Here is a 115343-nt window from a genome sequence, read left to right on the forward strand (position 1 = left end):
CCTTTCGTCCGTTGGTGCCCTTGCGGATGATCTGGTCGGCCTCGAGCCAGGTCAGCGCACCTTCCACGTAGTAGTCTTCGCTACGGGTGAGCGACGTGTAGGGAAGCGGACGGCGACGCGCGAGTTGCGGTGCAGCAGTGGTGTCCTCCACCGAACGCCACCCCCGGCCCGGCGTACCCTCGGCGTACTTGGCCACGGCATTGGCGAACATGCCGAGCACCGTGTCCTTCTTCTGCACGCCCGAACGCGCCGCGAGGACATAGCCCCAGAACTGCGTCTGGCCTTCATAGACCCACAGCAGCGTGTTCTGCATCGGCTGTTGGTAGTCGGGCGTCCACAGGTCGGCCGGACGGCGATACTTGCCGTTCCAGCTGTGCACGAACTCGTGCGGGATCACGTTGTGGTCCCAGTCCATCTCGTCCCAGTTGATCCAGGACTTGGGCTCGTACTGGTTCTCGCTCGAACGGTGATGCTCGAGACCGATGCCGCCCATACGGTCGGTCAGGGCGAGCAGGAAATCATAGTGATCGAAGTGTCGCGCCCCGAATGTCAGCAACGCCTGATCCACCAGATTGCGATAGGTCTGCAGGTGCTGCGGCGAAATCGCCAGCAGTTCGGGTTCGTCGGCAACCACGTCGAGCGAGACGTCATGGCCGAGGTCCCAGCGCTCGGCGTGGATCCCCGCGAAGATCGGCGAATCGACCAGCCGCTCGTAGTCCGTCGCCGTCCAGGTCAGCGTATTGCCCTGGCGGGCCTTGCCGTCGAGCGCTGTGAAAACGGTCCAGCTGTCGGGAACGGTGACGGTCGGCTTGACCTCGATGCCGCGCACGTAGTGGCCGGCCGGGTAGAGGCTCATCTTCTCCCACTGCAGGTTGAGCATTTCCTGCGTCATGGTGATGCGTCCTTCGCTGGACCGCACGGGAGAGGTGTGTACGAACCTGGCGGTCACCGTCCTGGTGCCCTCGGGCAGCGAGAGGTGGAAGGCATTGACCGCGACCGTATCACGCACCCACGGGATTTCCTTGCCGTCAGCGTAGAAATGGATGTCCGCCAGCATGGCGTAGGGCCCGGTTTCCGAGTGGTTGCCCGGCAGCCAGCCGGGCTGGAGCAAGGTCAGGCTGGTCTTGCCGGGCTCGACCGGAAATTCCTCGGTCACCCGATAGATGCCGTGTTCGACGTCGCTTGCATCGATATTGAGCGCCACGGTACCTGGATAGGGCACGTCCCTCGCCGCCGGAATCGGCGCAGGCAGGGCCGGCGCCATCGGCGTGGTCCGGGCAGGATCCTGGGCCATCGCCGAAGCGGAAAGGGAAAGGAGGGCTGAGAGCGTCGCGACCGCAGTGAGATATTTCATTGCGCGTATCTTTGCGTCGGTTGCCCCGTTTGGCAACCATCCAATATGCGAGAGCGCGTGGGACCACTTTATCGCGGCGCCCATTCGGGCTAAGCGCGCGCCTTATGAGCAACACACCACAGGCAATCCGCGGAACCCAGGACATTTTCGGCCCCGACGCCGAGGCCTTCGCGCATGTCGTCGAGACCTTCGAGCGCGTCCGCAAGCTCTATCGCTTTCGCCGAGTGGAAATGCCGGTGTTCGAGAAGACCGCGGTGTTCTCGCGCTCGCTGGGCGAGACCACCGACGTCGTTTCCAAGGAAATGTACTCGTTCGAGGACCGCGGCGGCGAATCGCTGACGCTGCGCCCCGAATTCACTGCCGGCATCGCCCGCGCCTACCTCACCAACGGCTGGAAGCAGTTCGCCCCGCTCAAACTGGCGACCCACGGCCCGCTGTTCCGCTACGAGCGCCCGCAGAAGGGGCGCTACCGCCAGTTCCACCAGATCGACGCCGAGATCATCGGCGCTGCCGAACCGATGGTCGATGTGGAGCTACTGCTCATGGCCGACCAGCTCCTCAAGGAACTGGGCATCTCCGAAGGCGTGACGCTGCAGCTCAACACGCTGGGCGATGCCGAGAGCCGCGAGGCCTGGCGCGCCGCGCTGGTCGAGTACTTCCTCGACCACAGGGCCTCGCTCAGCGAGGATTCGCAGGAGCGGCTGCAGCGCAATCCGCTGCGCATCCTCGATTCCAAGGATCCGCGCGACAAGCCCTTTACCGCCGATGCGCCGAAGATCGACGACTTCCTTTCGGCCGAGGCACAGGACTTCTTCGGGGCCGTGACACAAGGGCTCGAGGCCGCCTCGGTGGACTTCGTCCGAGCCCCGGCCCTTGTGCGCGGTCTGGACTACTACAGGCACACTGCTTTCGAATTTGTGACAGACCGTTTGGGCGCGCAGGGCACTGTCCTTGGCGGAGGCCGCTACGACGGCCTGCTGGAAGCACTAGGCGGCCCGGCCACCCCTGCGGTCGGCTGGGCAGCAGGCATCGAACGCCTCGCCATGCTCGTGTCCGATGCCGGCATCGGCGGAGAACCGCCGCTGACCTGCATCCTCGCGGTCGAAGACGATGCAGCCCTGCCCTATGCCCAGAAGGCCATCGCTATTTTGCGCCACCAGGGAATCGCCGCCGAGATGATCGCCACCGGCAGCCCGCGCAAGCGCTTCGACAAGGCCGTGAAACTGGGCGCGAAAGTGCTCGTCTCGTTCGTGATGCGCGACGGCGCCCCCGTCGCCAACCTGCGCGCGGCCGAACCGACTGCCGATTACCTCGCGGTCGAGCAGGTCATCCAGACGATCCAGTCGTGAGCGTCTCCGACGATCGCCTCGCGCAGATCGCGCACCGCTTTGCCGAGCTGGAAGCCCGGCTCGCCTCTGGCACGCTTGAAGGCGATGCCTTCGTCGCCGCGAGCCGCGACTATGCGGAGCTGGAACCCGTCGCACGGGTCGCGGCGGACGTGGCCTCCATGCGCGGCGAACTGGCCTCGTTGCAAAAGCTCGACGATCCTGATCCGGACATGCGCGAACTGGCCGAAGAGGAAATCGCCCGCATCAAGGAAGAGTTGCCCGAGGCCGAACGCCAGCTTGCCGTCGCCATGCTCCCGCGCGACGCGGCGGACCAGCGCCCGGCCATGCTGGAAATCCGCGCCGGCACCGGCGGCGACGAAGCGGCGCTGTTCGCCGCCGATCTCTACCGCATGTACGAACGCTATGCCGCCGAGCAGGGCTGGAAGGTCGAAATGATCTCCGCCAATGCCAGCGATATCGGCGGCTTCAAGGAAGTCGTCGCCAACGTGACGGGCACCGGCGTGTTCGCCAAGCTCAAGTTCGAATCCGGCGTCCACCGCGTCCAGCGCGTGCCGGTGACCGAGAGCGGCGGGCGTATCCATACCTCGGCGGCAACCGTCGCCGTCCTGCCCGAGCCCAGCGAAGTCGATGTCCAGATCGAGGACAAGGACCTCAAGATCGACATCTACCGGGCCTCCGGCGCGGGTGGCCAGCACGTCAACACCACCGATTCGGCCGTGCGCATCACCCACCTGCCTTCCGGGATCGTCGTCACTCAGCAGGACGAGCGCAGCCAGCACAAGAACAAGGCCAAGGCGATGCAGGTCCTACGCGCGCGCCTCTACGAGAAGATGCGCGAGGAAGCACAGGGTGCCGAAGCCGAAGCGCGCAAGGCGATGGTCGGCTCGGGCGACCGCTCCGAGCGCATCCGCACCTACAACTTCCCGCAGGGCCGCGTGACCGACCACCGCATCAACCTCACCCTGCACCGCCTGCCCGAAATCCTCGAAGGGCCCGGGCTGGGCGAGCTGATCGACGCATTGATCGCCGAAGACGAAGCCAAGCGCCTGGCGGCGATGGATGCCTGACGGTCGCAGTGCTGCCTGCGTTGCCGACGCGATACGCGCCGCCGCCGTCCGCCTGGAGGCCACCAGCGACACCGCTCGGCTCGATGCCGAAGTGCTCATGGCCCATGCCCTGGGTGTATCCCGTTCCGATCTGCTGCTGCGCCATATGCGCAGCGAGGCGCCAGCCGGCTACCCGGCACTGGTCGACCGGCGCGCGGCCCACGAGCCGGTTGCCTACATCACCGGGCAACAGGAGTTCTTCGGCCTGCCGTTCATGGTGACACCGGAGGTCCTGATCCCGCGCGGCGATTCCGAAGTCCTGGTGGAAACGGCGCTTAAGGCCCGGCCCGGTGCGCGCAGCGTGCTCGACTGCGGCACCGGTTCGGGCGCGCTGCTGCTGGCGGTGCTGGCCAACCTCCCGCAGGCCCGCGGCACCGGTATCGACAGTTCTCCTGGCGCCCTCGCCGTCGCCGCGAGCAACGCCCGCACCCTCGGCCTAGACGAACGGGCGCGAATGATGGCGGCGGACTGGCACCGGGCAGGCTGGTCGGAAACACTCGGCGGGCCGTTCGACCTGATCCTCGCCAATCCTCCCTATGTCGAGAACGACGCCGAGCTGGATACCTCGGTTTGCGAATACGAACCAGCCGGCGCGCTGTTTTCCGGTCCGGACGGGCTCGACGACTATCGCATACTCGTGCCGCAGTTGCCTGCCCTCATGGCGCCCGGAGGCCTTGCCCTGGTGGAAATCGGACATCGCCAGGCAGAGGCCGTAAGCGCCATCGGCCAAGCCGCCGGGATGGCCGCCACGATCCACCACGATCTGGCGAACCGGCCAAGAGTTATCGCCTTTTCCGCAGTTTTGAACGGACAGCGATAATATTTCTCTTGGAATTCTGCCGCGGAGTGCCTAATGATTACTCGGAGCCGGTTAATGGACGGAACTTCCCATCCCGGTTCTCCTCCATCATTTGCAAGCGGTCGCGGTGTGGGGCACCGCGGCAAGGCAGATGTGGAAGTCTCGGCACCCGGGGGGTTAGCCGTGATCTTATGACATATGGCACGTCCGTTCCTGATGTCCGGACGCACGCCAGGGGTTTTGAGGAAAGTTATCCTTGAATAACAATCGTGGTAACAACCGTCGGCGCGGCCGCGGCAACAACCGTCAGCAGGGCGGCCAGCATACGAATCGTATTGACAGCAGGGCCAGGGGCAATGCGCCCCAGCTGCTGGAAAAGTACAAGAAGCTGGCGCACGACGCCCATCTCAACGGAGATCGCGTAACGGAGGAATACTACCTTCAGTTCGCCGATCACTACTTCCGCGTGATTGCCGATCAAAAGCAGCGCCAGGAAGAAGCGCGACAGGCCCGCCGGGACGATCGCTCGCAGGACAACAGCGACGATTCCGGTTCGGATGACGGTTCCTACAGCGACAACAGCCAGTCGCAGAGCAACGCACGCAACGAGCGCGGCCAGTCCGCGTCTTCCTCTGCCGGCGAGCAGAAGGAGACCAAGGGCAGCGGCGACGAGGAAAGCGGCGAGGATCACTCGATCTACGAACCGGCCGAAAACCCGTTCCTGCGGGAAAACCGCCCGGCGCGCGCGCCCAAGCAGCCGCGCAAGCCGCGCCGCCGCACGCGCGACGAAGAGGCCGACGGCAGCGACAACGGCGATTCGGACAAGGAAGGCGAGACCGGCAACCTCGATCCGTCGACCCTGCCGCCTTCGATCTCCAGCAAGGACGAGGCGGGCGAGGAAAAGCCCAAGCGCCGCCGCACGCGCAAGACCGCGCCGCCTGCCGAGGATGGCGACGGCAAGCTCGAGGCTGTGAACAGCTAAGGTACGACCGGCAGCCCGGCCGACCGCGAGTTCGCTTGCGTCGTGGCCGGGCAGGTCTACATAGCTTGGCCGATGCAGTCTGATCGGCGCGCCCCCGTTTTATCCCAAGCTCTTAGCCCAGCTGTGCGATACCCCCGTATCGCCGCGATCGCGTTCGGCGCTCTGGCCGCCTGCGGTTTTCAGCCGCTCGCGCTCTGGCCGCTCACGTTGATCGCCATCGCCTGCCTGCTCGAACTGGTGGCCCGCACCGTCAAGGCTTGCGACGCCTTCCTGATCGGCTGGTTCTTCGGCCTCGGTCATTTCACCCTGGGCGACAACTGGATCGCCACTGCGTTCACCTATCAGGCGAATATGCCGGCCTGGCTGGGCGGCATCGCGGTCGTCCTGCTTTCCCTCTACCTCGCGATCTTTCCCGCACTGGCCACGATGGCGGCCTGGCTGCTGGTCCGTCCGGACAAGGCGAAAGGACGCGGCGGCGGCTTTGCGGCCCTTGCATTCGCCTTCGCATCCGCCTGGATCGTCACCGAGTGGGTGCGCGCCTGGCTCTTCACCGGTTTCGCGTGGAACCCGCTGGGCGTGGCCCTGCTCGGCCGGTTCGACGCGCGCGGACTGGCGCTGGTGACGCCCTGGATCGGCACCTACGGCCTGTCGGGGCTGCTTGTTCTGCTGTCCGGCCTTCCCGGCCTGTTCGGGCGGCTGGTGGCCCGGGGACGCAGTCCGCTGCGCTGGCTCTGGACGGTACCGGTATTGGCGCTCGCGGCGGGGCTCGGCGTGCTTATGATCGTGCCCGACCCGTGGGCCCGGCCCGAGGAAGGGTCGATACGCTTCACGCTGATCCAGCCCGATCTGCGCCAGGAAATCATCGACGACCCGCGCTACTTCGAGGCCAATTTCCGCAAGATGGCCCGTCTTTCGCTACCCCGCAAACCGGGGGAAAAGCGCGTGGTGTTCTGGCCCGAATCGGGCTTGGGAGACTATCTGCGCGACGGCTATCCGCGCTATCTCTACCGGCTCTACACCTATGGTGCCGACCCCGTCATCGCCCGCGAACGCATCGGCAGGGTGATCGGCCCCTATGGCCTGCTGCTGGCCGGAGCGGTGGACCTCGTCATCGAGAACGGAGACGAAGTCGCCGCCCGCAATTCGGTGACCGTGATCAACGGCAGGGGCGATATCGTGGCCGGATACTCGAAGGCGCATCTCGTACCTTATGGCGAATACCTGCCCCTGCGCTGGCTGCTCGAACCGCTGGGGGCATCACGCCTCGTCGCCGGCGCTCTGGACTTTCGGCCCGGCCCCGGACCGCGCAGCTACGATTTCGGCGACTGGGGGGAGGCAGGCGTGCAGATCTGCTACGAGATCGTCTTCAGCGGCGAGGTGGTCGATCCGTTCAACCGGCCCGATTACATCTACAACCCTTCCAACGACGGCTGGTTCGGCACCTGGGGCCCGCCCCAGCACCTTGCCCAGGCGCGGCTGCGCGCGATCGAGGAAGGCCTCCCCATCCTGCGCTCGACCACCACGGGGATCAGTGCCGTGATCGATGCCAACGGCATCGTGCGCAGCTTCATTCCCTGGCGGCAGGCCGGAAGGATCGACGGGCGCATTCCGCCACCGCACGAACCGACCCTTTTCTCCCGCTACGGCAATGCCCTGCCGCTCGCCTTTGCAGCTCTCATCGCTCTTGCGGCCGTTTCCATGGTTGCACTGAGCCGCCGCCGCCGGTAGACGTGTGCACACATAAAGCTTTCTTTATATCATAGGTTTTCCGATGCGCACCGATTACGTCTTCACTTCCGAGAGTGTTTCGGAAGGCCATCCCGACAAGGTTTCCGACCAGATTTCCGACGCAATCGTCGATCTGTTTCTGTCGAAGGACCCGGAAGCGCGCGTCGCTTGCGAGACGCTGACGACCACGCAGCTGGTGGTCCTTGCCGGTGAGATTCGCTGCAAGGGCGTTTACGAAAACGATGCATGGGCCCCCGGCGCGCTCGAGGAGATCGAGCAGACCGTGCGCGATGTCGTGAAGAAGATCGGCTATGCACAGGACGGGTTCCACTGGGAAACCCTCGAGTTCATCAATCGCCTGCACGGCCAGTCCGCCCACATTGCACAAGGCGTCGATGCCGCCGGCAACAAGGACGAAGGCGCCGGCGACCAGGGCATCATGTTCGGCTTCGCCTGCGATGAAACTCCCGACCTGATGCCGGCCACGCTCGACTACAGCCACAAGATCCTCCAGCGCCTTTCCGAAGACCGCCATTCGGGCAAGGCCCCGTTCCTCGAGCCCGACGCCAAGAGCCAGGTCACGCTGCGCTTCAAGAACGGCGAGCCGGTCGCCGCGACAGCCGTGGTCGTCTCGACCCAACACCAGGAAGGCTACGACGAGGGCGAGAAGGAAAACGAGCTCAAGAGCTACGTGCGCAAGGTCGTCACCGAGATCCTGCCCGAAGGCTTCGTCACCGACGAAACCAAATTCCACATCAACCCGACCGGGTCCTTCGTGATCGGCGGCCCGGACGGCGACGCCGGCCTGACCGGTCGCAAGATCATCGTCGACACCTATGGCGGTGCGGCACCGCACGGCGGCGGCGCGTTCTCCGGCAAGGATCCGACCAAGGTCGACCGCTCGGCCGCCTATGTCACCCGCTATCTCGCCAAGAACGTCGTGGCGGCAGGTCTCGCCAAGCGCTGTACCATCCAGGTGTCCTACGCGATCGGCGTTTCCGAGCCGCTTTCGCTCTACGTCGATCTGCATGGCACCGGCACCGTTTCGGAAGAGGCGCTCGAAGCCGCGCTGACCAAGGTCGCGGCCGAAAAGCTGGGCGGTCTGACCCCGCGCGGCATTCGCGTCGGCCTCGGCCTCAACAAGCCGATCTACTTCCAGTGCGCCGCCTACGGGCACTTCGGCCGCAAGCCCGAAGGCGACCTGTTCCCCTGGGAACGCACCGATCTGGTCGACGATCTCAAGGCTGCGCTCGGCTGATCGGCGACCTAATCACTGCAATCCAAACGAAGATCCGGGGCCGCAAACCCCGGATTTTCTGAATCGGGGCTTTGCGCTATGGCGCCCCCATGCAGACTCAAGACATTCCGGTAACCGACACGGCAACAGCGCCGGTCTGCGTTGCCGCGCTCTACCAGTTCGCGCCTTTCGAGGATCCCGCAGCCTTGCGCGCGCCCCTGCTCGCGCTGTGCGAAGCCCAGGGGATTCGCGGCACGCTGCTGCTCGCCCGCGAAGGGATCAACGGCACCATCGCCGGATCGCGCGCCGGGCTCGACACGGTCATTGCCCACGTCCGCGCCCTGCCCGGCTGCGAAGCGCTCGACGTCAAGTTCTCCTCGGCGGCGGAGATGCCCTTCCACCGCATGAAAGTGCGGCTCAAGCGCGAAATCGTGACCATGGGCGAGCCCGGCACCGACCCCCTCGCCACGGTCGGCACGTATATCGCGCCGGAAGACTGGAACGCGCTGATCTCCGATCCCGACACCATCCTGATCGACACGCGCAACGACTACGAAGTCGCCATCGGCACGTTCAGTGGCGCCATCGACCCGGAGACGCGCTCGTTCCGCGAGTTCCCCGAATGGTTCCGCCGCGAACGCGCGCGCCTGCTCGGCGAAGGCAAAGCCCCCAAAGTCGCAATGTTCTGTACCGGCGGCATCCGCTGCGAGAAATCGACCGCCTTCCTCAAGCAGGAAGGCGTGGAAGATGTGTTCCATCTCAAGGGCGGCATCCTGAAATATCTGGAAACGATCCCCGCCGAGCAAAGCCTGTGGCAGGGGGAATGCTTCGTCTTCGACCAGCGCGTCTCGGTCGGTCACGGGCTGGTGCAGGGCTCGCTGTCGCTGTGCCACGCCTGCCGCCAGCCGGTGAGCGAAGCGGACAAGGCCTCGTCGCATTATGAAGAGGGCGTGAGCTGCCCGGCCTGCTTCGAGAGCCGCACCGACGAGCAGCGCGCCCGCTACCGCGAGCGGCACCGTCAGGAAAAGCTCGCCGAAGCGCGCGGGCAGGAGCATGTGGGCGCGAAGATGCCGACGTCGGCCGGCCAAGAGGCATGATGCCGGAGACCGCCAGCCTGCCGATCCTCTACAGCTTCCGCCGCTGCCCCTATGCCATGCGCGCCCGGCTGGCGATCATGGTCTCCGACCTGACCTGCCAGCTGCGCGAAGTGAAGCTCTCGGCCAAGCCCGAGGCCATGCTCGAAGCTTCGCCCAAGGGCACGGTGCCGGTGCTGGTCCTGCCCGATGGCACGGTGATCGAGGAAAGCCTCGACGTGATGCACCATGCGCTCGGTCTGAACGACCCCGAAGGCTGGCTGGAGCGCGCCGACGCCGACCTGATCGCCCGCTGCGACGGCCCCTTCAAGCGCGATCTCGACCGCTACAAGTACCCCGACCGCTACGACAGCGACGCCGCCGCCCACCGCAGCGCGGGCCTCGCCTTCCTGCAGGATCTGGAGGAGCGGCTGGGGGAAGACGAGAACCTGAGTGGATCCCGGCGCGGCCTGACCGACATGGCGATCATGCCCTTCATCCGCCAGTTCGCCGCGACCGACCGCACCTGGTTCGACGCCCAGCCCCTCCCCCGCCTGCGCGCCTGGCTGGACGGGCACATGACCTCGGACCTCTTCACCGTCGTCATGGTCCGCCACGCACCGTGGCAGCCCGACGATGCGCCGATCCTGTTCGCGGCAGACTGAAGCGCCGCTTCCACTCCCGCCCGCTCATCCTGAACTTGTCGAAGGATGGGATCCAGGCGCAGCGCCAGCGTCCTTCGACAAGCTCTGGACGAGCGGCGGCAGGTCTCGTTGATAGGCCGGGGCGACAGCATTGCACTGCCGCCCCGATCATGTCGCTTACTTCCCGGCCAGTTCCTTCACCAGGCGCGGCGAGGGATAGATCGTCTCCAGCGCTTCCTGCAGCGAGGCGGCGGAGACGACGACGGTTCGGTTGAGCACCGGATCGTAGCCGTAGTTGCCGCCCAGCGAGTGGATGTTGCCGTCGAAGGCAGCGCCGATCACGGTGCCCGCCTTGTCGATCACCGGCGAGCCCGAATTGCCGCCGATGATGTCGTTGGTGGTCACGAAGTTGTAGGTCACCGACTTGTCGATCTGGTCTTCCTTCGCGGCGAAGGCCGGGGCGAGATCGAACGGCGGGGCGCCGGTGGCGCGCTCGAAGGTGCCGCCGATGGTGGTCTGGAACGGCACCTGCCTGCCGCGCTCGGGCCAGCCTTCGACCTTGCCGTAGCTGATGCGCAGCGTGAAGGTGGCATCCGGATAGATCGTGTCGCCATAAGCCGCGAAACGCGCGTCGGTGAGCTTCGCCGCTGCTGCCGTGGCCGGACCCGAGTAAGCCTCGTCCACCTGCTTTTCGAGCTCGCGCTGACGCGCCTCGAGCTTGCGGGCATAGACGATCATCGGATCGTCGGACGCCTCGATCGCCGCCTCGCCGCCTTCCCAGAGCTGCTTGCGGTATTCCGGATCGGCCAGCTTCGTGCCGGAGACGAGCCGCTCTGCCAGCGCCTCGGGGCTTTCCTTGCCGAGCAGCAGCTTGGTATCGGGATCGTCCACGCCGAGGTATTCGCGCGCCTTTGACAGGCTCCACTCCATGCGCAGTTCATCGAGCCAGGGGTAGAGCGGCGCAGCATCGAGCAGGCGCTTTTCGGTGAGCGGAAGCGCGCTGTCGGTGTAGCCGGGCAGACGCTCGGCATTGGGCTTGGTGCGTTCGGCAGCGCCCATCACCAGCGTCCGGGCGTAGCTGTAGAGATCGCCGGACGGCTCGATGAAGCGATAGGGCATGTAGAGCTTGCGATAGGCCTTCACCGCCTCGTCCATGTCGCTCCACGGATCGCCGATCGCGGCATCGCCCGCGCTCCTGTCCTTGAGCTCGGCTTCTGCCGCGGCCAGTTTGCCGGTGAAATCCGGATCGTTGAGCGCTTTCATCCGGCCGATATAGACCTTCAGCCCGTTCTCCACGCCGTTGAGCATGTCGAGCCCTTCACGCGCATGCTCGGGGCTTTCCTCCATCGCCCGGATCAGCCGGCCGCGCAGTTCGGAGTAGGTCGCGACGATCACCGGCAGCCGCACTTCGCGTTCGAAGGCGAGCTGGCTCTGGGTGTAGAGGCGCGAGGTCGAGCCGGGATTGCCGACCACGAAAGTCGCCTCGCCCTGCTTCGGCGCGCGCGGGTTCCACGTGAGGTGGTTCGGTGTCTTGACCGGCTTGCCGTTCTCGTAGGCGCGCAGAAACGAGCCATCGAGATCGTAGCGCGGGAAGTTGAAGTTGTCCGGATCGCCGCCGAAGGTCGCCGCGCGGTCCTCGGGCGCCCAGACCAGCCGCACGTCCGAATACTTGCGGTAGGTATAGAGCTTGTACTGTCCGCCGCCGAACAGAGTGACGACCTGGCAGCGCGTCGTCTCGCGGTCGGTGCAGTTGGCGGATTCGATCTCGGCGATCCGGGCGTCGCGCGCCTTGGTCAGCGCTTCGCCGGTGAGCGAGCCGATGGCCTTCTTCACGTCGCCGGTCACATCGGTGATCTTGGTCACCACTTCGGCCTGCTGGCCCGGGCACTTCTTCTCGTCGTTGAAGGTCGCGGCGACGTAGCCGTGATCGAGCAGGTCGTTGTCACCGGTCGAATTGTCGAACAGGCAGGAGGCGACGCAGTGGTGGTTGGTCAGGATCAGGCCATTGCCCGAAACGAAGCTGGCCGAGCAACCGCCGGTCAGGCGCACGGCGGCATTGCGCACTTCGTCGAGCCAGGCCTGATCGGGCGCCCAGCCATAGTCTTCCTTCATCCTGGCGGCGGGAAAGCCATCGAAGGTCCACATGCCTTCGTCGGCACGGGCGGGGGAGGAAGCCAGCGCCAGCGAGGCAGCGGTGCCGGCGGCGAGCAGGGAAAGCGTACGCAGAGTCATGGGTGTTCCTTGTTCCTGTTGGCCGCAACTTTCCCAAGGAAAGCCGCCCTGTCCAGCCGATTTGCAACCGAAATCACAAGGTTGCGAAATCGGCTTTGCCCACGTTATCGACACGCCTTCGAACCGCCCCGGCAAGCAACAAGCTTAAGCGCGGCGCGGTGAGGGTGCCGCCAGCAAGGACAATCATTTCAATGCGGCATGCGGCCAGTCGGCCTGTCGCTCCGACATCCTGCGGCGCGCGGGTCTCGACAGGGCACAGCCCCGCCCGTATCGCATGACCCGAGCGGGCCGGGCGATATTCTCGACAGGATCGGATGGCTGCTGGGACAAGGGACTTGTTGCGGGCATGGCATTCGAAACCCTGATTTCCGTAGGGCAGCTCCAGTCCTTACTCGCCGCCGGCCGCGAGCTTCTTCTCCTCGACTGCGAATTCGAACTGGGCGAACCGGACAAGGGACCGGCGATCTTTGCCCAAGGACATTTGCCCGGCGCCCGCCATGCCCACCTGGACAACGATCTGGCCGGGCCGAGCGATGGCACCAACGGGCGCCATCCGCTCCCGGCGCGCGTAGCGCTGGCTGCGTGGCTGCGCTCGCTGGGCCTGCACAATGGCCAGCAGGTCGTGGTCTACGACAGCCATGGCGGTGCCTGGGCGGCACGGGCATGGTGGCTGCTACGCTGGATGGGACATGCCGAAGTGGCCGTGCTCGACGGCGGCAAGCCGGCCTGGACGGCCGCAGGACTGCCGCTCGACCACAATACGCCCGCACCAGCGGCAAAGGGGGATTTCGAGGCCGGAGATCCCCTCGTGCCCGATCCCGCCAGCGCGGATGAGGTTCTCGCCAATATCCACGCTGCCGGGGCGCAACTGCTCGATGCGCGAGACCCGGCGCGCTTTCGCGGTGATCCGAACCCGATCGATCCCGTGGCCGGACACATTCCCGGAGCGCGCAACCGCTGCTTCCGCGACAATCTCGATGCGCAGGGCCGCTTTCGCCCGGCCAGCGAACTGGCGCGGGAGTTCACCGCCCTGCTGGATGGCAAGCCGGCGCTGCTGAGCTGCGGCTCGGGCGTGACCGCTTGCCACAATGCGCTGGCCATGGAGATTGCCGGCCTGCCCGGCGCGCGGCTCTATCCCGGCTCGTGGAGCGAGTGGATCAGCGATCCCGCGCGCCCGGTGGAAACCGGCGAGGGCTGAAGCCGCACCTAGGCGGGGCTCGGCAGCACGCGGGTGAGTGCCAGTCCTACGGCAGGGCGGATCACCAGCCCGATCACGTCGATCGCGACATGGACGGCCATGGCCACGAGCAGACTGCCGCTGATCAGGTAGAGCGCCGTAAGCAGCAGCCCCGCCAGCGTGGTCGCAATCACGCCGACCGGCCCCTGATAGAGATGGCAGAGCCCGAAAATCGCGACCGGCAGCAGGAATGCCGCCGGAAGCGGCACACCCAGATCCGCAAATGCGAAGGGCAGAAAGCCGCGAAACAGCAGTTCCTCGCCCACGCCGGCGACAATCGCCAGGAGCAGGGCCCAGCCGAGCTCTGGCCCATTGCGCGGACGCAGGACGGCGAAGTTGCCCGCCACGATCACCTTGCGCGAGCGCAGCAGCAGAGGCAGCGCCTCGATGGCAACGATCAGCACCGCCAGTTCGGCCAGCAACCATGGCGACAGCAACGCTTGCGCCAGGTCACCGGCCCGCAACCCCAGCCACTGCGTCGCCGTAGCGGACAGCGCCGCGATCTCGGCGCCGGGATGCAGGGCGCGGAGGACATTGCCGGTGACCAGCAGCGCCACTCCCGGCATCACCAGCATGACCAGCGCCTGCCGCCCGATCTTGCGTTCGAAAAACCGGCGCCGGACCGCGGGATCCGCCGTCTGCCGCAAGGCACTCACCTGCCGCCGCCCACGCTGCACGTAGCGGGCGAGCAGCGCCAGGACGACGCCCAGGGCCAGCGCGGTCAGGATCGGCCCGAAGACGGCGCCGGGCATTCAGCCCCCTACTTCGCCAGCTCGGCCTCGATGGCGCCGACCAGTTCGGGAGACTGCGGCTCCACGCCAGGCGCGAAGCGGCCGGCCACGGTGCCGTCCTTGGCGATCAGGAACTTCTCGAAATTCCACAGCACTTCCGGGTCCTCGGTCGGGGTCATGCCGTAGCCCTTGAGCCGTTCGCGGAATTCCTCGGCCGGGCCGACCTTTTCGGGCTTGGCCTTGGTCAGTTCGGCATAGAGCGGCTGCTTGCCCTCTCCGGTGACGTCGGCCTTGGCGAAGAGCGGGAAGGAGACGCCATAGTTGACCGAGCAGAACTCCATGATTTCTTCATGCGTGCCCGGCTCCTGCGCGCCGAAATCGTTGGCCGGGAAACCGAGAACCTCGAAACCCTTGTCCTTGTATTCGCCGTAGAGCTTTTCCAGCCCTTCGTACTGCGGCGTGAGGCCGCACTTGCTGGCGACGTTCACCACAAGCAGGACCTTGCCCTTGTGCTCAGCAAGGCTGTCGGACGCCCCGTCGATGCGGGTCAGCGGAATGGCGGAAATGTCGGTCATTACTCGGATTCTCCCGTGCTGTTTGGGGAGAGTATGGGCTGCCGGGATGACCACGGCAAGACGCCGCCTGCGCGTCAGGGCGATGCCGAGAGCACCGGCGAGAGCCAGTCGGGATCGTGCGCGAAAGGCAGTTCGCTGCCGTCGCGCAGGGCTGCAAGGATCGCCGCGAAGTCGGTCTGCGCCCGCCAGCCCAGCAGACGCTCGGCCTTGGCAGGATCGTAGACCCGCTCGATCCGGTCGGGCAGGACCCAGCCTTGCCGGTCATACAATTCCGCCGCCTCGGGAAAGCGCCGGGCGATCACTGCGCGCGCATCATCAGCAAGCGGCACTGCATCCTCCCGCGAAAACGGTGGCGGCGCGGAAAGGACGAACGTCTCACACCCCTCGATCCGCTCCAACGCGGCGAGATGCGCCAGCGCCGCGTCGCCCACGGTCAGGCGCCGGTTGAGGAATTCGTTGGCCTTGAGGTTCAGCCCCGAGGGCACGGCGTGCGTATCGTCGTCCTCGGGGAAGAAGCGCCCGGTGCGCAGGATCGCCACTGCCATGCCGCTTTCGCGCGAAACCAGCCGGCACAGGTTCTCGGCGGCAAGCTTGGTCACGCCATAGATGTTGCGTGGTTCGAGCGGGCCGAACGCTTCGTCCATCCACCAGGCCCCGGCCTCGCCCGCCCCGGCGCGCACATCGGCCCGGACCATCAGCGAGGTGGTGGAGGTGAAGACGAAGCGCGGATGCCCCGCCTCCACTGCCGCTTCGAGCAGGTTGAGCGTGCCGCTTGTGTTGACGTCGATGAAGGTCTGGCGCGGGAAGCGGACGATGTCGGGCTTGTGCAGCGCGCCCGCGTGGACGATCGCCTCGATCCCGTAATGCGAGACCGTCTGGAACACGAGATCGCGGTCGGCGACCGAGCCGAGCACACGGGTATGCGCACCGGGCGCGACGTCGAGCCCGACGACGTCATACCCGCGCGATTGCAGCAACGGCGCAAGGTGCCTGCCGAGCCAGCCGGAAGAGCCGGTCAGCAGGACCTTCGTCGCCATGGCCTCAGCTCACGTAGTGCGCGGTGGTCTTGGCCGCGACTTCCTCGGCCGTGACGCCGGGGGCCAGTTCGACCAGCTTGAACGGACTGTCGTGATCGGGGCGCTGGAACACGCACAGATCGGTCACGATCATGTCGACCACGTTCTTGCCGGTGAGCGGCAGCGTGCATTCGGGAATGAACTTGGGATCGCCGGCCTTGGAGGTGTGCTCCATGACGACGATGATCTTCTTGACGCCCGCGACGAGATCCATCGCGCCGCCCATGCCCTTGATCATCTTGCCCGGGATCATCCAGTTGGCGATGTCGCCGTTCTCGGCCACTTCCATCGCGCCCAGCACGGCGAGGTCGATGTGACCGCCGCGGATCATGGCAAAGCTGGTCGCGCTGTCGAAGAAGGCGGTCTGCGGCAGTTCGCTGACCGTCTGCTTGCCGGCATTGATGAGGTCGGCGTCTTCCTCGCCCTCATAGGGGAACGGGCCGATGCCGAGCATGCCGTTTTCCGACTGCAGCGTCACATGGACGCCTTCGGGCACGTAGTTCGCCACCAGCGTCGGAATGCCGATGCCGAGGTTCACGTAGAACCCGTCCTGCAGTTCCTTCGCCGCGCGCGCGGCCATTTCGTTGCGGTTCCAGCCCTTCTTGGTTGCTTCGGACATCAGGCCGACTCCCTCTCGCGCGTGGTCACGAATTCGATCTTCTTGTCGTAGGGCGCGCCCAGCACCAGCCGCTGGACGTAGACGCCGGGCAGGTGGATGTGATCGGGATCGAGCGAGCCGGTCGGCACGATCTCTTCCACCTCGACGATGCAGACCTTGCCGCAGGTGGCCGCGGGCACGTTGAAGTTGCGCGCGGTCTTGCGGAACACCACGTTGCCGCTCTCGTCCGCCTTCCACGCCTTTACCAGTGCGAGATCGGCGAAGATGCCGCGTTCGAGGACGTATTCCTGCTCGGCGCCGTTGGGATCGGGAAACACCTTGGTTTCCTTGCCCTCGGCGATCTGGGTGCCGACGCCGGTCTTGGTGTAGAAGCCGGGGATGCCCGCGCCGCCGGCGCGCATGCGCTCGGCGAGCGTGCCCTGCGGACAGAACTCCACTTCCAGCTCGCCGGAGAGGAACTGGCGTTCGAACTCCTTGTTCTCGCCGACGTAGGACGAGATCATCTTCTTCACCTGCTTGGTGCGCAGCAGCTTGCCGATGCCCTCGTTGTCGATGCCGGCGTTGTTCGAGGCGAAGGTCAGGTCCTTCACGCCCGAGTCGCGCACCGCGTCGAGCAGGCGCTCGGGAATGCCGCAAAGGCCGAAGCCGCCGCTGGCGATCAGCAGGCCGTCCTTGAGCAGGCCGTCGAGCGCGGCCTCGGCGCTGGGATAGAGCTTGTTCATGAGTCTCCCTTCCGGTTTCCCGTATTAGCTAGACAAGGACTTTGATTACGAATAGCGATTATTTTTTATCGGATTCCATAAGGAATAGCGATGAAACGTATCGCTCTCTTCCATCTCGAAACGCTGATGTGGATCGAGCGCCTCGGCACATTCGCAGCGGCCGCGCAGCGACTCAATACCACCCAGCCGGCAATCTCGGCGCGCGTACGCGAAATCGAGGAGCAACTGGGCGTCGCCCTGTTCCAGCGCGAGGGGCGCCGGATGGTGCTCACCGCGCGCGGAAGGCGGCTCGTCCAGGCGAGCGAGCCGCTGTGCCGGGGCCTCGAGCAGGTCCTGCTCGAAGCGAGCGACCATGCCGGCGCCACCGGCAACGTGCGGATCGGGTCGGGAGAAATCGCCGCGGCCAGTTGCCTGCCCGCCTTCATCCAGACGATCGAGCGCGAGCGGCCCGGCGTGACAATGGAGATCGAACTCGATCTCACCGCGCGCCTCTTGCAACAGTTGCTGTCCGGCACGCGCGACATCGTGTTCCTTGCCGGGCCGGTCGCCAGCCCGGGCATGCGCACCGCGCCGATCGGGTCGGTCGAGCTGGTCTGGGCCGCCGGGGCCGCGGTTGCCGAAGCGGGCGGTTTCGCAACGCCGCTGCCGGTCTGGTCGCTCCCCGACCATTCGCCGCTCCACGCGGTCACGCTCGAAACGCTGGAAAGCCAGGGCCACGTGCCGCGCGCGCTACACACCTGCAACAACGTGCGCACCCTGATCGAGATCGTTGCCAACGGGACCGGTGCAGCCGTGCTCCCCGAAACGATGGTGCGCGAACAGCTTGCCGCCGGCACCCTGCGCGAAGTGCTGCCCCGACCGCGCCAGACCGTCCACTTCGAGGCCGCTATCCGCACGCGCGAACGCGACCCCGTCATCCTCGACCTGTTCGCCCGCGCGGCCCGCCTGGAGATCGACGCCGGGCCGGCATCGGCGAAGGACAAACCGCGCAGCTACAACGAAATATCGTGACCGCACGCACGGTTGATCTTTGTCATGGCCATTGTTTCGGCAATGAGTACGTTCGACGCTTCAGAGGGAGAAACACATCATGCGCTCGATTCTCGTAAATGCCGACCGCAAACCGGGCAACGATGCCCGTATCGACACTGCGCTCGACCTCGCGCGCCGGTTCGACGGACATGTCAGCGTGCTCGTTGACACGCCGGTTACGCGTTACATCGCCATGGATCCCATGGGCGGCAGTTACGTCATTTCGGACGCACTGGAAGAAGCGCGCGGCGAGGACGATGTCGCCGCTTCCGAAATCGAAGCGCGCATGGCCCGCGACGACGTGCCGTTCGACGTCCTGCGCAGCGAAGACGACCCGGTAAGCGCGCTGGCCAATGCCGCGCGGCTTTCCGACCTCGTGATCGTCTCGCGGTCTGGCGGCCTGGCGGGTGAGCTTGCCCTCGTCTCGCGGGCCCCGGTGCTCGCATTGCCCGACAAGACGCCGCTTCCCACCCCGGTCCGCCGAGCCTGCATCGCCTGGGACGGCGGCGAGCAGGCCGCCGCCGCCTTGCGCGCCTCGGTGCCGCTGCTGCAAAGCTGCCAGATGGTCAAGGTCGTCTCGGTCATCGAAAAGCCCGGCGGCTTTCCCGCGACCGACGCGCTGCGCTATCTCTCGCGCCACGGCGTTCATGCCGAATACGAGGAGCACGAGCGCCGCGGCTCCACCGAGGAAACGCTGGCCATTGCCGTATCCCAGTCCCACGCCGAACTGTTGGTCATGGGCGCCTACGGCAAGAGCCGCATGCGCGAGTTCCTGTTCGGCGGCGTGACGGCCTATTTCCTCGACGAGGCCAACGCGCCGGCGCTGCTGCTCGCCCACTGACCAGATCGCGAATCCCGTCGGTCGCGGCACGGACCCGATTCACCGGATTCGTGCCGCGCTGCATATGGAATTGAATAGCCTCGGCATTTGCTCAGCAAGGCAAGTAAATTGCGCATTGCAGCAGTTAACGGCCTGATAATGTTCGGTGCAAACGATGGCACGGCATGAGGTCGACGCAACTTAGAGTCGAGTCAGGCTTCAGGTTGGCGGTTTTCTGCGGCCTTGAAGAAAACTGGTCGGACTAATTTGCTTCCCTGCAACACCCATTGCGTTTTTTGCAACCTATTCCGCGTCATTTCGCACTTGCACAAATCGGCCGGTGGAGGCATATAGAAAGTGCCTTTCAGGCATCCTCTCCCAAAACTTCCACGGCCCGGTCGGCAACGACCGGGCCTTTTTTCTTGCCCGTCGATCCGGCCATTTCGCGGTTTGAAATCGCGCCCGGCGATACCTAGTTCCTTTGCGCAAGGCGTCGCAGGTGCCGCGAAACGCGGGCCGTCCGGCGCACCGGCGTGGAAAGGAAAGACATGGCGGACGGGGATACCCAAGTAGAAGATCGCACGGTCAGGCTGCAGGTGGCAGCGGCTCGGCAGGAGGAAAGCGGCCAGGGCATTGCCCGATTGTCCCGCGAATCGCTTTCCAGCATCGGCGCAATGGAAGGCGACGTGCTGGAGATCACCGGCAAATCGGTGACCGTGGCGCGCGCCGTGCTCGCATTCCCAGAAGACGAAGGCCTTTCCGTCATACGCCTCGACGGTCTGCAGCGCGGCAACGCGGAAGTCGGCTCCGGCGATCACGTGACCGTGCGCAAGGGCGAATCGCGCCCCGCCCAGCGCGTCGTCTTTGCCCCCTCGCAGAAGGACATGCGCCTGCAGGGCCCGACCATCGCCCTCAAGCGCAACTTCTTCGCCCGGCCGATGGTGCAGGGCGATCTCGTCGCCACGACCGGCCAGCAGCAGGTTGCGGACATCCCGCCGCAGTTGCGCCGCATGTTCAATGCGCCGGCCTATGCGCTGACGCAGATCCGACTCAATGTCGTTTCGACCACGCCGCGCGGGATCGTCCACATCGACGAAAATACCGAAGTCGAACTGCGCGAGGTTTTCGAGGAAGCGCAGGATGCCCGCGGCGACGTCAATTACGACGACGTCGGCGGCATGAGCGATACCATCCGCCAGCTGCGCGAGATGGTGGAACTGCCGCTGCGCTATCCGGAGCTGTTCACGCGCCTCGGCGTCGCTCCGCCCAAGGGCGTGCTGCTCCACGGCCCGCCCGGAACCGGCAAGACGCGGCTTGCCCAGGCCGTCGCCAACGAGAGCGAGGCCAATTTCTTCTCGATCAACGGGCCGGAGATCATGGGCTCGGGTTACGGCGAGAGCGAAAAGGCGCTGCGCGAAGTCTTCGAGGAGGCGACCAAGGCCGCCCCCGCGATCATCTTCATCGACGAGATCGACTCCATCGCGCCCAAGCGCGACCAGGTGCACGGCGAAGCCGAAAAGCGCCTCGTTGCCCAGCTCCTCACGCTGATGGACGGCCTCAACAGCCGCGCCCACGTCGTCGTCATCGCCGCCACCAACCGGCCCGAAGCCATCGATTCGGCGCTGCGCCGTCCGGGCCGCTTCGATCGCGAGATCGTCATCGGCGTGCCCGACGAGAGCGGACGGCGCGAAATCCTGTCGATCCACACCCGCGGCATGCCGCTGGGCGACAAGGTCGACCTCAAGGAACTGGCCCGCACCACGCACGGCTTCGTCGGTGCCGACATCGCCGCCCTCTCGCGCGAGGCCGCCATCGAGGCGGTGCGCAGGATCATGCCGCAGATCGACCTCGAGGCGCGCACGATCCCGCCCGAAGTGCTCGAAAACCTCTCGGTAACGCGCGAGGACTTCATCGAGGCGCTCAAGCGCGTGCAGCCTTCCGCCATGCGCGAGGTCATGGTGCAGGTGCCGAACATCGGCTGGGCCGATATCGGCGGCCTCGACGATGCGCAGCTCAAGCTCAAGGAAGGCATCGAGCTGCCGCTGAAGAACCCGGAGTCGTTCCACAAGATCGGCATCCGTCCGGCCAAGGGCTTCCTGCTCTATGGCCCGCCCGGCACCGGCAAGACGCTGCTCGCCAAGGCCGTGGCCAAGGAAGCCGAGGCGAACTTCATCTCGATCAAGTCGTCCGACCTGCTCAGCAAGTGGTACGGCGAGAGCGAACAGCAGATCGCCCGCCTCTTCGCCCGCGCCCGGCAGGTCGCGCCCTGCGTGATCTTCATCGACGAGATCGACAGCCTCGTCCCGGCTCGCGGTTCGGGCGGCGGCATGGGCGAGCCGCAGGTCACCGCGCGCGTGGTCAACACGATTCTTGCCGAGATGGACGGCATGGAGGAACTGCAGTCGGTCGTGCTCGTCGGCGCGACCAACCGCCCCGCGCTGGTCGATCCCGCACTGCTGCGCCCCGGCCGCTTCGACGAGCTGGTCTACGTCGGCACGCCGAATACCGCCGGGCGCGAGCACATCCTGGGCATCCACACGGCCAAGATGCCGCTTGCGGAAGACGTGCAGCTCGGCACCCTGGCCGACCGCACCGAGCGCTTCACCGGCGCCGATCTGGAAGACGTGGTCCGCCGCGCCGGCCTCATCGCCATCCGCAAGCGCGGCGCCAACGTGGAAACGGTCACCATGGCCGATTTCGAGGACGCCCTCGAAGACAGCCGCGCCACGGTGACGCCGGAAATGGAAGCCGAATACGAAAAGATGAAGGGCGAGCTGAAGAAGCGCGCGATGGAAGTGACGCCGATCGGTTTCATCACCCCGGGCATGCTCGAATCCACCCGGGACCGGAAGCACGGCGACTGATAGCGCCAGGCGCGGAGCATTCCGCGATGTTCCTGCCATCGCATTCGGCAAGGTGTCGACAAAACCCGTGAGCCGAGGGGTTTCGCCCTCCCTCGGCTTGCGCTTTCGGTTGCGATATCCCAAAGAACACCGCGCAATTTAGGCACTTAATGGGCCAAATGAGGGGCGGGCTGCGGCGGCAGCCATGTGGGGGCATCGAGATGAGCAATACCGGGACCGACCTCGTCGGCGTGAAGGACTACGCGGGCGCCGATCCCGGATTCGATCCGGATGTCTACCGCACCCTGCTGGAATCCACGCTGGCAATTCCCTGGCGGATCGACTGGGCGACGATGACGTTCGCCTACATCGGTCCCCAGATCGAACCGCTGCTGGGCTGGCCCCGGGGCAGCTGGAAGACGATCGACGACTGGGCCAGCCGCATCCACGAGGAAGACCGGCAGCGCGTCGTCGACTTCTGCGTGTCGCAGTCGATGGCCGGCGTCGATCACGAAGCCGACTACCGGGCGCTGACGCGCGACAACGGCTACGTGTGGATCCGCGACGTCGTCCACGTCGTGCGCGACGAGACTGGCAAAGTGGAGAGCCTTGTCGGCTTCATGTTCGACATCACCGAGCGCAAGAAGACCGAGCAGGACCTGCTCGACATGCAGAAGCGACTGGAGACGCTGTCGTTCGAGGACGGGCTGACCGGGGCCTCCAACCGGCGCATGTTCGACAACCGGCTCGAGACCGAGTGGAAGTCCGCCTGCCGCAAGGGCACACCGCTGTCGGCAATCCTCATCGATCTCGACCACTTCAAGCAGTTCAACGACCGCTACGGCCACATTGCCGGGGACGAGTGCCTGATCCGCGTGGCCGGCGCGCTCAAGCAGGCCGGGCGGCGGCCGCGCGACGTCGTCGCCCGTTTCGGCGGCGAGGAGTTCGTCATTCTCCTGCCCGAAACCGATGCGGCCTCCGCGCTCCACCTTGCCGAATGCTGCCGCGACGCGATCGACGACCTGCAGATTCCCCACGAAGGGTCGCAGTGCAGCACATTGGTCACCGCCAGCATCGGCGTGGGCACCACGCAGCCTGCCGTGCGCACCGGCGCGCGTGACTTCCTCGCCGCCGTCGACCGCCTCCTCTATGCCGCCAAGCAGCAGGGCCGCAACCGCATCGTCGCCGCCACGGTCTGACGCGGCAGGCGTCGGGCGGGTTCAGGCGGGACGCTGATCCTCGTCGTTGGCCGGCACGCCGGACGTGACCATTTCGACCATGTCCGGACTGGGGCTGAGTTCCACCGGCGCCACCGGCAGGGTGCGACGGCGAACCAGCGCCTCGGGCATGTTGCGGCGAAGCCAGTCGAGCATGCCTTCGCGCATGGCGCAGCGCAGGTCCCACAAGTCGCCCGAATTGGCCGCGGTCATCATCAGGCGAACCTCGATCGTCTCGTTGTTCATTCCCGTGATCATGACGCTCTGCGCACGGTGGTCCCAACGCGGATCGGTGGTCACTTGCCGTTCGAACTCGGTGCGGATCGGCGCGATGTCGGTGGCGTGATCGAGATAGAGGAAGACCGTACCGGTGAGCTGCGAACTCGTTTTCGTCCAGTTCTGGAAGGTGTTCTCGAGGAACTTGTTCGACGGCACGACCAGCCGCCGTTCATCCCAGATCTTGACGATCACGTAGGTCGTGCGGATGTCCTCGATGCGGCCCCACTCGCCGTCGACGATCACCACGTCGTCGATCGAGATCGGCTCGGTGAGCGCCATCTGGAAGCCGCTGATCAGCGCCTTGAGCGCGGGCTGGGCCGCGGCACCGACAGCCAGCGCGGCAAGACCGGCGGACGCCATCAGGGTGATGCCGATCTGCCTGACCCCGGGAATGGCGAAAAGCATCAGCGCGACGGTGACGAAAACGATCACGAACGTACCGATGCGGCTGAGGATCGCCAGGCGCGTGCGGCGCCGACGGGCATTGCGGTTGTCCATCACGCTCACATCCGTGCGCAGCATCATGGCGTCGACGAAACTGTGCATCAGGGCCAGGACGATCCAGCCCAGCAGCGCCGGCATCACGAAGTCGCCCACCTTGCTCCAGGCCACGTCGAGCGCCGGCGTCTCGCGCGCGGCATAGGCAATGCCGAGGGCAACGAAGGCATAGCGCCCCGGGCGCGCCAGCCGCTTTACCAGGATGTCGTCGGTCTCGCTCTCGCTGGCGCTCGCCACCTTGCGCAGAAGGCGAAAGAGCAGGCGGTGGGCAATCAGCGCCACGGCAATGCCGACCACCGCAGCAACGACTGCGATGACGACCTGTTCGGTCCAGGCGGGAATTGCGCCGGTGTACTTTTCTATCCAATTGGCCATGGCGCCTATCGTATGGTCGCCGCGCCGATATTCAACCATAGCCGGCCACGCGACATCGGCGCATCAGCCGTTGGCGGCGGCCTGCTGGCCTCCCTCTCCGGCCGACGACCCACCGTCCATTTGCGCCATGACATCGCCGGAGACAGGCCCGATACCCTTGATATCGACCGGGCCCATCGGCAGCATGCGGCTGCGCACGATGGCTTCGGGCATCTTTTCGGCCACCCACTGGATCAGCGCCTCGCGAATGTCGCAGCGAAGGTCGAACAGCGTCGGGGAATCGCGCGCCGTCATCAGGAAACGCACCTCGATGGCATCGCGCGTCAACTCGGTGACCTGCATGTGCTTGACGCGCTTGTCCCAGCGCGCGTTGCTTTCGACCAGTTCGTAGAACTTCTGCCGGATCGGCTCGAGCCGGGTATGCGGATCGACGTAGAACATCACCGTCCCCAGCAGCTGCGAGGTGGTCTTCGTCCAGTTCTGGAAAATCTCGTCGAGGAACTTGCTGGTGGGGACGACCAGGCGGCGCTCGTCCCAGACCTTCACGACCACATAGGTGGTGCGGATTTCCTCGACCCAACCCCATTCGCCGCCGATGATGACGGCATCGCCGATGACCACCGGCTCGGTCAGGGCCATCTGGAAGCCGGCGATCAGCGACTTGAGCGCGGGCTGGGCTGCGGCGCCCACGGCCAGGCCGGCCAGGCCGGCCGAGGCCACCAGCGTCACGCCGATGTCGCGCACGCCGGGGATCGAGAGCATCATCAGGCCCACGGTGACGAAGACGATCACGAACGTGGCGATGCGCCCGAAGATCGACAGGCGCGTGCGCCGCCGCCGGTTGCGGCGGTTGTCCGCCATCGAGATGTCGTTGCGCAGGATCATCGCATCGACGAAGGCATTGAGGATCGCCACCGCCATCCAGCCGATCATGGCCGGCATCACGAGCGTGCCGATCCGCGACCACACCGCATCCAGCGCCGGCGTCTCGCGCGCAGCGAGAACCACGCCCAGCGCGATCAGCGCCCAGCGCGTCGGCCGGGCGAGACGCTTCACCACGAGATTGTCGGAATCGCTTTGGCTGGCCCGGGCAAAGCGGCGCAGCGCGCGGAACAGAATGCGATGGACGACAAGCGCCACGATCACCGCAACGGCGGCAATCACAACTGCGACGATCGTCTGCTCCAGCCAGTGGGGCAGATCGCCGGTCACCTGTCTGAGAAGGTCGACCATCCGTGTGAAACTATGCTGCAATGCAACAAGTTCCGCCAGAGCTAATTTTTCCCGATCAGTGGGCGGCGCCCCAGCTCGCCCCCGAGCCGATTTCGACACCCAGCGGGACGTCCAGTCGGACGGCGGGTAGTGCCGCCTCGGCCATCACCCGCTCGATCACCGGTGACGCCGCCGCGACGTCGCTTTCCGGCAATTCGAACACCAGTTCGTCGTGGACCTGCAGCAACATCTTCACATCGGGCAGCCCGGCCTCCGCCAGCGCGGGGCCCATGCGGGCCATGGCGCGCTTGATGATGTCCGCGCAGGTGCCCTGGATCGGCGCGTTGATCGCGGCGCGTTCGCTGCCCTGCCGCTCCGCGCCGTTCTTGGAATTGATGCGCGGGAACCAGGTCTTTCGGCCGAACAGCGTTTCCGAATAGCCGCGCTCGCGCACCTGCTCGAGCGTTTCGTGGATATAACGCTGGATGCCCGGGAACCGCTCGAAATAGCGATCGATCATCGCCTGTGCCTCGTCCGGATCGACGCCGAGACGCCCGGCCAGGCCCCATCGCGAGATACCGTAGAGGATGGCGAAGTTGATCGTCTTGGCGCGCCCGCGCGTGTCGCGGTCGACGGTGCCGAACATCTCGGTCGCGGTGCGCGCGTGGATGTCCTCGCCCTTGGCGAACGCTTCCTTGAGGCTCGGCACGTCGGCCATGTGCGCGGCAAGGCGCAGTTCGATCTGCGAATAGTCGGCCGAGAGCAGGACATTGCCCGGCTCGGCAACGAAGCACTCGCGGATCTCGCGGCCGATCTCGGTGCGGATCGGGATGTTCTGGAGGTTGGGCTCGGTCGAAGAAAGGCGCCCGGTCTGCGCGCCGACCAGCGAATAGCTGGTGTGGACGCGGCCCGTATCGGGATTGATCGCGGCCTGCAGCGCCTCGGTATAGGTCGAGCGCAGCTTGGAGAGCTGGCGCCATTCGAGGACCTTGGTAGCGACCTCCGCGCCTTCTCCCGCCAGCTTTTCCAGCACCGCCTGATCGGTGGAATACTGGCCGGACTTGCCCTTGCGTCCGCCCTTGTAGCCCATCTTGTCGAAAAGGATCTCGCCCAGCTGCTTGGGGCTGCCGATGGTGAATTCCTGCCCGCAGCAGGTGTAGATCTCCTGCTCGAGGGCGCCGAGCGCCTCGGCGAACTGGCTGGACAGGTGCGCCAGCCGGTCGCGGTCGACCTTGATGCCGTGCCGCTCCATCTGCGCGACGACGGGGATCAGCGGGCGGTCGACCCGCTCGTATATCCGGGTGCCGCCCTCCTCGCTAAGCCGCGGCTTGAGCACCGAATGCAGGCGCCAGGTCACGTCCGCATCCTCGGCCGCGTATTCGGTCGCGCGGTCGAGCGGGACTTCGCCGAAGGGGATCGCCTTCTTGCCGGTGCCGCAGATCTCCTTGAAGGTCAGCGTCGTGTGGCCGAGATGGCGTTCGGACAGCTCGTCCATGCCGTGTCCGCCGCCAATGCCGTCCATCGACCGGCCGGCATCGAGATCGAAGCTGACGATCATCGTGTCGTCGATCGGCGCCACTTCAATGCCATGACGGGCCAGCACGTTGAGGTCGTACTTGATGTTCTGGCCGACCTTGAGCACCGCATCGCTTTCCAGCAGCGGCTTGAGCCTTGCCAGCGCGTTGTCCAGCGCCACCTGCTCGGGCTTTTCGGCGAACATGTCGGTGCCGCCGTGGCTGAGCGGAATGTAGCAGGCCTGATTGGGGCCCACGGCCATGGAAATACCGGCCAGATCGGCGCGCATTGCATCGAGCGCCGAAGTCTCGGTATCGATGGCGACCATCCGGGCCTGGGCGGCGCGGGCGATCCACTGGTCCAGCGCGGCCTCGGTCGTGATGCATTCATAAGCCGAGCGGTCCACCGCCGGCATGTCGGGCAGGGGCTGGCGCGATGCGCCCTCGCTCGGGCCGGCTGCGGCCGTGACCGGCTTGGCGGGGTTGAGCTGGGTCGTGTTGGCGGGGCTGCCGGTGCCGGTCTCCAGCCGCTTGAGCAGGCTGGTGAAGCCGTGCTTGCCCAGAAAGGCGGCCAGCGGCTCCGGCGGGATCGCATCGAGCTTGAATGCGTCGATGTCCAGCGGAAGGTTGCAGTCCTCCTTGAGCGTGACCAGCACCTTGGAAAGGCGCGCCTGTTCGGCCTGTTCGATCAGCCGTTCCTGCAGCTTCGATTTCTTCATCGCCGGCGCGGCGGCGAGCGCGGTTTCGAGGTCCCCGTGCTCCTGGATCAGCTTGGTCGCGGTCTTGGGGCCGACGCCGTAGACGCCGGGCACGTTATCGACCGAGTCTCCCATCAGCGCCAGCACGTCGCCCACCTTTTCGGGCGGAACGCCGAACTTCTCGATCACTTCGGGAATGTCGATACGCTGGTTCTTCATCGTATCGAGCATGTCGATGCAGCCGCCCTCGACGCCGTCGTGCGGCTCGGCGCACTTGCCGACCAGCTGCATCAGGTCCTTGTCGGACGAGACGATGGTGACGTCCCAGCCGCGCCGCGTCGCCTCGCGGGCGTAGGAAGCGATCAGGTCGTCGGCCTCGAAGCCCTGCTCCTCGATGCAGGGCAACGAAAAGGCGCGGGTCGCGTCGCGGATGAGCGGGAACTGGGGAACGAGGTCCTCGGGTGGCGGCGGTCGGTTGGCCTTGTAGTCCTCGTAGATCTCGTTGCGGAAGGATTCGCTGCCGGCATCGAGGATCACTGCCAGATGCGTGGGCCCGTCGGCCTTGTTGAGATCCTCGGCCAGCTTCCACAGCATCGTCGTATAGCCGTAGACGGCCCCCACGGGGGTCCCTTCCGGGTCCGTCAGCGGCGGCAGGCGGTGATAGGCGCGGAAGATGTAGGCCGAACCGTCGACGAGGTAGAGATGCTGCTTGGGCTCCATGGCGAAAGCCCTAGCAGCGCCGGACCGCGTCGTCAGCAGGCGAGTGCGCTGCAAACTTTTGCATCGGCCGGGAACCCGCAGCCATCCACTGCGTTGGGGCCGCTATGCTTGAAACGCTGCGCCGTCGTGATTACTCCTCTGCCACAGCCCGCCATCAGGCTGGACAATCGACGCGGCGTTTCGCCGAAAGATCACATCCGCAAACGAGGGAAAACTGAAAGATGCGCAAGATCCTTATCGCTACCGCCGCCATTGGCGCCATTTCGCTGGCCGCATGCTCGGAACAGACCCAGGATACCACCGAAGCCGCCGCTTCCTCGGCCGCCGATGACATGGGCGATTACGCCAGCGATGCCGGCGACGCGATGGATAACGCGGGCGATGCCATGGCCGGTGCGGCCAACGACGCTGCCAATGCCGCCGACGACGCTGCCAACAACGCCGCCGACGCTGCCGCCAACGCAGCGGACGCCGCCGAAAATGCCGCGAACGACGCCGCCAACGAAATGGCCGACCACACCGACAGCAATCCCAACACCAACTGAGCCTGACCGGTTCGGGATCTTCGCGGTCCCGAACCAGCCGGCCCGCCCGATCCGATCGGGCATGACAAAAGCGCCCCGAAACGGATTCGGGGCGCTTTTCCTATTGGTTCGTCCTGCCAAGCCGTGCGGATGAATGAACCGCCGCGGCGTTTACCGCGAGGCCGTGCGGAAGTTGCGGCCTTCCGATTCATAGCCATCGTACAAGGTGCGGGCGATGCGGGCGATGCGGGCCTCGCGCGCGGGGCGGCTGCCCTGGCCGGTGACGTAGATGGCCACGGCGAAGACGCGGCCGTCGGCCGTCTCGACAATGCCGATATCGCTCGAGGTGTTATGCAGCGAGCCTGTCTTGTGCAGGAGCTGGACGTCGTCGGGAAGGCCTGCGCGGATGCGGCGCTTGCCGGTCACGCAGCGGCTCATCGTATCGAGCAGGATCTTGCGGCTCGAAGGGCTCAGCCACTTGCCCTGGTAAAGCCCGCTCAGCAGCTTGACCATCGCCATCGGCGTCGCGCTGTCGCGCTTGTCGATCACCTGCGCGGGATCGATCGCCCCGTCGTCACGCACCAGCGTGGCGATGTCGCGGTCGATGTGCCAGTCCTCGATCCCGGCACGGCGAACCCACTCGTTGACGGCCGAAGGACCGCCGACGACCTTGAGCAGGGCATCGGTCGCATAGTTGTTGGAACGGGTAAGCATCAGTTCCATCAGCCGCTCGGCCGACATGTACGCGCCCGGACGAACCGGGGCGACGGGGGTCGAGAACGGCGCAGAACTTACCGGAATCATCAGCGGAAATTCGCTCGTCAGGCTCCACTTGCCCTTGTCCACCCCTTCCAGGAAGGTGGCGGCGATGGCGACCTTGCTGGTGCTCGCCATGGGGAAGCGCTGATCGCCCAGCACGTCGAGTTCGCGTCCCGTGGCAAGGTCGATGGCCGCAACGCCGATACGTCCCTGCGAGGCCTCCGCGACCGACGCGAGCTGCTGGCCCAGCGGCGTGGAATAGGTGCGCGGTCCGCGCAGCTCGGTACCGAAAAGCGAATCGAATGTGTTCTGGACCTCGACCACCTGCTGCGTGGGCTGCGCCACGGGGGTGATCTGCTCTGCTTGTGCGGGCGCGCACGTCAGCGCCGCTGCGGCCGACATGGCCATCAGTCCGATGAAGCGTTTGGTGCCGGTCCGGCACCGCGTGAAGAGGTTAGCTGCCCCGGTCATGCAGTCCCCGTTTTAGATTTGTCCGTTTTCCGGGAGGTTAACGCGGCGGTCACAAAATTCCAGCGATGCGCGACGAACTGCAGGGCGCGCGCGGTAATTACAGGAAATCGTACAATTCTGTCCCGGCCAGGTTCGATTCGAACCGGCCACTTCTGCACACAAGAGTAGGATTTGCGCGAATCGGGGCCCCGATTCGGGTCCCGAGTCGCCGATGCAAAAAGGGCCAGGGATCGCTCCCCGGCCCTTCGCATGTTCGTCGGATAGACGGCGTAGTCGGCTTAGAAGCCGCCCATGCCACCCATGCCACCCATGCCGCCCATGTCGGGCATTGCCGGCATGGCGGGCTTGTCGTCCGGCTTCTCGCTGATCGCCGCTTCGGTGGTGATCAGCAGGCCGGCGACCGAAGCCGCATCCTGCAGCGCGGTGCGCACGACCTTGGTGGGGTCGATGACGCCGGCGGCAACCAGGTTCTCGTAGGTGTCGTTCGCGGCGTTGAAGCCCAGCGTCTCGTCGTTGCCGTCGGTCAGCTTGCCGGCAACCACGGCACCGTCGAAGCCGGCGTTCTCGGCGATCTGCTTGACCGGGGCGACGATCGCCTTGCGGACGATGTCGATGCCGCGGGTCTGGTCTTCGTTGGCACCGGTGAGGCCGTCGAGAGCCTTGGCGGCATAGAGCAGCGCGGTACCGCCGCCCGGAACGATGCCTTCCTCGACGGCAGCGCGGGTGGCATGCAGGGCGTCGTCGACGCGATCCTTGCGCTCCTTCACCTCGACTTCGGTGGCACCGCCGACCTTGATCACGGCCACACCGCCGGCGAGCTTGGCGAGGCGCTCCTGGAGCTTCTCGCGGTCGTAGTCGCTGGTGGTCTGCTCGATCTGCGAACGGATCTGCTCGACGCGAGCCTTGATCTCGTCGGCCGAACCGGCACCGTCGACGATGGTGGTGTTGTCCTTGTCGATGGTGACCTTCTTGGCTTCACCGAGCATGCCGAGCGTGACGCTCTCGAGCTTGATGCCGAGGTCTTCGGACACCATCTCGCCAGCGGTCAGCGTGGCGATGTCGCCCAGCATGGCCTTGCGACGATCGCCGAAGCCCGGAGCCTTGACGGCGGCAACCTTGAGGCCGCCACGCAGCTTGTTGACGACGAGCGTGGCCAGGGCCTCGCCCTCGATGTCCTCGGCGATGATGAGCAGCGGACGGCCCGACTGCACCACGGCCTCGAGGATCGGCAGCATCGACTGCAGGTTCGAGAGCTTCTTCTCGTGGATGAGAATGTAGGGATTCTCGAGCTCGACCGTCATCTTGTCGGGGTTGGTGACGAAGTACGGCGAGAGGTAGCCGCGATCGAACTGCATGCCTTCGACGACATCGAGTTCGAATTCGAGGCCCTTGGCCTCTTCCACGGTGATGACGCCTTCCTTGCCGACCTTCTGCATGGCTTCGGCGATCTTCTCGCCGACTTCCTTGTCGCCATTGGCCGAGATCACGCCGACCTGGGCGATTTCGGAGTGGTCGGAAACCTCACGCGAACGCGAAGCGATGTTCTCGGCGACCTTGGTCACGGCGAGATCGATGCCGCGCTTGAGGTCCATCGGGTTCATGCCGGCCGCGACCGACTTCATGCCCTCGCGAACGATCGCCTGGGCCAGCACGGTGGCGGTGGTGGTGCCGTCGCCGGCCGCGTCGTTGGCCTTCGAGGCCACTTCGCGGATCATCTGCGCGCCCATGTTCTCGAACTTGTCCTTGAGTTCGATTTCCTTGGCGACAGTGACACCGTCCTTGGTGATGCGGGGAGCGCCGAAGCTCTTCTCGATCACGACGTTGCGGCCCTTGGGGCCCAGCGTGACCTTCACGGCGTTGGCGAGGGTGTCGACACCGGCGAGAATACGCTCACGGGCGTCGCGCGAGAACTTTACGTCCTTGGCTGCCATTTCGAATTCCTTTTCTCATCGTCATCCCAGCGAAGGCTGGGATCGCGGGCTGCTTGCGCTGCCCTATCGAGGTTCAGTCAAATTCCTGAGATCCTGACCTTCGCCAGGATGTCCGCGATCGCCTCAGGCGATCACGCCCAGGATGTCGCTTTCCTTCATGATCAGCAGGTCTTCGCCGTCGACCTTGACTTCGGTGCCCGACCACTTGCCGAACAGCACGCGGTCACCCACCTTGACGTCGAGGGCCTGGACCTTGCCGTCGACAACGGCGCCGTTACCGGCAGCGACGATTTCGCCCTCGGCGGGCTTTTCCTTGGCGCTGTCGGGAATGATGATACCGCCGGCCGTCTTTTCTTCGGCCTCAACGCGGCGCACGAGAACACGGTCGTGCAGCGGACGGAATGCCATGGGATTCTCCCTATATCCTACGAACACAAAAAACTGGGATTGGCACTCTCGGATAGGGAGTGCCAACGGCGGCGGATATGGTCTCGCCCCCGAAGAGCGTCAAGCGGTCCTCGCAGAAAAAATTTAGCTGAGGTTCAGGTCCGCGACGAGCCGGTCCCGATGCGGGACAGCCGGGACCTCGCCGGGCCGGTAGAACCGGTCGCGCCTGTGCCAGCGCACGAGCAGCAGCGCGGCGGCGACGGTCAGGCCCACCGCGAGTCCGATCCACACGCCCACGCCGCCCACCGGGGTATAGAGGCCCAGTACCACCGACGTGCCGAAACCCGCCAGCCAGTAGCCGAACAGCGCGATCATCATCGGCACGCGCGTGTCCTGGATGCCACGCAGCACGCCTGCCGCGACGGCCTGCAGGCCGTCCGAGAGCTGGAAGATCGCGCAGACGAACAGGTAGCTCAGGGCATAGCCGACCATGGCGGCATTGGCCGGGGCCGAAACGTCGATATAGGCGGACAGGATCAGCCGCGGCACGGCCAGCAGGGCCAGCGCCGACACACTCATGAACACCATGCCGATAAGGATCGCCGCCCAGCCGGCATGGCCCACCCCCTCGCGGTTGCCGCTGCCGTAGTGGTAACCCACGCGGATGGTCGCGGCCTGGCCGATGCCGAAGGGTACCTGAAAGGCGAAGGCGCCGATCTGCAAGGCGATGGTATGCGCGGCAAGCTGCGCCTCGCCCACCCGGCCCATGACGAAGGCCGCGCCGGAGAACAGCCCGCCCTCGGCGATCAGCGTGCCGGCGATCGGCAGGCCCAGCATGAGCATCTGGTTCATGCGCTGCCATTCGGTGCGCCACCAGCGGCCGAAGACATGGAACCGGCGCAAGTTGCGGTCCCAGGCGATGGCCGCGACATAGGCGACGACCGTGCTCGAGGCGGTGATGATGCTCGCCAGCGCGGCGCCGGTCAGCCCCAGCGCCGGCGCGCCGAAATGGCCGAAGACGAGCGCGTAGTCGCCGACGATGTTGACGAGGATCGAGGCCGCCGTGATCGCCGTCGCGAAGACCGGACGGCCCAGCGCGGACACGAAAGTGCGCAGCACGTTGGCCACCGCCATCGGTACCATCGCGACGGACAGCAGGGCGAGGAACGATCCGCCCTGCCGCGCCAGCTGCGGCTCCTGCCCGGTCGCCAGCATGAACTCGGTCGAGAACTGGCACAGCGCGATACCAGCCACCCCGAGCCCGACCGCCAGCCACAGCGCCATGCGGGTGGTGCGGCGCACTTCGCGCACGGCATTGTGCCGCCGGCCCAGCTCGGCCGCGATCAGCGGCGCGCAGGCACTCGTCACGCCGTTGAGCCCCATCATCAGCACGGCAATGATCGCCACCGCCAGGCTCGAGGCGGCGAGCGCCTGCTGCCCCAGGCGCGCGACGAACATCACGTCGGTCGCGAACACCGCCATCTGCAGCAGGTTGGCGAGCGCCAGGGGCCCCGCGAGGCGCAGGGTGGCGGCCAGTTCCAGCCGGAAGGGAGAAGATTCGGACGCGGGCGCCATGGCGCGCGAGCCCTAGGCGGATCGGTACCGACACGGAAGCGTTTTCGCCCGGATCGCCGCGCATTTTCGCCGCGTGCAGGCGTTAAGCCGTTTTTCCGCAACAGGCATGTTGGGCCCTATCAACGGCTTCCTTTTACCGCCGGCATATAATACCCCCTGCCCACCAAGGAGGACGTCGCATGAATTTCAGGACTATCGCGGTCATCTTGCCCTATGCGTTGCTGGCTGCCTGCGGCGGATCGAGCTCCAGTCAGGAAGCGGCGACTCCCGCGGCGGAAACGGCGAGCACTGAAGCCGCGATCTCCACCGAGGCAGCCGCTCCCGTGGAAGCCTCCGCTACCGAAACGACGGCGCCCGTTGCCGATCCCAGCCCCGCGACAACGCCGGCCCCGGCGCCAGAGCCGACGCCGGTCGCGACCACCCAGGTTGCCGCCGCCACGCCGCCGCCGGCCTTCGCCGTGTGCCGCGCCTGCCACTCGGTCGAACCCGGCAAGAACGGCGTTGGCCCCACGCTTCATGGCATCTTCGGCAGCAAGGCGGGCGAGGTGCCGGGCTACAACTTCAGTCCGGCGCTGGCGAAGTCCGGCATCGTCTGGGATCGCGCCGCGCTCGACACCTGGCTGCAGGGTCCGATGAAGATGGTGCCGGGCACCAAGATGGTCATCGCCGTTCCCGATGCAGGCAAGCGCGAAGCGATCATCGACTACCTCGAAACGCTCAAGTGACCGATACCGAAGTCAGGGCGCTGGCGGAAATCCACCAGCGCCTGGCTGCCTGCACGCAGGCCGGTGACGCGCGCAAGGCCGAGGCCTATGCGGGATGCTTCACCCATGCCGGCGTGCTCGAACTGGACAACGAGACGATATCCGGCCGCGACGCCATCCTCGCGTGGATGACGGCGCCCTCGGTGATCCCGGCACCGACCGGCGGCACGCCCGGTTTCATCAGCCACCATCTGACCACCTGTAGCGTCGACTTCACCGGCCCCGACAGCGCCACCGCGCGCACCTACTGGCTGGTGACGAGTGCCGCCGGGCTCGATCACAACGGCTTCTACGTCGACAGGCTGCAGTACGAGGACGGCCAGTGGCTGATCGCCCACCGCCGTCCGCGCACCTTGTGGATCAGCCCGACAAGCGTCCTGCACGGCAAGGGCTGATTCAGGAAACGGGCTGACACGAAAAGGGACGGCACCGGCAGCCGGCACCGCCCCCTTGTCCGGCGTTCCCAAGGGGTAAAGGAACGCGCGGAAGAGGCCTTAGACCGCCAGGCCGGGCGCCGGCGCGCGATGTTCGGGCTTCGCGGCGGGTTTCTCCATCTTGGCCGGGATCGCCTGACTTTGCGGCTGAACCGCCTCGCAGCCGTCGGAGGCGGCCTGCGTCAGCTTCGGCGCCTTGCCCGATCCATCGGAGCTGTAGGACACCGTGCGAGTGCAGCCGTTGGCATCGGTGGTCGATGAATAATAGGTCACGTGCATGCCCTGCGGCACGTCGCCGACGAGGGTAAGACCCGGCGCAGCCTGCGCAGTGCCATGCGCGACGGCCTGCTGCTGCATCTGCGCGGCGCGCTGGCGGAGCACGGCGGCCCGCTGCATCAGCGCCTGCATGTGCGCATCCATGATTGCCGAGATACGCTCCATCCGCGCGAAGGGATCGACCATGACCGGGGCCATGGCAGGCACGGCCACAGCCTCGACCGGAACGACATGCACGCGCGGCGCGACGTCGCCGGTGTACTGCACCTCGACCACGGAACCATCGGGCGCATCGACATTCATCGTGTGCAGCTTCGCCGAAGCGGCCTGCGCCACGCCGGCACCGAGCGCCGTCAGGGCGGCGGCGCCAATCAGATACTTGGGGGCTTTTCGCATTGGGGTAATCCTCCTTGTGACTCGTCCCATTGCGATCCCGGAGGTTGCCGCATCGAAGCTTAACCGGCGATTACAGATCAGGCCCTTGCTGCCACCCGTCGCGCGCCCGTGCCGGCCTCTCCCTCCTCAACGCCTGCACTCCGGTCGTCGAGCAGGTCGCGCGCCGCTGCATAGCTGTGGTGGTCGTCGACATCGATGGCCTGGCTGCCGTCGGCCAGCACAACCGCACAAAGCCGCAGCTTCAGCTTGCGCGACGCCAGTTCGGTCGCGGCGGCAAGCGTCAGCATCCGACCGCGCATGAGCAGCAACCCCAGGATTCCCGCCGCACGGCGGATGCGCGATCCGCTGCGGTCGAACCCGCGATTCCCGCGAAACGCTTCCACCGCGCGCACCGCCACGGGCCCGGCAATGCCATAAATGTCGCAGGCGGCAAATTCGCCGTCGCGCAGCGAGAGAAATCGGCGCGGGGCGGACCGGTGGGCGGCTTCCACGCAATCGCGCGGCACCAGCGTGATCGCCGCGTCCGCCCTCGTAAGCGCCTCGGCCACGGCGTCGATCGCCTCGAGCGTCAGCAGGGCATGATCGGCGGTCGTAACCACCACCGGGCCCTCCCAGCCCCCGGCGGCATCGCGCACGCTGTCGGCCAGATGCTCGCGCGCCTCGACCAGGGCGACGATTCCGCGGCCGGGCATGCTGGTGAGCATGTCCCACATGGGCGCGAACATCTCGCGCTCGACGCAGATCGCCAGACTCTCCACGCGCGGATGGGCCATCGCCGTGCGCAGCACGTGGGCGATCATCGGCTGACCGGCCAGCGGAATCAGGCAGCGATGGCTTTCCCCGAATCGTTCCGCAAGCGGATCGGCCACGCCTTTGGGCTGACCGGCAAGGACGATCAGCCGCAAGGGGGGCGATTCCGGCGATGTCCGAAGACCGTGTTCCATCGCTCCCCGATTGCGCAACTTTGTGACAATGGCGTGAAACGGCCCTTCGTTTCGGCGACGCCGGGCCTCATCCTATGGAAAACGCCAGCCGGCACCTTGCGCCGCCCTGCCCGGCTTTGGCAGGGGATGCCCCGTGAGCGCATCCATCGTCATCGGCGAAACACCCCGCGGGGAGCCGATAGAGATCGACATCAAGGAACTTCTGGCGACCCGCCTGCTGGTGCAGGGCAATTCCGGGTCCGGAAAGTCGCACCTGCTGCGCCGCCTGCTCGAAGAAAGCGCCGGAATCGTCCAGCAGGTGGTGATCGATCCCGAAGGCGACTTTGTTTCGCTGGCAGAGGAATTCGGCCATGTCGTGATCGACGGCGCCGCCTATGGCGAGGCCGAGATCGTCCGTCTCGGCGCGCGCATCCGCCAGCACCGCGCCTCGGTCGTGCTCGCGCTCGACGAGCTGGAAATCGACCAGCAGATGAAGTGCGCCGCGCAGTTCCTCAACGCCATGTTCGATGCCCCGCGCGAGCAGTGGTATCCGGCGCTCGTCGTCGTCGATGAGGCGCAGATGTTCGCGCCCGCCGCCGCCGGCGAAGTTTCCGAGGAAGCCCGCCGCATCTCGCTCGGCGCGATGACAAACCTGATGTGCCGTGGCCGCAAGCGCGGTCTGGCCGGGGTGATCGCCACGCAGCGCCTTGCCAAGCTCGCCAAGAACGTCGCCGCCGAAGCCAGCAACTTCCTGATGGGCCGCACCTTCCTCGACATCGACATGGTGCGCGCCGCCGACCTGCTGGGCATGGAGCGCCGGCAGGCCGAGCAGATCCGCGATCTGGCGCGCGGCCAGTTCCTCGGCCTCGGCCCCGCCATCGCGCGCCGCCCCGTCGCGGTGAACATCGGCGAAGTGCGCACCGGCGCCAAGTCGGTCACGCCCGGCCTCGTCCCGCTGCCCACCGCCAGCACCGAGGACATGCGCGAGCTGCTGCACGATAACCTCCACGTCGAACCCGAACGCCCCGAATTCCCGCGTCCGGCGCCGCGCACCGAGGATGCCGAGACGGTCGCCCGCCGCATCGCCGCAAACGAGATGCTCGAACCGACCGGCGCGCAGGCCCGCGACCGCGAGGCCGAGCGCCAGCGCGCCGAAGCCGATCCCGAAGAGAACCGCGCCGCCATGGTCGAGATCATGAACGAAATGGCGAAGGAAGAAGACTGCACCTTCCAGTCCTCGACCACGCTGTTTCAGGACTTCACCATCCGCTGCCGGATGAAGGGCATTTCGGTGCGCGGGCTCGACGCGACGATGTTCCGCCGCGGCTTCGCTGCCGCCATCGCCGGGATCGACGACCCCGACGACGAGCGCTGGCTGGATCTGCAGAACCTCGCCAAGCACGTGCCCGACGATGCCCTCGCGCCGTTCTACGTGATCGCCCGCGCCGCGATGGACGGCAAACCCTGCCCCGACGACACCGAACTCGCCCGCATCTACGGCACCAGCTCCCCGCGCCGCGTCCAGCGCCTGCTCGACTACCTCGAGAAGGACGGCCTGCTCGTCGTGCGCACCGACTTTTCCGGCAAGCGCTCGGTCGGCGTGCCCGATCTCGGCGTGACAACGACGGCGGTCGAGGCGTAAGAAAAGCCGGTTATGGCTGACATCGTGAACCTGCGCATGGCCCGCAAGGCCAAGGCCCGTGCCGCCGACAAGGCGGAGGCACGGGCCAATCGCGCGCTGCACGGACGCACCCGGGAAGAGCGCAAGACGAGCGAGGCCGAGATCGCGCGGATCGCCCGCACCGTCGACGGTGCGAAGCGGGAAGACTGATGCGCACGACCTATCTCGAAGCGACAGTGCGGCTCTACCACCTCGACTCGGGGCCCGAGGGCGGCGCGGCCAACACGCTGTTCTACGGCCCCCTCACCGAAGCGATGCAGGTCGCCGCCCAGCAGAGCGAAGAGGTACAGGACGGCCTGTTCATCGCCACCGACAACGACGTGGTCGCCTATCTGGATTTGCTGGAAGGGTAAGGCACAAGCCGGACCTCTCCGAACGGCACGGCATTAAAAACGCGCCTGCAATCCCGCCGAGATATAGTGATCGCCGAAGTTGGCCTTTGCATCGAAACGCGGTGCCAGCGGCATCGCGACGGTCCCGTAGGCCCGCAGGTCTCCGCCGATGAAGCGCGCGCCCACGCCGAAGGTGAGCGACATCGGCAGGCTGTAGGTGGCCTCCACCTTGCCGAAGATCTTCGTTCCCGAATTGTCGCACTTGCCGTCCGAGACCTGCTCGCCGGTGTCTTCGTTGAAGCATTGCGAGTTCGTCTCTTCGTAACCGGGATGGTCGCGGTGGTGGAAGAACACGCCGCCGCCCGGCGTCAGGGCAAAACCGCCATCGCTGATGATCGGGACGCCAGCGGAGATTTCCGCCCCGGTATCGCCTTCCGCATGGGCGACGTCGGCCTCTGCCGTGATCTGCGCGGCAGCGGGTGACGCGACGACCAGAGCCGGCAAAACCGCTGCGGAGAAGAGTGCGAACTTCATTGTGAATCCCTGCGTTTCAAGAGCATGTTGCCTTATCTCCGGGATCGAAGGCTCGACAAGAGCAGGCGGACTCGCACCGGCGCGACGGCGTCTCCGTCCGTCCCGAACGTGTGGGGTGGGGCTTCCGGAACGGCCTGAGCCATTGTGCCCGGGCGCGCCATGCCATACCGGCTGCGGCGATGAGCCGGCTCGATTCCCATCTGCAAGCTGCCCTCGCCCGGATCGACAAGGCCGGGCAGCGCCGGACGCTGCGTGCGACCGCGCTGGCGCCGCGCGGCCGCGTCATCCGGGACGGACGTGAACTGGTCGACTTCTCGAGCAACGACTACCTCGGCCTCGCCCGCCATCCGCTGCTGACCGAACGCGCGCGCGAATGGACGGCCAGGGATGGCACCGGTTCGGGCGCCTCGCGGCTGGTCACGGGGACGAGCGCCGCGCACCTTGCGCTCGAAGCCAGGATCGCCGCGTTCAAGGGCACCGAGGCGGCGCTGCTCTTCGCCAGTGGCTGGCAGGCCAATGCCGCCGTGATCCCGGCGCTGCTCGCGGCCACCCCCGGCGTTGCCGTGTTCACCGACCGGCTGATCCACGCGAGCATGCATGCCGGCGTCGCCATGGCCGGCGTGCGCCAGCACCGCTTCCGCCACAACGATCTCGACCACCTCGAAACGCTGCTGGCGAGCAAGGGCGCCGATGCTCCCGCCCGGCTGATCCTGACCGAGAGCGTGTTCTCGATGGACGGCGACCGCGCCGACCTGCCGCGCCTCACCGCGATTGCCGAAGCCCACGATGCCGCGCTGTTCGTCGATGAGGCGCACGCGACCGGGGTGCTGGGCCCGCAAGGCCGGGGGCTGAGCGCCGAAATGCCGGGCAGGATCGACCTCGTGATGGGCACCTTCAGCAAGGCGCTGGGCGGGTTCGGGGCCTATGTCGCGGGATCGCGGGTCCTGATCGACTACCTCGTCAACACCGCGAGCGGCTTCATCTTCACCACCGCGCCGCCGCCCGCCGTACTGGGCGCCATCGATGCCGCGCTCGACCTCGTGCCGGGCATGGACGCCGAACGCGCGCACCTCGCCGCGCTGGGCGACCGGCTGCGCGAAGGGCTGGATGCGCTCGGGCTCGACCACGGCCATTCCTCCACGCAGATCGTGCCCGCGGTAATCGGAGCGGAAGAGGATGCCATGGCGCTGTCCGCGAAACTGGAAGCGGCCGGCTTCCTTGCCTCCGCCATCCGCCCGCCGACGGTTCCGCCCGGCACCAGTCGCCTGCGCCTCGCCCTTCGCGCGAGCCATTCGGCAGCCGACATCGATGCCCTGCTCGCCGCGATCGGAGATGCGCTGTGAAGCTCCTCTTCGCCCACGGCTGGGGGTTCGACCGGCACGTCTGGGATCCGCTCGTCGCGCTGCTGCCCGATGTGGAACATGCCGTCGACGACCGCGGCTATTTCGGTGCGCCCTCAGCACCCGAGATCGAGGGGCCGTGCCTTGCCGTGACCCACTCGTTCGGGACGATGCGCGTGCTCACCGATCCGCCGTCGGGGCTGGTGGGCCTCGTCGCGATCAACGGCTTCGAGCGCTTCACCGCCCTGCCCGGCAAGCCAGGTGTCGCGGTGCGCGTGGTCGACCGGATGCTGCGCCGCTTCGACAGCGATCCGCGCGGCGTTCTCGCCGAGTTCCGCAAGGCCTGCGGCAGCCAGGACGCGTTCGGCGAGATCGACCCCGAGCCGCTGCGCGCCGATCTGCTGCGGCTGCGCGACGCGCAGGCGCCATCGCCCAAGGTCCCGGTGGCGGTGCTGCAGGGCGGACAGGACCCGATCCTGCCGTCCGCCATGCGCGCCGCGGTCTTTGCCGGCAGCGAGGTGCACCGGATCGACCACGAAGCGGGCGGACACCTGCTGCCGCTCGAAAATCCGGAGCTGTGCGCGCAGGCGGTGCGCGGCGCGGTGGGCGCGCTGGCATGACCGACCGACACGCGCAGATCGCCCGGGCCTTTGCCGGGGCCCGCGACTACGACCGCCACGCGCGCGTCCAGCGCGAGGTCGCGCAGGCACTCGCCGCGCGGATCGCCGCGCTCGATCTGCCCGAACATCCGCGCGTGCTCGAACTGGGCTGCGGCACCGGCTTTCTCACCGAAGCCCTGCTGGAGCGGGGTATCGGCGGCGACTGGCTGGTCACCGACATCGCGCCTGCCATGGTCGATCGCTGCCGCGCGCGGCTTGGCGAACCCCCGCAGCGCCGCTTCGCCGTGCTCGATGGCGAACACGGCACGCCCGAGGGTGGGCCCTACGATCTCATCTGCTCCAGCCTCGCGCTGCAGTGGTTCGACGACGCTCCCGCCGCGCTCGCGCGCATGAAGGACTGGCTGGCGCCGGGCGGGCATTGCCTGATCACCACGCTCGGCCCCGGCAGCTTTGCAGAGTGGCGCGCCGCCCATGCCGCCGAGGGTCTCGACGCGGGCACCCCGCCATTCGCGCCGGTCGAAGCCTTCGCTGCGCTCGATCCGAAGGACCTCGTCGTCGAGACCGTGGTCGAAACCCATCCCGATGCACGCGCCTTTCTCCACGCGCTCAAGGCCATCGGCGCGGGTACGGCGGCACCGGGCCACCGCCCGCTACCCCCCGCCGCGCTGCGCCGCGTGATGGCCGCGTTCGAGCGGTCGACATGTAAAGTTACATACGAGGTCGTGACCTGCCACGTTCACCGCGCTAGGGGGGCGTGATTTTCACTCCCGTTCGTGTCGAGCGTAGTCGAGACACGCCTGCGCGAACGGTTCTCGACTTCGCTCGAACCGAACGGAGTCGCAAAATCCGGATCGCCAGAGCATGACGCGCCAAACCCTCATCGTCACCGGAACCGATACCGGCATCGGCAAGACCGTCTTCGCCGCTGCGCTGGCCGGTGCGCTCGGCGGACATTACTGGAAGCCGGTGCAGGCGGGGATCGAGGACGACGGCACCGATGCCGACCGCGTCGCCCGGCTTTCCGGTCTCCCGCGCGAACGCGTGCTGCCAGAGGCCTATTGCCTCGTCACGCCCTGCTCCCCGCACCTCGCCGCCGAGATCGACGGCGTAGCCATAGACCCGGCCCGGCTCGCCCTGCCGCAGGTCGAAAGCCCGCTCGTGGCCGAAGGCGCGGGCGGGGTGCTGGTACCGATCAGCCGCAGCGAGACCTATGCCGACCAGTTCGCCCGCTGGGGCGCGCCGGTGGTCCTCGTGGCGCGCACATCGCTGGGCACGATCAACCATTCGCTGCTCTCGATCGAGGCGCTGCGCGCACGCAGTGTGCCGATCCTGGGGGTAGCCTTCGTCGGCGAGCCGGTCGAGGACAGCGAGGCGACGATCTGCGCCATGGGGCAGGTGCGCCGTCTGGGCCGCCTGCCTGTTATCGACCCGCTGACGCCCGAGGCCCTGCGCAGCGCCTTTGCCGCCAACTTCAAGCTGGAGGACTTCACCGCGTGACATCATCGATATGGCATCCCTTCACCCAGCACGGGCTGGGTGAACCGATTCCGCTGGTCGAACGCGCCGAGGGCGCCTTGCTTCACACCGCCGACGGGCAGGCGATGATCGATGCGATTTCGTCGTGGTGGGTGACGACGCATGGCCACTGCCACCCCAAGATCATGGCCGCCATCGCCGATCAGGCGGACAGGCTGGACCAGATGATTTTCGCCGGCTGGACGCACCAGCCCGCCGAAGACGTCGCTGCCGGCCTGCGCGCGATCATGCCGCAGAGCCTCACGCGCGTGTTCTTCTCCGATTCCGGCTCGACCGCCGTCGAAGTCGCGCTCAAGATGGCGCTGGGATACTGGCATGCCCGCGCCGAAAAGGACGGCGGCCGGCCGCGCCACCGCATCGTGGTGATGGAACACAGCTATCACGGCGACACCATCGGCGCGATGTCGATCGGCGCGCGCGGCGTGTTCAACCAGGCCTACGAGCCCCTGCTCTTCGACGTGGCCCGCATTCCCTTCCCGGCAGCGGGAGCGCGGCAGGAAACGCTCGATGCGCTGGAAAGCTTCTGCAGACAGCCGGATACCGCCGCGCTGATCGTCGAGCCGCTGGTGCTCGGCGCGGGCGGGATGCTCGTCTACGACGCCGGCACGCTTGCCGCGATGCACGAGATCTGCGCGCGCCACGGCGTGCTGTTCATCGCCGACGAAGTGATGACCGGCTGGGGTCGCACCGGTTCCCTGCTGGCCTGCGAACACGCCGGCGTGGTGCCCGACATCCTGTGCCTGTCAAAGGGCCTGACCGGCGGCGCCGTCCCGCTGGCCGTGACCATGGCGAGCGAAGCGATCTACGAAGCGCACTGGTCGACCGACCGCGCGAAGATGTTCTTCCATTCGTCCAGTTACACCGCGAACCCGCTCGCCTGCGCCGCGGCCGCCGCCAATCTCGCGATCTGGCGCGAGGAGCCGGTTCTCGAGCGGATCGCCGACCTGGCGAGCCGTCAGACCGAATGGCTGGTCAAGCTCGGCCAGGTCTGCCACTTCGAGAACCCGCGCCAGATCGGTACCCTCGCCGCACTGGACCTCAAGACCCGTGGCGAAGGCGGCTACCTCGATACGCTGGCCCCGCGCCTCATGGCGTTCTTCCGCGAACGCGGCGTGCTGCTGCGCCCGCTGGGCAACACGGTCTACGTGATGCCGCCCTACTGCATTACCGACGAGCAGCTCGGGCAGGTCTGGGACGCGATCGGCGAAGCCGTGATCTCGTTCTAGACATGCCGCCATCGGCAGGGATTTCGAAGTACCGGCGATAAGTGCTACGGTAACGCCCAACCAGATCGTGGGATGGGAAAGGAACGCGGGACATGCTTGCCTTGCGTGGCCGTCGTCAGATTTTCGGCACTCTTCTTCGCGTCCTGCTCGCGATCGCGGCGCTGGTGGGCCTGCCGGCCCTGTCGGTAGCGAAGGAAGCCGTCGTGATGCACATCGACGGCGCCATCGGACCCGCATCCGCCTCCTATGTCGCCGACGGCCTCGAACAGGCGCGGCAGCGCGACGCGGCACTCGTCGTGCTGGAAATGGATACCCCGGGCGGGCTCGACACCTCGATGCGGCAGATCATCCAGGACATTCTTGCCATGCCGATCCCGGTGGTCACCTACGTCCACCCCAGCGGCGCACGTGCGGCGAGCGCGGGGACCTATATCCTCTACGCCAGCCACTTCGCGGCGATGACGCCGGGGACGAACCTGGGCGCGGCCACGCCCATCCAGATCGGCGGTCCGACGTCCGGAGGCGAGGACGAGGACGAGGACGGCGCCGCGATGAACGCGCACGAGCGCAAGGCGGTGAACGATGCCGTGGCCTACATCCGCTCGCTTGCCGAGATGCGCGGGCGCAATGCCGACTGGGCCGAACAGGCCGTGCGCGAGGCGTCGAGCCTTTCCGCCTCGGCCGCGCTGAAGGAAGGCGTCATCGATATCGTCGCTTCGGACCTGCCATCGCTGCTCGACCAGCTGAACGGCAAGACGGTAACGATAGACGGCCGCGCCCGGACTCTCGATACGGCGGGTCTATCCATTCACGAGATCGAGCCCGACTGGGGCACGAAGCTGCTGGCAACCATCACCAACCCGAACATCGCCCTGATCCTGATGATGATCGGCATCTACGGCCTGATCTTCGAGTTTCTCAATCCGGGCGCATTGGTACCGGGCACGGTCGGCGCGATCAGCCTCCTGATCGGTCTCTATGCCCTGGCGGCATTGCCCGTCGATTTCGCGGGGCTGGCCCTGATCGTCCTCGGCATCGCCCTGATGGTGGCCGAAGCCTTCGTACCGTCCTTCGGCGTTCTCGGCATCGGCGGCACAGTCGCATTCGTGATCGGTGCCGCCGTCCTGTTCGACACCGACATCCCGGCCTTTCGCGTCAGTTGGTCGGTGATCGCCGCCCTGGGGGTATTCAGTGCGGGCCTGCTCATCCTTGTCGCCCGCGTGGGTATCGGCGCGCTGAGGCACCGCATCGTCACCGGATCGGAAGAGCTGGTCGGGTCTACTGCCACGGTGCTCGACTGGCACAACGGCAAGGGACACGTCTTTGTCCATTCGGAACGGTGGAATGCACAGGGCCCGGCTACGCTGAACAAGGACGAGACCGTTGTCATCGAGAAGGTGACCGGCCTCGATCTCACCGTCTCTCCCGCGCAGCAGACCGAAACCTGATCGCCCGAACCGATCGCAAGGAGGCAACAATGGCAATCCTGGACTACGGCTTTCTCATACCGCTGATATTCCTCGTCCTGATCTTCCTGTGGGCCGCGATCAAGATCCTGCGCGAATACGAAAGGGCAGTCGTCTTCACGCTGGGCCGCTTCACCGGCGTCAAGGGGCCGGGTCTCATCCTGATGATCCCCTTCGTGCAGCAGATGGTGCGCACGGACCTTCGCACCATCGTCCTCGACGTGCCCACGCAGGACGTGATTTCGCGCGACAACGTCTCGGTCAAGGTCAACGCGGTCGTCTATTTCCGGGTGATCGACCCGAAGAGCGCGATCATTCAGGTCGAAGACTTCATCCAGGCCACCAGCCAGCTCGCGCAGACGACGCTGCGTTCGGTGCTCGGCAAGCACGAACTGGACGAGATGCTGTCGGAGCGCGACAAGCTCAATGTCGACCTCCAGGCCATTCTCGACAAGCAGACCGATGCCTGGGGCATCAAGGTCGCCAATGTCGAGATCAAGCACGTGGACATCGACGAATCGATGGTGCGCGCGATCGCCCGCCAGGCCGAGGCCGAACGCGAACGGCGTGCCAAGGTGATCAATGCCGAAGGCGAACACCAGGCCGCCGCCCGACTGGCCGATGCCGCGCGCGTGCTGGCCGAAGTGCCCGAAGCGATGCAGCTGCGCTATCTCTCGACGCTCAATATCATCGCCAACGAGAACAACACCTCGACGATCGTCTTCCCCTTCCCGATGGATCTGGGCGATTGGCTGGGCAGGAAGAAGGATTGATCCGGAACGGTGCGGCCGAATTTCCTAACGGATCGCGGTCTGTCACACTGCGCGCGGCAGATGCCTGCCCGCTCCTTGAACCGTGTATCGACGAAATTTCCGCCGCACCGGCGCGGAACGAATTTTCACGCCCGTAAAACGATGATAATAAACGATTTCTGCGAACTCTACACCGCGTACGTGGCCAAAATTAGCGAAAAAACGGCCAATCTTGCCCCGCGCTACCGCGAGTGAATCGCATCTCATCGATTAAATCGGTCAATTTATCGCCCCGTGATCGCCTTAATCGATCAGGCCAATCGATTCATCGCGCTACAAATCGTCATGCACCGCGCCTATCTCCCTCCCGTCAGTTCAACACCCAAACGAGGGAGACACCAACCATGGGTATCATCGGCAGCACCATCAAGCCGTTCACGAACACCGCATTCCAGGCGGGCAAGGATTTCTTCGACGTCACCGAAAAGGACATCGAGGGCAAGTGGGCCGTGTTCTTCTTCTATCCCGCCGACTTCACCTTCGTCTGCCCGACCGAGCTCGAAGACCTCGGCGAACAGTACGACACGCTCCAGTCGATGGGCGTTGAAGTCTACGGCGTGTCGACCGACACCCACTTCAGCCACAAGGCCTGGCACGACACCTCGGACAAGATCGGCAAGATCAAGTTCGCGTTCCTCGGCGACCAGACCCACGCCCTGACCAACAACTTCGGCGTCCTGCGCGAGATGGGCCTTGCCGACCGCGCCACCTTCGTCGTCGATCCGGACGGCGTTATCCAGATCATGGAAATCACCTGCGAGGGCGTCGGCCGCAACGCGACCGAGCTCGTCCGCAAGATAAAGGCTGCCCAGTACGTCCGCGAACACCCCGGCCAGGTCTGCCCGGCCAAGTGGGAAGAAGGCAGCGAAACCCTGGCTCCCTCGCTCGACCTCGTCGGCAAGATCTGAGCCTCCCCTCGGGTCGCACCGAGGACAGCGGCCGCACGGCCGCTGACGGCGCGGCCCGGGGCTAGCCCCCCTCCCCGTGAAGCCCCGGGCCGCCACTCTCTCCCAACGCGATTTTTGAGACAGGATTTTTGACGATGCTCGACGCCAACATGAAGCAACAGCTCTCCCAGTACCTCGGCATGCTGCGCGAGCCGATCGAGCTCGTCGCCTCGCTTGGCGACGATGCAAAGTCGGCGGAGACGCGCGAACTGCTCGAGACGATTTCCGGCCTCTCCGACAAGGTCACCGCCACCTTCGACGGCGACGACGACCGCAAGCCCAGCTTCGTGATCCGCCGCGCCTCCGACGCGGGCGTCTGGGTCCGCTTCGCGGGCGTGCCGCTCGGCCACGAATTCACCTCGCTGGTGCTCGCCCTGCTGTGGGCCGGCGGTCATCCGCCCAAGGTTGAAGACGACGTGCTCGACCAGATCCGCAACCTGGAAGGCGACTACAACTTCGAGATGTACTTCTCGCTATCGTGCCACAACTGCCCCGACGTGGTGCAGGCGCTGACGCTGATGGCAATGTACAACCCGCGCGTCACCGCCACGCTGATCGAAGGCGGCGCCTTCAAGGACGAGGTGGAGAGCCGCGGCGTCATGGCCGTGCCCGCCGTCTTCCTCGATGGCGAGATGTGGGGCTCGGGCAAGATGGACGTCGCGGAAATCCTCGGCAAGCTCGACTCGGGCGCTTCGGCCAAGGCAGCGGAGAAGCTGGCTGCGAAGAAGCCATTCGAGGTGCTGGTGGTCGGCGGCGGTCCCGCCGGGGCCTCGGCGGCGATCTATACGTCGCGCAAGGGCTTTTCGACCGGCATCGCCGCAGAACGCATGGGCGGCCAGGTGCAGGACACGATGGGCATCGAGAACTTCATCTCGGTTCCCTACACCGAAGGGCCGAAGCTTGCCGCAGCGCTGGAACAGCACGTCGCCGAGTACGATATCGACGCGATGAACCTGCTGCGCGCCGAAAAGCTGATCCCGGCCGAGAAGAAGGGTGGCTATCACGAGATCGTGTTCGACAACGGCGCCTCGCTCAAGGCCCGCTCGCTGATTCTCACCACCGGCGCGCGCTGGCGCAACCTGGGCGTGCCGGGTGAAGCCGAATACCGCACCAAGGGCGTGGCCTACTGCCCCCACTGCGACGGCCCGCTGTTCAAGGGCAAGCACGTGGCGGTGATCGGCGGCGGCAACTCGGGCGTCGAAGCGGCGATCGACCTTGCCAATGTCGTCGGCCACGTGACGCTGATCGAATTCGATCCCCAGCTGCGTGCCGACCAGGTCCTGCAGGACAAGCTGCGGTCGATGAAGAACGTCGACATCATCGTGTCCGCGCAGACCACCGAGATCACCGGCGACGGCAGCAAGGTGAATGGCCTGACCTACAAGGACCGCGAGTCCGGAGAGGAAAAGCACGTCGAACTGGCCGGAGTGTTCATCCAGATCGGTCTCGTTCCGAACACCGAGTGGCTCAAGGACTCCGGCATCGAACTGTCGAACCGCGGCGAGATCGTGATCGACGAGAAGGCGGCTACGAACCTGCCCGGTGTTTTCGCCGCAGGCGATGCCACCACGGTCCCCTACAAGCAGATCATCATCGCCATGGGCGAAGGTTCGAAGGCCGCCCTGTCCGCGTTCGACTACCTGATCCGCAACGAAGCGCCCGAGGAGATCGCGCAGGCGGCTTGATGCCGTTAGTTAAGCCCGGCACCCGATGCCAGGCAGGCGATCACGGGCGGGAGCGTGCAAGCCTCCCGCCCGTAGCCTTTTTTGGACGTCTTCCCGAGGCCCTGAAGCGGCCGTGGCGCCGGCGTTCGAGGCCCGCGCGCGAGATCGAAAAAAGTTCTGCGGCGCGATCGGGTTGAAAATTCCAAGATTCTGATATATATAAGCCCACATGACCAACAGTATATCGGAATTCCATCGCTTCGCTTATAGAGAAGACAATTTTCACGACCTGCGCGACTATTGCGAAGAAAAGGGCATTTGGATTTGCCAATCGCTGCGTCGATCGGGACCCATGACTTTCGCCTTGGCAAGAAATGGCGACGTCGCTTCTGAGCTGAGCAACCGTTTCAGCTAATTCGCAATTCGCGCGTAGCGTTTATCTAAGTCTTTTCAAAGCAAGTTAACCGCGCACCCGCCACATTGGCGCCGGTGCGCGTTTTGCATTGGCGGGGGTCATGTCGCCGGACAGGCACTTGCCGTCGCTCCACCATTCGGCCGAGCCGAATTCGCATCCGGGCTATCCCGACCGCCTCGACACGGATGTTGCGCTGCGGCATAGGGGCGCATGGACATATTCCATCGTTACGAACACGCGATCAACTGGATCGTCAGCCTTTGCCCCCAACCCGACAAGTTCGCCCATACCTACGCGGGCCTTGGCATATGGCTGCTTACCGGCCTGATCAGCCGCAAGCCGCTGTCTTCCCTGTGGTCTCTGCTTCCCGTCGTCGTCCTCGAACTGGCCAATGAAGCCATGGATCGGGTCGCGCACGGGGCGTGGCAGGGACGGGACACGGTGCGCGACATGGCGGCAACGTGGTTCTGGCCTTTCGTGCTGTGCTTCTGCCTTCGGGCATTCCCGGGTCTATCGCGCCGCGCGAGCCGGCAATCGCCGCACCTAGCGACGCCGTCTGAGAACCACGTAGATGGCGCCCGCGCCGCCGTGCCTGCGATGCGCACCGCGGATCGCGACAATATCGGACGAGAACTCACTGGCGGCGAGCCAGTCTGAAATCTTGGCACGAATGGCCCCGCGCCGCTCGCTGCGATCCATGGCGTCGACCGGGCGCGGCTTGCCGGTCACCACCAGCACCACCCGCGCGCCCATTGCCCGCGCCTGCCCCAGGCCGTGCATGAGCCGGCTATAGGCAGCCTCGAGATTTGCACCATGCAGATCCAGACTGAAATCGGGAACGAGGGTCCCCTTGGCGATGCGCTTTTCCCAGGACCCGTCGAGGTGCTGCCGTGTCTCACTGGCCTTTGGCACTACGGGTACCGCGCGCGGCGGCAGCGGCGGCGGTACTCTGCCCTTCGGCTTCTTGAATAGCTGCTTCTTCGCAGCCTGGATCCGGCCTTCATCGGGAGGAGCAGGCTGCACGCGGTGTTCGGGAGGCCTCGGATCGAGCGGGGTGACGGTGCGTGCCACGCGCGACCAGAGATCTCTCTCTTCCGCAGACAACCTGCGTCCCGGGCGTCTCACCGCACGCCCAGCCTGGCGCGCGTACCCTTGGGAACCAGCACGAGAGCCTCGCCGCGACCGCTCATTCCGCCGGCAATGGTCCGAGCTTGGGACCCGGCGCCCCAGAAGGTGTCGAAGCGATTGGCGCCCTTGATGGCCCCGCCGGTGTCCTGGGCGATCCACATCCCATCGGCTTCCCCGCGATCGAGGTCGAGCCAGACCGGAGCCCCCAGCGGTACGTAGCGCGGATCGGCGGCCACCGAGCTTTCGGCCCGCACCGGCACGCTCAGGGCACCGAGCGGGCCGTCTCCGCTCAGCTCCCTGAAGAACACGTAGGACTTGTTTTCATCCATGAGCGCCTTCCCTTCCGCGGGATGCTCATGAATGTACTGCATGATGCCCTGCATGGAACCGGGATACTGCCCGGGCCCATCGCCGATGAGGCCGCGCTGCCGCATCAGCCCACCAATTCCGGTATAGGGGAGGCCGTTCTGTCCCGCATAGCCGATGCGCATGACCGTGCCGTCGGGCGCCCGCAGCCGCCCCGATCCCTGCACCTGGAGGAAGAAGAACTCGACCGGATCGGCGGCCCAGCCGATTTCCAGGCCGCGCCCCATCAGCGCGCCTTGCTCTATCGCTGCCCGGTCCCAATACGGGGTGAAGCGTCCGTCCGGACCATAGCGACCAATCGGCATTCTGCCATTGGCGAGCGGCTCGGCATCATCCGGCTTCGCCCGCACCAGATCGGGCGGCAGACCATAGATCGGCACGTCGAACCCGGCATGGCGCGTCCGGGAGCCGACAATTTCCGGTTCGTAATATCCCGTCGCATGGGCCTTGCCGTCGCCGACCTGCACCGTCTCGAAATAGCTCAGGAAGAAAAGGACGGCCGAGCCCGCCCCCCAGTTTTCGGCGGCAGTACAAGCCGGGCGCCAGTCGTCGGGACGAGTCAGCCCACTGGCGTCGGTCCGCGACATGACGCGCGGACAACTCTCGCGAAACGAGGCAAGCGCTGCAGACGCGTCCGCTCCGGTCAACGACAGGTCGGATATCGATGGCCCCGGTTTTACGCCAAGGGCCACCGCATTCTCCGCAGGCGGCAGGACGACAGCCGACTGCCGCGGAATGACGTTTACGCAGGAAGCGAGGGAGATCAGAAGCGAGAGGCCGACCAGCTTGCGCGCCGCACCTGACGCCGGCCGTCGCGACACTCCCCCTCGACGCAATGTTCAAACTCCGTGAACGGGCCCGCGCAGGGCCCGGCGAAAGGCTCAGCCCTGGTCTGTCTCGTCCAGCAGCCAGTCGGGATCAGCCGAATTCAGGGCGCGCTTGAATGTCCAGATGTCGACAGCCTCGATTGCGTCGTCGAGAGAGCCGGCCACGACATGGCCCTCTGCATCACGGGTAACCGCGGCGATATCGGCGCGGAACCGCAAGGTGATGCGCGCGACGTTGCCTTCGACGCCAGCGGCCACCATGGCACATTCCTCGATACGGACGAGGCGGTTGTCGAGCGTTTCGCCCGCTTCGTTGCGCGCGTCGATAGCACCGGCGAAGCTTTCGTAGACATCGTCGTCGCACAAGTGGCGCAATTCCTCCTTGTCGCCTTTCCAGAAGGCTTCAAGGATCATGCGGTAGGCACCGCGCGCGCCTTCGAGAAAGGCAAAGGCATCAAAGCGGCGATCCGCATTGGCGATTTCGGCAAGCCCGCGCTCGACGGAAGGCGGTGCCAACGGCATTTCGCGCGGACGCAGGCCCTGTTCGGCCCGCGCGCGGTCATCGCTCTTGGCATCCGGCTTGGGCTGGGCCGGGATACGCGATGTACCCGGACGGCCCTGACGCCCTTCGAAGCGGCCCGGGATCGGCTCTTCCTCGTGCTCGGCACGACGGCCCAGCACAGAGTACAGCCGCAGCCCCAGGAATGCTGCGATCATGGCCAGGATCACTATTTCCGGTGTCACGTTCCTTTTTCCATCCCTTTCTTGTGCATCGTCAGTGATAGAAGACTCACGCTGCAGTGCGTCAGCTTACCCCGAGATAGGTACAGTTTACAAATGAACAACGTGTGAGCGGGCCGATCGGGGCAATTTTTCGGCGATCCGTTACCGCTTCGCCACGCATAACGACAACCATGGGACCGCTCTTGCGCACAAATTCCCGTTTGCGGGTGTTCCACGGAGGGCGAAAATGCTTTAGGCGCGCCGGCTAACACAGATTTCATTGCGGGAAACCTACCCATGGCCGACGAAGGCAACGTCATTTCCGATCTCAACCTTGGCAACGGCGAGGACAACGGGCCCTCGGCCGGCATCATCTCGCAGTACGTCAAGGACCTTTCGGTCGAAAATCCGAACTCGCCGCAGAGCTTTTCCTGGCAGGACCAGCCGCAGATCGACGTTCAGTTCAACATCGGCGCGCGCGCGATCGAAGGCGAAGTGCACGAAGTCGAGCTCAAGATCACCTGCACCTCCAAGGCCGAATCGGGCACGGTGTTCATTGTCGACCTGAGCTATTGCGCGCTCGTGGGCATGCGCAACCTCGAGGAAGGCCAGTCGCACGCGTTTCTCTTCGCCGAAGCGCCGCGCATCCTCTTCCCCTTCGCGCGCCGCGTGATCGCCGATGCCGTGCGCGATGCTGGTTTTGCGCCGCTCATGCTCGAGCCGATCGACTTCAACGGCCTCTATGTGCAGCAACTCCAGGCCCAGCAGCAAGCCGATGCGACGCAAGGCGAACCGGCCGGCAACGCCTGAGCCGCAAGCGCCTGACGGTCAGCGCATAGCGTCCCCGGAGCGCTTGGGCAGATGAGCCTGGTCCGCAACGTTGGCACGATCGGGGGGCTGACCGCCCTCAGCCGGGTCTTCGGGTTCGTGCGCGACATGCTGATCGCGCGCGTGCTCGGCGCCGGGATGGCGGCCGACGCCTTCCAGCTCGCCTTCGTGCTGCCCAATACCTTCCGGCGCCTCTTTGCCGAAGGCGCCTTTTCGGTGGCGTTCGTGCCGATGTACACGCGCACCCTTGCCGGAGAAGGCGGCGACGAAGCGGCGGACAGGTTCGCCAGCGACGTCCTCGGCGTTTTCATCTGGGTCCTGCTCGGATTCTCCGCCTTGGCCATGCTGGTGATGCCCGGCATCGTCTGGCTGCTGGCGCGCGAGTACCAGTCCATTCCCGGCAAGTTCGAGCTGGCCGTCACGCTTTCGCGGATAACCTTCCCCTATCTGGGGTTGGTGAGCCTGGTGGCCATGCTTTCGGGGCTGCTCAACGCCCATTCGAAATTCGCTCCGGGCGCGTTCGTGCCGGTGTTGCTCAACATTGTCCTGATCACCGGTATCCTCACCGGCTACTTCCTGCGCGAGGCTGGCGGCACCGATGTCACCGTGGCCTATGTCCAGGCCGTCGCCGTGGCCGTGGCCGGGCTGGCGCAGCTCCTCTACATGGCCTGGGCCACCCGCAAGGCCGGCGTGCGGCTGAAGATCACGATGCCCCGCCTGACGCCGGAGGTGAAGCGTCTCGGCATGCTGATCCTCCCGGCCACCTTCGGCGCCGGCGTCTATCAGATCAGCCAGTTCGTCGACACCTTCTTCGCGACTTCGCTGCCGCAGGGCTCGCTCACCCTGCTCAAGTACGCCGACCGACTGAACCAGATGCCACTGGGCATCGTCGGCATCGCTCTGGGAACCGCGATCCTGCCGATGCTCGCCCGACACATCCAGACCGGCGATTCGCGCGAGGCGCAGCGCCTCCAGGCCAACGCGGTGGAAATGGCGACGCTGCTGACCCTGCCGGCCGCGGCGGCCCTGGCGATCTGTGCCCCGGCCTTCGTCACGGCGTTCTTCGTCGGCGGCAAGATGACCGATGCCAACGGCGCCGTCATGGCCAACATCGTCGTCGCGCTGGTAATCGGGTTGCCGAGCTACGTCCTGGTAAAGGTTTTCCAGCCCGGATTCTTCAGCCGCGAAGACACGCGCACGCCGGTGTGGATCGCCGCCGGCGCACTGATCGTGAACATCGGCGTCAACATCGTCGTGGTTCCGATCTACGGCATCGTCGGCCTGGCCGCCGCGACGGCCTTCACGTCCACGCTCAACGTGCTCACGCTCTACACCATCCTGCAGATGCGGGGATGGTTCCACTTCACCGGCAAGCTCGCCGGGCGCATCGCGCGCCAGCTGGTGGCGACGGCAGCGATGAGCGCTGTCCTGCTCGTGCTGATGCCGCTGATGGCGGACCGCTATGGCGGCAACGTGTTCGAGAGGGTCTGGTCGCTAGCCGTCCTGTGCGGGGCCGGGATGGTCGTGTTCTTCAGCGTCGCCTATGCCATCGGCGCTCTCGACAAGGACCTGCTTGCCCAGCTACGGCGGCGCCGTCCGGCCGCGAAGACGGAACCGGTCGATCTTTCGGAATAACAGTCAGGCCTCTTTCCCCATGCGCATCGTCTCAGGCATCCAGCCCACCGGCAACCTGCACCTCGGCAATTACCTGGGCGCGATCCGCAACTGGGTGAAGATGCAGGACGACATGACCGCGCAAGGCGGGCAGAGCCTCTACTTCCTGGCCGACCTTCACGCGATCTCGATGCCGCACGTTCCCGCCGAGCTCGCCGCGAACACCCGCGAGATGGTTGCGGCCCTGGTGGCCTGCGGGATCGATCCGGAGCGCTCGATCCTTTTCAACCAGGCCCAGGTCCCGCAGCATGCCGAACTGCAATGGCTGCTCAACGGCACCGCCCGCATGGGCTGGCTGAACCGCATGACGCAGTGGAAGGACAAGGCCGGCAAGAACCGAGAGGGCGCCTCCGTCGCGCTGTTCACCTACCCGGTGCTGCAGGCCGCCGACGTGCTGCTCTACCAGGCTACCCACGTGCCGGTGGGCGAGGACCAGAAACAGCACCTCGAACTGGCGCGCGACATCGCCCAGAAGTTCAACAACGACTTCGCGTCCGAGGATAGCCCGGTCTTCACCCTGCCCGATCCGATCATCCCGCCCGAAGCCGCGCGCATCATGAGCCTGCGCAACGGGTCGGCGAAAATGAGCAAGTCCGATCCCTCGGACATGAGCCGGATCAACCTGACCGACGATGCCGACACGATCATGCAGAAGATCAAGAAGGCCAAGACCGATCCGGAACCGCTGCCGAGCGAGAAGGCCGGTCTGGAAGGGCGCGCCGAAGCGGCCAACCTCGTCGGTATCTACGCCGTCATGGCCGGCACCACTGTCGATGCGGTGCTGGCCGACTTCGGCGGCGAAGGCTTCGGCAAGTTCAAGCCGGCGCTGGGCGAGTTGCTGGTGGAGACGCTGGCGCCGATCAACGATCGCTTCGTGCACCTGCGCGAGGATCGCACCGCACTGGATGCCATCCTGAAGGCCGGCGCCGATAAGGCCCGGGCCCTGGCGATCCCGACGCTCGACAAGGCCTACCAGGCGCTGGGGCTCGTGCGCGGCTAGGCGCCGCCGAGCAGTTTGGCCCGCCGCGCTTTCCAGGGCTCTGCAAGAACGTCCAGCTCTCCGAGCGTTTCGAGGGCGTCGCGGTCGCGCCTGTGGTCCCCGGCGATGAGCAAGCCGAACGTGCGCGCGATGGTCCACTGGGGATGCGGCCGTTCCAGCAGGGTCATGTCGTCGCCCGCAAGGGCCTTCCCCTCCTCCAGCACGCGGTAGTACCAACCTGCCCGCCGCGCCTTCACCATCGCGGCACTGACGGCAAGGCCGCCGAAGCGGTGATCGAGCTTCCAGCAGGGTTGACGACCCTGGCTCACCTCGACGGTGGCCGTCCCGAACCGGTACCGATCCCCGATGCAGACGGTGTCCTCGGTCAGGCCATGGGTTGCAACGTTCTCACCGAAGGCACCGTATTCATCCAGCAGCGGGTGGTCGCCGATCCGATCGCGCCAGAAGGGATAGTGATGGATCGCCTTGTCGGGTCCACCGTGAACGGCGAGATCGGCCTGTTCGTCCCCGACAAGACCAAGGCGACGGACCTCGACAGGCCCGGTCACCGGCGCCTTGCCTATTGCGCTCGGTTCGTCCGATCCCCGAAAGGGCCCGGCCTTGCCGCATTGCAGGGAAAGAATGGGTATCGGACTCGTCATCTCAGCTCTCGCCACCTATATCCGAAACGGCCGCTGAAGTCGTGATCGCTTAGCGTCCAGTGAACACAATTGCACGTTCCGTCGCACGTGACCCACCATTCAACCGCTATTCATGGCGTTGTTTTTACGACAGGATCGCAAGAACCGAAGGTAGGCACCGGAGAGCGAAAACGGAGCCCTTCAGGTTCGTGGAGCTTTGTATGATGACAGACCAACCGACTTCGCATTTCGGCAAGCTGCGCCTTGCCGCGGCGGCCGTGCTGCTCATGGCGCTGGCTGCCTGCGCCACGCCGTTCAAGGCCGATGTTTCGCGATTCCAGTCGCAGTTGCCGGCACCCGCCGGACAGACCTTCGCCGTTGTGGCCGACGATCCACAACTCGCTGGCGGACTGGAGTTCGCCCAATACGCCGATCTCGTGCGCGAACGCATGGCGCGCCTCGGCTACACCCCGGTGGAAGACCCGAGCAAGGCGACCTTGATCGTTCGCTTCGACTATGGCGTGGACAATGGCCGTGAACGGGTTCGTTCGACCGGTCCTTCGGGCTACTGGGACCCTTGGTACGGTTATAGCCCCTACGGATTCTATCGTCCCTCCCGCTTCGGCTACTGGGGCGGCCCGTGGCATTATGGCTGGTACGATCCGTTCTTCGACGGCGGTCGCAACATTGAGTCCTACACCGTCTACACCAGCGGCATCTCGCTGAAGATCGACCGCGCGGCCGATGGTGAGCGCGTCTTCGAAGGCCAGGCGGAAGCCGTTTCGACTTCCAACCGCCTGCAGTACCTCGTGCCAAATCTGGTCGAAGCCATGTTCACCGGCTTCCCGGGGAACTCCGGCGAGACCGTGCGCATTACCGTCGCGCCTGAAAAGAAGTGACGTGAACTGACCCTCTCCCCTCCTGCGAATGAGAGGGAGACACCGAGGGACGGGTCCGGAGCCGAATGCGCCGGGCCCGTCCTTCGTCATTTTCGGGATACTGGAAAAAGCCGGGGTTCACGCTTGAACACGTTCATGGCCATCATGTCGCAGCTCTTCTGGGGAGTGACCGTGGGGGCGCTGACCTCCACGTTTTCGTTTTTCGCCAAGGGCGTGGCGGTGACCGCTGGCGTTTGCGGCGCTGGGTGGTGGGGTCGTCGCTGGTGGCTGGATCGCCATCGCCGCAGCCGGCCTGCGGACAAGGACTGAAACGTCAGTTCCCCAGTGAAACCACGCCGCCCGTCGAGCCGAACCCGCCTTCACCACGCACTGTTTCGTCAAGCTCCTGCACCGGTAGCCAGCTTGCGCGCGTGACCGGTGCGAGCACGAGTTGCGCCACGCGGTCGCCGCGGCGAATTTCGAAAGGCGCTGTCCCGTGGTTGATAAGGATCACCTTCACCTCGCCGCGATAGTCGGAATCGATCGTGCCGGGGGCATTGGCAACGGTAATGCCGTGCTTGAGCGCGAGACCCGACCGCGGGCGCACCTGGATCTCGAAGCCGTGCGGAATCGCAACGGCCAGCCCCGTGGCGACGGCATGGCGCGCGCCCGCAGCGATGGTGACATCCTCGGCCGAGACGACGTCCATTCCGGCCGCGCCATCGGTAGCGTAGGCCGGCAGCGCCAGTCCTTCCCCGTGGGGCAGGACCTTGATCGGCACGGGAACTTCGGTGCCGGACGTGTCAGACGAGTGCATCGGTAAACCTTTCAACGAGAATGCGCGCGACATCCTCCTTGGGCATTTCGGGAAGGGAAATCACGTCGTCCCCGCGCACGATGTGGACGGCATTGGCATCGCCGCCCATCACGTCTCCGGAAACGTCGTTGGCAATGATCCAGTCCGCGCCCTTGCGCTTGCGCTTTTCCTTGGCGTGCTTGACCACGTCCTGCGTCTCGGCCGCAAATCCGATGAGCAGCGGCGGCCGATCGGGCCGGGCGGCGACGGTAGCGAGGATATCGGGGTTTTCGGTCAGTACCAGGGCCGGTGGCGCCGATCCGCGCTTCTTGAGCTTTTCCTTGGCGACGTCTGCGGTACGCCAGTCGGCCACGGCGGCGACCATGACGGCGATGTCGGCAGGCAAGGCACGCTTAACCGCGTCGGCCATCTGCAGGGCGCTTTCGACATCCACCCTGTCGACGCCGGGAGGCGTTTCGAGATGCACCGGCCCGGCCACCAGCGTCACCCGCGCGCCGGCCCGCGCCGCGGCGGCAGCGATGGCAAAGCCCTGCTTGCCCGAGGAGCGATTGGCTATGTAGCGAACCGGATCGATCGGCTCCCACGTCGGCCCTGCCGTCACCAGGACGTGCCTGCCCTTGAGCGGGCCGTCCGCCGTAGCAGGCGGCGGCTCGACCGACCCGTCGTCGAAAGGCTGCGGGGAGCCGGCATCGTCGTAGGGCGAAACGAGGTGGTTGATGGCATCGGGATCGGTCGGCGGCGCGCTGCGAGCCGCCCCTTTCTTGGCCATCAGCAGCGAGGCTGCTGGAGCCGCCGCTTCCTTTTCGGGCGACGAACGCTGAACCGGCGGCTCTTCCTCGTGACCGAACGAGATCGCTTTCTTGGCCTTCTGCAGCCCACGCGAGATCATCGAACCGGTCAGGCCGCCCAGCCCGAGTTCCTCGGCGGCACCCGCCTCAGGTTCGGGCTCGCTGAACTCGGGCTGCCAAGGCGTACCGGGCTGCGGCTCAGGTTCAGGCAACTCTGCGGTATGGGGCAACCCTGGATGGGCAGCGGGTTCTGGCTCACTGCCGGGCAGCGGCGCGACCTCGATCGGGCCCATGCCGAGAACCCATGCGATCCGTTGCCAGATGGCAACGGGATCGGGCAGACGGCCGGGGCCGTATTCTCCGCAGGCCATCGTGCCCTCGTCGGGCTCCATCACGTCCACACCCGCCTCGCGCAGGACCTGCACGTTACGCATGGTCGCCGGGTGCTGCCACATCCGCACATTCATCGCGGGCACGGCCATCACCGGCTTGTCGGTCGCCAGCAGCATCGTGGTCGCGAGATCGTCGGCAATACCAGACGCCATCTTGGCCATGAGATCGGCAGTCGCCGGACAGACCACGACCAGGTCGGCCTCGCGGCTAAGCTGGATATGCCCCATCTCCGCCTCGTTCTTGAGGTCCCACAAGGTGGTGTAGACGGGTTTTTCGGACAGCGCGGCGAGTGCCATGGGCGTGACGAACTTCGTGCCGGCCTCGGTCACCACGCACGTGACGTCACCGCCCTCCTTGCGGATGGTACGGACGAGTTCGCAGGCCTTGTAGGCGGCTATGCCGCCGCCGACGACCAGAAGGATCCTAGGTCCACTCATGCTCGGGGCTTGTGCAACAGCGGGCACGGACACGCAATTAATTTACGGCTGAAACCGCCGACCGGGGCCGGAGATGCGCCGCGGAGGCCAGTTGGGAAAGCGCCCTGGGGGCAAAGACGATCCCGGCGAACAGGGCAGGCGCGATCATCGCCCCCCAGTAGAAATTGTCCCAGCGGCCCGCGAGCATGAAGGCAAGCCCGTATCCGGCCCCGAGCAGGAATGCGAACAGGCCGGCACGCCCCTTCATGCCGAGCCAGCCGAAGGTCATCAGCACGACGGCAGGTCCCGCCAGGAAGTGCGGAAGCCAGCGCAGGTTGCTCGCCTGGACGACGTTGGCCAGCCAACCCGACAAGCCGCGCACGACCAGCCACGGGGCGGAATGCGGATCGCTGGGCAGGACGTCGCGCGATACCAGCGACAGGTGGAGCCACAGCGCGGCGAAAAACACCGCGACCAGGGCCGACCACGCGGCCGCCTCGCGCCAGTTGCGGTACCACAGCGCGGTCGCTGCCAGCAGCAGCACGAAGGGCAGCGTATGCTCGCGGATCGCAAGCGCCAGCGCCGCCGCACAGAAGGCCGCGATCCATTTACCGCCGCGGCCGTCCACTCCGATGCGGTGCAGGCCTAGGGCAAGCGCGATCAGGCCGCCTGCCCACAGTTCGTGCAGCGGGAAGTAGTGCCGGTTGAGTCCGAGCGATGCGCCGACGAAAACCATCGCCGTCGCCATGCGCTGCAACCGCGGTGAAACGCCCTCCTCGCCAAACCGGCGCCACCACGCGGCAACGATGCCGAGCATCAGGGCCATGGCCGCGGCGATCTGGCCGGACGTGCCCAGCCAGGCGTCGAGATAGGCAAGCGTCGGCAGGCGGACTGCAAGCCCGGGATTTACGGGATAGTCGCGCGCGCGCTGTTCGGAGACGATGAAGTCGTAGTAGTTTTCGCCTTTGGCGATACGGTCGATCGCTACCTCGTAGAGCGCGATGTCCTCGTCATAGGGCTCTTGCGCTGCATCGGGACTTGCGGCCGTCGAGACCGGGCCTTCCACCGGACCCAGCCAGGGGGAGCGGCTGGTCGACTTGGCGACGGGAACCAGGGCCGACGCGAGCAGCAGCAAGGCCAGCGTTGCCAGGACGATTCGGGCCAGTGCAGGGGACCAGTCGGCGAAACGGCCAGCGTCCCCGGCCCCGGCAAGATCACGCCTGCCCTCGGCTAGCTCAGGAAACTCCAGTACGTGAACGCCCATGCGACAGCACCCCCCAGGATTGCTGCCACACCATACCCTACCCAATGGTTACTTTCGCGTTTACGCGACCAGATCAGCTCGACTTCCGGCAACGGCGCCTGCTCCGGAGCACCGCCCTTGGGGGGGAATTTCTCCTCGATCCGTCGTACCAGCGCAGGCAGCCGTGCCAGCGTGCCGATATCCTCGCGCAGCCGGTCGACAATCACCGTTTCCGGGCCGAGTTCGTCGCGGATCCAGCCTTTCACGAAGGGTGCCGAAACGTCCCACATGTTGATGTCGGGATCGAGAGCGGTCGCCAGCCCCTCGACCATGACCATGGTCTTCTGCAACAGCAGCAGGTGGGGCTGCACCTGCATGTCGAAATCGCGCGTGATGGCAAAGAGCCCGTCGAGCATCTGTCCCACCGACAGTTCGCTCACCGGTTTGCCCCGCATCGGCTCGCCCACGGCCCGCAGCGACGAGGCGAAGTCCTCTACCGAGTGATAGGCCGGCACGTACTGTGCCTCGAAGTGGATCTCGGCGACGCGGCGATAATTGCCGGTGGTGAGACCATAGAGGATTTCCGCCAGCCACAGCCGCGCCTGCCGGTTGATGCGGCCCATGATCCCGAAGTCGATGGCGACGATGGTCCCGTCCGCACGCACGAACAGGTTGCCCTGATGCATGTCGGCATGGAAGAAACCGCACGAGATCGCCTGCGTGAGGAAGGTCAGCACCAGGGTACTCGCCAGTGCGGGCAAGTCGTGCCCGGCGGCACGCAGCCCCTCGATATCGCTCATCTTGATGCCGTCGATCCACTCGACGGTCAGCACCGAACCGTTGGTCCGGTCCCAATCGATGTCGGGAATGCAGTACCCTTCGATCCCCTTCATCATCTCGGCCAGCTCGGAGGCAGAGGCCGCCTCGCGCCGCAGGTCTAGTTCGCGCAGGGTCCAGCGCTTGAGGTTGGCGATCACGGCGCGCGGGCGTAGCCGGGCCGCCTCGCCGCCCAGCGCTTCGAGATGTGCCGCGGCCCACTCGTAGGTCTCCACATCGCGCGTGAACTGCTCACGAATGCGCGGACGCAGGACCTTGACGGCAACCGTGCGGCCGTCCGTCGTCACCGCGCGGTGAACCTGTGCGATCGACGCTGCCCCGATGGGCTGCTCGTCGATGCTCGAAAACAAGGCTTCGAGCGGCCTTTCGAAGGTTTCTTCGATCTGCGCCCGGATTTCGGCGAACGGCACCGGCGGCAAGCTGTCCTGCAAGGTCAGGAGGTTGCGCGCGGGCCCTTCGCCGACCAGATCGGGCCGCGTCGCCAGCGCTTGACCAAGCTTGATGGCGGCGGGCCCGATTTCCTGAAAGGCCCCGGCGTAGTCGGGCTCATTGCCCTGCCGCGCCCCGAACCGCGCGATCCGGCAAAGCCGCTTGACCGGGCCGGGGGCATTGCGGTCGTTCTCGATGCCGCGCAGGGCACCGTGCCGTGCCAGCACGCGACCCCATTTAACGAGCCGGGCGATGTGGGTAATCGGTCTCGTCACAGTGGCTGCTCAGACCTTCCAGCCCGAGTGGATCGCCACGAGCCCGCCCATGATCGGCTCGACTCTGGTATGCTTGAACCCGGCCTTGCGGATCATCGCCTCGAATTCCGGCATCGGCGGGAACCGGCGGATCGATTCGATCAGGTAGCGATAGGAATCGGCATCCCCCGCTACCATCTGGCCGATCTTCGGAACCAGCTTGTGCGAATAGCCGTCGTAGATTTCCTTGAAGCCCGGCCATTCGGTGGTCGAGAATTCAAGGCAGAAGAAGCGCCCGCCGTATTTGAGGACGCGGAACGCCTCAGCCAGAGCCTTGTCGATATGCGTCACGTTGCGGATGCCGAAGGCGATGGTGTAGGCATCGAAGAAACGGTCCGGAAAGGTGAGTTCCTCGGCGTTCTGGCGCGACCACACGAGGCCATCCAGCCCCCGCTGCACCGCGCGATCTATGCCGACGTCGAGCATGTCCTGGTTGATGTCGGACACGGTTATCAGCGCGCCCGATTTCGCCATGCGGAAGGCAATGTCGCCTGTGCCGCCCGCCATGTCGAGAATATGCTCGCCCTCGCGCGGCTTCACCCGCCGGACGAACTTGTCCTTCCACAAGCGGTGCATGCCTGCCGACATGGCATCGTTCATCATGTCGTACTTGCGCGCGACGGAAGAGAAGACCGCGCCGACGCGCTGCTCCTTTTCGTCGGCACTGACCTCTTCGTAGCCGAAGGAAACGGTATCGCTCATGGGCGGGGCTTTAGGCGGAATCGCGCCCGGCGCAAAGGGAGATACGGCAATCCGTCCGCCACAGGGCCAGCGCGTCCGCAACCAGCCGGCAACTTGTGTGCAGACGCACCGCCTCCTAAGCCATCGCCATGGAAGCCAAGCGCGAACCTCGACGCCGCGATCCCGCCAAGACGCAGGCCCGTATCCTGGACGCGGCCTTCGCGCTGTTCTCGTCGCAGGGCTACGCGAAGACCGGCATGCGCGAAGTGGCGGAAAAGGCCGGCGTCGCCACATCACTGGTCGTGCGCTACTTCGGCACCAAGGCGGCACTGTTCGAACAGGCGCTGGTCCGTGCGCTCTATGCCAAGGGCTTTTTCGTCCGCACGAAGGACAACTTCGGCGAGGAAATGGCCCGCCTCGTCATCAAGGACGAGGAGGCGCGAATCCCGGCAATGATGGTGCTCGCTATCGCCGATCCCGAATCGCGCGATATCGCCCGGAAAGTAACCGAACAGGTCGTCCTGCAATCGCTCGCTGACTGGCTTGGACCGCCCGATGCACGGACGCGCGCGCTCAACATGCTCACGCTGATGAACGGTTTCACCATCCAGACCCGGCACCTGCGATCGGGCGATATTCCGCCGGAAACCGTGCGCTGGTTTGCCCGGTCCTTGCAGGCGATCGTCGACGAGGGGCGCGCCGAGACGACCTAGCAATCCGCTTGCGCGTCGTGACCGCCTCATGGTAATTGGTACAGGTGTACACTTAAGGACCGTGACAGGTCCGAAAGCACCGCCCGAGGGAGAGGCACGGTCATGGCAACGCGACACATCGAGTACGGCGAGGTAGAGGCGCAGCCGCTTGCGGTGGAAGCCGAAGAAGGCGACCGGATCGAGCACAAGCGCACCTATTGCAAGGTCTGCATGACCAGTTGCGGCCTTATCGCCGAAGTCGCCAACGACGAGAAGATCCTCAAGGTAAAGGCCGACCCGGATCATCCGATCACGCAGGGTTACAGTTGCCCGAAGGGCCGCGCGACCGGCCAGATCCATCACCTTGACCATGCCATCACCAGGCCGATGATGCGCAAGGACGGCGAACTCGTCGAAGTCTCGTGGGACGAAGCCCTCGACGATATCGGCACACGGCTGCGCACGGTGATCGACGAGCATGGCCCGGATTCGGTGGGCATGTACTTCGGTAGCGGGCTGGGTCTCGATTCGGCCGGCTATTCGATGGAAGAGGCCTTCTACAAGGCACTGGGCACACCGCCGAAGTTCACCCCGCTGACCAACGACACCACCGCCAAGGTGATGATCGCGGGGGCCATGGCCAAGTTCTACGGCATCAACCCCAAGACCGACTACGACAACTGCCAGATGGTGCTCTATGTCGGCACCAACCCGATGGTGAGCCACGCGCACAACACCGGCATGTTCAAGCCCGGCAACTGGCTCAAGGCGATCAACAAGCGCGGCGGCGAAGTCTGGGTGATCGACCCGGTGCGCACCGAAACCGCCAACTTCGCGAAGGGCCATATCGCCGCCTATCCCGGTCGCGACTACGCCGTGCTGGCCTGGATCGTGCGCGAGATTCTCGCCGACGGTCCGCTCGATCCGCAGCAGCCGGTGCAGAACCTAGACCGTTTGCGCGCCCTGCTCGCGGATTACGGCCGCGCCAAGGCCGCCGAGATCGCCGGTGTGCCCGAAGAGCAGCTGCAGGAGCTGCTGGACGCCATTCGCCGCCACAAAATTCTGGCGATCGAGACCGGCACGGGTACCGGCATGTCGCCGGGCGGAAACCTCACGGTCTGGTTCGCCTGGCTGATCATGATCCTGACGGGATCGATGAATGTGGAGGGCGGGCTGTGGATCCACCCCGGCGCGCTGTTTCCCTTCGACCAGTTCGTCGATCACCTCCCGTTGCTGGAAAGCGCCTTCACCCCCGGCTCGCACGTGCGTCCCGATGTGAAGGGCATCCTCAACGACTGGCCCTGCGCCGTGCTGCCGCAGGAGATCGAGCAGGGCTACATGCACGCCCTGTTCAACTTCGGCGGCCACCTGTTCCGCTCGTTTCCGGACGTACATGCACTGGAAGCCGCACTTCCCAAGCTCGATCTGCTGGTCAGCACCGAGATCACGCACAACGAGCTGAGCCCCTATTGCACCCATATCCTGCCGACCAAGAGCACGGTGGAGCGCAACGAGTTCACGCGCTGGGACACGCTCAACTGGAGCGTAAATCTCCAGTACGCCCCCGCCCTCGTCAAACCGATGGGCGAGCGGCGCTCGGCCTGGTGGGTGATCTCGCAGTTCATGCGCCGCGCCGACCTGCCGGTGCCGAACCATGTGCCGCAGGAGCACAGCGACGAGAACGACGAACTGATGCAGGCCTCGCTACTCGCCACTGCCCGCTGTTCCTGGGAGGAACTGAAGGAAAAGCGCGTCGTCGAATTCCCGATGGACCTGCCCGCAGCCTGGGTCGACCGGCTATTCGAACGCAACGGCGGTTGGGAACTGGTGCCCGACGAACTGGAAGCACAATGGCTCCAGTTCCGCGCCGAGGACGAAGCCAGCCTCGGCAAGCCCAAGCCGCTGGTTTACACCTCGCGCCGGCAGCGCCGGAAGTTCAACGGCCAGATCGGCTTTCTGGGCGAGATTGCGGATTGCCTGATCCATCCCGATACGGCCGCAGACCACCGCATAAGTGACGGCCAGAAAGTGCGCGTTTGGAACAAATCCGGCGAGATCGTCGTCACGGCCAAGATCGCTCCCTCCATGCGCCCAGGCGTCTGTTCTATCCCGCACGGCCACCGGGACGCGAACGTGAACAACCTGACCTGTACGCATGACATGGACCCGCTGGGGGGGATGGCGCACTACAGTGCCGTGCCGATCTCCATCGAGCCGGCCTAGGTGGAGCCAGCCCGGTGCTGCGCGACGGGGCTGCCGGCAAGGTCCTGACCTGCCTTAGCATTTCTTTAGCGAGATGTCCTGTAAGCAGTCGCTCCCGGCCGTGAACGAACAGCCGGGCAGGCTGTACGGGGTCGCGACAATTGAGCTTCAAGCCCGGCAATGCAGAAACCTCCCGGCGTCACCAGTTGCTGGTGCCGATCGCCGCGATGAGCTTTGGCATGCTCGGACTGCTGGTTCTGCTGGGCACGTTCCTCATCGTCTCGTTCGACAGGACCGCTTCGCAACGCGAGCAGCACATGGTTGAACAGGGCTTCCAGCGCCTGCTCGAACAGTATCAGGAAATTATCGTTCCCCAGGCCGACTGGGACGCAGCCGTCGCCAAACTCGATCACGAATTCGACCCCGAGTTTGCCGACGTCAATTTCGGATCGCAGCTCTTCACGTTCTACGGCTTCACTCGCACCTTCTTCGTGAACGGGGAAGGCAAAGTCATCTACGCCTCCGTTGAAGGCAAGCACGTGGACAACAAGGCCTTTCAGCCGTTCGCCAACGTCACCGCGCAATTGCTTGTCCCGATCCGCAAGGCCGAAACAGAGCGGCCGCCGATCAAGCCCGACGAGTCCGGTGAAAGCACGGTGACCAAGCCCATTCAGGCCAACGGCACGGTCCGTATCGGGGACACGGTCTACATCGTGATAGCGACGCTGATCCAACCCGATCTCGGCCTGGTCATGCCCAAGGGGCCGCGAGCCCCCGTCGCGATCACGGCCATGCCGATCGATCGCGCGACGCTTCACACTTTCGCCTCGCGATACCTCGTCGACGACCTCGAACTGGTCGGTGCCGGCGCGGACGTCATGGGCAAGGCATACTTCAGGCTCCTGTGCCCTTCCGGCCGCGAAATCGCCGCACTCGCGTGGACACCCCGACGGCCTGGCATCCTGCTGCTGAAGAAACTGCTGCTACCGATGCTGGGCGCGCTGATTCTCCTTGCATTTGGCGCATGGGTGCTGGTCCGGCGCAGCGGCATCATCGTCGACGAACTGATCCTCAATGAGAAGCAGGCCAAGCACCTCGCCTATCACGATCAGCTGACCTGCGTCCCGAACCGTACGCTGCTGTTCGAACGCCTGCCCGGCATGTTGAGCGCGATCGGTCGCGAGACACCGATGCTGGCCATCCTCTGCGTCGATCTGGACCGCTTCAAGGAAGTGAACGATACTCTGGGCCACGACGCCGGCGACCTCGTGCTCAAGACGCTTGCAGATCGCCTGCAGGCGCTGTCGCAAGACATCCCGGGCTCTTTCGTCGCGCGGCTGGGAGGCGACGAATTCGTGCTCATCTGCCCGGTGCGGGAACATCCCCATGCACGAGATCTGGCAGATCGCTGCCTCGAGCGCATCGTAAAGCCGATAGACTGCGATTATGGCCAAATCGACGTCGGCGGGTCAATCGGCGTAGCGCTGATAGAGGACGGAACGGTTGCCCCTTCGCTGGTCCTGCGCCATGCGGACATGGCCCTCTACCAGGCGAAGGCCGAGGGGAAGGGTCAGGTTACCTTCTTCGAACCGGGCATGGCGGAAGCCTTCCGGACACGCCGCACCCTGGAAGACAATCTTCGCGCAGCCCTGCCGCGAGACGATTTCCACATGGTCTATCAACCGCAGGTCGATCTCGCCGGCGAGGTTTCCGCCGTCGAGGCACTGCTGCGCTGGAAGCACCCGGATCTCGGTGACATTTCGCCATCGGTTTTCATCCCGCTGGCGGAGGAAACCGGACTGATCATGGCGATCGGCGAAATCGTCATGCGAAAGGTATTCGAGGAAACTGCGCACTGGCAGAACGTGCGCATCGCCATCAATATTTCCGCAGTCCAGATGCGCACTCCCGGCTTTGCGACACGAGTCATGCAACTGGCCACAAGAGCGGGAATTGATCCGTCGCGCTACGAGATCGAACTGACCGAGACGGCCCTTCTGGGCGACGGCCCGGCCACCACCGAGAACTTCGAAATCCTCCGGCGGCTGGGCTTTTCCATCGTCCTCGACGACTTCGGCACCGGCTATTCCAGCCTCAGCCTGCTGCACCGCTTCCGCGTCGACAAGATCAAGATCGACCAGACCTTCGTAAGCGGCGTGGACGAGAGCACAGAGGTCAATGCCCTGGTCGGCGCGATCGTGAAGCTTGCTCGGTCCTTCGATCTTGGCGTCATCGCCGAAGGGGTAGAGACGGAAGAACAGCGCAGGCACCTCACCTTGGTGGGCTGCACGGAATTCCAGGGCTTCCTTACAGGCAAGCCGGCGCCCGCAGGCGAAATCGCCGCCCTGTTCGAATCCTCCGCGATCCTGCTGCGCCAGGCCTAGGGCGAGGCCCGTCAGTCCCGCTGCGCCAGGGCAGCGTTGCTGTATGCCGGATCGTCGGTCACTTCGCGTCCCAGCCAACGAGGCTGCACGAACTCTTCATCGGGCGCACTAAGTTCGATTTCTGCGAGCACCAGTCCCTCGTGGGTGCCGGAAAAGACGTCTACCTCCCAGGTACGCCCGTTTTCGGCGGGAACCAGGTGCCTGGTCTTCTCCACCACCCGGCCGATGCGAAGGTCCAGCATCGCGAGACCTTCCTCGAGCGGAATGGCGTATTCGAACTCTGCTCGAGACAGCGCCGGGCCGTCTCCGTGCGGCATCGCCTTCACGGTCAGCCGAGCGCTGCAGTCGTCGACCACGCGCACGCGCACGCTCGCCATGCCGTTCTTGCAGAGATAGGCTTGGCGGATGCGCCTGGCGCCGGAGACCCCGGTACGCCAGGTGTCGTCCGCGACGAGAAACTTGCGCTCGATTTCTACAGCCATGCCGCTTCAGCCTCCGGACGTGCAGTCATCAGGACGCGCGTTCCGCGCGCCAGATGCACCATAGCGCGCGCCAATGGTCGACCAGGGCGCCGGGCTCCTGGGCGAGCAACCGGCCGACCAGAGGAGCAATCTCGCTTTCCAGCTCGCCGCGCCGTTCCATCGCCACTGTCAGCAAGGCGCCGGCAGGTTCGGCAAGGCCGGAGTCCGCAGGCAGGCGGGCAAGCCGTTCCTCGAATACGCTGATGTCGTGATGCAGCCCTAGCAGGTCGGCGGCGCGGCTGAGTTCGGCCGCGCGCGGCTTCATCATCTCGGGCCAGACCGACTTGAACAGGCGGGCGTGGTACCAGTGGTACTTAATGCGCTTGCGCAGCTCATGAAACTGCACAGGGGCCGGGTCATCGCTCGTCTTGCGCCTCGCCTTGCGCGCCCGTCGCAGGACTTTCCCAAGCCCCGGTCCGAGCGCGGCCCACTCCTCTTCGTCCAGTTGCCACGAAGCGATCCGCTTGCGCGCCTTCTGCAGCCGCGCGCGCGCCTCGTGGAGGTGCGTCTCCGCCGAAGCGCCCTGCTCGACGCAAGCCAGGTCCTGCTCCAAATGCTTTCGTACCGCCGGCGAATCCGCCAGATCGCCGTCCGCCGACACATTGCCGGTCAGTTTGTCGAAGGTATCAATCAGCACCCGTGCATCGCGCCCTCCGGCAAGCAGCCGTGCAATGTCCCGATACTCGGCATTCTCGCTGGAATAGTCGGAAAACGCGGGGCGGACGAGACGAACGAGCGCACGAATCTTCTTGCACGCCTTGCGCACTTCGTGACGCGCCGTGTCGCGATCTTTCGTTTCGATCGCGTGCAGCGCGCCATCGATCTGCTCGCGCGCGATGCGCCGCACTGCACGCTGGACAGAGCCGTCGCTTGCTTTGAACTTATAGGCCATTGTCGCCTCAATTCGTCATCTGCCATTCCGGCAAGTGCACGGGGCGGTTTGTCGCAAACGTGCAACGATCTGCAAAGCTGATTCGCGCACCAAGCAAAAAGGGCGGCCCCGCAGGAGCCGCCCTTTCCGTTTTTCGTCTCGGAAGAACCGAGAAGAAGATTACTTGAGCTCGACGGTGCCGCCGGCTTCCTCGATCTTCTTCTTGATTTCCTCGGCCTCGGCCTTGTTGACGCCTTCCTTGACGGCCTTGGGAGCACCTTCGACGAGGCCCTTGGCTTCAGCGAGGCCCAGGCCGGTGATGGCGCGGACTTCCTTGATGACCTGGATCTTCTTGCCACCGTCGCCGGTGAGGATCACGTCAAATTCGTCCTTCTCTTCAGCGGCGGGCGCGTCGCCACCGGCGCCACCGGCAGGGCCGGCAACGGCAACGGCGGCAGCGGCGGAAACGCCCCATGCCTCTTCGAGGGCCTTGGCGAGGTCAGCCGCCTCGAGGACGGTCAGCTGCGACAGTTCTTCAACAAGCTTGGCGATATCGGCCATTGTACTTCACTCCTGATCTGTGGTCCCGCCGGGGCCTCATGCCGCACGGACGGGATAAATCGTTTCGAATCGTGTTACCGAGCTGAAGCTCAGGCAGCGTCCTTGGCGGCGTAGGCGCCGAAGACACGCGCCAGCTTGGCCGCCGGAGCGGTCGAGAGCTGGGCGATCTTCGTGGCCGGAGCCTGAACGAGACCAATGAGCTTGGCACGCAGTTCGTCGAGCGAGGGCATCGAGGCGAGAGCCTTGACACCGTCTGCATCCAGAACGTTCGTGCCCATTGCGCCGCCGACGATCTCGAGCTTGTCGGTCGTCTTGGCGAAGTCGACAACGGCCTTGGCAGCTGCGACGGGGTCCACCGAAGAGGCGATGGCCGTCGGGCCGGTCAGGAAGTCGCCGATACCGACATAGTCGGTGTCCGCAATGGCAAGCTTGGCAAGACGGTTCTTCGCAACCTTGTAGGACGCGCCGGCTTCACGGATCTTCGTGCGCAGTTCGGTGGACTGGGCCACCGTCATGCCGAGGTTGCGGGTGATGACCACCACGCCGACCTCGTTGAAGACCGCGTTGAGCTGGGCGACCGAATCGGCTTTCTGCGAACGATCCATGCCTTACTCCTTCACATATGACCGATCGGGATTGCCCCGAACGGCCGGCTACGTTTGTCCATGGCGCCAGAAGCACCATGGGCGAGTCCGTTCGATGGGGAAGGAGTATCGCGCCTGAAACGCGATGGTGGCGACACGCTCAAAGGAGCGAGGGCCGGAAGATTTCCTGTTCCCCGTCTAGGCTGCAAATTAAGAGGGAAGCCCTCAGCAGCGGTCTCGGACGGATGATCGGCAGGCTGGGCCCGCCGGTCGGAGCGGGCCATTGGCGCAATTGCCTTCAAGAGTCAAGCAGAGGTTCACCGCGCAACCGCCGTCGGAAAGCCGGTTCTGCGGCCACCGGGCGACAGCCGGAATGGGTCCTCGTGAGACAAAGTACGGGACTCCACGTAATCACGAGCAACCGTTTCTTAACAATCGTACTTCAGCCTGACTCGTGTCATGGGGGCCCAGAACAGCCAGGAGGCAGTTCACATGCGCTCGAACGAATACAGATCCGTTCCCTTCTCCATCGGCGGCGTCGCCCATCCGAAGCCGGCGCGCACGACCATCGAAGCACCGACCTCGGCAAAGCACTTCGGCCCGGAAGACGCCAAGGGCTTCAAGCCGATGTTCTTCGGCCACGACCGTCCCCAAAGCGACGCAGAAGCGCAGTTGCGGCTCGACTGGGAGCAGGCCGCCGCAAGGATGATCGAGAAGGCCTACGCAAAGGATGGCGACAATGAAAAAGGGGCCCTGATCGACCTCACGGTCTGACCAGAGCCCCGACGCACATCGGCCTCGCCCGGGAACCGCCAGTGCACAGTTCAGGTTTGCCTATTGCCCGCTTCGAATTCCAGCAGGTCGCCAGGCTGACAGTCCAGTTCCCGGCAGATCGCCTCCAGCGTCGAAAACCGGATTGCCTTGGCCTTGCCCGTCTTGAGTATGGACAGGTTCGCCAGGGTTATGCCGATACGCTCGGCCAGTTCGGTCAGCGTCATGCGCCGCGCATGCAGCAGGTCGTCAAGTCGCACCACGATCTGGCCTCCTTCCGCGGTATCGGTCTCGTCGGCGGCCATTACACGGTCCCTTCGAGTTCTTCGCGCATTTCAGCGCCCTTGCGGAAGACGCGAGCGAGGATGAAGAGGATGAGCATGAGCAGCAGCCCGTTGCCATCGACGCCACCCGAGTGAATTTCCACGTCCTTGCCGGCGCCTTCGGTGACGTTGTGAATCCAGATGCCAATGGCGCTGACCGGCAGGCTCGTGATCTGAACGGCAAGCGTAAGCCACGCCATCTGCGTGAGCCGCCGCGCATTGACGGGCACGAACGGATCGCCATCGCCGACGGTGTCGACGATCTGCTTGAGCAGCTGGAATATCCTGAACAGCAAGGCCAGCAATACGGCCGCGAACAGGCAGACGGCCGCGATCGCCAGAATGAATTGCGTAAAGCCTAGGCCCGGCGCTTCCTGTGTCAGCTCCGCGATGATCGTCTCGCGCATGAAGAAGACGACCGGTGCGGCAACCACGCAGGCTACCGCCGCCACGGCCATCACGACCATGAGGAACCAGAGAATGCCCTTGGCGATGGCGAGGAGCGGATCGCGGGTGATCGACGTCATGTATCCGCTCCCGCTTACATCAGCGCCGGGACGTAGGCGCCCTGCGCTGCTAGAACGACGATTTCCTGCACGACCGGCGAGGTCGCCCGGGCATGTGCCGGCGCGGACAGGGTGGGCAGCCACAGGCTGGCAGCAAAGACCAAAGCCATGACAGCGGCGACGGGACGATAGGTTGTCCGGGTATCTTGAGTTGTCATTTCACGTTCTCCGATATGCGTCATATCGAAATTCAATAAGGCCGAGCCGACTTATTGTCAAACGATAATATCGAAAAACAATATCTCGCTGATCGTTTCGCGGTAAACAGCGCGGAGCGGGGTGCATTGGCGCTTGTCCGGCGGTCCCGCAGTCACTCAGGAAATCCGCATGGCGCGCCTGCCGATCTCCCGGGCCTCCCACAGCTTGAGGAACACGGTGAAGGTATGCAGGCAGTTCCGCGCCGGTTCCACGGCAAGCACCGCCGGATCGCGGGGTCCGCTCGCCTCGAATATCCCCGGCAGGCGAAATTCGATGATCTCGGGAAAAGCCAGTACCCGGGCGACGCCCATGGCCGCTACGTGCACCATGAGATGCTCCTCGAGTTCGCGCGCGGTGATCGCCGGTCCGCCGCCGGAACGGTATTCCTCGACGAACAGGCCGAGCAGGTCGTCGAGGTGCTTGTCCCAGACATCGTGGTGGGCGGCGGATAGACCGCCCCACAGCGCCGCGCCGAAAGTGATCTGGCCTGCCCGCCCCCAATCGATCAGGCCGCAATGCAGGCCTTCCGTCTGCCGCCAGAAAAAGGCGTTGTCGATGTGCGCGTTCCAGTGGTTCAGGGCAATCATGCGGGGATCGCCCGTCAGGAAAGCCTGGATCGCGCTTTCGTTTTCGCGCACCTGCAAGACTTCGCGATGAAAGCGCGCCAGGAAGTCGGCCGAACGCACTCCGGCAGGAAAATGCTGCGGCGCGCGCTCGACGAAAGCTCTCGACTGGGCCAGTTGCACGTCCAGTGTCTCCGCATCCTGCCGGATCGGATCCGCGCTGCCGGTTGCGGGATGCCAGGGAAAGAGCATCTCCACTTCGGACGAAAGCTGCCCCGCCTTGTGCGCCGCAGCCATCCTCGCGAGTGCGGTAACTATGGCCTGGTAGTAAGGCAGCGGATCACCCATCGTGGCGAAATCGAGCGTCTTGGGGCGATGGGACTCGACATGCCGGCCGCCGGCCTCTTCTCCGAAGGCAATCCTTTCGGTGATCACGATGCCGGTGCCGGTCGCCTCGTCGTAGTCGGCGAAGTAGGGCTCGGCCGTCGCGATCGGGAAACCCGGTTGCCGCGCCAGGGCCATGAACGGCGCTTCGCTGGCCATTTCATAGCGCCCGGGATGATCGCGGCGCCGGTCGGTAAAATCGCGGGAGAACTTCACGAATAGCGCCGTGCGCAGGGCGGGGTCCGGTCGGGCATATTCGATATCGAGCAGAAACTTCGCCCCGGTGCTGCCGCCGGGACACTTTTCGAGCCGGACGATGCGCTCCACTGCATTATCGGCAGGCAGAGACCCGAAACGCCGGAATGCAGCGGTCAGCCATGGCGCGCCGTCTTCCATCAGCGCATCCCCGTGCGCGGGCAGCACGATGCCCGTGGCATCGCCCGGCGCGCGATCCAGTTCGACGGGTTCGGGGAGAGGCTGCGGATTGCTCATCACACCTTCATATGCCGCGCGCTGCGTGTTTGACACGTCGCCGGTGCGATCCTATATGCCGGGTTCGCTCGGCGCTTCGAGCAAGGCGGGTCCATGCGCGGGGACACGCCCGGGAAGGAAGCGATCCGGGTTTCCATCTGACGCCAGGCTGCAGGCTGCAACGACGCCCTTTCGAGGGTTTCCTTGCACGCCGAGCGGCCTTTTGGCGTTTCCGGTGGACCGCTAGAATGCGGAAAAACGTCCTCGCAAGACGAAAAATTTTCGGGCCCTTCACTGCGAATCGGCCCTCCTAGAGAAGCGAAGAGGCAAAGACCCACATGGCGACCAAGCCCCTCGATACGACCGGACGCTCCGTCAAGAAGCGCATCCGCAAGATCTTCGGCGACATCCACGAAGTCGTCCAGATGCCCAACCTCATCGAAGTCCAGCGCGAGAGCTACGAGCAGTTCCTGCGCTCCGATCCTTCGGTGGGCTACGTTTCGGGCCTGGAAAAGACGCTGCGTTCGGTGTTCCCGATCCGCGACTTCGCCGGCACCAGCGAGCTGGACTTCGTCCACTACGAGCTGGAAGAGCCGAAGTACGACGTGACCGAGTGCCGCCAGCGGGGCATCACCTATGCCGCGCCGATGAAGGTGACGCTGCGCCTGATCGTGTTCGAGGTCGATGCCGAGACCGAGACCCGCTCCGTCCTCGATATCAAGGAGCAGGACGTCTACATGGGCGACATGCCGCTCATGACCGAGAACGGCACCTTCTTCATCAACGGCACCGAGCGCGTGATCGTGTCGCAGATGCACCGTTCGCCGGGCGTGCTGTTCGACCACGACCGCGGCAAGACGCACTCCTCGGGCAAGTTCCTCTTCGCGGCCCGCGTGATCCCGTACCGCGGTTCCTGGCTCGACTTCGAGTTCGACGCCAAGGACATCGTCAACGTGCGTATCGACCGCAAGCGCAAGCTGCCGGTCACCTCGCTGCTCTATGCCCTCGGCCTCGATAGCGAGCAGATCCTCGACTATTTCTACGAGACCGTGACCTGGAAGCGCGGCGAAGGCGGCTGGCGCCTGCCCTACACGCCCGAAGCGTGGCGTGGCCTGAAGCCGGCCTTCGACATCGTCGACGCCAAGTCGGGCGAAGTCGTGTTCGGCGCCGGTCACAAGATCAGCCCGCGCGCGGCCAACAAGGCGCAGAAGGACGGTCTCGAGGAACTCCTCATCCCGACCGAGGAAATCTTCGGCCGCTACGTCGCCGAGGACATGATCGACGAGTCGACCGGCCGCATATACATCGAGGCCGGCGACGAAGTGACGCCGGAAAACCTCGAAGCGCTCGACGCTGCCGGCATCGACCAGCTCAACCTGCTCGACATCGACGACGTCAACACCGGCCCGTGGATGCGCAACACCATGAAGGCCGACAAGGCCGAAAACCGCGACATGGGTCTGGAGGCGATCTACAAGGTCATGCGTCCGGGCGAGCCGCCGACGAAGGAAACCGCCGAAGCCCTGTTCGAAGGCCTGTTCTTCGATTCCGACCGCTACGACCTGTCCGCCGTCGGCCGCGTGAAGCTGAACATGCGTCTCAGCCTCGATGCCGAGGACACCGTCACCACCTTGCGCACCGAGGACATCCTCGCCGTGGTCAAGGAGCTGGTGAACCTCAAGGACGGCAAGGGCGAAATCGACGATATCGACAACCTCGGTAACCGTCGTGTCCGCTCGGTGGGCGAGCTGCTGGAAAACCAGTATCGCGTCGGCCTGCTGCGCATGGAACGTGCGGTCAAGGAGCGCATGAGCTCGGTCGACGTCTCGACGGTGATGCCGAACGACCTCATCAACGCCAAGCCCGCCGTGGCCGCGGTTCGCGAGTTCTTCGGCTCCAGCCAGCTCTCGCAGTTCATGGACCAGACCAACCCGCTCTCGGAAGTCACCCACAAGCGCCGCGTTTCGGCGCTTGGCCCGGGCGGCCTCACCCGTGAGCGCGCCGGCTTCGAAGTCCGCGACGTTCACCCGACGCACTATGGCCGCATCTGCCCGATCGAGACGCCGGAAGGCCCGAACATCGGTCTGATCAACTCGCTCTCGACCTTCGCCCGCGTCAACAAGTACGGCTTCATCGAGACGCCGTATCGGCGCGTCGTGGAGGGCAAGGTGACCGGCGAGGTCGTGTACCTCTCGGCCATGGAAGAGCAGAAGCACACCGTTGCGCAGGCCTCGGCCGAGCTCGACGGTGACGGCAAGTTCGTCGAGGACCTCATCTCCGCCCGCCAGAACGGCGAATTCGTGATGAGCCCGTCGGACCAGATCACGCTGATGGACGTTTCGCCCAAGCAGCTCGTCTCGGTCGCCGCCTCGCTCATTCCGTTCCTAGAAAACGACGACGCCAACCGCGCGCTCATGGGTTCGAACATGCAGCGTCAGGCCGTGCCGCTCGTGAAGGCGGACGCTCCGTTCGTCGGCACCGGCATGGAAGAGACCGTGGCCCGCGATTCGGGCGCGGCGATTTCCGCGCTGCGCGGCGGTATCGTCGATCAGGTCGATGCCACCCGTATCGTCATCCGCGCCAGCGGAGACATCGAGCCGGGCAAGTCGGGCGTCGACATCTACCGCCTGCAGAAGTTCGAGCGTTCGAACCAGTCGACCTGCATCAACCAGCGCCCGCTGGTGAAGGTCGGCGACTGGGTGAAGGCCGGCGACACCATTGCTGACGGTCCTTCGACCGAGCTGGGCGAACTGGCGCTGGGCCGCAACACCCTCGTCGCGTTCATGCCCTGGAACGGCTACAACTACGAGGACTCCATCCTCATCTCCGAGCGGATCGTGAAGGACGACGTCTTCACCTCGATCCACATCGACGAGTTCGAGGTCATGGCCCGCGACACCAAGCTGGGTCCGGAAGACATCACCCGCGACATCCCCAACGTCGGCGAGGAAGCCCTGCGCAACCTCGACGAGGCGGGCATCGTCTACATCGGCGCGGAAGTGCACCCGGGTGACATCCTCGTCGGCAAGATCACGCCGAAGGGCGAAAGCCCGATGACGCCGGAAGAAAAGCTCCTGCGCGCCATCTTCGGCGAGAAGGCCAGCGACGTGCGCGACACCTCGCTGCGCCTGCCCCCGGGCGTTGCCGGCACCATCGTCGACGTGCGCGTGTTCAACCGCCACGGCATCGAGATCGACGACCGTACCCGCGCGATCCAGAACGAGGAAATCGAACGCCTCGCCAAGGACCGCGAGGACGAGCGCGCCATTCTCAACCGTGCGACCTACAACCGCCTGCAGGAAATGCTGGTCGGCCAGGTCGCCGCTTCGGCGCCCAAGGGCGTGAAGAAGGGTGGCGAGATCACCGACGAGGTTCTCGCCGAAGTCGAGAAGCACGAGTGGTGGAAGTTCGCCGTCGCGGACGACCACATGCAGTCGCAGCTCGAAGCGGTGAAGGCGCAGTACGACGAGACCGTCAAGGCGATCCAGGAGAAGTTCGAGGACCGCAAGGAGAAGCTGGAGCGCGGCGACGAGCTGGCCCCCGGCGTGCTCAAGATGGTCAAGGTCTTCGTGGCCGTGAAGCGCAAGCTGCAGCCGGGCGACAAGATGGCCGGCCGTCACGGCAACAAGGGCGTCATCTCGCGCATCCTGCCGCAGGAAGACATGCCGTTCCTCGAGGACGGCACGCCTGTCGACATCGTGCTGAACCCGCTGGGCGTGCCTTCGCGCATGAACGTCGGGCAGATCTTCGAGACCCACCTCGGCTGGGCCGCACGCGGCCTGGGCGAACAGGTCAAATCGGCTCTGGAAGACTGGCGCCATGCCAATCCGGATCCCGAGACGGCCGCCCCGCCCGAAGCGGTGCGTGAACGTCTCAAGACGATCTACGGCGCGCACTATGCCGACGACATCGACAGCCGCGACACCGCCTCGCTGCTCGAACTCGCCGGCAATGTCACCAAGGGCGTCCCGATGGGCACTCCGGTGTTCGACGGCGCGGTGGAAGCCGACGTCGCGGACATGCTGGAACTGGCCGGTCTCGACAAGTCGGGTCAGTCGGTCCTGTTCGACGGCCGCACCGGCGAGCCTTTCGACCGCAAGGTGACCGTGGGCATCATCTACATGCTGAAGCTGCACCACCTCGTCGACGACAAGATCCACGCCCGTTCGATCGGCCCCTACTCGCTCGTCACCCAGCAGCCGCTGGGCGGTAAGGCGCAGTTCGGCGGCCAGCGCTTCGGTGAGATGGAGGTCTGGGCGCTCCAGGCCTACGGCGCGGCGTACACCTTGCAGGAAATGCTGACGGTGAAGTCCGACGACGTGGTCGGCCGCACCAAGGTCTACGAGGCGATCGTCAAGGGCGACGACACTTTCGAGGCCGGCATTCCGGAGAGCTTCAACGTTCTCGTCAAGGAAATGCGCTCGCTGGGTCTCAACGTCGAGCTCAAGAGCCTCGACGACGAGGATGGCGACGACCTGCTGCCGGAGGCTGCGGAATAACAAGGCCGGGCGGGGCCCTGCGCTCCGCCCGCCTCCTCCGCCTCGAGAATTTACCCCTCACAGGGAACTGAACCATGAACGACCTGACCAAGTTCACCAACCAGATGGCGAAGCCCGAGACCTTCGATCAGATCCAGATCGGCCTCGCTTCCCCCGAGCGTATCCGCTCCTGGTCCTTCGGCGAGATCAAGAAGCCGGAAACCATCAACTACCGCACGTTCAAGCCCGAACGTGACGGCCTGTTCTGCGCGCGCATCTTCGGCCCGGTGAAGGACTACGAGTGCCTTTGCGGCAAGTACAAGCGCATGAAGTACAAGGGCGTCGTCTGCGAGAAGTGCGGCGTCGAAGTCACCGTCACCAAGGTGCGCCGCGAGCGCATGGGCCACATCGAGCTGGCCGCGCCGGTCGCGCACATCTGGTTCCTCAAGTCGCTGCCCTCGCGCATCGGCCTGCTGCTCGACATGCAGCTCAAGCAACTTGAGCGCGTGCTGTACTTCGAGAGCTACATCGTCATCGAGCCGGGCCTGACCCCGTTGGAAAAGTACCAGCTTCTCACCGAGGACGAACTGCTCGACGCACAGGACGAGTACGGCGAAGACGCCTTTTCGGCCGGAATCGGCGCCGAGGCGGTCAAGCAGATGCTCATGCAGCTCGACCTCGAGCAGGAACGCGCCGACCTTCTGCAAGAGCTCGAGACCACCAAGTCCGAACTCAAGCCCAAGAAGATCATCAAGCGCCTCAAGGTCGTCGAGAGTTTCATCGAATCGGGTAACCGTCCCGAGTGGATGATCCTCGAGGTCGTGCCCGTCATTCCGCCCGAACTGCGCCCGCTGGTGCCTCTGGACGGCGGCCGCTTCGCGACGTCGGACCTCAACGACCTGTATCGCCGCGTCATCAACCGCAACAACCGCCTCAAGCGCCTGATCGAGCTGCGTGCGCCGGACATCATCGTCCGCAACGAAAAGCGCATGCTGCAGGAAGCCGTCGACGCGCTGTTCGACAACGGCCGCCGCGGCCGCGTCATCACCGGCGCCAACAAGCGTCCGCTGAAGTCGCTGTCCGACATGCTCAAGGGCAAGCAGGGCCGCTTCCGCCAGAACCTGCTGGGCAAGCGCGTCGACTATTCGGGCCGCTCGGTCATCGTGACCGGTCCGGAACTCAAGCTGCACCAGTGCGGCCTGCCCAAGAAGATGGCGCTCGAGCTGTTCAAGCCGTTCATCTACGCCCGCCTCGACGCCAAGGGTCTCTCGATGACCCTCAAGCAGGCCAAGAAGTGGGTCGAGAAGGAACGCAAGGAAGTCTGGGACATCCTCGACGAGGTGATCCGCGAGCACCCGGTCCTGCTGAACCGCGCGCCGACGCTTCACCGCCTCGGCATCCAGGCGTTCGAGCCGGTGCTGATCGAGGGCAAGGCGATCCAGCTGCACCCGCTCGTCTGCTCGGCCTTCAACGCCGACTTCGACGGTGACCAGATGGCCGTCCACGTGCCGCTTTCGCTGGAAGCCCAGCTCGAAGCGCGCGTGCTGATGATGTCGACCAACAACATCCTCTCGCCCGCAAACGGCAAGCCGATCATCGTGCCGTCGCAGGACATGGTTCTCGGCCTCTACTACCTGTCGATGGAACGCCAGGAACAGACGCCGGAGTTCATCGAGGACGAAAGCGGCGAGAAGATCGAGAAGCTGCCGCGCTTTGCCGACATGGCCGAGGTCCACCAGGCCCTCGAGACCAAGACGGTGACGCTGCACAGCAAGATCATCACCCGCGTTCCGCAGACCGACGAGGAGGGCAACGAATACCTCCGGCGCGTCGTGACCACGCCGGGCCGCATGCTGATCGGCGAATGCCTGCCGAAGAGCCACACCGTGCCCTTCGACGTGATCAACCGCCTTCTGACCAAGAAGGAAATCGGCGACGTCATCGACCAAGTCTACCGCCACACCGGCCAGAAGGACACGGTGCTGTTCGCCGATGCCATCATGAGCCTCGGCTTCCGCCACGCGTTCAAGGCCGGCATCTCCTTCGGCAAGGATGACATGATCATTCCGGACTCGAAGGAAGCCCTGGTCGGCGAGACCAAGGAACTGGTTGCCGACTACGAGCAGCAGTACCAGGACGGCCTGATCACCCAGCAGGAGAAGTACAACAAGGTGATCGACGCCTGGAGCCGCTGCGGCGACCAGGTGGCGAACGCCATGATGGACGAGATCAAGGCCCAGCCGATCGATCCCGAGACCGGCCGCGAAGCGCAGATCAACTCGATCTACATGATGAGCCACTCCGGCGCCCGTGGTAGCCCGGCCCAGATGAAGCAGCTGGCTGGCATGCGCGGCCTGATGGCCAAGCCGTCGGGCGAGATCATCGAAACGCCGATCATCTCGAACTTCAAGGAAGGCCTCACCGTTCTCGAGTACTTCAACTCGACCCACGGCGCCCGCAAGGGTCTGGCCGACACCGCACTCAAGACGGCGAACTCGGGCTACCTGACCCGCCGTCTGGTCGACGTGTCGCAGGACTGTGTGGTCGTCGTCGAGGACTGCGGCACCGAGCGGGCGCTGGAAATGCGCGCGATCGTGCAGGGCGGTTCGGTCATCGCCTCGCTTGCCGAGCGCATCCTGGGCCGTACCCTCGCCGAGGACATCGCCGACAAGGACGGCACCGTGGTCGTGCCCAACGGCTCGCTGCTCGACGAACCCTCGGTCAAGAAGATCGAGGAAGCCGGCGTGCAGTCGGCCCGCATCCGCTCGCCGCTGGTCTGCGAGGCGGAGCAGGGCGTTTGCGCGAAGTGCTACGGCCGTGACCTTGCACGCGGTACGCCGGTCAACATCGGCGAGGCCGTGGGCGTCATCGCCGCGCAGTCGATCGGTGAACCGGGCACGCAGCTCACCATGCGTACCTTCCACATCGGCGGCGCCGCGCAGCTCAACGAAACCAGCCACCTGGAATCGATCTGCGACGGTACCGTGCAGTATCGCGACATCCCGACGATCGTCGACAAGCGCGGCCGTCGTCTCTCGCTGGCCCGCACCGGCGAGATCGTGATCATCGACACCGAAGGCCGCGAGCGCGCCATGCACCGCGTGCCCTACGGCACCGTGCTGCTCCACACCGACGGGGCGGAGGTGAAGGAAGGCGAACGTCTGGCCGAGTGGGACCCGTTCACCCTGCCGATCATCACCGAAACCTCGGGTGTGGTGAAGTATCAGGACCTGATCGACGGTCGCACGCTGACCGAACAGGCCGACGAAGCGACCGGCATGACCAGCCGCGTCGTGACCGAGGACCGTTCGTCCAGCCGCTCCAAGAAGAAGGAAGACCTGCGTCCGCGCCTGACCCTGCTCGACGATCAGTCGGGCGAGGCCGCGCGCTACATGCTGGCGCCGGGCACGACCCTCTCGGTGGAAGACGGCCAGACCGTCGAGGCCGGCGACATTCTCGCCCGTGCTTCGCGCGAAGCCGCCAAGACCCGCGACATCACCGGCGGTCTGCCGCGTGTTGCCGAGCTGTTCGAGGCCCGCAAGCCGAAGGACAACTCGATCATTGCCAAGGTCTCGGGCCGCATCGAGTTCGTTCGCGACTACAAGGCCAAGCGCAAGATCGCGATCATTCCGGAAGAGGGCGATCCGGTCGAGTACCTGATCCCCAAGAGCCGCGTGATCGACGTGCAGGAAGGCGACTTCGTCAAGAAGGGCGACAACCTGATCTCGGGCTCGCCCGATCCGCACGACATTCTCGAGGTCCTCGGCGTCGAGGCGCTCGCGGAATACCTCGTGGCGGAAATCCAGGAAGTCTACCGCTTGCAGGGTGTTAAGATCAACGACAAGCACATCGAGGTGATCGTTCGCCAGATGCTGCAGAAGGTCGAGATCACCGACGGCGGCGACACCACGCTGCTGGCCGGCGAGCAGGTCGATTACGAGGAAATGAACGAGTACAACAGCAAGCTGAAGGCGGGGCAGAAGCCCGCCGAAGGCAAGCCGGTGCTGCTCGGCATCACCAAGGCCTCGCTGCAGACCCGTTCGTTCATTTCGGCAGCCTCGTTCCAGGAGACCACCCGCGTGCTCACGCAGGCGGCGGTCGAAGGCAAGCGGGACTCGCTGATCGGCCTGAAGGAAAACGTCATTGTCGGCCGCCTGATCCCGGCGGGCACCGGTGCGGGCATGAACCGCGTCCGGGTTGCCGCTTCCAGCCGCGACGCCGCGCTGCGCGCGTCCTATCGCAAGATGCAGGAAGCGCTCATCGCGGCCGACACGGCCGAGCAGGAGCACGAAGCCGAGCTGCATCGTGACCCGCTCGACGATCTGGGCGACGATCCGCTGGCGGCAGTCGAGGGTGAAACCCACGGCACCGATGCCGATGCCGGCGAATACCTGAACAAGGGCGAGGGAGAAGGCGAGGCCTGAGCCTCCCTTTCTTCCGCCTGACAGGCATACGAGACCCCGCCGGTGCGAACCGGCGGGGTTTTCCGTTTCCGCGTTTGCAATCGTTCTAGCTCGCCAGCCAGATCACCTCGCCGCACCGACTAGACAACTTGGCGACTCGAATGTCCGCCGGTTGATGGTCGCCGACCCTGCGCCGGGGCGAGCTGAAGAGGAAACGTCGCAACGGGATCGACAAACGACATTTGCCACCCGACCGACGGCATGGCGTTGCCGCAGTGGCGGCGCTAGATGAGCGCACCCCCCGCTCCCGCAAGGCTTAGGTCAGATGTTTGCCCCGGTATCGAAAGTGACGCACGCTGCGATGGCTTCGGTCATCGGCATGACCGCTTTCGCCATCTGGACCAGCCTTGCGGGACTTTCCGGCAATATGGCCTGAATCTCTCACGGCTCGCCGCCCAGGATCATGCGATCGCCTTCGATCCGCACGCCCTTCAGCTCGGCGAGAAACGACTGGCCCAGCAGGGAGACGTCGAGCCCCTCGGGAATGATCGCGGCGGGAACATCGTGGGCCGCGAAGTCTTCCAACTCGACCCGTTGCAGCCTGACCGGCACGCCATAGACCGTCCCGCTGGCCCCCCGGCCGACCGGGACCAGATCGGATTCGTTCCAGACCAGCCCGATTGCCTGCGCGTCCGAGCCCGTCAGTGCAACGACACTGGCTCCGGTATCGACCAGAAAATGCGTCGAACGCGCATCGACGTCGGCATCCGCGTAGAAATGCCCGTCTTGTGCTCGCTCTAGCACGGTGCCGCCACTCAGCCAGGCTTCGCGGCTGGTCGGGTCGGCTGCAGTTGGCAAGGCTTCCGGCTTGCCGGCGGATTGGTGCTGGCCACGGCCCGAAAGGCCGGGCGCAATCCAGCCGACGAGGGCTACTGTCGCGAAAAGAAGAATGACGGGACCGGCGCGCATGTGGGCACGATAGCGCACAAAGGATTATGGCCGGTTAAGGCGTTTCCGCAGCCGGACCGCCCAACCTGTAGCCATGGTGCATCGCCGTGCCCGCCAGCGTCGCCATCAAGCCGACGACGAGCGCATCCCACGCCATCAGCGACCAGACCAGCGAGTCCGGCCGGCCCAGTGCAGCCATATGGTTCCAGTTGTGCACGGCCTGCAACAGAACCCAGCCCGGCCCAAAATGAACCGCGATGCGCAGGGCCTGGCCCCAACCTCGGCTGTAGACTTGCGCCAGTCCGGTCTGCCGGTCGCCGACCAGACCGCCGATCATCAGGACGAGGCCGGGCAGACTGGCAACCGTCAGTACCGCGGCCACCAGCGTCGCCGCTTGCGGCGAAATCCCGGCAGTCAACATGCCGGGCAGCGACGCCACGATCTGGATCGCAAAGCCGACAAGCACCTGGCGCCAGCCGATCGCGGCAAAGCTCCACAAGCGCGTTCCTCGCTCCCGATTGGCCCAGACCAGGGCTGCCATGACAACGCAAATGATCAGGCCGGCAACCTTGATCGCGGCCGATGCCATGCGCTGCGGATCGACCGCCAACGCCCGAAATGCGTCGCCATTCTCGAACATGCCGATGCGCACTTCGACAACGTGCTGCGCGAATTCGGGAAGGATCGCGATCAGCGGCACGATCGGCGCAAGGCGCCAGAGCAGGAAGCTATCGCGTTGCGTGGCCAGGAAAGCCGCGAATTCGCGTTTGACTACGCTCACTCAGCGGCGACCGCCTGGGCCTGTTCCGCCGCTTCGATCTCGGCCGCCTTGGCTTCGACCAGAGACACGATGTGGTCGAGCATGTCGTCGCTCTGTACGTGATGATCGGTCACACCCGAAAGATAGACCATGTGCTTGCCATTGCCGCCGCCGGTGATGCCGATGTCGGTTTCGCGCGCCTCTCCCGGACCGTTCACGACGCAACCGAGGACAGAGAGCGACAGCGGCGTCTTGATATGCTGCAGGCGCGCCTCCAGCGCCTCGACCGTGCGGATCACGTCGAAGCCCTGCCGTGCGCAGGAAGGACACGAGACCACGCGAACGCCGCGCGTGCGCAGCCCCAGAGCCTTGAGGATCTCGAAGCCGACACGCACTTCCTCTTCGGGCTCAGCCGACAGCGAGACGCGCAAGGTGTCGCCGATTCCCGCCCAGAGCATGTTGCCGATGCCGATCGCCGATTTCACCGTACCACCGATCAGCCCGCCGGCCTCGGTAATGCCGAGATGCAGCGGACAGTCCACCGCATCGGCAAGGCCCTGATAGGCCGCCACGGCGAGGAAAACGTCGCTGGCCTTCACGGCCACCTTGTAGTCGTGGAAATCATGGTCCTGCAGCAGCTTGATATGATCGAGCGCCGATTCCACCAGCGCTTCGGGGCAGGGCTCGCCGTACTTTTCGAGCAGGTCGCGCTCGAGGCTGCCGGCATTCACGCCGATGCGGATGGCGCAACCGTTGGCCTTGGCGGCGCGCACCACTTCCGCCACGCGTGCGTCCGAGCCGATATTGCCGGGATTGATGCGCAGGCAAGCCGCGCCGGCATCGGCAGCTTCGAGCGCGCGCTTGTAGTGGAAATGGATGTCCGCGATCAGCGGCACTTGCGCGGCCCTTGCAATCTCGCGGAAGGCTGTCGTGCTTTCCACGTCCGGGCAGGACACGCGGATGAGATCGGCGCCGGCATCCTCGCAGCGGCGGATCTGGTCGATCGTCGCCTTCGCGTCGGACGTGGGGGTGTTGGTCATGGTCTGCACCGTAATCGGGGCATCGCCGCCGACGGGCACGCTGCCGACCATGATCTGGCGGCTCTTGCGGCGCTCGATATCGCGCCAGGGGCGTACTGAAGACATGAGAGCCCTATAGGCGCTCGGCGTGAGGGTTTGAAGCCGGTTCCAATCGACCAATGCAATTCGCTGCTCTGCCAGCGCATTTTTCATCGCGGCCGACCGGAGTTAGAGCGGTGCCATGACGCAAAAACAACGCAAGAAGCCCATGTTCAAGATCGCTTCGCTATCGATCGCCGCAGTTCTTGCTGCCGCAACAGCCCTCGTTGCGCTGCCGCTGCAAGCGGCGGATCACACCTCCGCCTGCAACAGCGTGGAATCCGAATCGGCCGACGCCGCCGCCTGCACGTTCGCCGGCATGCTCGAACGCATGTACACCTTCCCCGAACTTGGCGCCCGCTATGCAGCGGCGCTGCGCGAAGGCGTGGCCCAGGGCCACTATTCGGGTTCGGGCAAGCAGGAAGTCGCAAGCGCCATGTCGCGCGATCTGCAGGCCGTGTCCGTCGACAATCACCTGCGAGTCATCGCCCCGTCGCAAGCGGCCGCTCCCGCGAAAGCAGAGTCCGCCGCGCCGGCGAAGCCCGAGTTTCCGATCATCGAGCAGCCCGGTTGGATCGCTCCCGGCATCGCCTACATGCGCATCAACGAGTTTCCGGACGATCCGGCCGTGACCCGGCAGGTTGCCGCGTTCATGACCGCCCATGCCGACGCCAATGCCCTGATCTTCGACCTGCGTACCCACCACGGCGGTGGCCTCGACCAGATCGACGCCATTCTCCCCTGGCTCTATTCCAGGCCTACCCGGCTGCTGACCATGGTGACCAGCCAGGCGACCGAGAAGGAATTCGGTTCGCCGGTCGAAGGTGTGGCTTCGCTGCGCACGATACCCGACGAGCGGATGGCCATTCGCGAACATTGGGTGACGCCCAACGACCGGACATCGCTCCGCAAAGCCAGGGTCTACCTGTTGACCGGACCGCGCACCGCATCGGCGGCCGAGCATTTCGCACTGGCTCTGAAACGGACCCACCGCGCCACCCTGGTCGGGCAGTCGACGCGAGGGGCGAACCATTTCGGCGGGCAGGTCGACCTGCCTGGCGGTTTCACCGCGTTTCTTCCTGTCGGCAGGACTTACGACCCGGAAACCGGCCTCGACTGGGAAGGCGACGGCATAGCGCCCGACGTCGCGGTTTCGACGGAAGAGGCCCTGGAATGGGTGCTGACCGACATGGGCCTGTCGTCCGCCGACGCAGAAGCGCTGTCGGCGAGCCATGAACCTACCCTGCCGATGGGTCCGCGTCCGCCCGCCTGATCTTTCCTGCCACGCTTGATGCCCTTTTGCCCCGCAGCGATTTCGGGCATGCAGGAGGACATGAACGAAAAAGTTCTGAGCGATGAGGGCGACGGTACGTTGCCGATGCTTTTCGGCCGGGTACTCGACGGCCAGGGCGGCGGACGGCCGATCAGTTGGGAAGAGGTGCAGGACTGGCGCCCTCGCAACGACAGCGAGATGCTCTGGATTCACCTCCAGCGCACCCATCCCGGGGTCCAGGAATGGCTGGAGGAATGCCTGGGCCTTCCAGAACCAACGGCAGAACTGCTCACCGGCGAAGCCACCCGACCGCGCGCCTTTCGCGACGGCAACACCATGGTCGCCACGCTGCGGGGGATCAATTTCAATCCCGGCGCCGAACCGGAAGACATGCTTTCGATGCAGTTGTGGAGCGACGGCAAGCGCGTCGTCACTCTGCGTCGCCTGCCGCTACAGACGCCGCGCATGACCTGCAACGAAGTGGACAGCGGTAACGGACCGGTGGATGCCGGCTCGCTCGTCACGACTCTGACCGAACATCTCATCGATCGCATGAGCCACTCGATCATCGACATGAACGAGGCGATCGACGAACTCGAGGACGGCGATCCCGACGACGATACCGACGAAGTGCTGAGCAAGATCGCGACGATCCGGCGCAATTGCCTTGGCCTGAAGCGGCACATGTCACCTCAGCACGAAGCGCTGCTGGCCATCGCCAACAATGCGCCGGGCTGGTTCGAGGACCACGACCGGCGCGAGATCGCCGAGACCATCGATCGCCTCCGCCGCTATCTCGACGATCTCGACATCAGCAAGGAAAGCGCGCTGGTGCTGCAGGACGATATCCGGGCCCGCGCGGCCGCCAGCACCGAGCGCACGCAGAACATGCTGACCATCGTTGCCGGCATCTTTCTGCCGCTGAGCTTCATCACCGGCCTGCTGGGCATCAATGTCGGCGACATACCGCTGACGAGCCCTGGCAGCCACGGCTTCTGGATCATCGTCGGGCTGTGCTTTGTCATCTTCGCGCTGGAACTGCTGATCGCGAAGAAGCTCAAGTGGTTTTGACACGTGTACAGCTTTTGGGTTGACAGGGGCCGCACGCACTAACAGTCTGACGAAAACGCCAAGGGAGAGACGGCGTGCCCCAAACAGACAGCCTGACCGCGCCGGCCTATCCGGACTTCTATTCCGACCCGGATGTGATCGATCATCCGCGAGAATATTTTGCGCAGATGCGCGCCACCGCTCCGGTGCAACGCGAAGCCTATAACGGGTCGCTGATCGTTTCGGGGTACGATGAAGCCGTCGAGGTCCTGACCAGCCGGGACGGGACATTCTCTTCCGCGGTCTCGGTGCTGGGCCCGCTGCCGCCCCTGCCGTTCACGCCGCAAGGCGACGACATCGGCGAGCAGCTCGATGCGCATCGCGGGGAAATGCCGTGGACCGCGCATCTCGTCTGCTTCGATGGCGAGGACCACACCCGCCACCGCGCGCTGCTGACTAGCCTGCTCACCTTCAAACGCCTCAAGGCCAACGAGGAATATCTGCGCGGTCTGGTGAACCGGCTTTTCGATGCCTTCGCGCAGGACGGCGGCTGTGAAGTGGTGACGCAGTTCGCCCACGCCACCTCGACTTACGCGATCAGCGACATCATGGGCATCCCCATGGCGGATCGGGCCGAACTGCTGGAAATGCTGGGTGCCCCGCCGAGCCAGATCGATGGCGACGCGGTGCACAAGATCGGCCCCGACCCGCTGGTCTTCCTCAAGGAGCGGTTCGACAATTACATCCTCTCGCGCCAGGCCGAGCCGCAGGGCGACCTGATGAGCGATCTCGCCAATGCCCGTTTCAAGGACGGCAGCGCGCCGCCCTACGAGCGGCTCGCGGAAATGGCCCGCTTCCTGTTCGGCGCCGGGCAGGACACCACCTCGCGCCTGATCGCCATGGCTATCCGCGTGCTGGGAGACCGGCCCGACATCCAGGCCCGCCTGCGCGCCGAGCCGGAGAAGATCGGCGATTTCATCGAGGAAACGCTGCGGATCGATCCGCCGGTGAAGGTGGTCTACCGCCTGGCCCGCAAGTCCACGGAGATCGCCGGCGTCGAGACGCCCGCCGGGACCGTGATCAACGTCAGCCTGACCGGCGCGAGCAACGATCCGCGTCACTTCCCCCACCCCGACGATTTCGACATGGACCGCGAAGGACTGCGCGATCACCTGGCTTTCAGCCGCGGCGGCCATGCCTGCATGGGCGCCCCGCTGGCCCGGCTGGAAGCTCGCGTGGCCATTGAGGAACTGCTCAAGCGCACCAGGGACATCCGCATTTCCGAAGCGCACCACGGCCCGCGCGACGCACGCCGCTACGAATTCGAACCGACCTACAGCTTTCGCAATATCGCGCGGCTGAATATCGAGTTCGATCCGGCCTAGAGCATCTTCGCGAAGAGAAATTCCTCGTCGCGCTGTTCGCCGACCATGAAGTGGATGTCGGCAGCCTTGTCGAAGCCGTAGCGGCGGTAGAACTTCTGCGCACCGGGGTTGTCCGAATAGACCGAAAGCTGGATCTCGTCGGCTCCGAAGGCGGCGGCTTCCTCCAGCGCCCAGTCCATCAGGCGGGCGCCGATGCCCTGACCGGTCGCTTCGGGATCGGTATAGAGCTGTTTAAGTTCGATCGGCCGCCGCCCGCGTGCATGTTCGGGCCAGCCGCAGGCCATGATCAGCTTGCAATAGCCGAGCAGCTTGCTGTCACGCTCGGCCAGCATCACCCGCATCCGCGGGTCGGCGATCTCCCTGGCGACTTTCGCTTCGGAATGCGATTCCGCCAGAAACGTCGAAAGGTCCTCCGCCCGGTAGAGGTGGCCGAACTTGACGACGAAGCTATGCGCGCCGAGCTCTGCAAGAGCCGCCGCATCGGCTGGCTTGGCCATGCGCAGATCCATTACAACACCTTCGTCATGCATATCGAGAACTCGTCCGAAACGTAGTCGCCGAAAGGCGGGCATTCCACGAAGCCATGGGACAGGTAGAGATTCTGGGCAGCGCGGAACGGCTCGGGACGGCCTGTTTCCAGGCTGACGCGGCTATAGCCTCGGGCCCGTGCTTCTTCCAGCAGCCGCAACAGGATCGCCTTTCCCACGCCCTTGCCGCGGTATTGCGGCGCGGCCCGCATCGACTTCAACTCGCCGTGCGTATCGTCGAGATGCTTGATCGCACCGCAGCCGGCCAGCGTGTCGCCGTCCCACGCGGAGAAGAAAAGCACGTCGGGCTGCCGTAGCCGTTCCGCCGGCATCGCGTGGACTTTACAGGCCGGGGACCAGCGGTGCATCTCGTTGAGGTGCAGTTGCAGCAGGGCCAGAACCGGCTCGCCGGTCAGGTCGTCGGGCACGATCGCAAGAGTCGGCGTCATGACGTCACTCGGAATGCTTGTCGGCCTTGCGCCGGCCCATGCGCATGCCGCTTTCCAGCCTCGCGCGCAACTGCGTGTAGTAGGCCTGCAGGAACGCGCGTTCGTCGTTCCAGCCGTCGTTGCGGCCGATCTTGCCGGAAATGGTCTGGTAGACCGTTTCGATGGACTGCTTGCGGTTCTCGCGAAGGACGCGCTCGAGCGTCTGCAACTCGTACTCGCCGTAGACTTCGAGTTCGGCATCCTCGAACGTGTAGGCGGGACTGGCCAGCCCGGGCGAATTCGCCTCTGCCGATACGGCAGGCGCTCCATCGGCGGTACGCCCTGCCGACATCGCCGCCTCCAGTTTCTGGCGCGGCCGTTCGAGTACCCACGAACCGGCGATCACGTCGCCCGCGCGCAAGGCATCGCGGTTGAACAGCGGCAGCAACATGAAGATCAGGAACCATGCCGTCGCCGCCAACCACGCCCAGCCGCTTTCGATACCCGCGCTGGCGAGGAAGACGATCGGCAGGAACAGTTCGATATCGCGTAGCAAGTTGCGGGCGATGACCATTTCCGCCGTGAGCCGCCCGCCGTCACGCGCGGCGATGCGGATGCCGGTCAGGCGCTTGCCCGGCGTCGCCCCGCGCGGCCCCAGTTCGAAGAACAGGAAATAGGCATTGCGGAACAGGAACATGATCACGATCCACACGATCATCAGGAACTGCATTGCCTGCCCCGCCGTCGAGCCCGAGCGCACCTCGCGGCCGATGTCGACAACGCCGCCGGCGATCTGGAACAGGGCGATCGTACTCGCGATCATGAGCACGACGATAAAAAACAGGTCGAGCATCAGCGCGCCAACGCGGGCACCGCGGCTGGCAACGGCGACGGGCAGGGCAATGCCCTCCGGTGTCACCAGAACGCGGTCGCGTCCAGTGCGGCGCAGGCGAGTGGGAAGCGCGCTCATGACCGATCGGTCCCCCCACTGCTATCGCCGCGGAAGGCGAAGAAATAGGCAGACCACATCGTCAGCATGAAGCCGCCGATGGCGAAGCGCCCGAATGTCTCATCGACCAGCTGGCGCGCGAATCCTTCCAGCAGGGCGGCAACCACCAGCATCAGCACCACGCCGGTCATTACCAGCGCCGCACGCCGGCCGGCTTCGGACGCAGCCTGCAGGACGGGTCGGTCGCCCGGAAAGGCGAAGGCACGGCCGATATGCAACCCGGAGGCTCCGGCCAGCAGGATGGCAAAGAGTTCTGTGGTACCATGCACGGCGATCCAGCCCGCGAAATCGAGCGTCAGGCCGACCTGGTGATAGACCCAGGCCATTGCGCCCAGCGAAGCCAGGTTCTGCACCAGCAGCAGCAACGACGGCACACCGAAGGCAAAGCCGAGGGCAAACGCGAGAATGGAAACCTGCGCATTGTTGCTGAACAGTTGTGCAGCAAAAACGCTCATGCCGTCCTGCCGGGATTGACCGAAAAGCGTACCGCGCAGCACTTCCGCACTGGCGCCGGGCACCCGCTGCCCGGCCATCTCGCGTCCGACCAGCGAGAAATACCATTCGGGATCGTGACTGACGAGGATCCAACCCACCGCGGCGCCAGCCACCATCACGGCCAGGGCGATCAGGATATCCAGCCAAATCGCCCGTACCGCCACGCTCCAACCTCCGCCGAGATATCCGCGCAGCCACTCCCACAAGGAGGACCGGGGCCCGTAGACTACAAACCATGCGCGCTGCACGAGCGATTCCAGATAGGCCAGCGTCGCAGCATCGAGCGACGTCTCGCGCGCAATCGAAAGGCTGGAAGCGACTGTACGGTAAAGGCCGGGCAGGGCCAGCAGGTCCTCGTCGGATATACCGCGCAGCCGTCCCTTCTCCATACGCGAGACGATCGTCTCCAGCCGCTTCCAGTCGGCCTCGCGCTCCAGCCGGAAGCGATCCGAACGCAGCGCGGCACTCTCGATGGCCGAAGGCGTGGTCACGGTTGCGTTCACCCGATCGCTCCCGATCGCTTGATTTCCAGGTAGGCATCGAGCAGCCGCGTACCGATCTGGTCGAACGGGGCCTCGATGACATCGACGCCGATCTGCCGCAGCCGCCGCGTCACCAGATCACGCTGGCGCAGCAGCAGGTCCGCCGAAACGGCTTCCGACAGGCTTTCCATGTCGCCCGGCGCAGCGGCGGACAGCGTTTCGAGTTCATCGTCGGCCATCGTCACGAACAGCACCACGTGGCGCGACACGAGACGGGATACGCTTTCGATCATCAGCTCGGCATTCGTGGGATCGGTGAAATCGGAAAAGACCACGATGAGCGAGCGGCGCTGCAGCTTTCCGGCAAGCGTGGCCAAAGCCAGCGTGAAGTTGGGCTCCTCCGCTCGATATTCGAGACCGGCCGCGGCCTGCTGCAATCGGTAGAAGTCGCCCGAGGCGGTGATGAACGGCGTCGACAGGTCAGGGCGGGATGCGAAACCGAAAAGCGCCACGCGGTCGCCACCCTTGAGCGCGACGTAGGCCGTTGCCAGGGCTGCTGAAATCGCCCGGTCGAGCCGAGGCATGCCCTGGATCGGCTCGCACATCCCCTGGCCGCAATCGAAGGCGAAGACTATCTGGTTGTTGCGCTCGGTCTCGTATTCCTTGGCGTAAAGGTGCACGTGGCGCGCGGAGGCCTTCCAGTCGATGCGGCGGCGGTCCATCCCCGGCTCGTATTCGGCCAACGATTCGAACTGAGTGCCCTCGCCGCGGATACGCCGGGCGATGAGGCCGAATTGCGCGTCCTTGAGGAAAGTATGCAGCGCCGGCGAGCGCACGGCCGCTATGTTTGGCCAGATCCGCACGTCTTCGTCGACATCGCCCTCGATCTGCCGCGCTCCGAGACCGAGCGGTCCCGTCCAGCGCAGCCAGGTGCGGCTCACCTTGCCGGTTCCCCGCCGCACCGCGCTGAACGAGCGCGAACCGCGCCAGCCGGCAGCCTGCTGCGTCAGATCGAAGGTCATTCGCCCGCCCGGGGCCAGACGCGGATCGCAGGCGAGCGCAAGATGCATCGCCGAAGGGCGTCCTCCGCCAAGCCGGACCTGCGCCCCCATCGTCTCTTCCGCGCCCACTTCGATATCGGCAGGCACGACAAGGTGCAGATCCTCGAGCCGGCCCGCAAGCAGCGCATCCACGAAGATGAGGGCGAGCATCCCGATACCCGCCAGTGGCGCGATCACCCAGGCATCCGGCTGCGTCGCGCCGATGACCAGCGCTACCGGAGCCGCCAGCACCAGCAGCATCGCCGCGCGGACGGTGGGAACAATCGGGGCGAGGCGGCGAAACATGCTCTAGCGGGGCGCCTCGGTCTGCTCGACCAGTTGCGCGACAAGCTGTTCGACCTGCTTCCCCTCGATTTCGGCCGCAGGGCTCAGCAGCAGGCGATGGCGCAGCACGCTGCCGGCCAGGGCCTTGACGTCATCGGGCACCACGTAGTCCCGGCCCTCGAGCGCGGCCCGTGCCCGCGCGGCGCCGGCCAGCAGGACACCGGCCCGGGGGCTCGCCCCGCAGGACAGGTCCGGACTTTCGCGCGTGGCCCGTACCAGGCGAACGACGTAGTCGGTCACGCTGTCCGCCAGCGTGACGCTTGCCACCGCCCGCGTGGCGGCGGCCAGATGCTCGGGCGAAGTGACGGCCTCGATCCCGAGCTCCGCCGGGCTCGGCGCACCGCGGTTCTCGCCATAGCGGGCAACGATGCGACATTCCTCCTCGGCGCTGGGATAGTCGACCAGCAGCTTGAACAGGAAACGGTCGAGCTGCGCTTCAGGCAGCGGATAGACGCCCTGACTCTCGATCGGGTTCTGCGTTGCCACCACCGTGAAATGCGCCGGCAGCGGATGAGCGCTGCCGTCCAGCGTGACGCGCCGCTCCTGCATCGCCTCGAGCAGCGCGGCCTGGGTCTTGGGCGGGGTGCGGTTGATCTCGTCGGCCAGCAGGAGGTCGCAGAAGATCGGACCGTGCGTGAGCGTGAATTGGCTGGTCTGGAAGTTGAACAGGTTGGATCCCAGGATGTCGCCCGGCATCAGGTCGGGCGTGAACTGGATCCGGCCGAAATCCAGGCCCAGCGTCGCGGCGAAGCACTGTGCGAGAAAGGTCTTGGCCGTCCCCGGCGGCCCCTCGAGCAAGACGTGGCCGCGCGCCATGAGAGCGATCAGCAGGTGATCGACAATCTCTGCCTGTCCAACGACGGCCTTGGCGATCTGCGCCCGGATCGCATCGGCGAGCGCCGCCACTTCGGGCAGGCTGAGGGGGTGAGAATCTGTCATCGCATCAGCATCCTTTCGAGCGCATGAAGGTCGCGCGCGGCTTTCAGGAGATCTTGCGGGCGCCGCGCTGCCTTCAGGCGCGCGACGATCGCGGTAAACGGTTCGACGTCGCCGTGGCGCGAGGCGAGCGCGCGGTCGATCGCTTCACCGGCCTGCTCGGGAGCGAGGGTGTGCGGCAGGGCCAGGGCCTGCATGAGGCGCGTGCGCGATCGCTCGGCGTAGGGTCCTGCGAGCAGGTGCAGCCGGCCGGACCGACGCACCAGACCCGCCGCGTTCGCGACCAGGGCGCGCTTGCCGAACGCAATCGCGCGGTCGGGCGCGAAGGGCGGTCCGAAGCGCAGGAACGCACGCCATCCCACGATCACGGCCGCCAGCAGCAGGCAAAGCGTTGCAGCCAGAAACGGCGGGGTGAAGGCGAGCGTGAGCAGGTTGTCCGAACGGCCCAGTCCATTGAGCGTCAGGTCGAACAGGATCGGCCCGTCGGCACCGACTTCCATTGCCGGGACCAGCGCGTCGATCAGCCGGGCGCTATCGCGGCTGGCCATGCCGTAGTTGTTGAGGAGATCCGGCTCGAAAACGATTACCAGCGGATAGCGATCTTCGTCCTCGATTTCGGACTGCATCGGTTGCTTCGCCAGGTCCTCCAATGCCGGATAGGTCCCGCCGTCATCGATCAGCGCCGCAAGAATCCTGCCGTCGCGTTCTGTGACCAGCGGCACCAACCGATCGCCTTCGCCCCAAAGCACGTGCTTGCGGTCCGGCAGTGTTCCGGAGAGCCCGAGGCCATCCCACTTGGCCTCCTGACCGTTGGCATCGACTTTCCCGAGGTCGACAGTCACATCGTCGAGAAATCCTTCCCAGTGCGGCGCCTGCGTCCCGCCAAGGCGCACCCACCCCTTCTTCGCGCCCGACTGGTCGCGCGCCGGCGGCAGTTCCAGCCACTTGGGGGTGATCACCAGCGTGGGCCCGATATAGCGCCGGGCCGAAACGATCTTCTCTATGTCCTTGCCGCTGGCGAATGCCGGCGGCGTGAGGACAAGGAGGCCCGGCTTGTCGAGCGCCCCCTCGTTGCGGACCTGCCGCACCGCATATCCCCGCCGATCGAGGTAGTCGGTCATGGCGGCATAGCCGGTCACGCCCTTGCTGGCCGCATGGGCCTTGCCGTTGTTGGGGGAGCCCATTCCAGCGCCGGTGCCGATCATCCAGAGCAATGCCACGAACAGCAGGGTGCCGATGAGGACGATGGCCAGCACGGCCCGGCGCGAGAACGGATTGGCGCCGACGGCTATGTCGTGAGATGGCGCATAGGCAGTGCTCATGCCGGCAACTCGATACGGGCGAAGTCGGCATAGGCAGAGCGGGCAACGGACCAGTCCTGCGCATCGAGATCGCGCAGGGCGAAAAGACAGCGCTCCACCCGCTCGGCAATGGTGTTGAAAGCCCTGCGGCCCGGCTCGGGCAGCATCGGCAGGACGGCAATCTCGCGTGCCGTCGAGGCGGGAATGACCCAGTCCGGACGCGCGTCGGCAATCTGGCGGACGCTGCGCTGAAGCAGCAGGTGCGTCGCTTCCGCAAAACGCCCCTCGGCGGCGAGACGGTCCGCCTCCTCGAGCAGTGCCACCGCCTGGTCACGGCTGGGCGCCCAATGCCCGGTTTCGCCTTCCTTGTCCTGCCTGCGCCTGTGCCAGGCCTCGACTGCCGGGCCTAGCAGGCGCCAGACCAGAAAGAGCAAGAGCAGCACGGCCATGCCTATCAGCAGCCACTGGAACACCGGCCACGACATGCCGAGAAGCCGGCCGATCGGCGCAAAGATCGCCTCCAGGGCGCGGGAGACGGCCTGCAACCACTCGGGCGTTTGCGGAATCGGCGGCGCCTTCGGCGAGGGCAGGGGCGCAAACTGGATGTCCGAGGCATGGCGCACAGCCGCCCAATCCCTCGCAGCATCGCTGGCTGCGGCCGCGCTCTCGATCTGACCCCCGGCAACCGTCACGTGGACGTGCTTGGCATGGCACTTGACCACACGCAAGCATGCAGCGCCGTGAACGTCCTGTAATCGTTGCCGGGCGCCGCCCTGTCAGCCGCGAGGGCGGGCCTGCCGGTAGGTGCCCAGGGGGCGCACATACTTGCAATGGAAGGCCAGTTCCTGAAGCGCCAGGTCCACGCGCGGGTCGCCGGGAGCCCCTTCGATGTCGGCATAGAAGGTGGACGCGGCGAAGCTGGCCCCAATCTGGTAGCTCTCCAGTTTGGTCATGTTGACGCCGTTGGTCGCGAAACCGCCCAGCGCCTTGTAAAGCGCGGCGGGGATGTTGCGCACTTCGAAGATGAACGTCGTCATCGCCGGTTGGCCCTGCAGCGTGAAGGGATCGAGCGGCTCCTTGGCCAGCACCACGAAACGCGTGGTATTGTCCGCCGCGTCCTCGACGTGCTCGTCGACGATGTTCAGGCCATAAAGCTCCGCGGCAAGCTTGGGCGCGATCGCACAGGCTTCCGAATCGCCCTGCTCGCGCACGAAGGCGGCGGCGCCGGCCGTATCGGCATAGGACATTGGCACGATGCCGCGTTCGCGGAGATAGTGACGCGACTGGCCGAGCGCCTGCGGATGGCTGTAGGCAGCCTTGAACGGACCGTCGCCCAGCGCCATCAGCGCATGATGAATCGACATGAAATGCTCACCGACGATCGAAAGCCCGCTTTCCGGCAGCAGGAAATGGATGTCGGCCACCCGCCCATGCTGCGAGTTCTCGATCGGAATGATCGCCCTTTCTGCGCGCCCCTCCTTTACCGCATCGAGCGCATCCTCGAAGGAAAAGCACGGAAGCGGAAGGCAATCGGGGTCGTATTCGAGCGCGGCGCGGTGCGAATTGCAGCCCGGCGCCCCCTGCAGCGCCATGGCGCGCGCCGGGTCGGTGGCTGCAGCCTCGCCCATGCGGGCAACGAGTTCCAGAGCGGGTCCAGGATAGGAATGCATGATGCCAGCGCGCTTAAGCGGCAACGGCGATATCCGCAATGGCTCTTGCACTCCGCGCTGGCCGACACTAGAGCGCGTCCGATCCGAATGACATAACATTCACCTGCGGGGCATGCACGAATGGACGATCGTTTCAACACCATTGCCGGCTGGACGCTTTTCGCCGGCATCGTCGGGCTTGGCCTGAGCATTGTCAGTTCGCATTATTTCGAGGCCGACAAGCACGAGCGTCCGGAAACAATGGGCTATGCCATCGAAGGCGTTGCCGAAGAGGGCGAAGGCGCCAAGGAAGTTCCTTTCGCGAACCTCCTGGCCGTGGCCGACGTCGCCAAGGGCGAGTCAATCTTCGCCAAGTGCAAGTCGTGCCACACCATCAACGAAGGCGGCGCCAACGGTATTGGTCCGAACCTGCATGGCGTGGTCGGCGAACCGATCGGCAAGGGCGTCGGCGGGTTCGCCTTCTCCGATGCACTCAAGAGCGTGGGCGGCACCTGGACGTTCGATCAGCTCAACGAATGGCTGAAGAGCCCCAAGGCGTTCGCGCCAGGCACCAAGATGACCTTTGCGGGTCTGTCCAAGCCACAGGATCGCGCGGACATCATCGCCTATCTCAACACGCAGGGCTCGAACCTGCCGCTTCCCGAACCGGTCGCGGAAGAGGAAGCGCCCGCAGAAGGTGATGCATCGGCCACTGCCGAAGGCGGTGAAGAAGCTGCAGCAGAAGGCAATGCCGAAGTGACGGCAGACGAGCCTGCCGGCGTGGCCGACCGCGCCGTGGGCAATGTTGCCGACACACCGCTGAACTGATCCGGTTACGAAATCCGGCTATGCCGGTCGAAAACGGTCCGCAGGCGCCACCGAGTCGCTTGGCGGGCCGTTTTCGTTAAATCTCCAGAAGGCCGCCCGGCACCGACCGGGCCGGGTCGCGCGGTGCTGAAACGGGTCAGCCTTTGAAGCCCTTGGCTATGACGTACCACTCCGACGAGTCCTTGCGGCTCGCAGGGGGCTTGGCGTGCTTCACACTGGTGAAATGGCGCTTGAGCAGGGCCAGAAGTTCCCTGTCCGTCCCGCCCGCAAGCACCTTGGCAACAAATGTACCGCCAGGCGCAAGCGTCTGGATTGCAAAATCGGCAGCCGTTTCCACGAGGCCCATCGTGCGCAGGTGATCGGTCTGCTTGTGACCGACGGTATTGGCCGCCATGTCGGAAAGCACGAGATCGGGCGGCCCGTCCAGCGCGCCTTCCAGCGCCGCCGGCGCTTCGTCGGCCATGAAATCCATCTCGAAGATGGTCACGCCTTCGATCGGATCGGTCGGCAGAAGGTCGATGCCCACCACCCTGGCCTTCGGGCATTTCAGGCGCAGCACCTGGCTCCAGCCACCGGGCGCGATACCGAGATCGACCGCCCGTTCCACACCCTTGAACAGGCCGAACTTCTCGTCGAGCTCGATAAGCTTGTAGGCGGCACGGCTGCGATATCCGTCGGCCTTGGCCTTCTTGACATAGGGATCGTTGATCTGGCGCTGCAGCCAACGCGCCGAGCTCGTGGTGCGCTTCTTCGCCGTGCGAAGCCGCTCGCCGGGATTGCGTCCGGACCGGCTCATTGGGTGTATCCTTTCATCGCGACGCCACGGCGCGCCGGACGCTTGCCCCCGCCGCCCTTGCGCCATGCCTGCGGCCATGGCCGTGCGACGCGATCAGGCTGCGCAGGATGCCCTCGCGGATCCCGCGGTCTGCCACGCCGAGGCGAGCCGCCGGCCACAGGTCGAGGATCGCTTCCAGGATCGCGCAGCCGGCCACGACCAGATCCGCCCGTTCGCGGCCTATGCAGTTGAGCTCGCGCCGTTCCTCGACCGCCATCGACGACAAGCGGCCGCTGATCTCGCGCATCGACGCGGCCGGCACGATCAGACCGTCCACCATGCGGCGGTCATATTGGGGCAGTTCGAGATGCAGGCTCGCCAGCGTGGTGACCGTACCGCTGGTGCCTAGCAGGCGCAGCGGGCCGGCCCGGCCGGCGCTTTCGCGCGCGCCCGCGATGCGCTTGGAAAAAGCCGAGAAGCTCTCGGACACCAGGTTGTGCATGTGGCGATACCGCTCGAGCCGCTCTTCCATGCTGTGACCTTCGGGGCCGCAGCTTTCGGTCAGCGAAACAACGCCCCAGGGCACGCTCTGCCAGTCGAGGATGCGCGGCACCGTGCCGGTACTCTCGATCAGGACGAGTTCGGTCGATCCCCCGCCGATATCGAAGATCATCGCCGGTCCCAGGCCGTCCTCGAGCAGCACGTGGCATCCCAGCACGGCCAGCCGGGCCTCTTCGCGGGCGCTGATGATGTCCAGCGCAATCCCCGTTTCGCGGCGGACCCGCTCGATGAACTCCGGACCGTTCTCTGCGCGGCGGCAGGCCTCTGTCGCTACGGAGCGCGCCAGAAACACGTTCCGGCGCATCAGCTTGTCGGCACAGACCCGCAAGGCGGCCAGAGTCCGGTCCATCGCCTCGTCGGACAGTTTTCCCGACTGCGCCAGCCCTTCCCCCAACCGAACCACCCGGCTGAAAGCGTCGATCACGGTAAAGTTCTCACCGGAAGGCCGCGCGATAAGCAACCGGCAGTTGTTCGTCCCGAGGTCGATCGCCGCGTAGGATTGTCGGGGCGGTCCCGGTCGTGCGGAGTTCTGCCGCGGCTGGTCCGGTCGTGCCGATTCCGGCCCTGCCGGGGCCGTAGGGCCGTTTTCGCTATATTCGCGCGGCGCGGCGTCTGCCTTCTGCGCGGGTGCCTCCCGAGGGGGGCTTTCCTTTGCCTTGGCTGTCCCGGTGGCTCGCGGGCGTGACTTGCCCTTCCGCCCTTTTCGCCGCCGCCGCTGGCGGCCCGGCACATCGACTTTCGCTGCCGGCGGATCGTGCTCCGCCATGTATCAATTCTCGTTCATGTCTTCCCGCCGCCATCGGACGGGCACCTGCCAATGATGCTAACGACCTGCGACGAAAGGAGCAAGTGGGTCGGGCAGGGCGATCTTGCCAAGGTGCTTGACCCGAATCGCAAGCGTCTCTAGAGGGGCGCCCTCCGGTGCCCCGTCGTCTAATGGTAAGACTACGGATTCTGATTCCGTCTATCGAGGTTCGAATCCTCGCGGGGCATCCACTTCCTTCCATTCATGGCTTTGAGTGCGCTTCTCGCAGCACGTCCGACCCCGTCCAAAAGACGGGCCATTAGTCTTGCCGTGCGACTCGACGAATCAGGGGCGCGGTATCCCGGCGCAGTCGTTTCGATCGCGCCGGTGAGACGCTCCGACCGGTCATTGGCGGTTTACCATTCGGGGCATCCTTCCGTTCGGCTGCGCCCTCAATCGCTCAGGCGATGGGCCACAGACGATCACGCCGGGCCAAGCCGGCAACGCAATTGGCCGTGCGAGGATGACGCGCAAGCACACGGGATACATTCGACACCGCCGGGCGCGACCACGGCAGCGGGATCGTCGTCTGTGCAGCATCAAGCATCGGAAATTGCCGGTTTTCTCCGCGAAGACAGCCTGTTCGCTCGCAGCTCCAGCATACATTGCATGTACCGGAAAGAGCCGATCGACAGGCCGTCATCGCCGGACAGCGCGTCGGCGCCGATCGATTGGCTCATCGTGCCGCAAGGTACGTGCCCGACCGGCCGGTTTGCAGCGATCCAAGCATTTATCCTTAATCGCCCGGATGGTCGTTGTAAGCGAGCCATACGTATCCCGGCGCCGCGAACATCAGCGCAACAGGGATCATATAAAAAGTGAAAACCAAGACTCTTCTCCTGCTGGCCTCGGCATGCATCCTGCCTTCGCCTGCTCTGGCTTCCGAGGGCGACGCCAACACCGACAGCCCTCCGCCCCATGAAGCCCGCGTCAACCAGATGACCACCGGCGTCGCCCGTGCGCGCGACCGCCTCGACAGCGCCACCTCGACCAGCACGCTGACCGGCGACGAGATCGAGAAGTTCGGTGCCCGCTCGGTGGCCGAGATCTTCCGCAACATCCCCGGCATGCGTGCCGGCAGCACCGGTGGTGAAGGCTTTGCCAACATTTCCATCCGCGGCCTGCCGATCGCCCTGGGTGGTGCGAAGTTCCTGCAGATCCAGGAAAACGGCCTGCCGACGCTTGAATTCGGCGACATCGCCTTCGCCACCGCCGACCAGTTCCTGCGTGCCGACCTCAACCTAGCGGGCGTGCAGGCGATCCGCGGCGGTTCGGCCTCGACCTTTGCTTCGAACTCCTCGGGCGGCATCGTCAACCTGATCGACAAGACCGGCGACGTTGCCGGCGGCACGGTCCAGATCAGCACTGGTCTCGATTACGACAGCAAGCGGATCGATTTCGAATACGGCTCGCCGATCACGGACACGCTGCGCTTTCATGTCGGCGGCTTCTACCGCAAGGGCGAAGGCCCGCGCGCTACAGGCTTCGACGGTTTCAAGGGCGGTCAGGTCAAGTTCAACATGACCAAGGACTTCGCCGGCGGCTATGTCCGCATTTACGCCAAGCTGCTGGACGACCAGACTGTGCCGACCCCTTACGCCCCGGTTCTGGTTTCCGGTTCGGGCAGCGACCCGGACTATTCGAACGTACCGGGCCTGAACGTGCGCAAGGATTCGCTGTTCTCGCGCTATATTCCCGCGAACCTGACACTGGATGACGCAAACCAGCCGGCCAACCATGCCTATAGCGACGCAACTCACTCGAAGGTCAAATCCATCGGCTTCGAGACGAAGTTCGAAGTCGAGGGCTGGCGCATCAATGACAAGTTCCGCTTTTCCGACATCTCGGGGCACACGATCCAGCCCTACACCTTGTCCAATGCCATGGCCGCATTGCCGATCCAGTCGATCAACTCGGCTCCGGTCCTCATGGCCATGTTGCAGGCCTCAAGCCTGCAGTACGCAACCGGGCCCAATGCCGGCCAGGTGATCACGGATCCGGCCAGCCTCAACGGCAACGGCCTGCTGGCACTCCACACCGATCAGGACGTGGCCCTCAACAGCCTGAACAACATGACCAACGATATCCGCGCCAGCAAGGTGTGGGATCTCGGTTCGGGCAAGCTGACTTTCACCGCCGGCTTCTACAAGTCGAGCCAGGACATCGATACGGCGTGGACCTGGACGACCACGGTAAGCGACGTTCTCGGTGGCGGAAAAGCGCATCTGATCGACGTGTTTGCCGGACCGTATCAACTGACACAGAATGGCACGCTGGCCTACAATGCGGCGTTGATCGGCAACTATCGCCGTGACCGCTACGATGTGAACTACGACATCAATGCGCCCTATGGCTCGCTCAACTACATGTTCGGCAAGTTGGCTCTTGGTGCGAGTGTCCGCTACGATATGGGCCGCGTGCGCGGGACACTCTACGGTTCGAGCCTTCCGGGTTCGACCGCTTCGACGACGTTCGACATCAATCGCGATGGCGTCATTTCGATACCCGAGACCAATGTCGGCATCATCGACTACACCAATCCGGCCCCGGTCCACTACAACTACGACTACCTGTCGTACTCGGTCAGCGCAAACTACCGCATGTCGGAAAACTTCTCGCTGTTCGGCCGCTATTCCAAGGGCGGACGCGCCAATGCCGACCGCATCCTCTTCGCCAACTACGTAAGCCCGGTCACTGGCGAGTTGCTGGTACCTGAAGCGGCTTACGACCCCGTCAAGCAGGCTGAAGGTGGCTTCAAGTACCGTGGCGATAATCTGGAAGTGTATGTGACCGGGTTCTGGGCAAAGACCGGCGAACACAACATCGAACTGGATCGCAGCTACCGGGCCTATGGTGCCGAGCTCGAGGCCGGTTACCACCGCGGCATCTTCTCGGTGTACGGCGGTGCGACCTGGACCCAGGCGGAGATCACGGCCGACGCGCTTGATCCGACCAAGATCGGCAATACGCCGAAGCAGCAAGCCGACCTGATCTTCCAGGTCACGCCGCAGGTGGAGGTCGAGAGCTTCACGATCGGCGCCAACTTCTACGGCACGACCAGCAGCTACACCGGCGACAGCAACCAGCTGAAGATGCCGGGCTACGTCGTGACCAATGCCTTCGTGCAATACCGTCCGACCGATAGGGTCACGGTTATGCTTAATGCAAACAACCTGTTCGACGTTCTTGGTCTCGTCGAAGTCGACGCGGATTTCATCCCGTCGAGCGGCGTGGTGACGGCGCGCACGATCAATCCGCGCACCATCTCTGCCTCGTTGCGCTTCAACTTCTGACGGAATGGCGGCTGCAGGGTGCACTATCCTGCGGCCGCCCCCTGACGAAAGCGATCACAAGATTGGAATAATGAATATGCTCAGCTCGTTGAACATTCCGAAGAAGTTGGCGGTCGCCTTCGTCGCGATCAACCTCTCGGCGGCGGTCATGATGCTGGTCTTCGCCGTCAACATCGCCATGATCAGCCGTTCAACCGAGCGGACCAATTTCCATCAGGATATCCACTCCAAGGCGCTGTCCCTGGAAACGCAGATCCTGCGTCAGAACAGCCAGGTGCGCGGATACCTGGTGACGGGTGACGATCTCTATCTCAAGTCCTACTACGAAGGCCGCGACGAGTACGACGCGACTTCGGCCGAGCTCGAGAAAGAACTGACCAACCCGGAAATGCGCCAGAAGCTTCTGGAATCGCGCGCCGAAACGCTCAAGTGGCGTGAGGACTGGGGCGACAAGTCGATTGCCATGGTCAAGGAGGGCCGCCGTGCCGAAGCCGCCGAGCGCGTGCGCGATGCCGGCAAGGCCGCACTCGTCAGCGCCGCCGTGCTGCCCCTGCGTGACCTGCGTGACTACGAGGAAGCCCAGCTTGAAGAAGAATCGAGCGGTCAGGGTTCGGCAATCACCACGGCCTGGATCGCGCTTGCCATCGGCGGCCTTGCTCTCATCGGCATTGCCGTCACCCTGCAGCGCAAGCTCAGCCGCGACATTGCCGTCCCCGTCGGTGAGCTGACCGATACGATGTCCGCCCTTGCGGCCGGTCGCAACGATGTATCGGTACCCGGTACCGAGCGCGTGGACGAACTGGGCAACATGGCCCGCGCCGTGCTGGTCTTCCGCGATCAGGCCGTGGCCAAGATTGCGGCCGATCAGGATCGCGAGGCAGCCATGGCCGAAATCGGCCGCAAGCTGCATGACCTTTCCGAATCCGACCTGCGTGCCCGCCTCGAGAATCTTCCCGATGCCTTTGCCTCGGTCGCACGCGATTTCAACGACGCGCTCGACCAGCTCAGCGGCGTCATGCTCTCGGTACGCGGCAGCATCAACTCTATATCGACCGGCTCGTCCGAGATCCGCCAGGCCGCGTCCGACCTGTCGAACCGCAGCGAGGAACAGGCTGCCCGCCTGCAGTCCTCGGCCGCAGCCATGGACGAGATCACCCGCAAGGTCGGCGAGAGCGCGGGCATCGTCTCGCAGGCCAACCGCGCCATGACCGAGGCGCGCGGCGAAGCCGAACAGGGCGGCGTGGTCGTCAAGCGGGCCATCGAGGCGATGAACGGCATCGACCAGGCCACGAAGGAAATCGCCGAGATCATCACCGTGATCGACGGCATCGCCTTCCAGACCAACCTGCTGGCGCTCAATGCTGGCGTGGAAGCGGCCCGCGCAGGCGATGCCGGCAAAGGCTTCGCAGTCGTCGCCTCCGAAGTGCGGGCGCTGGCCCAGCGCGCCGCCGATGCCGCATCAGACGTCAAGTCGCGCATTCTGGCTGCCACCGACCATGTCACCTCGGGCGTCGAGCTGGTCAACGATACCGGCGGTTCGCTGACCCGCATCATCGAACGCGTCTCCAGCGTCAGTCAGTCGATCGAGGCCATGGCCGAGGCTGCCGATCAGCAGTCGACCGGCCTCCTGAAGGTCAACGAGGCCATCAGCGCGATGGACTCGATGACCCAGCAGAACGCTGCCATGGTCGAGGAAACCACCGCCGCCACCGAAATGCTGGCACGCGAGGCCCAGCAGCTGTTCGAGGCCTTCTCGATCTTCAAGGTCGACGAAGACTCGGTGGCTCCGACGCGCTCAAGGGCTCCGACACCGCTCCCGGCTCCAGCACGCCACAGCCCGGCACCCAAGCCTGCCGCTGCGCCACTTACCGTAGGCAACCTTGCCGTGCAGGCCAACGAGGACGACTGGTCCGAATTCTGACCTGTCCGGCCAGACAAATCACAGAAGGGGGCGGTGCACGTTTGCGCCGCCCTTTTTGTTGCCCGGCGAAGGGCTGGCCAGATACTCTCCAAGCGCCAGTTACCGGAAGCGGCACCGACGACAGGCCGGGAACATTCAATCAAAGTCGCAGTGGAGAAGCTCCGCCCAAGTGAGCTGGACCAGCAGGCGTTGCTTGGCGAGATGACCCGCGCGCGGTAGCGCACCATATTATTGTGAAGCGAGGCCGGGTCAAGCCGCGGCGCGGCTTTCCGCAGCACCAAGCCAGTCGATCCAGGCGCCGTAGGGATGGCAGGCGGCGAGGATCGTTCGCTCGCCATCCTTGGAGCTGCCGGACCAGGACGTAACGCACAACAGCACCTGCGTTCGGTCGCGATTCCATTCGAGTCCGATCCGGGCAAACGGGCGATCGCGGGTCGCGCGCATTCCGGCCCCTTGGATCGATGCCTTGACCGATTGCAACTCGTCGTCCGGGAGGTACTGCAGGACCATCGAATGCAGGACGACACGCATGGTGCCGGCAGCCTGTGGCTCGCGCAGACGCTGGTTGAGCCAGGTACCCCCACTGTCCCGGTCGACGACGGGAACCGCGTTTCGCGCAAGCATCATTGCCCGGCGCAAGTAGTGAGACCGGGCATGGTCGCCCGGCCAGACATACGACATCAGCCGCTCACGCGTGAGCGGATCGTCGAGCTGCAAGGGGCGCAGGTCCACGCCCCGCACGGAAGCGACCCTTACATCTGCCCGAGGAGGAGGGGGACCGTTCCACTGCGGTTTCAGTCGCAGGCTGGAATCGGCTTGCCCACAAGGAACCCCACCAAGGTCGTGCGCGTAGCGGTCGAGCAGCAGATTCAACCCGGCACTGGCGCCCACTTCGAAAAGTTCGAACGGAAGGCCATGGCGATGCGCGAGCACGGACAATGCCGCCATGAACGCGCTCGATCGCCGCACTTCGTTGGTCTGCGTCGGATGGGACATCCAGGTCAGGAGCGTCGGCTCGCCCCGTTCCAACGCTTCGCCCACGGCCCGGTCGAATTCCGTGTGCCGCCCGGCATAGAGAGCAGAGAGGTCCGTAAAAGTCCCACGTCGCGCCAGGGCATGAAGGCCGGCATTGAGCCGCAAGGCCATTGCGCTCGTGGCCGGATCATAAGGCCAGGCGGCAAGAGTCGCATCGAGATGCGGTGCCCGCCCCAGCTGGCGATGCGCCGAAGCGAGAACCTCACCGACAAAGGGAGAGCCCAGCGTGCAGGCCACTAGCGATTGCGTCAGGAGATGGGCCCGCGGGTCCTGCGGCCGGATGACTTCGGCTCCGAATGCCGCTGTGCCGGCAGATTCCGGATCGGGGACCGGGATGGCCGTGGACACGCGAAAGACCTCATTAACTACCAGCTTCCCCGGAATCTCGGGGAGAAGAGTGCAACCTAGTCCGTGCTGGTTTCGGCAATCCGGATCATACTGTAGGTGATTGCCCCTATTTCAGCGCCGCAAGCCATCTTCCCGATGCGACCGTGGCCTGCTGGCTCCCGGACTGATGGCAAAATCCCGCTTCTCCGAGACATTTGTTCCTGATCCGGTCTGCATACCGCCCCACCTGTGGAATATGCGGATGTGCGTGCTGCCACTCTCGAAACAGCTCTGCGCTAGAGTGCACTGAACGGGACTGGTTAATTTTTTCAGGATTGTTCGAAATGACGGCCCAGACATCGATTGCATCCTTCGACCACCCCCATCGTGCCCGCCGGCATCAGCGCGCCGACGTGGAGATGATGGCCCGCTTTCGCCGCGGTCTCGTCAGCAGCATGGTGATGCTCAAGGATCTCACCCGCTTCGGCGCGAGGATCGAAGGCGTCGGCCAACTGGAAACCGACGAAGCGGTGAGCCTCGCCTTGCCGGGCTGTCGCCCCTCCATGGCATTCGTGGCCTGGGCCAACGATCACTGTGCCGGGCTTGAATTCGCCGAGCCGCTCGAGAACGCGGCCTTCGTCGATCTAGTCGCCAGCTATGGCCTCGGCCGTAATGCTGCCGCAGCCTGACGTCACGACACCACGGGTTCCAGAATTCGCAACGTTCCGGCATCGGCGTCGATTTCCGCTATCACGCCTACCGGAATGCTTACCTGCTGAGCGATGTGGCCGATCATCGCCCCCTGGAACGCCGGCACGCCCAGCCCCGAGAAGCGCCGGTCCAGCACTTCGTAGACCGTGAAATTGGCATAGCCGCCGTCCGGATTGTGGCATTGCGTGCATTGCCCCACGACCACGCCTGCGACCGTGTCGAGAATTCCCGCCAGCGCGAGCTGGGTTAGCATCCGGTCGATCCGGTATTCGGATTCGTGGGTGTCCTCCAGAAACAGGATCGCTCCTGCAAAATCGGGCAGGTAGGGCGTGCCGACCAAAGCGCTCAATACCGTCAGGTTGCCGCCCAGCAGGCGGCCGCGCGCCTTCCCCCCGTGGAAGGTCCGCAAGGCAGGTCCACGGCCCGCCAGGTCCGGCCCATTGGAAGAGGGGACCGTGTACGTAGGCGTGGCCTTGTCGAACGCGAGGCGACGAAACGCGTCCCACGCCTGCGGCGGCCAGGATGCCGCGGCATTGGGGCCGTGGATGCTGGTCACGCCGCTGCGCGCCGTCAGTGCCAGATGTAGCGCCGTGTTATCGCTGAAGCCGGTAAACAGCTTGGGCTTGCGCGCAATCGCCGCAAAATCGAGATAGGGCAGCAGGCGCGCCGAGCCCCAGCCGCCACGAACCGCCATGATCGCGCGGACCTCGTCATCCGCGAACATCGCCATCAGGTCCTTCGCGCGGGTTTCGTCCGAACCTGCCAGATAGCCTTCGCGCGCCAGCAAATTCGGCGCAGCCTTGGGAACGAGGCCCATGGCGCGCACCGTGGCTTCGATATCAGCGATCCCGAAACGGTCTGCAACGAAGCCGGCCGGTGCAACAAGCCCCAGGACGTCCCCTTCGCGAAGGTGTGGTGGCCTTTTCGGCGCGGATCCAGGCAGCGTTTCCCTGGCAGCGACGCGCGTTCGCAGAACGGAAAAGGACAAGGCGGAGGCTCCCAGCCCCGCGACGGCCTGGCGACGGTTCAGCATCGGCAAAACCCTATAGACTGGTTGGTTCGGCGCAAGTGGACACACAGCTATCTGCACTCGACGGCAGGCCCGCAACGCGTCATGGAGCGAGAATGATCGACGACGAAGACGAAAAGCCCCTCACCCAGCGCCGTTTCTACAAGGCGGAACAGGAAGTCGGTTTTGCCGACAAGCAGGGCGGTACAGTCCAGACAGAACATCCGGCTTACCGGCTTGCGTTCCGCGATACCGATTTTCTGCTCCGCGACGAATTGCGGCCCGTGCGCTTCCAGCTCGAATTGCTCAAGACCGAGATGCTGCTGGAAGAGGCACAGATCGGTTCGACATTGGTTTTCTACGGATCCGCGCGCGTTCCCTCGCCCGAAAAGCGCGAGGCGTTTCTCGCCACGCCGGGGACCGACGAAGAGAAGAAAGTCGCCGAAAGGCTGGCGGCCAAGACCAAGTACTACGAAGAAGCGCAGCGTCTTGCCCAGCTCGCCAGCCAGTGCGCGATCGTCGAAAAGGGCATGCGCCAGTTCGTGGTCTGCTCGGGCGGCGGCCCCTCGATCATGGAAGCGGCGAACCGGGGCGCGGCCGATGTCGGCGCTGAATCGCTCGGCCTGAACATCGTTCTCCCGCACGAGCAGGCGCCCAATCCCTACGTGACGCCGCGCCTCTCGTTCCAGTTTCACTACTTCGCCCTGCGCAAGATGCACTTCCTGCTGCGCGCCCGCGCCGTGGCCGTATTCCCGGGCGGCTTCGGCACGCTGGATGAATTCCTGGAACTGCTCACGCTGATCCAGACCGGCAAGATGAAACCGATCCCTGTCCTGCTCTATGGCCGCGAGTTCTGGGAGCGTATCATCAACTTCGAAGCCCTGGCCGAGGAAGGCACGATCAACCGTCGCGATCTCGACCTGTTCACTTGGTGCGAGACGGCGGAAGACGGCTGGAACGAGATCAGCCGGTTCTACGACCTCGATTGCGGATGAACCTTCAGCGCGGAAGCGCCCACGGCGGGTAGCGGCGCGAAAGCCCTGCACTGTACAGGCACACGCGATTGCCCGCCGGATCGTCGAGCCACGCCTCGCGCCAGCCCCAATGCTGGTCGCGGGCTGGCTCGACCGCCATTCCCTCGTTCGCCAACCGCGAGATCGCGGCATCGAGATCGAGGCATTCGAAGTAGATGCCCCCACCCACAGCCTCGCCGTGGCCGGCGCTGACCGACAGGGTGACGCCGCCCGGCGCTTCGAAACGCGCATATCCCGACTTCGGGCTGTCGACGACCTGGATCAGGCCAAGCGTCTTGTAGAACGCAACCGACGCATCGAGATCGCGCGCCGGCAGGGTGATCTGGTTCAGGCAGAGCTCTCCGGAAAGATCCAGCCGGACCATGGGATGCCCCATCGGCCCATGACCGGCCCCGAACCCCGGCGCGTCGCGCAAGGCGAGCTGAACGAAGCTGCGCCCGGCCTCGACGGCGGCCTCCAGCGCCATGCCCCGACCGATAAACGTCGCAATGGCGCTGGAAAGCGTGCAGCCCGTGCCGTGATTATGGCGTGTATCCAGCCGGGGCGCGGTCCAGACGACCGGATTGCAGCCTGGAAGGACAAGGCGGTCCTCAACCACCTCGCCCTCGGCGTCACCCCCCTTGGCGAGATAGGCGGCATTGCGCGCAGTCATGGCCGCATTGCCCCCCAATGCCGCGAGTTCGGGGACATTGGGCGTGGTCAGTGTCGCAATGCCGATCAGCCGCTCGAACGCCGCGATAGTGTTCGAGTCCGCCAGCACCGATCCGCTCGTGGCGATCATCACCGGATCGAACACTACCGGCACATCGAGCGTTTCCAGCGTGTCGGCGACAGCATGGGCAATCGCCGCCGAGCCGAGCATACCGATCTTCACTGCATCGACGCCGATGTCGCCGACGCAGGCGTCGATCTGCCCCGCGACCATTTCGGGCGAAAGTGTCTCCACGCCGGTCACGCCCAGCGTGTTCTGCGCGGTGATCGCGGTGATCGCGGTCATGGCGTAGCCGCCCAACATGGTGATGGTCTTTATGTCGGCCTGGATGCCGGCACCGCCAGAACTGTCCGAACCGGCGATGGAGAGAATGCGGGGGGGATTCATGAACGATACGTCCGGTTGAGCGCGCATCCATCCTGCGACAAGCTCAGGATGAGCGGGGGTTGGTCCGCCCCCATCTAGCTTGAGAGTCCTGTCGACTGCTACCCCTGGAAGCGACGGACCTTCGAAGGCGGGTGGGCATCCTGATGCCGCTTCGCGCGGGTCGGTCGGTCGACGAGTTCGCCGCCGCAATTCGGACATCTATCGTCGAGATCCTCGGCGCATTCGGCGCAGAAGGTGCATTCGAAACTGCAGATGAACGCGCCAGGCGCCTCGGCCGGCAGGTCCACGCCGCACCGCTCGCAGTCGGGACGCATTTCCAGAGCCATTACGCCGCCACTTCCTCGACGGCCTGGCAGATCGAGGCAACCGCGGCCTCCACCTCGCCGGCATCGTCACCCTCGGCCATGACGCGGATCACCGGTTCGGTTCCGGATGGCCTGATCACCAACCGGCCCCTGCCGTTGAGCGAGGCTTCGGCATCGGCAATCGCCGCCTTCACGCTGTCCTGTTCGAGCGGCTTGCCGCCGGAAAACCTTACATTGCGCAGCAATTGCGGAACCGGGTCGAACAAGTGCAGCAATTCGCTTGCCCGCTTACCCGACTGAACCAGCGCCCCGAGGACCTGCAGCGCCGCAACGGTGCCGTCGCCGGTCGTGGCATGGTCGAGCAGGATCATGTGGCCCGACTGTTCCCCGCCGACATTGAAGCCGCCCGTCTTCATGCGCTCAAGCACGTGGCGGTCGCCCACCTTGGTGCGTTCCAGCGCCAGCCCCTGCCCCTGCAGGAAGCGCTCAAGCCCGAGGTTCGACATGACCGTGGCGACCACGCCGCCACCGCGCAGTTCCCCGCGCGCGGCAAGCTGGCTGCCGATCAGCGCCATGATCTGGTCGCCGTCCACGACCTTGCCCTTCTCGTCGACGACGATGAGGCGGTCCGCATCGCCATCGAGGGCAATGCCGATATCGGCGCCGGAGGAAACCACCGTTTCCTGCAGCAGGCCGGGATGCGTGGAACCGCAGGCCTTGTTGATGTTCTTGCCGTTGGGGGTCACGCCCACCGCGACGATTTCCGCGCCCAGTTCCCAGAACGCAGACGGCGCGACCTGATAGGCTGCGCCATTGGCGCAATCGACCGCAATCGTGAGGCCGTCGAGCCGCACGGTAGCGGGCAGCGAGGCCTTGACCGCGTGCATATAGCGCCCCCGCGCGTCCTCGATGCGCCGCGCCCGGCCGATATCCTCGCTGGCGGCCAGCGCGATATCTTCGCCCAGCATGGCCTCGATGGCCAGTTCGTCCTCGTCGGAAAGCTTGAAACCGTCGGGACCGAACAGCTTGATGCCATTGTCCTCGTAGGGGTTGTGGCTCGCGGAGATCATCACCCCGACATCGGCGCGCAGTTCGCGGGTCAGCAGCGCCACGGCAGGCGTGGGCATCGGGCCGAGCAGCACCACGTCCATGCCCACGCTGGTAAACCCCGCCACCATCGCGTTTTCCAGCATGTAACCCGAAAGGCGCGTATCCTTGCCGATGACCACGCGATGGCGATGGGTACCGCGCAGGAAGCGGGTGCCGGCGGCCTGGCCGACCTTCATGGCGGTGGCGGCCGTCATTGCGCCCTGATTGGTGCGGCCGCGAATGCCGTCGGTACCGAAAAACTGCTTGGTCATGCGCTGCCCACTATCAAGGGATTCCTGACAAATTGCTATGTCGTGACGGCTTGGTAATGTCACGCCCCTCCACTTGCCACAGGAACCGCATGACCGAAAACAGCAGCGCCGCGCGTATGCCCGAAATCCGCGTGCCGGGCCTCCTGACGCTGGGCGGCCTGATTGCCGGCCTGCTTCTTGGCGCGGTGCTTCACGAATCGAGATTTTTACCGCCCCTGCTCGAGATTGCCCGCCCGCTGGGCGGCTTCTGGCTGCAGGCGCTGAAGATGACGATCCTGCCGCTGGTCATCGGCCTGATGTTCATCGGCATCATCGAGACCGCCGCTGCCGCCGGGGCCGGCGCCATGGCCCGGCGCACTCTGGCGCTGATCGTCGGTGTGCTGGCCGCAAGTGCCGTACTGGGCGGAGCGCTTATGCCGGGGCTCCTGGCATTGTTCCCCGCCCCCACGCTAAGCCTGGCGCCCGGAAGCACCGCGCCCGACACGGATTTGCCGGGCTTCGCGGACTTTCTCGGCTCCCTGCTGCCGACCAATGTCTTCACTGCAGCCGCGGACGATGCGATGCTACCGGTAATCGTCTTCACCGCCCTGTTCGCCACCGCCGCGACCCGCCTCGCCGAAGAACCGCGCCGCCAGCTTGCGCTGTTTTTCGAAGGGCTGGCGGGAGCCATGATCGTGGTGATCGGCTGGGTCCTTGCCGTGGCTCCGCTCGGCGTCTTCGCGCTCGGCCTCTCGCTGGCGGCATCCAGCGGAGCGGCCGCGATCGGCGCACTGGCCCACTACATCGCGCTGGTATCCTCGCTGGGTGCGATCTTCCTGCTTGGCAGCTATCCGCTGGCCGTGCTGCTTGGACGGCGGCGGCTTGGCGCTTTCGCCCGGGCCGTGCTCCCCGCGCAGGTCGTCGCGATCTCCACGCAGAGTTCGCTGGCCAGCCTGCCCGCCATGCTGGGCTCCTGCCGCAAACTGGACCTCGCTGCGACGACCAGCGAATTCGTGCTGCCTCTCGCCGTCACCCTGTTCCGGGCGACAGGTCCGGCCATGAACATGGGGGTTACGATCTATGCCGCCACGCTGGCCGGATACGAACTGACGCCGATGGCGATTGCGGCGGGCGCCGTCGTGGCCTTCGCCACCACTTTCGGGACCGTCTCGCTACCGGGAACGATCAGTTTCATCGCCTCTACCGGGCCCATTGCCGCCGCGATGGGCGTCCCCCTCTGGCCGCTCGGGATACTCGTGGCCGTCGAAATGCTGCCCGACATCATGCGTACCGTCGGCAATGTGACGATGGACGTGGCGGTGACGAGTGCCCTCGATGCGGGAGTGGCCGAAACGACGCAGGGAGAACCACCGCCGCAAACCCTGCACTGAGCGCAACCTACTCTTCGAGCTCGATGTCCCAGTAGAGCCAGTCGCGCCAGGTTTCGTGGAGGTAGTTGGGCGGGAATCCCTTGCCGCGTTCCTGCAACTGCCAGCTCGTGGGCCTGATCGGCTGGACCAGCGGCGGCATGTTCGCCTGCTTCGGCGTCCGCCCGCCTTTCTTGAGGTTGCAGGGCGCGCAGGCCGTAAGGATGTTTTCCCAGCTCGTCCTTCCGCCGAGGCGGCGCGGAATCACGTGATCGAACGTGAGGTTATGCGGGCTGCCACAGTACTGGCACGAAAAGCGGTCGCGCAGGAACAGGTTGAAGCGCGTGAAGGCGGGAAACTCGCTCGGCTTCACGTATTGGCGCAGCGCGATCACCGAGGGGATCTGCATTGTCCAGCTGGGGCTGTGCACCGCGCGCCCATAGGTGGAGACGACGTCGACACGTTCGAGCACCACCGCCTTGATCGCGGTCTGCCAGGGCCAAACGCTCAGCGGATAGTAGGAAAGCGGCGTGTAATCCGCGTTGAGCACCAAGGCCGGGCAGTCTGA

General features: G+C 65.3%; 104 protein-coding genes and 1 tRNA gene (2 of these 105 cut by a window edge). 51 read left to right on the forward strand and 54 right to left on the reverse strand.

What is annotated here, in order from left to right; all coding sequences use genetic code 11:
• Positions 1-1354: the 5' portion of a M61 family metallopeptidase gene (locus tag LK12_RS20470; RefSeq protein ID WP_039288391.1), read on the reverse strand. 590 nt of this gene lie to the left of the window's left edge; the window shows 1354 of its 1944 coding nt (coding positions 1-1354); it begins with the start codon at positions 1352-1354; its stop codon lies off the left edge, out of view.
• Positions 1355-1458: 104 nt separating this feature from the next.
• On the opposite strand from LK12_RS20470, the gene hisS reads away from it, so the two are divergent.
• From hisS to LK12_RS20510, 8 genes are all read left to right on the forward strand, one after another.
• Entirely contained in the window at positions 1459-2703 is a 1245-nt protein-coding gene (gene hisS / locus LK12_RS20475) for a histidine--tRNA ligase (RefSeq protein WP_039288394.1), read from the forward strand.
• Positions 2700-3770: a peptide chain release factor 1 gene (gene prfA / locus LK12_RS20480; RefSeq protein ID WP_039288398.1), complete on the forward strand. Its 1071-nt coding sequence runs from the start codon at positions 2700-2702 to the stop codon at positions 3768-3770. Before hisS ends, prfA begins: the two co-directional genes overlap by 4 nt.
• The gene (gene prmC, locus LK12_RS20485) at positions 3763-4629 is read left to right on the forward strand and encodes a peptide chain release factor N(5)-glutamine methyltransferase (RefSeq protein ID WP_039288401.1); all 867 of its coding nucleotides are present in this window, start codon (positions 3763-3765) and stop codon (positions 4627-4629) included. Before prfA ends, prmC begins: the two co-directional genes overlap by 8 nt.
• Before the next feature lie 235 nt (positions 4630-4864).
• Positions 4865-5590, forward strand: a complete 726-nt coding sequence (locus tag LK12_RS20490; RefSeq protein ID WP_082010667.1) for a DUF4167 domain-containing protein — start codon at positions 4865-4867, stop codon at positions 5588-5590.
• Between the two features lie 72 nt (positions 5591-5662).
• Complete coding sequence (gene lnt, locus LK12_RS20495) at positions 5663-7318, forward strand: apolipoprotein N-acyltransferase (RefSeq protein WP_039288403.1); 1656 nt, start codon at positions 5663-5665, stop codon at positions 7316-7318.
• Between the two features lie 43 nt (positions 7319-7361).
• Positions 7362-8576: a methionine adenosyltransferase gene (metK, locus tag LK12_RS20500; protein ID WP_039288406.1), complete on the forward strand. Its 1215-nt coding sequence runs from the start codon at positions 7362-7364 to the stop codon at positions 8574-8576.
• Between the two features lie 89 nt (positions 8577-8665).
• Positions 8666-9652 (forward strand): oxygen-dependent tRNA uridine(34) hydroxylase TrhO, encoded by a 987-nt coding sequence (trhO, locus tag LK12_RS20505; protein ID WP_039289602.1) that lies wholly within the window; start codon positions 8666-8668, stop codon positions 9650-9652.
• Positions 9649-10293 carry a glutathione S-transferase gene (locus LK12_RS20510; RefSeq protein ID WP_039288409.1) on the forward strand — a complete coding sequence of 215 codons (645 nt, stop codon included), beginning with the start codon at positions 9649-9651 and terminating at the stop codon, positions 10291-10293. The genes trhO and LK12_RS20510 overlap by 4 nt, the downstream gene beginning before the upstream one ends.
• A gap of 156 nt (positions 10294-10449) precedes the next feature.
• Here the strand turns inward: LK12_RS20510 and LK12_RS20515 are convergent, their stop codons facing one another.
• Positions 10450-12504 carry a S46 family peptidase gene (locus LK12_RS20515; protein WP_039288411.1) on the reverse strand — a complete coding sequence of 685 codons (2055 nt, stop codon included), beginning with the start codon at positions 12502-12504 and terminating at the stop codon, positions 10450-10452.
• A 346-nt stretch (positions 12505-12850) separates the two neighbouring features.
• Here LK12_RS20515 and LK12_RS20520 point away from each other — a divergent pair, with 346 nt between their 5' ends.
• The gene (locus LK12_RS20520) at positions 12851-13702 is read left to right on the forward strand and encodes a sulfurtransferase (RefSeq protein WP_039289604.1); all 852 of its coding nucleotides are present in this window, start codon (positions 12851-12853) and stop codon (positions 13700-13702) included.
• A gap of 8 nt (positions 13703-13710) precedes the next feature.
• Here the strand turns inward: LK12_RS20520 and LK12_RS24010 are convergent, their stop codons facing one another.
• From LK12_RS24010 to LK12_RS20545, 5 genes are all read right to left on the reverse strand, one after another.
• Positions 13711-14493, reverse strand: a complete 783-nt coding sequence (locus tag LK12_RS24010; protein WP_052223652.1) for a CPBP family intramembrane glutamic endopeptidase — start codon at positions 14491-14493, stop codon at positions 13711-13713.
• A gap of 8 nt (positions 14494-14501) precedes the next feature.
• Complete coding sequence (locus LK12_RS20530; RefSeq protein ID WP_039288413.1) at positions 14502-15047, reverse strand: glutathione peroxidase; 546 nt, start codon at positions 15045-15047, stop codon at positions 14502-14504.
• Positions 15048-15121: 74 nt separating this feature from the next.
• Positions 15122-16084 carry an NAD-dependent epimerase/dehydratase family protein gene (locus LK12_RS20535; protein WP_039288415.1) on the reverse strand — a complete coding sequence of 321 codons (963 nt, stop codon included), beginning with the start codon at positions 16082-16084 and terminating at the stop codon, positions 15122-15124.
• 4 nt (positions 16085-16088) lie between these two features.
• On the reverse strand, positions 16089-16742 hold the full coding sequence (locus tag LK12_RS20540; protein ID WP_039288420.1) for a CoA transferase subunit B: 654 nt from the start codon (positions 16740-16742) through the stop codon (positions 16089-16091).
• Positions 16742-17464, reverse strand: a complete 723-nt coding sequence (locus LK12_RS20545; RefSeq protein WP_039288423.1) for a CoA transferase subunit A — start codon at positions 17462-17464, stop codon at positions 16742-16744. The genes LK12_RS20540 and LK12_RS20545 overlap by 1 nt, the downstream gene beginning before the upstream one ends.
• 90 nt (positions 17465-17554) lie before the next feature.
• Between LK12_RS20545 and LK12_RS20550 the strand changes: the two genes are divergently transcribed.
• The 4 genes from LK12_RS20550 (at position 17555) to LK12_RS20565 (ending at position 23358) form a co-directional block, all read left to right on the forward strand.
• Complete coding sequence (locus LK12_RS20550) at positions 17555-18475, forward strand: LysR family transcriptional regulator (RefSeq protein WP_052223653.1); 921 nt, start codon at positions 17555-17557, stop codon at positions 18473-18475.
• 79 nt (positions 18476-18554) lie between these two features.
• Positions 18555-19337 carry a universal stress protein gene (locus tag LK12_RS20555; protein ID WP_039288426.1) on the forward strand — a complete coding sequence of 261 codons (783 nt, stop codon included), beginning with the start codon at positions 18555-18557 and terminating at the stop codon, positions 19335-19337.
• A gap of 527 nt (positions 19338-19864) precedes the next feature.
• On the forward strand, positions 19865-22180 hold the full coding sequence (locus tag LK12_RS20560; protein WP_039288429.1) for a CDC48 family AAA ATPase: 2316 nt from the start codon (positions 19865-19867) through the stop codon (positions 22178-22180).
• Positions 22181-22380: 200 nt separating this feature from the next.
• Positions 22381-23358, forward strand: a complete 978-nt coding sequence (locus LK12_RS20565; protein WP_082010668.1) for a GGDEF domain-containing protein — start codon at positions 22381-22383, stop codon at positions 23356-23358.
• A gap of 21 nt (positions 23359-23379) precedes the next feature.
• Here the strand turns inward: LK12_RS20565 and LK12_RS20570 are convergent, their stop codons facing one another.
• The 3 genes from LK12_RS20570 to polA all read right to left on the reverse strand — a co-directional run bounded on the left by LK12_RS20570 (position 23380) and on the right by polA (position 28672).
• Positions 23380-24528 carry a mechanosensitive ion channel family protein gene (locus LK12_RS20570; RefSeq protein WP_039289614.1) on the reverse strand — a complete coding sequence of 383 codons (1149 nt, stop codon included), beginning with the start codon at positions 24526-24528 and terminating at the stop codon, positions 23380-23382.
• A gap of 63 nt (positions 24529-24591) precedes the next feature.
• Positions 24592-25761: a mechanosensitive ion channel family protein gene (locus LK12_RS20575; RefSeq protein ID WP_052223654.1), complete on the reverse strand. Its 1170-nt coding sequence runs from the start codon at positions 25759-25761 to the stop codon at positions 24592-24594.
• A gap of 55 nt (positions 25762-25816) precedes the next feature.
• Positions 25817-28672, reverse strand: coding sequence for a DNA polymerase I (gene polA / locus LK12_RS20580; RefSeq protein ID WP_039288431.1), 2856 nt, complete (start codon positions 28670-28672; stop codon positions 25817-25819).
• A gap of 221 nt (positions 28673-28893) precedes the next feature.
• Here polA and LK12_RS20585 point away from each other — a divergent pair, with 221 nt between their 5' ends.
• The gene (locus LK12_RS20585; protein ID WP_039288433.1) at positions 28894-29217 is read left to right on the forward strand and encodes a hypothetical protein; all 324 of its coding nucleotides are present in this window, start codon (positions 28894-28896) and stop codon (positions 29215-29217) included.
• A 150-nt stretch (positions 29218-29367) separates the two neighbouring features.
• Here the strand turns inward: LK12_RS20585 and bla are convergent, their stop codons facing one another.
• The 4 genes from bla to LK12_RS20605 form a co-directional block, all read right to left on the reverse strand.
• The gene (gene bla / locus LK12_RS20590) at positions 29368-30357 is read right to left on the reverse strand and encodes a class A beta-lactamase (protein ID WP_039289620.1); all 990 of its coding nucleotides are present in this window, start codon (positions 30355-30357) and stop codon (positions 29368-29370) included.
• 347 nt (positions 30358-30704) lie between these two features.
• On the reverse strand, positions 30705-32357 hold the full coding sequence (groL, locus tag LK12_RS20595; RefSeq protein ID WP_039288435.1) for a chaperonin GroEL: 1653 nt from the start codon (positions 32355-32357) through the stop codon (positions 30705-30707).
• Between the two features lie 123 nt (positions 32358-32480).
• Positions 32481-32765, reverse strand: coding sequence for a co-chaperone GroES (locus LK12_RS20600; protein ID WP_039288438.1), 285 nt, complete (start codon positions 32763-32765; stop codon positions 32481-32483).
• Positions 32766-32888: 123 nt separating this feature from the next.
• Positions 32889-34319, reverse strand: a complete 1431-nt coding sequence (locus LK12_RS20605) for an MATE family efflux transporter (RefSeq protein WP_039288441.1) — start codon at positions 34317-34319, stop codon at positions 32889-32891.
• Between the two features lie 179 nt (positions 34320-34498).
• Between LK12_RS20605 and LK12_RS20610 the strand changes: the two genes are divergently transcribed.
• Positions 34499-35044 (forward strand): c-type cytochrome, encoded by a 546-nt coding sequence (locus LK12_RS20610; RefSeq protein ID WP_039288444.1) that lies wholly within the window; start codon positions 34499-34501, stop codon positions 35042-35044.
• Entirely contained in the window at positions 35041-35478 is a 438-nt protein-coding gene (locus tag LK12_RS20615; protein ID WP_039288446.1) for a nuclear transport factor 2 family protein, read from the forward strand. Before LK12_RS20610 ends, LK12_RS20615 begins: the two co-directional genes overlap by 4 nt.
• A 99-nt stretch (positions 35479-35577) precedes the next feature.
• On the opposite strand, the gene LK12_RS20620 is transcribed toward LK12_RS20615, so the two are convergent.
• Entirely contained in the window at positions 35578-36189 is a 612-nt protein-coding gene (locus tag LK12_RS20620; protein ID WP_039288450.1) for a hypothetical protein, read from the reverse strand.
• 77 nt (positions 36190-36266) lie between these two features.
• Positions 36267-37133, reverse strand: coding sequence for an NTP transferase domain-containing protein (locus tag LK12_RS20625; protein WP_039288453.1), 867 nt, complete (start codon positions 37131-37133; stop codon positions 36267-36269).
• A 133-nt stretch (positions 37134-37266) separates the two neighbouring features.
• Here LK12_RS20625 and LK12_RS20630 point away from each other — a divergent pair, with 133 nt between their 5' ends.
• The 3 genes from LK12_RS20630 to LK12_RS20635 are packed head-to-tail and all read left to right on the forward strand — an operon-like array spanning position 37267 to position 39146.
• Positions 37267-38754, forward strand: coding sequence for an ATP-binding protein (locus tag LK12_RS20630; RefSeq protein ID WP_039288456.1), 1488 nt, complete (start codon positions 37267-37269; stop codon positions 38752-38754).
• A 12-nt stretch (positions 38755-38766) separates the two neighbouring features.
• A complete protein-coding gene (locus tag LK12_RS24365) occupies positions 38767-38943 on the forward strand; it encodes a DUF4169 family protein (protein ID WP_082010670.1) in 177 nt (58 codons plus the stop codon).
• Entirely contained in the window at positions 38943-39146 is a 204-nt protein-coding gene (locus tag LK12_RS20635) for a hypothetical protein (RefSeq protein WP_039288458.1), read from the forward strand. The genes LK12_RS24365 and LK12_RS20635 overlap by 1 nt, the downstream gene beginning before the upstream one ends.
• A 33-nt stretch (positions 39147-39179) precedes the next feature.
• Here the strand turns inward: LK12_RS20635 and LK12_RS20640 are convergent, their stop codons facing one another.
• Positions 39180-39659, reverse strand: coding sequence for a hypothetical protein (locus tag LK12_RS20640; protein ID WP_039288461.1), 480 nt, complete (start codon positions 39657-39659; stop codon positions 39180-39182).
• A gap of 179 nt (positions 39660-39838) precedes the next feature.
• On the opposite strand from LK12_RS20640, the gene bioF reads away from it, so the two are divergent.
• The 11 genes from bioF (at position 39839) to LK12_RS24765 (ending at position 50342) form a co-directional block, all read left to right on the forward strand.
• Positions 39839-41002, forward strand: coding sequence for an 8-amino-7-oxononanoate synthase (bioF, locus tag LK12_RS20645; RefSeq protein ID WP_039288464.1), 1164 nt, complete (start codon positions 39839-39841; stop codon positions 41000-41002).
• A complete protein-coding gene (locus LK12_RS20650) occupies positions 40999-41619 on the forward strand; it encodes an alpha/beta fold hydrolase (RefSeq protein ID WP_039288466.1) in 621 nt (206 codons plus the stop codon). Before bioF ends, LK12_RS20650 begins: the two co-directional genes overlap by 4 nt.
• Positions 41616-42377, forward strand: coding sequence for a methyltransferase domain-containing protein (locus LK12_RS20655; protein WP_039289623.1), 762 nt, complete (start codon positions 41616-41618; stop codon positions 42375-42377). Before LK12_RS20650 ends, LK12_RS20655 begins: the two co-directional genes overlap by 4 nt.
• Positions 42378-42480: 103 nt before the next feature.
• Positions 42481-43116, forward strand: a complete 636-nt coding sequence (bioD, locus tag LK12_RS20660) for a dethiobiotin synthase (protein ID WP_039288468.1) — start codon at positions 42481-42483, stop codon at positions 43114-43116.
• Positions 43113-44381, forward strand: a complete 1269-nt coding sequence (locus LK12_RS20665) for an adenosylmethionine--8-amino-7-oxononanoate transaminase (RefSeq protein ID WP_039288471.1) — start codon at positions 43113-43115, stop codon at positions 44379-44381. Before bioD ends, LK12_RS20665 begins: the two co-directional genes overlap by 4 nt.
• Before the next feature lie 92 nt (positions 44382-44473).
• Complete coding sequence (locus tag LK12_RS20670) at positions 44474-45829, forward strand: NfeD family protein (protein WP_052223655.1); 1356 nt, start codon at positions 44474-44476, stop codon at positions 45827-45829.
• Positions 45830-45858: 29 nt separating this feature from the next.
• On the forward strand, positions 45859-46620 hold the full coding sequence (locus tag LK12_RS20675; RefSeq protein WP_039288474.1) for a slipin family protein: 762 nt from the start codon (positions 45859-45861) through the stop codon (positions 46618-46620).
• A gap of 383 nt (positions 46621-47003) precedes the next feature.
• Positions 47004-47567 carry an alkyl hydroperoxide reductase subunit C gene (gene ahpC, locus LK12_RS20680; RefSeq protein ID WP_039288476.1) on the forward strand — a complete coding sequence of 188 codons (564 nt, stop codon included), beginning with the start codon at positions 47004-47006 and terminating at the stop codon, positions 47565-47567.
• Between the two features lie 134 nt (positions 47568-47701).
• Entirely contained in the window at positions 47702-49291 is a 1590-nt protein-coding gene (gene ahpF / locus LK12_RS20685; RefSeq protein WP_039288478.1) for an alkyl hydroperoxide reductase subunit F, read from the forward strand.
• Positions 49292-49499: 208 nt separating this feature from the next.
• Complete coding sequence (locus LK12_RS25225; RefSeq protein ID WP_039288481.1) at positions 49500-49685, forward strand: hypothetical protein; 186 nt, start codon at positions 49500-49502, stop codon at positions 49683-49685.
• Between the two features lie 210 nt (positions 49686-49895).
• Positions 49896-50342, forward strand: a complete 447-nt coding sequence (locus LK12_RS24765; protein WP_156135577.1) for a hypothetical protein — start codon at positions 49896-49898, stop codon at positions 50340-50342.
• Here LK12_RS24765 and LK12_RS20695 read toward each other — a convergent pair.
• From LK12_RS20695 to LK12_RS20705, 3 genes are read right to left on the reverse strand one after another with little or no spacing between them, the layout of a single operon-like run.
• Positions 50229-50756: a Smr/MutS family protein gene (locus tag LK12_RS20695; protein ID WP_407938176.1), complete on the reverse strand. Its 528-nt coding sequence runs from the start codon at positions 50754-50756 to the stop codon at positions 50229-50231. The two genes, LK12_RS24765 and LK12_RS20695, sit on opposite strands and share 114 nt — an antisense overlap.
• Before the next feature lie 50 nt (positions 50757-50806).
• A complete protein-coding gene (mltA, locus tag LK12_RS20700) occupies positions 50807-52000 on the reverse strand; it encodes a murein transglycosylase A (RefSeq protein ID WP_039288487.1) in 1194 nt (397 codons plus the stop codon).
• Between the two features lie 60 nt (positions 52001-52060).
• A complete protein-coding gene (locus LK12_RS20705; protein WP_039288490.1) occupies positions 52061-52750 on the reverse strand; it encodes a Tim44/TimA family putative adaptor protein in 690 nt (229 codons plus the stop codon).
• A 276-nt stretch (positions 52751-53026) separates the two neighbouring features.
• Here LK12_RS20705 and secB point away from each other — a divergent pair, with 276 nt between their 5' ends.
• The 3 genes from secB to trpS are packed head-to-tail and all read left to right on the forward strand — an operon-like array spanning position 53027 to position 56231.
• Positions 53027-53539 carry a protein-export chaperone SecB gene (secB, locus tag LK12_RS20710; RefSeq protein WP_039288491.1) on the forward strand — a complete coding sequence of 171 codons (513 nt, stop codon included), beginning with the start codon at positions 53027-53029 and terminating at the stop codon, positions 53537-53539.
• A 51-nt stretch (positions 53540-53590) separates the two neighbouring features.
• On the forward strand, positions 53591-55192 hold the full coding sequence (gene murJ, locus LK12_RS20715) for a murein biosynthesis integral membrane protein MurJ (RefSeq protein ID WP_039288494.1): 1602 nt from the start codon (positions 53591-53593) through the stop codon (positions 55190-55192).
• A 19-nt stretch (positions 55193-55211) separates the two neighbouring features.
• A complete protein-coding gene (gene trpS / locus LK12_RS20720; protein ID WP_039288497.1) occupies positions 55212-56231 on the forward strand; it encodes a tryptophan--tRNA ligase in 1020 nt (339 codons plus the stop codon).
• On the opposite strand, the gene LK12_RS20725 is transcribed toward trpS, so the two are convergent.
• On the reverse strand, positions 56228-56872 hold the full coding sequence (locus LK12_RS20725) for an MOSC domain-containing protein (protein WP_039288500.1): 645 nt from the start codon (positions 56870-56872) through the stop codon (positions 56228-56230). The genes trpS and LK12_RS20725 overlap by 4 nt on opposite strands.
• 203 nt (positions 56873-57075) lie before the next feature.
• Here LK12_RS20725 and LK12_RS20730 point away from each other — a divergent pair, with 203 nt between their 5' ends.
• Complete coding sequence (locus LK12_RS20730; RefSeq protein ID WP_039289629.1) at positions 57076-57750, forward strand: DUF4136 domain-containing protein; 675 nt, start codon at positions 57076-57078, stop codon at positions 57748-57750.
• A gap of 123 nt (positions 57751-57873) precedes the next feature.
• Positions 57874-58059 (forward strand): hypothetical protein, encoded by a 186-nt coding sequence (locus tag LK12_RS20735; RefSeq protein WP_039288503.1) that lies wholly within the window; start codon positions 57874-57876, stop codon positions 58057-58059.
• 4 nt (positions 58060-58063) lie between these two features.
• On the opposite strand, the gene dut is transcribed toward LK12_RS20735, so the two are convergent.
• The 5 genes from dut to LK12_RS20760 are packed head-to-tail and all read right to left on the reverse strand — an operon-like array spanning position 58064 to position 63668.
• Positions 58064-58546 (reverse strand): dUTP diphosphatase, encoded by a 483-nt coding sequence (gene dut / locus LK12_RS20740; RefSeq protein WP_039288506.1) that lies wholly within the window; start codon positions 58544-58546, stop codon positions 58064-58066.
• Complete coding sequence (locus LK12_RS20745) at positions 58533-60164, reverse strand: phosphopantothenoylcysteine decarboxylase domain-containing protein (protein ID WP_039288509.1); 1632 nt, start codon at positions 60162-60164, stop codon at positions 58533-58535. The genes dut and LK12_RS20745 overlap by 14 nt, the downstream gene beginning before the upstream one ends.
• Before the next feature lie 37 nt (positions 60165-60201).
• Entirely contained in the window at positions 60202-61407 is a 1206-nt protein-coding gene (locus LK12_RS20750) for a hypothetical protein (protein ID WP_231568431.1), read from the reverse strand.
• Positions 61374-62927 (reverse strand): 2-polyprenylphenol 6-hydroxylase, encoded by a 1554-nt coding sequence (gene ubiB / locus LK12_RS20755; RefSeq protein WP_039288512.1) that lies wholly within the window; start codon positions 62925-62927, stop codon positions 61374-61376. Before ubiB ends, LK12_RS20750 begins: the two co-directional genes overlap by 34 nt.
• Before the next feature lie 9 nt (positions 62928-62936).
• Positions 62937-63668, reverse strand: coding sequence for a class I SAM-dependent methyltransferase (locus LK12_RS20760; RefSeq protein WP_039288514.1), 732 nt, complete (start codon positions 63666-63668; stop codon positions 62937-62939).
• A 128-nt stretch (positions 63669-63796) separates the two neighbouring features.
• On the opposite strand from LK12_RS20760, the gene LK12_RS20765 reads away from it, so the two are divergent.
• The 3 genes from LK12_RS20765 (at position 63797) to LK12_RS20775 (ending at position 68925) form a co-directional block, all read left to right on the forward strand.
• Entirely contained in the window at positions 63797-64360 is a 564-nt protein-coding gene (locus LK12_RS20765) for a TetR/AcrR family transcriptional regulator (RefSeq protein WP_039288517.1), read from the forward strand.
• A 102-nt stretch (positions 64361-64462) separates the two neighbouring features.
• A complete protein-coding gene (locus tag LK12_RS20770) occupies positions 64463-66562 on the forward strand; it encodes a molybdopterin-containing oxidoreductase family protein (RefSeq protein ID WP_052223657.1) in 2100 nt (699 codons plus the stop codon).
• Between the two features lie 140 nt (positions 66563-66702).
• Complete coding sequence (locus tag LK12_RS20775; RefSeq protein WP_052223658.1) at positions 66703-68925, forward strand: bifunctional diguanylate cyclase/phosphodiesterase; 2223 nt, start codon at positions 66703-66705, stop codon at positions 68923-68925.
• 11 nt (positions 68926-68936) lie between these two features.
• On the opposite strand, the gene LK12_RS20780 is transcribed toward LK12_RS20775, so the two are convergent.
• The 4 genes from LK12_RS20780 to rplJ form a co-directional block, all read right to left on the reverse strand.
• Complete coding sequence (locus LK12_RS20780; RefSeq protein WP_039288519.1) at positions 68937-69407, reverse strand: CYTH domain-containing protein; 471 nt, start codon at positions 69405-69407, stop codon at positions 68937-68939.
• Positions 69408-69435: 28 nt separating this feature from the next.
• Positions 69436-70338: a CHAD domain-containing protein gene (locus LK12_RS20785; protein WP_039288522.1), complete on the reverse strand. Its 903-nt coding sequence runs from the start codon at positions 70336-70338 to the stop codon at positions 69436-69438.
• 159 nt (positions 70339-70497) lie between these two features.
• Entirely contained in the window at positions 70498-70878 is a 381-nt protein-coding gene (gene rplL / locus LK12_RS20790) for a 50S ribosomal protein L7/L12 (RefSeq protein WP_039288525.1), read from the reverse strand.
• A gap of 89 nt (positions 70879-70967) precedes the next feature.
• On the reverse strand, positions 70968-71483 hold the full coding sequence (gene rplJ, locus LK12_RS20795; RefSeq protein WP_039288528.1) for a 50S ribosomal protein L10: 516 nt from the start codon (positions 71481-71483) through the stop codon (positions 70968-70970).
• A 471-nt stretch (positions 71484-71954) separates the two neighbouring features.
• On the opposite strand from rplJ, the gene LK12_RS20800 reads away from it, so the two are divergent.
• A complete protein-coding gene (locus LK12_RS20800) occupies positions 71955-72236 on the forward strand; it encodes a hypothetical protein (RefSeq protein ID WP_039288531.1) in 282 nt (93 codons plus the stop codon).
• A gap of 50 nt (positions 72237-72286) precedes the next feature.
• Here the strand turns inward: LK12_RS20800 and LK12_RS20805 are convergent, their stop codons facing one another.
• The 4 genes from LK12_RS20805 to LK12_RS20820 all read right to left on the reverse strand — a co-directional run bounded on the left by LK12_RS20805 (position 72287) and on the right by LK12_RS20820 (position 74759).
• Complete coding sequence (locus LK12_RS20805) at positions 72287-72538, reverse strand: helix-turn-helix domain-containing protein (protein WP_039288534.1); 252 nt, start codon at positions 72536-72538, stop codon at positions 72287-72289.
• Positions 72538-73083 carry a DUF2975 domain-containing protein gene (locus LK12_RS20810; RefSeq protein ID WP_039288536.1) on the reverse strand — a complete coding sequence of 182 codons (546 nt, stop codon included), beginning with the start codon at positions 73081-73083 and terminating at the stop codon, positions 72538-72540. The genes LK12_RS20805 and LK12_RS20810 overlap by 1 nt, the downstream gene beginning before the upstream one ends.
• Positions 73084-73097: 14 nt before the next feature.
• Positions 73098-73280, reverse strand: coding sequence for a hypothetical protein (locus LK12_RS20815; protein WP_039288539.1), 183 nt, complete (start codon positions 73278-73280; stop codon positions 73098-73100).
• Positions 73281-73436: 156 nt separating this feature from the next.
• Positions 73437-74759 carry a hypothetical protein gene (locus LK12_RS20820; RefSeq protein ID WP_052223659.1) on the reverse strand — a complete coding sequence of 441 codons (1323 nt, stop codon included), beginning with the start codon at positions 74757-74759 and terminating at the stop codon, positions 73437-73439.
• 317 nt (positions 74760-75076) lie between these two features.
• On the opposite strand from LK12_RS20820, the gene rpoB reads away from it, so the two are divergent.
• Positions 75077-79237: a DNA-directed RNA polymerase subunit beta gene (rpoB, locus tag LK12_RS20825; RefSeq protein ID WP_039288542.1), complete on the forward strand. Its 4161-nt coding sequence runs from the start codon at positions 75077-75079 to the stop codon at positions 79235-79237.
• A 74-nt stretch (positions 79238-79311) separates the two neighbouring features.
• Positions 79312-83640 (forward strand): DNA-directed RNA polymerase subunit beta', encoded by a 4329-nt coding sequence (gene rpoC / locus LK12_RS20830; protein WP_039288545.1) that lies wholly within the window; start codon positions 79312-79314, stop codon positions 83638-83640.
• A gap of 420 nt (positions 83641-84060) precedes the next feature.
• On the opposite strand, the gene LK12_RS20835 is transcribed toward rpoC, so the two are convergent.
• The 3 genes from LK12_RS20835 to ispG are packed head-to-tail and all read right to left on the reverse strand — an operon-like array spanning position 84061 to position 86472.
• Complete coding sequence (locus LK12_RS20835) at positions 84061-84588, reverse strand: retropepsin-like aspartic protease family protein (RefSeq protein WP_039289642.1); 528 nt, start codon at positions 84586-84588, stop codon at positions 84061-84063.
• 34 nt (positions 84589-84622) lie between these two features.
• The gene (locus LK12_RS20840) at positions 84623-85348 is read right to left on the reverse strand and encodes a hypothetical protein (protein ID WP_039288548.1); all 726 of its coding nucleotides are present in this window, start codon (positions 85346-85348) and stop codon (positions 84623-84625) included.
• The gene (ispG, locus tag LK12_RS20845) at positions 85345-86472 is read right to left on the reverse strand and encodes a flavodoxin-dependent (E)-4-hydroxy-3-methylbut-2-enyl-diphosphate synthase (RefSeq protein ID WP_039288551.1); all 1128 of its coding nucleotides are present in this window, start codon (positions 86470-86472) and stop codon (positions 85345-85347) included. Before ispG ends, LK12_RS20840 begins: the two co-directional genes overlap by 4 nt.
• A gap of 115 nt (positions 86473-86587) precedes the next feature.
• Here ispG and LK12_RS20850 point away from each other — a divergent pair, with 115 nt between their 5' ends.
• The 3 genes from LK12_RS20850 to LK12_RS20860 all read left to right on the forward strand — a co-directional run bounded on the left by LK12_RS20850 (position 86588) and on the right by LK12_RS20860 (position 90153).
• Positions 86588-87718, forward strand: coding sequence for a S41 family peptidase (locus tag LK12_RS20850; protein ID WP_039288555.1), 1131 nt, complete (start codon positions 86588-86590; stop codon positions 87716-87718).
• Between the two features lie 60 nt (positions 87719-87778).
• Positions 87779-88789 (forward strand): zinc transporter ZntB, encoded by a 1011-nt coding sequence (locus LK12_RS20855; RefSeq protein ID WP_039288558.1) that lies wholly within the window; start codon positions 87779-87781, stop codon positions 88787-88789.
• A gap of 74 nt (positions 88790-88863) precedes the next feature.
• The gene (locus LK12_RS20860) at positions 88864-90153 is read left to right on the forward strand and encodes a cytochrome P450 (protein WP_231568432.1); all 1290 of its coding nucleotides are present in this window, start codon (positions 88864-88866) and stop codon (positions 90151-90153) included.
• Here the strand turns inward: LK12_RS20860 and LK12_RS20865 are convergent.
• The 9 genes from LK12_RS20865 to LK12_RS20905 form a co-directional block, all read right to left on the reverse strand.
• Positions 90150-90662, reverse strand: coding sequence for a GNAT family N-acetyltransferase (locus LK12_RS20865; protein WP_039288561.1), 513 nt, complete (start codon positions 90660-90662; stop codon positions 90150-90152). The two genes, LK12_RS20860 and LK12_RS20865, sit on opposite strands and share 4 nt — an antisense overlap.
• Positions 90662-91129 carry a GNAT family N-acetyltransferase gene (locus LK12_RS20870; RefSeq protein ID WP_039288564.1) on the reverse strand — a complete coding sequence of 156 codons (468 nt, stop codon included), beginning with the start codon at positions 91127-91129 and terminating at the stop codon, positions 90662-90664. Before LK12_RS20870 ends, LK12_RS20865 begins: the two co-directional genes overlap by 1 nt.
• A gap of 4 nt (positions 91130-91133) precedes the next feature.
• Complete coding sequence (locus LK12_RS20875) at positions 91134-92078, reverse strand: RDD family protein (RefSeq protein WP_039288566.1); 945 nt, start codon at positions 92076-92078, stop codon at positions 91134-91136.
• Positions 92075-93115: a stage II sporulation protein M gene (locus tag LK12_RS20880; protein ID WP_082010671.1), complete on the reverse strand. Its 1041-nt coding sequence runs from the start codon at positions 93113-93115 to the stop codon at positions 92075-92077. Before LK12_RS20880 ends, LK12_RS20875 begins: the two co-directional genes overlap by 4 nt.
• Positions 93112-94440, reverse strand: a complete 1329-nt coding sequence (locus LK12_RS20885; protein ID WP_039288572.1) for a DUF58 domain-containing protein — start codon at positions 94438-94440, stop codon at positions 93112-93114. The genes LK12_RS20880 and LK12_RS20885 overlap by 4 nt, the downstream gene beginning before the upstream one ends.
• A 3-nt stretch (positions 94441-94443) precedes the next feature.
• On the reverse strand, positions 94444-95418 hold the full coding sequence (locus tag LK12_RS20890) for an AAA family ATPase (RefSeq protein WP_039288575.1): 975 nt from the start codon (positions 95416-95418) through the stop codon (positions 94444-94446).
• Positions 95415-96737: a hypothetical protein gene (locus LK12_RS20895; protein WP_039288577.1), complete on the reverse strand. Its 1323-nt coding sequence runs from the start codon at positions 96735-96737 to the stop codon at positions 95415-95417. The genes LK12_RS20890 and LK12_RS20895 overlap by 4 nt, the downstream gene beginning before the upstream one ends.
• Complete coding sequence (locus LK12_RS20900; RefSeq protein ID WP_052223676.1) at positions 96734-97408, reverse strand: hypothetical protein; 675 nt, start codon at positions 97406-97408, stop codon at positions 96734-96736. Before LK12_RS20900 ends, LK12_RS20895 begins: the two co-directional genes overlap by 4 nt.
• 84 nt (positions 97409-97492) lie before the next feature.
• A complete protein-coding gene (locus LK12_RS20905; RefSeq protein ID WP_039288580.1) occupies positions 97493-98386 on the reverse strand; it encodes a prephenate dehydratase in 894 nt (297 codons plus the stop codon).
• A 120-nt stretch (positions 98387-98506) separates the two neighbouring features.
• On the opposite strand from LK12_RS20905, the gene LK12_RS20910 reads away from it, so the two are divergent.
• Complete coding sequence (locus LK12_RS20910; RefSeq protein ID WP_039288583.1) at positions 98507-99193, forward strand: c-type cytochrome; 687 nt, start codon at positions 98507-98509, stop codon at positions 99191-99193.
• 136 nt (positions 99194-99329) lie between these two features.
• Here LK12_RS20910 and LK12_RS20915 read toward each other — a convergent pair whose 3' ends face one another.
• Both LK12_RS20915 and LK12_RS20920 read right to left on the reverse strand, forming a co-directional pair.
• A complete protein-coding gene (locus tag LK12_RS20915; RefSeq protein ID WP_039288586.1) occupies positions 99330-99989 on the reverse strand; it encodes an RlmE family RNA methyltransferase in 660 nt (219 codons plus the stop codon).
• A gap of 13 nt (positions 99990-100002) precedes the next feature.
• Positions 100003-101295, reverse strand: a complete 1293-nt coding sequence (locus LK12_RS20920; protein WP_039288588.1) for a Ppx/GppA phosphatase family protein — start codon at positions 101293-101295, stop codon at positions 100003-100005.
• A 156-nt stretch (positions 101296-101451) separates the two neighbouring features.
• Here LK12_RS20920 and LK12_RS20925 point away from each other — a divergent pair.
• The 3 genes from LK12_RS20925 to LK12_RS20935 all read left to right on the forward strand — a co-directional run bounded on the left by LK12_RS20925 (position 101452) and on the right by LK12_RS20935 (position 106548).
• Positions 101452-101525, forward strand: a tRNA-Gln gene (locus LK12_RS20925).
• Between the two features lie 627 nt (positions 101526-102152).
• Entirely contained in the window at positions 102153-104627 is a 2475-nt protein-coding gene (locus LK12_RS20930; RefSeq protein WP_052223660.1) for a TonB-dependent receptor domain-containing protein, read from the forward strand.
• 70 nt (positions 104628-104697) lie between these two features.
• Positions 104698-106548 (forward strand): methyl-accepting chemotaxis protein, encoded by a 1851-nt coding sequence (locus LK12_RS20935; RefSeq protein WP_052223661.1) that lies wholly within the window; start codon positions 104698-104700, stop codon positions 106546-106548.
• A gap of 249 nt (positions 106549-106797) precedes the next feature.
• Here LK12_RS20935 and LK12_RS20940 read toward each other — a convergent pair whose 3' ends face one another.
• A complete protein-coding gene (locus LK12_RS20940; protein WP_052223662.1) occupies positions 106798-107931 on the reverse strand; it encodes a DUF2332 domain-containing protein in 1134 nt (377 codons plus the stop codon).
• A gap of 323 nt (positions 107932-108254) precedes the next feature.
• Between LK12_RS20940 and LK12_RS20945 the strand changes: the two genes are divergently transcribed.
• Positions 108255-108599: a hypothetical protein gene (locus LK12_RS20945; RefSeq protein WP_052223677.1), complete on the forward strand. Its 345-nt coding sequence runs from the start codon at positions 108255-108257 to the stop codon at positions 108597-108599.
• Between the two features lie 2 nt (positions 108600-108601).
• On the opposite strand, the gene LK12_RS20950 is transcribed toward LK12_RS20945, so the two are convergent.
• The gene (locus LK12_RS20950) at positions 108602-109654 is read right to left on the reverse strand and encodes a S66 peptidase family protein (protein ID WP_082010674.1); all 1053 of its coding nucleotides are present in this window, start codon (positions 109652-109654) and stop codon (positions 108602-108604) included.
• A gap of 92 nt (positions 109655-109746) precedes the next feature.
• On the opposite strand from LK12_RS20950, the gene LK12_RS20955 reads away from it, so the two are divergent.
• Positions 109747-110625, forward strand: a complete 879-nt coding sequence (locus LK12_RS20955; RefSeq protein ID WP_197063607.1) for an LOG family protein — start codon at positions 109747-109749, stop codon at positions 110623-110625.
• A 4-nt stretch (positions 110626-110629) separates the two neighbouring features.
• On the opposite strand, the gene thiD is transcribed toward LK12_RS20955, so the two are convergent.
• The 3 genes from thiD to glmM all read right to left on the reverse strand — a co-directional run bounded on the left by thiD (position 110630) and on the right by glmM (position 113429).
• Complete coding sequence (thiD, locus tag LK12_RS20960) at positions 110630-111763, reverse strand: bifunctional hydroxymethylpyrimidine kinase/phosphomethylpyrimidine kinase (RefSeq protein ID WP_039289666.1); 1134 nt, start codon at positions 111761-111763, stop codon at positions 110630-110632.
• A 98-nt stretch (positions 111764-111861) separates the two neighbouring features.
• Positions 111862-112089 (reverse strand): DUF1272 domain-containing protein, encoded by a 228-nt coding sequence (locus LK12_RS20965; protein WP_039288591.1) that lies wholly within the window; start codon positions 112087-112089, stop codon positions 111862-111864.
• Positions 112089-113429, reverse strand: a complete 1341-nt coding sequence (glmM, locus tag LK12_RS20970) for a phosphoglucosamine mutase (protein ID WP_039288593.1) — start codon at positions 113427-113429, stop codon at positions 112089-112091. The genes LK12_RS20965 and glmM overlap by 1 nt, the downstream gene beginning before the upstream one ends.
• Positions 113430-113518: 89 nt before the next feature.
• Between glmM and LK12_RS20975 the strand changes: the two genes are divergently transcribed.
• Entirely contained in the window at positions 113519-114799 is a 1281-nt protein-coding gene (locus LK12_RS20975) for a dicarboxylate/amino acid:cation symporter (protein WP_231568433.1), read from the forward strand.
• A gap of 7 nt (positions 114800-114806) precedes the next feature.
• Here LK12_RS20975 and LK12_RS20980 read toward each other — a convergent pair whose 3' ends face one another.
• On the reverse strand, positions 114807-115343 hold the 3' portion of the coding sequence (locus LK12_RS20980) for an HNH endonuclease (protein WP_039288595.1). Its footprint extends 72 nt past the window's final position; the window shows 537 of its 609 coding nt (coding positions 73-609); its start codon lies beyond the right edge, outside the window — the gene reads right to left on this strand; the stop codon is at positions 114807-114809.

This window comes from Novosphingobium malaysiense (assembly GCF_000802225.1).
GTDB lineage: Bacteria > Pseudomonadota > Alphaproteobacteria > Sphingomonadales > Sphingomonadaceae > Novosphingobium > Novosphingobium malaysiense.

What these genes read in the sequence shown, in the direction of transcription:
- polA (WP_039288431.1), bottom strand. Translation starts at nt 28,672, where the DNA reads ATGGAGCCCAAGCAGCATCTCTACCTCGTCGACGGTTCGGCCTACATC.
- bioF (WP_039288464.1), top strand. Translation starts at nt 39,839, where the DNA reads ATGAGCCGGCTCGATTCCCATCTGCAAGCTGCCCTCGCCCGGATCGAC.
- LK12_RS20640 (WP_039288461.1), bottom strand. Translation starts at nt 39,659, where the DNA reads ATGAAGTTCGCACTCTTCTCCGCAGCGGTTTTGCCGGCTCTGGTCGTC.
- dut (WP_039288506.1), bottom strand. Translation starts at nt 58,546, where the DNA reads ATGCACTCGTCTGACACGTCCGGCACCGAAGTTCCCGTGCCGATCAAG.
- ahpC (WP_039288476.1), top strand. Translation starts at nt 47,004, where the DNA reads ATGGGTATCATCGGCAGCACCATCAAGCCGTTCACGAACACCGCATTC.
- LK12_RS20730 (WP_039289629.1), top strand. Translation starts at nt 57,076, where the DNA reads ATGACAGACCAACCGACTTCGCATTTCGGCAAGCTGCGCCTTGCCGCG.
- LK12_RS20575 (WP_052223654.1), bottom strand. Translation starts at nt 25,761, where the DNA reads ATGGTCGACCTTCTCAGACAGGTGACCGGCGATCTGCCCCACTGGCTG.
- trhO (WP_039289602.1), top strand. Translation starts at nt 8,666, where the DNA reads ATGCAGACTCAAGACATTCCGGTAACCGACACGGCAACAGCGCCGGTC.
- LK12_RS20780 (WP_039288519.1), bottom strand. Translation starts at nt 69,407, where the DNA reads ATGGCTGTAGAAATCGAGCGCAAGTTTCTCGTCGCGGACGACACCTGG.
- LK12_RS20815 (WP_039288539.1), bottom strand. Translation starts at nt 73,280, where the DNA reads ATGACAACTCAAGATACCCGGACAACCTATCGTCCCGTCGCCGCTGTC.
- LK12_RS20865 (WP_039288561.1), bottom strand. Translation starts at nt 90,662, where the DNA reads ATGGATCTGCGCATGGCCAAGCCAGCCGATGCGGCGGCTCTTGCAGAG.
- prmC (WP_039288401.1), top strand. Translation starts at nt 3,763, where the DNA reads ATGCCTGACGGTCGCAGTGCTGCCTGCGTTGCCGACGCGATACGCGCC.
- LK12_RS20670 (WP_052223655.1), top strand. Translation starts at nt 44,474, where the DNA reads ATGCTTGCCTTGCGTGGCCGTCGTCAGATTTTCGGCACTCTTCTTCGC.
- LK12_RS24765 (WP_156135577.1), top strand. Translation starts at nt 49,896, where the DNA reads ATGGACATATTCCATCGTTACGAACACGCGATCAACTGGATCGTCAGC.
- LK12_RS20820 (WP_052223659.1), bottom strand. Translation starts at nt 74,759, where the DNA reads ATGAGCAATCCGCAGCCTCTCCCCGAACCCGTCGAACTGGATCGCGCG.
- LK12_RS20555 (WP_039288426.1), top strand. Translation starts at nt 18,555, where the DNA reads ATGCGCTCGATTCTCGTAAATGCCGACCGCAAACCGGGCAACGATGCC.
- hisS (WP_039288394.1), top strand. Translation starts at nt 1,459, where the DNA reads ATGAGCAACACACCACAGGCAATCCGCGGAACCCAGGACATTTTCGGC.
- LK12_RS20895 (WP_039288577.1), bottom strand. Translation starts at nt 96,737, where the DNA reads ATGAGCACTGCCTATGCGCCATCTCACGACATAGCCGTCGGCGCCAAT.
- LK12_RS20750 (WP_231568431.1), bottom strand. Translation starts at nt 61,407, where the DNA reads ATGGGCGTTCACGTACTGGAGTTTCCTGAGCTAGCCGAGGGCAGGCGT.
- LK12_RS20805 (WP_039288534.1), bottom strand. Translation starts at nt 72,538, where the DNA reads ATGGCCGCCGACGAGACCGATACCGCGGAAGGAGGCCAGATCGTGGTG.
- LK12_RS25225 (WP_039288481.1), top strand. Translation starts at nt 49,500, where the DNA reads ATGACCAACAGTATATCGGAATTCCATCGCTTCGCTTATAGAGAAGAC.
- LK12_RS24365 (WP_082010670.1), top strand. Translation starts at nt 38,767, where the DNA reads ATGGCTGACATCGTGAACCTGCGCATGGCCCGCAAGGCCAAGGCCCGT.
- LK12_RS20610 (WP_039288444.1), top strand. Translation starts at nt 34,499, where the DNA reads ATGAATTTCAGGACTATCGCGGTCATCTTGCCCTATGCGTTGCTGGCT.
- LK12_RS20635 (WP_039288458.1), top strand. Translation starts at nt 38,943, where the DNA reads ATGCGCACGACCTATCTCGAAGCGACAGTGCGGCTCTACCACCTCGAC.
- LK12_RS20850 (WP_039288555.1), top strand. Translation starts at nt 86,588, where the DNA reads ATGACGCAAAAACAACGCAAGAAGCCCATGTTCAAGATCGCTTCGCTA.
- LK12_RS20745 (WP_039288509.1), bottom strand. Translation starts at nt 60,164, where the DNA reads ATGAGTGGACCTAGGATCCTTCTGGTCGTCGGCGGCGGCATAGCCGCC.
- LK12_RS20675 (WP_039288474.1), top strand. Translation starts at nt 45,859, where the DNA reads ATGGCAATCCTGGACTACGGCTTTCTCATACCGCTGATATTCCTCGTC.
- rpoB (WP_039288542.1), top strand. Translation starts at nt 75,077, where the DNA reads ATGGCGACCAAGCCCCTCGATACGACCGGACGCTCCGTCAAGAAGCGC.
- LK12_RS20785 (WP_039288522.1), bottom strand. Translation starts at nt 70,338, where the DNA reads ATGGCCTATAAGTTCAAAGCAAGCGACGGCTCTGTCCAGCGTGCAGTG.
- LK12_RS20765 (WP_039288517.1), top strand. Translation starts at nt 63,797, where the DNA reads ATGGAAGCCAAGCGCGAACCTCGACGCCGCGATCCCGCCAAGACGCAG.
- LK12_RS20810 (WP_039288536.1), bottom strand. Translation starts at nt 73,083, where the DNA reads ATGACGTCGATCACCCGCGATCCGCTCCTCGCCATCGCCAAGGGCATT.
- LK12_RS20620 (WP_039288450.1), bottom strand. Translation starts at nt 36,189, where the DNA reads ATGCGAAAAGCCCCCAAGTATCTGATTGGCGCCGCCGCCCTGACGGCG.
- LK12_RS20855 (WP_039288558.1), top strand. Translation starts at nt 87,779, where the DNA reads ATGAACGAAAAAGTTCTGAGCGATGAGGGCGACGGTACGTTGCCGATG.
- LK12_RS24010 (WP_052223652.1), bottom strand. Translation starts at nt 14,493, where the DNA reads ATGCCCGGCGCCGTCTTCGGGCCGATCCTGACCGCGCTGGCCCTGGGC.
- LK12_RS20835 (WP_039289642.1), bottom strand. Translation starts at nt 84,588, where the DNA reads ATGCGCGCCGGTCCCGTCATTCTTCTTTTCGCGACAGTAGCCCTCGTC.
- LK12_RS20550 (WP_052223653.1), top strand. Translation starts at nt 17,555, where the DNA reads ATGAAACGTATCGCTCTCTTCCATCTCGAAACGCTGATGTGGATCGAG.
- lnt (WP_039288403.1), top strand. Translation starts at nt 5,663, where the DNA reads ATGCAGTCTGATCGGCGCGCCCCCGTTTTATCCCAAGCTCTTAGCCCA.
- LK12_RS20965 (WP_039288591.1), bottom strand. Translation starts at nt 112,089, where the DNA reads ATGGCTCTGGAAATGCGTCCCGACTGCGAGCGGTGCGGCGTGGACCTG.
- LK12_RS20565 (WP_082010668.1), top strand. Translation starts at nt 22,381, where the DNA reads ATGAGCAATACCGGGACCGACCTCGTCGGCGTGAAGGACTACGCGGGC.
- LK12_RS20520 (WP_039289604.1), top strand. Translation starts at nt 12,851, where the DNA reads ATGGCATTCGAAACCCTGATTTCCGTAGGGCAGCTCCAGTCCTTACTC.
- LK12_RS20945 (WP_052223677.1), top strand. Translation starts at nt 108,255, where the DNA reads ATGACGGCCCAGACATCGATTGCATCCTTCGACCACCCCCATCGTGCC.
- groL (WP_039288435.1), bottom strand. Translation starts at nt 32,357, where the DNA reads ATGGCAGCCAAGGACGTAAAGTTCTCGCGCGACGCCCGTGAGCGTATT.
- LK12_RS20535 (WP_039288415.1), bottom strand. Translation starts at nt 16,084, where the DNA reads ATGGCGACGAAGGTCCTGCTGACCGGCTCTTCCGGCTGGCTCGGCAGG.
- LK12_RS20800 (WP_039288531.1), top strand. Translation starts at nt 71,955, where the DNA reads ATGCGCTCGAACGAATACAGATCCGTTCCCTTCTCCATCGGCGGCGTC.
- LK12_RS20760 (WP_039288514.1), bottom strand. Translation starts at nt 63,668, where the DNA reads ATGAGCGATACCGTTTCCTTCGGCTACGAAGAGGTCAGTGCCGACGAA.
- LK12_RS20890 (WP_039288575.1), bottom strand. Translation starts at nt 95,418, where the DNA reads ATGACAGATTCTCACCCCCTCAGCCTGCCCGAAGTGGCGGCGCTCGCC.
- rpoC (WP_039288545.1), top strand. Translation starts at nt 79,312, where the DNA reads ATGAACGACCTGACCAAGTTCACCAACCAGATGGCGAAGCCCGAGACC.
- secB (WP_039288491.1), top strand. Translation starts at nt 53,027, where the DNA reads ATGGCCGACGAAGGCAACGTCATTTCCGATCTCAACCTTGGCAACGGC.
- trpS (WP_039288497.1), top strand. Translation starts at nt 55,212, where the DNA reads ATGCGCATCGTCTCAGGCATCCAGCCCACCGGCAACCTGCACCTCGGC.
- ispG (WP_039288551.1), bottom strand. Translation starts at nt 86,472, where the DNA reads ATGTCTTCAGTACGCCCCTGGCGCGATATCGAGCGCCGCAAGAGCCGC.
- bioD (WP_039288468.1), top strand. Translation starts at nt 42,481, where the DNA reads ATGACGCGCCAAACCCTCATCGTCACCGGAACCGATACCGGCATCGGC.
- LK12_RS20935 (WP_052223661.1), top strand. Translation starts at nt 104,698, where the DNA reads ATGAATATGCTCAGCTCGTTGAACATTCCGAAGAAGTTGGCGGTCGCC.
- LK12_RS20515 (WP_039288411.1), bottom strand. Translation starts at nt 12,504, where the DNA reads ATGACTCTGCGTACGCTTTCCCTGCTCGCCGCCGGCACCGCTGCCTCG.
- LK12_RS20570 (WP_039289614.1), bottom strand. Translation starts at nt 24,528, where the DNA reads ATGGCCAATTGGATAGAAAAGTACACCGGCGCAATTCCCGCCTGGACC.
- LK12_RS20955 (WP_197063607.1), top strand. Translation starts at nt 109,747, where the DNA reads ATGATCGACGACGAAGACGAAAAGCCCCTCACCCAGCGCCGTTTCTAC.
- LK12_RS20905 (WP_039288580.1), bottom strand. Translation starts at nt 98,386, where the DNA reads ATGCATTCCTATCCTGGACCCGCTCTGGAACTCGTTGCCCGCATGGGC.
- LK12_RS20625 (WP_039288453.1), bottom strand. Translation starts at nt 37,133, where the DNA reads ATGGAACACGGTCTTCGGACATCGCCGGAATCGCCCCCCTTGCGGCTG.
- LK12_RS20770 (WP_052223657.1), top strand. Translation starts at nt 64,463, where the DNA reads ATGGCAACGCGACACATCGAGTACGGCGAGGTAGAGGCGCAGCCGCTT.
- LK12_RS20540 (WP_039288420.1), bottom strand. Translation starts at nt 16,742, where the DNA reads ATGTCCGAAGCAACCAAGAAGGGCTGGAACCGCAACGAAATGGCCGCG.
- LK12_RS20600 (WP_039288438.1), bottom strand. Translation starts at nt 32,765, where the DNA reads ATGGCATTCCGTCCGCTGCACGACCGTGTTCTCGTGCGCCGCGTTGAG.
- LK12_RS20950 (WP_082010674.1), bottom strand. Translation starts at nt 109,654, where the DNA reads ATGCTGAACCGTCGCCAGGCCGTCGCGGGGCTGGGAGCCTCCGCCTTG.
- bla (WP_039289620.1), bottom strand. Translation starts at nt 30,357, where the DNA reads ATGTCGGCCGCAGCGGCGCTGACGTGCGCGCCCGCACAAGCAGAGCAG.
- LK12_RS20920 (WP_039288588.1), bottom strand. Translation starts at nt 101,295, where the DNA reads ATGGCGGAGCACGATCCGCCGGCAGCGAAAGTCGATGTGCCGGGCCGC.
- LK12_RS20870 (WP_039288564.1), bottom strand. Translation starts at nt 91,129, where the DNA reads ATGACGCCGACTCTTGCGATCGTGCCCGACGACCTGACCGGCGAGCCG.
- LK12_RS20545 (WP_039288423.1), bottom strand. Translation starts at nt 17,464, where the DNA reads ATGAACAAGCTCTATCCCAGCGCCGAGGCCGCGCTCGACGGCCTGCTC.
- murJ (WP_039288494.1), top strand. Translation starts at nt 53,591, where the DNA reads ATGAGCCTGGTCCGCAACGTTGGCACGATCGGGGGGCTGACCGCCCTC.
- LK12_RS20530 (WP_039288413.1), bottom strand. Translation starts at nt 15,047, where the DNA reads ATGACCGACATTTCCGCCATTCCGCTGACCCGCATCGACGGGGCGTCC.
- thiD (WP_039289666.1), bottom strand. Translation starts at nt 111,763, where the DNA reads ATGAATCCCCCCCGCATTCTCTCCATCGCCGGTTCGGACAGTTCTGGC.
- LK12_RS20655 (WP_039289623.1), top strand. Translation starts at nt 41,616, where the DNA reads ATGACCGACCGACACGCGCAGATCGCCCGGGCCTTTGCCGGGGCCCGC.
- LK12_RS20975 (WP_231568433.1), top strand. Translation starts at nt 113,519, where the DNA reads ATGACCGAAAACAGCAGCGCCGCGCGTATGCCCGAAATCCGCGTGCCG.
- LK12_RS20915 (WP_039288586.1), bottom strand. Translation starts at nt 99,989, where the DNA reads ATGAGCCGGTCCGGACGCAATCCCGGCGAGCGGCTTCGCACGGCGAAG.
- glmM (WP_039288593.1), bottom strand. Translation starts at nt 113,429, where the DNA reads ATGACCAAGCAGTTTTTCGGTACCGACGGCATTCGCGGCCGCACCAAT.
- LK12_RS20875 (WP_039288566.1), bottom strand. Translation starts at nt 92,078, where the DNA reads ATGAGCGCGCTTCCCACTCGCCTGCGCCGCACTGGACGCGACCGCGTT.
- rplL (WP_039288525.1), bottom strand. Translation starts at nt 70,878, where the DNA reads ATGGCCGATATCGCCAAGCTTGTTGAAGAACTGTCGCAGCTGACCGTC.
- LK12_RS20910 (WP_039288583.1), top strand. Translation starts at nt 98,507, where the DNA reads ATGGACGATCGTTTCAACACCATTGCCGGCTGGACGCTTTTCGCCGGC.
- LK12_RS20585 (WP_039288433.1), top strand. Translation starts at nt 28,894, where the DNA reads ATGCGCAAGATCCTTATCGCTACCGCCGCCATTGGCGCCATTTCGCTG.
- LK12_RS20605 (WP_039288441.1), bottom strand. Translation starts at nt 34,319, where the DNA reads ATGGCGCCCGCGTCCGAATCTTCTCCCTTCCGGCTGGAACTGGCCGCC.
- LK12_RS20510 (WP_039288409.1), top strand. Translation starts at nt 9,649, where the DNA reads ATGATGCCGGAGACCGCCAGCCTGCCGATCCTCTACAGCTTCCGCCGC.
- rplJ (WP_039288528.1), bottom strand. Translation starts at nt 71,483, where the DNA reads ATGGATCGTTCGCAGAAAGCCGATTCGGTCGCCCAGCTCAACGCGGTC.
- LK12_RS20560 (WP_039288429.1), top strand. Translation starts at nt 19,865, where the DNA reads ATGGCGGACGGGGATACCCAAGTAGAAGATCGCACGGTCAGGCTGCAG.
- LK12_RS20885 (WP_039288572.1), bottom strand. Translation starts at nt 94,440, where the DNA reads ATGTTTCGCCGCCTCGCCCCGATTGTTCCCACCGTCCGCGCGGCGATG.
- metK (WP_039288406.1), top strand. Translation starts at nt 7,362, where the DNA reads ATGCGCACCGATTACGTCTTCACTTCCGAGAGTGTTTCGGAAGGCCAT.
- ahpF (WP_039288478.1), top strand. Translation starts at nt 47,702, where the DNA reads ATGCTCGACGCCAACATGAAGCAACAGCTCTCCCAGTACCTCGGCATG.
- LK12_RS20725 (WP_039288500.1), bottom strand. Translation starts at nt 56,872, where the DNA reads ATGACGAGTCCGATACCCATTCTTTCCCTGCAATGCGGCAAGGCCGGG.